The sequence below is a fragment of the Capillibacterium thermochitinicola genome, assembly GCF_013664685.1.
Classification (GTDB): domain Bacteria; phylum Bacillota; class UBA4882; order UBA10575; family UBA10575; genus Capillibacterium; species Capillibacterium thermochitinicola.
In genome coordinates this window covers 57,672-159,962 of sequence record NZ_JAAKDE010000010.1, presented here as the reverse complement: position 1 = coordinate 159,962, position 102,291 = coordinate 57,672, and the positions used below count along the sequence as shown (strand labels likewise).

Below are 102,291 nucleotides of genomic sequence, written 5' to 3'. Positions count from 1 at the left end.
TAAGCACGCCGCCAGCGTTCGTCCTGAGCCAGGATCAAACTCTCCGTAAAATTCTTGAAGAGCTGATTTTAGCTCATCGTTTTCTTCTTGACGTCGTCCGGACTTATCACTTCTTTGTAAAGCAACAAGCCCTTACCTTCTCTTACCTGTCTTGGCTGTTTAGTTTTCAGGGTTCAGTCGCCTGTGCCATTTTACGACACTATTTTAATATACCATGGAAAATTATTTTTGTCTAGAGTGTTTTCGTGTCTTTTTTTGCCGCTTTTTCGCGTCTCGGAAAAAACATGCGGGGTTAGTATAACACGGAATAAGGATATTCGTCAAGAGTTTTCAGCCCGCAAACACTCAGCTTAATCCTTAAATTATGATTAAGGGCGTAAAAAAAGGAAAAAGGAACCGTTCAGAAAAGGCCAGTTTACAACCGAATTGGCCGGACCGAGGTCCTGTCGGGAACATTCCGGTAACTTGCTTTTTACGGAAAGCCATGTTGACCTTTGGTTTCTTTTGTGATATTTAACATAACAGGAAGATTCTTGCGTATTATGTATAATTGTATACGTAGGAACAGTTGGGTTAAACATCAAAATGTTTTAATCTTCAATAAATTACCGCGACAAAACCACAATTTTTGCCGACGTTTTCCTCGCGACAACCTTGAAAACAGCGACCCACACCGGTTTTCCTTCCGCGGTTGCTCCCCGCTTCGATTCAAACAAGCACAGACCAAACATCATTTGGACCGAACACAATTCCGACCGACTTTGCCAATGGACAGCAGCCTTCCGCACGAACCAAAAAGAGAAGGCTGCTGTGCCTGTTGCTTCAACGATCCTGATTATTAAACTGAATTCGGGAAGAGAATAACATTGATTTAAAGAAAGGAATGGTGCGTTTGCTGACGACAACAACCTCTCTCCAATTGGAAGAACTTTTGGAATATGCACGCCAACTTGCCAGGGAACAAAAGGGCATTACATTTTCCCGAAGCGTACGCCTCAAACGCCAGGTAAAACACGATCTACGTTTGTTAAATGCGGTTTACCGTGATTTTTTGGCCAAAGCGGAAGAAGAGGAAGCGATGCTTCCCCCGGCCGCCGAGTGGTTGTTGGACAACCATTATCTCCTGCTCGAACAGTACAAGTATATTCGGCAAAACTTGTCCATCAGCCATTTCCGGCGGTTACCGGTCCTCACTTCGGGAAAGATGAAAGGTTTGTACCGGATTTATGCCATCCTTTATGAACTGCTCAAGGTCACCGGGGGTAAGTCCGATCCGGAAGTTTTGGTCAGTTTTCTCTGGGCTTATCAGCAAATCCAACCCTTAACCATCGGTGAGTTGTGGGCGATCCCGCTCATGCTGCGTTTTGTCATCTTCCACCAGCTCCGCGAACTTTATGTACATTTGAATCAAGAACAGTTACCGGCCAACCAAAAGAAGATCTGGTCGGAAAAAGTGGCCCCGCTGTTGAAAGAGGGAACCCAACAGCTGAACAAGGCCATTTTCAAGTTGGAAAAATACATGGATCTGGCCGATCCTTCAGTTCTGCTCTTTTTGGAACAGGAATTCCGCCGGTCCGCCGATTTAAAACCCCTCCTCTACTGGCTCGATGCCCGGGTAAAGGCGGAAAATCTCACCCTTTCCGATTTAAAAGAACGGGAACATCAACGGCAAGCCAGCTACCGGACAATGGCCGGCAACTTCTTCCGCGGGCTGCAGGAGGTCAATCTGGCCCTGTGGGATGAGTATTTTGAAGAGTTAAGCCTGGTCGAGCAGACCCTGCGCCAGGATCCGGCCCGGATCTACCCGGAGATGGATTACGAGAGCCGCAGCTTAATGCGGAGTGAGGTGGAGTTGTTTGCCCGCGAATGGCGGTTACCGGAAGAAAAAATCGCCGAAAAGGTGTTGGCTTTGGCCCGGGCGGCCACCAAAAACCCGGGCGAAGGTAATGTCAAGACCCATGTCGGGTATTATCTGCTGGATGATGGCTGGAAAGAGCTGGCCCAAACCTTAAATTGTAAAGGGGGCGGCCTCCGTCATTTCCGGCGGACCGCGCGCGCAAAGCCGAATTTGGTCTATTTCCCCTCTTTGGTTCTTTGTTTTTTGCTGATCTATACCGGTCTTTTGTGGTCCTTATCCGCCTTACAGGCCTTTACCCCTCTACAGTTGGTTTTCGCCGGTCTGTTGCTGCTTGCCCCGGTGGCCGGAAGCGCCGTCCGTTTGGTCCATGCGGTCTTGAATTGGGTTTTTCCACCGCAGATCCTACCAAAGATCGAATTCCGCAACGGCATTCCGCTCGAGGCAGCGACGATGGTGGTGATCCCTACGATTTTAGGGAGTATGGAGGATGTTGAGTCTTTACTGCGGAAACTGGAAGTCTACCATCTGGCCAATACCGATCCGCACATCTATTTCGCCCTGCTGACCGATTTTTCCGATGCCGCGGAAAAGGAGCGTCCGGAAGACGCCCCGCTTCTCGAAGCGGCCCTGGCCGGGATCGCCGCCTTGAACGAGCGTTACCCCCATCCGGAGGGCGAAAGTTATTTCCATCTATTACACCGCGAGCGGCGGTACAATCCCCAGGAAGGGGTCTGGATGGGTTGGGAACGGAAGCGCGGGAAACTTACCGAGTTCAACGCGCTACTCGCCGGGGTCGAAGAGACCAGTTTTACGACGGTCACCGGCGACCGCGAGTTTTATAAACAGATCCGCTACGTAATCACCTTGGACTCGGATACGCAGTTGCCCCGTGAAGCCGCTCGCCGTCTGATCGGAACGATTGCCCATCCGTTGAACGCCCCGGTGGTCGACGAAGAGAAGGGGATCGTCGTCAAAGGTTACGGCATTTTACAGCCGAAAATGGCCATCAGTAACGCCAGCGCCAATCATTCCGTCTTTGCACTCCTCCACAGTAACCAATGGGGGATCGACCTCTACAGCAGTGCGGTCTCCAACCCTTATCAGGACCTCTTCGGGCATGGAATCTTTGCGGGGAAGGGGATCTACGACGCCCGGATCTTCGACCGTTTGCTCCGGAAACGCTTTCCGGAAAACGCGATTTTAAGCCACGACCTCTTGGAGGGCGGCTTTCTCCGCGCCGGTTTCGTCAGTGATATCGAGTTGCTGGAAGACTACCCGTCCTCCTTTCTCGGCAATCTGTCCCGGTTCCACCGCTGGGTCCGGGGGGATTGGCAGCTCTTGCCCTGGTTAAAAAAGAGCGTGCCCGACCAGGATGGGACCGAGACGCCTGTTCATCTGCCGCCGGTCACCTGCTGGCAGATGGTGGATAACTTACGTCGCAGTCTGGTCGCGCCCACCCTGCTCCTCTTCATTGGGCTCTGTCTCGCTGTTTTCCCGGGACAGGCGGTGCAGGTCCTTCCCCTCCACTGGGGAATCCTTGGCCTGTTGGCCGTGGATTATCTCCAACGCTTAATCCGGACGGTCCGCTTCGGCGGAGTCCCGCTCCTCCATTGCCTGGGCCGTGATCTGTTCGGCTTGGTCGTCCTGCCCTATGAAGCCGTAATGATGGTCGACGCCATTATCCGGACCTTGTACCGGATGAAAATCTCCCGCCGCCATCTTCTAGAGTGGCGGACCGCCTCGGAAGCCGGAAAACAGACCCCGAATACTTTGTGGGGCGTCTGGAAAAGTATGCGCCGCGGGCAGCTTCTCACCCTGGCCGGGTTGGTCTTCTTTTGGGTCATAGTCCCGTCCGGTCTGCCCTGGATGGTTCCTTTCGCCGTTCTTTGGCTCTCCGCACCACTCTGGGTACATCTGACGGCCGTGCCGCGGCGGCCCCAGCGAAGAGTACTTAATGCCGCGGAACAAAGCTACCTGCGGGAAAACGCCCGGCGGATCTGGCACTTTTTCGAAACCGTGGTCACCGCAGAGGACAACTGGTTACCGCCGGACAATCTGCAGGTCGACCCGGATAACGGGATCGCCCACCGGACGTCGCCGACCAACATCGGGCTTTACCTGGCGTCGCTGGTTACGGCCCGCGACTTTGGGTACATCACTACCAAACAGCTGGTGACCCGGATCGAGCAGACCGTCAACACTTTACAGCGCTTGCCCCGTTGGGAGGGGCACTTCTATAACTGGTACGATACGGTCACCCTGCAACCCTTAATTCCCTTGTATGTGTCCACGGTGGACAGCGGTAACCTCCTGGTCTATCTCCTCACGACCAAAGCGGGGATTCAAGAGTGGTTGCAGCAGCCTTGGGCCAAAGCGCTGGGGCAGGGGCTGGTTGATACGATCCGTTGGGAAGCACAGAAAAAAGAGACATCCGCCGCCTGGGCTTCCTACTTCGAACCTGAGCTTGACGACGAGCCGACCATCCTGCACTGGTACCGCCTGCTGAAAAAAGTCAAGGACGAGGCGCAGGAGGAAGACCAGGAGCTTTTCCGCGCCACGGTGGCCGCCATCGATCGGCAGATCGAGGAGCTGGAGTGGTTCTTCCCATGGTTGCCGGAGCTTTTGGCGGCGGGCGAGGACAACGGCGATGACTTGGAACGGAAATTACGCGCCGTGAAGCGCTTCGCGGAGGTAATGGCCCTCGCCGAACAGGAGGTGGCTGGCGAAACGGAAGAGGAGCTTCCGGCCCTAGCCAAGCTGCTTTCGGTTTCGCGCGCCCGGATCGCGGAGTTTATCAGCGACGGGGAAAGACTCTGCGCACAGCTGGAAGCATTGGTCATTGCCCACGATTTCACCCCGCTCTACGACCGCCAGCGGCGTCTCTTCTCCATCGGTTACAACGTCAGCAACCAGCGCCTGGATACGTCCTTTTACAACCTTTTGGCCTCCGAAGCGCGCCAGGCCAGCTTTATCGCGATTGCTTTAGGCCAGGTTCCGGTCAAGCACTGGACTTCCATGAGCCGCACCTCGACCCTGGTCGGGCGCAAGCCGGTCCTCATCTCCTGGACGGGGACGGCCTTTGAGTATCTGATGCCTTTGCTCGTGATGACCTGCCACCCCAATACGCTGTGGGAGCAGACCTACCGGTTGATGGTGAAAAGCCAGATCAATTACGGGAAAAAACTGGGGCTCCCGTGGGGAGTCTCCGAATCGGGCTATTATGCCTTTGACCACCGCTTAAACTACCAGTACCGGGCCTTTGGGATTCCCACGCTGGCCCTGAAGCAGGGCCTTGAGAAAGAGCGGGTGGTAACGCCCTATGCCACCTTCCTCGCCGCCATGGTGGCGCCCAAAGAAGCGGTCAACAACCTCTACCGGATGGAGCGGTACGGGGCCTTCGGGGCGTTCGGCTTCTATGAAGCCCTGGACTTTACCCCGGAACGCCTCCCGAAGAAGAGGAATTACGCCATCGTCAAAAGCTATATGGCGCACCACCAGGGCATGTCCTTCATGGCTTTGGGGAACCTCCTCCACGGGAACTTGATGCACCGGCGTTTCCTGAAGGATCCGCGGGTGTTCAGCACCGATCTCTTGTTGCACGAGCGGATCCTGGCGCCCACGGTGGTCAAGACGCACCAGCAGATCCCAAGATACTTGCCGTCCCGCTACCATCGGGACGAGGGGTTCGACCCGCGCCATTTTGCCACGCACGACACCCCGTTGCCCGTCGCCAGTTTCCTGTCGAACGGCCGCTATTTGGTGATGGTCTCCAACAGCGGCGGCGGGTTCAGCCAGTATAAAGATCTGCTGCTGACCAGTTGGGAAGAGGACCCGATCAAAGATCACCATGGCGTCTTCTTCTATATTAAAAACATCAACGACGGCAGCACGTGGTCGCCGACCTTCCACCCCCTCCGGGACAGCGCGGACCCGGTGACCATGGATTCGGAACTGGACCGGATCGTGTTTACCAAAACGCGAGGAAATATCCAGACCCAATTGAAAATCTGCGTTGTTCCGGACGAGGACGCGGAGATTCGCCAGCTCACCCTGACCAACTTCGGCGACTCCCCGTGTACGCTCGAGGTCACCAGTTATCTCGAACCGGTGTTGGCCCGGAAAGAGGCTTTCCAAGCCCACCCGGCCTTCAACAAACTGTTTGTCGAAACGGAAGTGGTCCCGGAAGCCGAAGCGCTCCTGGCCCACCGCCGGACCGGACAGCCAAACCCCTCACCATGGCTGGTCCATGCGCTCCATGTCGACGTGCCCACCATCGGTCCCTTGGAGTTTGAGACCGACCGTTCCCGGTTCGTCGGCCGCGGCCGCTCGTACCGCATTCCGGTGGTCATCGAGACCAACCAGCGTTTATCCGGCACCACCGGCGCGGTGCTTGACCCGGTCTTCGCCCTCCGGCGGCGGGTGCAGTTGAATCCCGGCGCGACCGCCAATTTCACCTTTATTACCGGGGTCGCGCCCTCCCGGGAGGAAGCGTTGGAACTGGTTGACCGGCTGGCTTCGCCCTACCGTTTCGAACAGGCCTGCGAACTGGCTTATAACCGCGCCCAACTGGAACTGCAGGAGATGAAGATCCCGCTCCACCAGGTCCGGCTGCTCCAGCAGATGGCGTCGCAGATCTTCTATTACAACTATTACCAGCGCACCCGCAGCAACGCGCTGCGGAAAAACGTCAAAGACCAGTCGGCCCTTTGGGCGTACGGGATCTCCGGCGACCTGCCACTGATCCTGCTCTGGCTGGAGGACCAAACCGGTACCGACCTCGCCGAACAGATCCTCCGTTTCCACCGGTATTGGAAGCGCAAGGGCCTGCTCACCGACTTGGTGATCCTGATCAACAACGAAGAAGGGTACCGGCAGACCCTCTTCGAAGAGGTCCAACGGATCATCCACTCCTTCCCGGAACCGGAAGACCCGGAGCGGCCGGGCGGCGTCTTCCTCTTCTCGGCGGGGACGATTCCGAAGGAGGACCAGATCCTGCTCGAGACGGTCGCCCGGATTGTCCTCCACAGCGACGGCGGTTCGATCCGTTCCCAGTTACGGCCGGTGGTCAATCTGCGGCGCACCCTGCCGCAGTCCCGGCCGGTCCGGTTGCCGATGCCGGTGCAGGCCAATTACATCCCGACCGAGCCCCCTGAGGAGCTGCTCTTCTTTAACGGTTGGGGTGGCTTCACGCCGGACGGTAAAGAATATGTGATCCAATTGCGGACGAAGGACCTGCTCCCCACGCCGTGGTGCAATATCATCGCCAATCCCAAGTTCGGCTTTGCGGTCTCCGAATCGGGGGGCGGGTACACCTGGGCCGGCAATAGCCGCGAGTTCAAGCTGACGCCGTGGTCCAACGATCCGGTGCTTGATCCCGCCGGCGAGATCTGCTACTTGCGGGATGAAGAAACCGGCCTCTTGTGGACGCTTACCGCCTTGCCGATCCGGGATACCGAACCTTATACGGTGCGCCACGGCCAGGGCTACACCGTCTATGAACACCAAAGTCAGGGGCTAATCCAGACCGGGTTGGTCTTCACGCCCATTGACGCCCCGGTCAAAATCCTACGGCTGACGCTGCAAAACACCGAGGACCGGGAACGGGAGATCGCCGTCACCTATTACCTGGAGTGGGCCTTGGGGGTGAACCGCGAAAAGAATGCGCCCTTCATCATCACCGAGTACGACCGGAACAGCGGCGCGCTGCTCGCCCGGAACGTCTACCAAAAAGACTTCCGGGACCAGTACGGGTTTTTAGGGATCTGGACCGGCGGCCCGGAGATCGACCGCAGCTGGACCGGGGACCGGGCGGAGTTTATCGGCCGGAACGGCAGTCTGTCCTTCCCGGCGGCCCTGAAGCGGAAGAAACTGTCGAACACGACGGGCGCCCAGTATAACCCCTGCGGGGCGATGCAGGTCAAGATTTACCTCCCGCCCCAGGGGGAACGGACCATCAACATCCTGGTGGGGGCCGCCACCTCCAAAGAGCAGGTACGGGAGATTATGTACAAATACGGCCGCCGGGCCGGTGTCGAGGCCGCCTTCAAAAACGTTAGAAATTACTGGGCGGATCTGCTGGGCCGGGTGCAAGTCGCAACGCCCGACCGCGCTTTCGACCTGCTTCTCAACAACTGGCTGCTTTACCAGACGGTCAGCTGCCGTTTGTGGGCCCGCAGCGCCTTCTACCAATCGGGGGGCGCCTACGGCTACCGGGACCAGCTCCAGGATGTCCTGGCCCTGCTCCACGCCCGGCCCGGGTTTGCCCGCCGCCAGATCCTGCTGCACGCCGCCCACCAGTACCTGGAGGGCGACGTCCAGCACTGGTGGCATGAGGAGACCGGTTACGGGATCCGGACCCGTTTCTCCGACGATCTCTTGTGGCTGCCCTATGCCGCCTGCCGCTATGCCAAGCACACGGGTGACATGCGAATTTGGAAACACCGGGTTCCGTTCCTGGAAAGTCCGCCCTTGGCCGACCATGAACTGGAACGTTATGAACAGGCCAAGGTCTCCACGGAGACGGGAACCATCTATGAACACTGTGTCCGCGCCATTGAACGGGCCCTCCGCTTTGGCGAGCACGGTCTCCCCTTAATGGGCACGGGCGACTGGAATGACGGGATGAGTGAGATCGGGGCCGGCGGCAAGGGGGAAAGCGTCTGGCTGGGCTGGTTCCTCTACCATGTTCTCCAGGAGTTCATCCCGTTTGCCGTCAAGCAGAAGGACACCGCCCGCGCCGAGCGCTACACGGCCATCTGCAACGAATTGATCGTCGCCCTCAACGAACACGGCTGGGATGGCCAGTGGTACCGCCGGGCTTACAACGACCGCGGTGAGCCCATCGGTTCGATCACCAATGCGGAATGCCAGATCGACTGTATTGCCCAGGCCTGGGGCGTTATCTCCGGGGCGGCCGAGCTTGACAAGGCTTTGCTGGCGATGAATTCTTTGGACAATAAACTGGTCCGCCGGGAAGATGGCGCGCTCATCTGTCTCCTGACGCCGCCCTTCGACAAAACCGAACCCAGCCCCGGTTATATCCAGGCGTATCCGCAAGGAATCCGGGAGAACGGCGGGCAGTACACCCACGGCACGATCTGGGCCGTGATCGCCTGGGCCCTTTTAGGCCAGGGGAACCGGGCCTATGACCTGTTCCGGATCTTGAATCCGATCAACCAGACCCGGACCTACAATGAGGTCCAGCGCTATAGGGTTGAACCGTACGTGATGGCGGCCGATGTTTACTCCGTCCCGCCCCACACCGGCCGCGGCGGGTGGACCTGGTATACGGGCTCGGCCGGCTGGATGTACCAGGCGGGTTTGGAATGGATCCTAGGCCTCCGGCGGCACGGAACCGTCCTCTACCTCAAACCGTGCATCCCCGAAGACTGGCCGGGCTTTTCCGTCCGTTACTGGTACGGCCAGACCGAGTACGAGATTAAAGTGGAAAACCCCGACCGGAAACAGACGGGCGGCTCCTATCTGGAGCTGGATGGGGGGCGGTTGGCGGACGTCGAGGCCGGGATCCCCCTCGTCAACGACGGGGAAAAGCACCGGGTCTTGCTCATCCTCTAACCGGGAAAATAAAAAAGGGGTGTCCGTCCTTGGCGGACAACCCCTTTGCCTTTTTCCACAGGCCCGTGTTTTGCGTGTTTTTACCGCGTTATGACGTGTTTGACCGCGTTTTTTCCACCGCGTTCTGCCTTTCGGCCCCTTTCGGCCCGCGGTTAGACATAAATCCGGGGCACCCGGCTACTGATCTGGCAGACCACCTCATAGTTGATGGTGTTCAGGTGGTCGGCGACCTCTTCCACCGTGATCGCCTTCCCCTTTTGTTCCCCGATCAGCACCACTTCATCACCCACTTGGACCGGGGCGTCGCCCACGTCGACCATGCACTGGTCCATGCAGATGGTGCCGACGACCGGGTAATCCTCGCCATTGATCAGGACCCGGGCTTTTCCCGATAGGGCCCGGAGCCAGCCGTCGGCGTAACCGATGGGCAGCGTGGCAATGGTCGTCTCCTTGCTGGTATGGTAGCACTGGCCGTAGCTGATGCCGCTCCCGGCCGGCACTCTCTTCACAAACACCACTTTAGTCTTTAAACTAAAGGCCGGTTTCAGCACGATCTTCCCCTGCGCGCACCACGGCGAAGGCCACATGCCGTACAGAATCAACCCGGCCCGCACCATGTCAAAATAGCTTTCGGGGAGGTTAAGAATCCCCCCGCTGTTGGCGATGTGTTTCAAAGGAATGTTGAGTCCTTTGCTCTCCAGTTCTTCAACCACCCGCCTGAAGGCGCCCAGTTGCTGCCGGGCGTAGGTCAGATCGGCCGCGTCGGCCGTGGCAAAGTGGGAGTATATCCCCTCAACCGTTAGGCCCGGCAAGGAAAAGATTCTTTCGATCGCCGCCGCGCCCTTAGCCGCCAAAAACCCAATCCGCCCCATCCCGGTGTCCACCTTGATGTGGGCCCGCGCTTTTTGGTGGCGACGGAGGGCTTCTGCGGACAGGGCGGCCGCACTCTCCCAGGTGGTAATGGTCGGTACCAGGTCATAGTTAAAATAAGTGGCGGCCTGTTCCGGCAAGAAGGGCGCAAAGACGAGGATGTTCCCATCCACGCCCGCCTGACGGAGGGCGATCCCTTCCTCCGGCAGCGCCACCCCGAACCACTCAATCCCTTCCGCCCGGGCCAGTTCGGCCACCTGGGCCGCTCCGTGGCCGTAGGCTTCGGCTTTCACCACCGCCATCACCCGGCAGTCCGGCCCAACCAAGGCCTTGATTCCCCTTAAATTGGCGCGGAGCGCCGCCCGGTCAATCTCCACCCAGGTTGGACGGATGATATGCGCTTTATCTGTCAACATTGGCCTGCCCCCATTCCATTACCCGCGGGATCCGCGGCAGAAGGTCCCCCGCCAGGATCCCGGCCGGGCCAATCTCCCTGGCCGCCAGGTCCCCGGCTTGCCCATGAAGATAGACCCCAACCGCCGCCGCCTGCGCGGGCGCCAACCCCTGGGCCAAAAGGCCGCCGATCATGCCTGCGAGAACGTCCCCGGTACCCCCGGTGGCCAACGCCGGATTACCGGTGGTGTTAATATAGATAGGCTCCTCCCCACTGCCCACGAGGGTCGCCGCGCCCTTAAGCACAAGCGTAACCCCCCACTCTCTGCTCTTTTCCTTCACCAACCCCAAACGGTTGGCCTGGACCTCACCGGTGGTAAGTCCGCAAAGGCGGGCCATCTCCCCCGGATGTGGCGTCAAAACCAAAGACCCTTTCACCTGCTCCCACCACCGGGGGATGGGGGCCAAGAGATTGAGGGCGTCGGCATCCAGCAAACGGCAGGGCCCCGCCAGACCAAGGATGGTCGCCAGGATCGCCTGCCCGTCCGGTTGGGTCGATAGCCCCGGCCCGGCCACAATGGCGTCGTAAGCGTCCCACTGCAATTGGGACCAGGGTTTGACAATCAGTTCCATCGGCTTTTCCGGGAGGGTTAAGCCATCCCGCACCCCCAGCGTCACCAAACCCGCCCCGCTCCGCAAAGCCGCCAGCCCCGCCAAAACCGGCGCCCCGGTCATCCCCGGGGAACCGCCCACCACCAAAAGGTGGCCCTGGGTTCCTTTGTGGGCCTCCGCTTTCCGCTGCGGAAGGAGAGCGGCGAGCTCACTCCGGTTTAAAGTATAATAGCCGGTGGCCTGCTCCCGCAGCAAAGGCGGGGGAAGGCCAATATCGTCCACGATGACCTCACCCACATACTCCCGGCCGGGGTAGACCAAAAGGCCCACTTTGGGCAAGCCGAAGGTAACGGTCAGCGTCGCCCGCACGGCGGGGCCCGGCACCCGGCCGGTATCGGCTTCCACGCCGGAGGGAAGATCCACCGCCACCACCGGCCGGTCCGCCGCATTCAGCACTTTAATGACGGCGGCCATCTCCGCCGCCACTTCTCCACGAAAACCGGTCCCCAAAAGAGCATCGACCAGCACCGCAAAGGAGGAGAGCATAGCGGGGGCGGCCAGCAACGTCGCCCAGGGCACTTCCCTTATCCCCAGGCGCCGGGCGATCGCCCGGTTGGTCGCCGCGTCCGGGGGCAGCGGCTGCTCTTCCCCGGGGGTAAATACCGTCACTTCCACCCCGTCCAGGGTCAACAGCCGGGCCAACGCCCAGCCATCCCCCGCATTGTTGCCTTTGCCGCAGATGATGCCCACTTTCCCCAAGGGAAACCGCGCTTTGATGGCCTGAAAGAGCGCAAGGGCCGCATGTTCCATCAACAGCAGCCCCGGATAGGCGTACTCCGCCATGGCCAGGCGGTCAATCTCCCGCATTTCCTGCGCCATTGCCACTTTCATGTTTTGATCCGCTCCATAATAACCTGCGCAACCGCATATTCTCTACTATGGGCAATTGACAGATGGGTCTTCCCCACCCCCTGCGCCAGGAGATAGTCCCGGAGGCGGGGGGAGAAAGAAAAATAAGGGGCACCCAGTTCGTCGTTGTGCACCTCGACTTCATGCCATTTAAAGCCGCGAAAGCCGGTGCCCAGGGCTTTAAAAAAGGCCTCTTTCGCCGCAAACCGTCCGGCTAAACGGTGGGCGGCCCGGCCGCAGTTTGCCAACTCTTCCGGGGTAAAGACCCGCCGCAAAAAGGTCTCCCCCCGTCTGGCCATCAAATTGGCGATCCGGCTGATCTCTACTATGTCGGTTCCGATACCTTTAATCATCCTAAACTCCATTGCCCGGCCCCGCAGTGCTCATCGGCGGGCCAATTTTTTGGTAGAAAGATGGGGCCACGTTCTCAAAACCATACTGCCGGTAATAGAGGATCGGTTCGGTGCCGCCCGTTAAAAAATAGCCGCCGACCCGTAAAGCCCGGTTGAAATCGACGTAGATCTTTTGCTTGGCCTCCTCCGTGAAATAAATCACCACATTCCGGCAGATAATCAGGTCCAGGTTCTCGGGGAAGGGTTCCTGCAACAAATTGTGTTTTTTGAATTGGACCCGTTTTTTCAAGGCTTCATCAAAATAGAATACCTCCCCCTCCTGCCGAAAATACTTCTCCCGTAACTCAGAGGGCAAACTTTTCACTTCATTAAATATATAGGCTCCTTTCCGGGCTTTTTCCAAAACCACCTCGTCTATATCAGTGGCCAGAATCGACGCCCGGTGCAGCGCGTTCAACTCACTTAAAATAATGGCGACCGAATAAGGTTCGGCCCCGTTGGAACACCCCGCCGACCAGATCCGGACCCCGCCTGTTTTCTGCAGAATCTCGGGTAAAAACCGCTCCCACAACTCGATAAAGCGGTCCGGATTCCGGAAAAACTCCGAAACATTAATGGTCAGCCGTTTGACGAACTCTTGGTACCGTTGGGGGTTGGTCTTTAAAACCGTAAGGTATTCATCGTAATCACGGATCCCCCAAAAGCCCATGAGAGAATGGATCCGCCGGTCCATCTGCTGGCTTTTATATAAAAAAAGGTCGGTCCCACAAAGTTTGGATGCTGCCTTTTTAAACTCCTCGTAGGAAAGGGCCATGGTCTGATCATCCTCCGCTTCCCTCATCCATCCCAAGTGTTCTGAACCTGCTGATCCATTCGACGAGCGCCAGGGTTTTCCTTTTTAAAGGTTTTTTACGCCCAGGTAAGATTTTCCGCCGGCCACAACGTAACGGTCCCGCGTAAAACGGCACAAAGGCCGCGTAAAAATCACGCGAAGGCCGCCCCAGAAAAGCTCAGTCCAGGATCAGGTCGTCCAAAGGCCGTTTCGGCACATGATGGACGGCCTGCTCATCCCGCCAGTAGCGGATATCGCCGCTTTCGTCCATCGTCTCGAGAACAACTTCTTCTTTCGGCCGGCCCAAAGCCAGGACCAGCAAGATCTCGAAATGAGCCGGGATCTGGAGGGCTTGCCGTAACCCCTCCCGGTCGATGGAGCCGATAATACAGCCGCCCAGCCCCGCCTCGACCGCCCCCAAAAGGATGCTTTGGGCGGCAATCCCGTGGTCGCAGTCGAAATTTTTACTGATGGTGGTATCACCCAAGATCACAATATAACCCGCCGGGCGTTCACCGGGAGCCGGCCCGGGCCAGTCGGTCAGATACCCCGCCCAGCGCAGGTGGGGAAAGATCCGGCTGTTCCGCTCCGGGGTGTATGACAACAAATACTTCAGAGGTTGGCGGTTGGCCGCCGAGGGCGCGTACCGCGCCAGGTCCACCAATTCAACCAGGGTTGCCCTGGATAGCGGTTCCTGCTCATAAAACCGGCGGTAACTCCGGTTCTTGCGGATCAATTCCTTAAGCATAAGGTCCCCTCCTTATCTTCACTATCTCTCCCTATCTCTCCTATCTTTCACCATCTCACAACATTTTTCCGCTTCTTTCAGCAAAATTCGCGCCTTCCCCACCGGGCTTGCGGTTTTTGGCCTCCCGGGCGGTCAGGATAAAACTGCGGAAGGTCACGGCCGACAAGACAATCGCCCCGCCCACCAGCGCCCAGATGCCCGGTGTTTCTCCGGTAAAGATCAGGACCCAGATCGGGTTCAGCAACGGCTCCAACAGGGGAACCAGCACCCCCTCCAGGGCGGAGACTTTTTGCAGCGCAATGGTATAGAGAATATAGGAGAGCCCGATCTGGAAAAACCCCATCAAAACAAGGATCAACAAGGCCGTAAGGTTCGGCAGGGGGTCATTGACCACAAACGGGATCGCCACCACCGCGGTAATAAGGTTGCCCAGCAACACCGATTCAACCGGGATCCCGTCCCGCTGTTTCCGGAGGAGAACGGCGGTCAGGGCAAAGAAAACCCCACTGACCACGGCAATCACGTTCCCCCAAAAGGCGCCGGGGGTCAATTCTTCCTTGAAAAAGAGGCCCATCCCGGCTAAAACCACAACAATCGTCGCCCAGTCAAGCCCGGTGGTCCTTTCTCCCAAAAGCAAACGGGCAAAGAGCACCACGTAGATAGGGGCGGTATACTGGAGAAGTATGGCATTGGCCGAGGTTGTCATCTTATTGGCCATCACAAATGTGATCATGGTCCCGGCGTAGGCAAACGCCGCCGCCCATTGCCAACCGGAGCGGTTCAGCCTTGGTTTCTTCGTATAACCCCACATCAAAAGCGCCGCAAAGATGCTGCGCACCCCGGTGATGGCCAGTGGGTTCCAGTCGATCAGTTTTATCAGGAGTCCGCTGGTACTCCAAAGGGTGGCCGTAATCACCAGCAAAATTACGGCTCTGGTCCGTTCGGCCTTGCCGCGCTCGGTTTTGATCTCAGTCATCTTGTTGCATCCTTTCCATCGTGATCCTTCATTATTTATTACATTTTCCCTGACGAGAGCATAATTATAGTATAGCATCCGGAACGTTTCTTTTCTACCATTTCCCGTGTTACGCTTTGTGTTTCTAAACAAGCGTTTTCTCCTTTTTCCATTGGCGCAAATCTTGATTATCCCCTGCTTTTGTGTTAGATTTAAAATAACCCATTTTCCTACCGAATTACTGGGTTTAGAAAGGAGCGTACACCTTGCTGATCTCAACCAAAGGAAGGTATGGTTTACGGTCCTTGGCCGATCTGGTGTATTACGGCCAAAAAAAACCCGTTCCGCTACGGGTGATCGCTGAACGGCAGGGTATCTCCGAATCCTATTTGGAACAAGTTTTTGCCCTCTTGCGCAAAGCCGGGTTGGTCAACGCGGTCCGGGGCTCTTACGGCGGCTACGTCCTGGCCCGCCCCGCCCACCAGATTACCGTCGGTGAAGTGCTGAAAGCACTGGAAGGCCCGCTCACCCTGGCCAATTGTACCCCCGGCGGGTCACCGGCCGAATGCGACAAGATGGACACCTGTCTGACGATGCCTTTTTGGCAGGAACTTTCCGCCAAAATCGATGAAGTCCTTTCGTCCACCACCCTCCAGGATCTGGTGAAGAAAGGACAGACGACCGGTAAAGGTCCGGACTCAAAAAGCTGATAAGAGCAGCAGAGTTGTTGGTGTCGTCACTCCTCAAGACAGACGCTCTTCAATTTTAATCTCCGAATCGGGCTCCAAATCCATCAGGGCATTAACCCGTGGCCCGCTGGAAAACTGAATGGTGATTTTTTTGGCGTTCACGTCGACCACCACCGCCTCTTCGTGGGTGTTCAGCACCACCACACTGCCCACGGGGTAGGAGGCAATCGAACGTTCCATTGCCGCCACCACTTGCGGATCGTATTTTTCGGGCGCGCTCTCCTTCAACTGCCGGATCGCTTCGTGGCTCCACATGGCTTTCTGGTAGACACGGCCGCTGGTCATCGTCTCGTAAGAGTCGGCCACCGCGACGATCCGGCCGAACAGATGGATCTCTTCCCCAACCAGCCCCTTCGGGTAGCCGCTTCCATCCATCCGTTCATGGTGCTGCCAGGCGGTATGCGCCACCAGAATACTCAAATCCCGTTCCGAGCGGAGGAGTTGAAAGCCGTAATTGGTATGTTCACGCACCGCCGCCATTTCCTCGTCGGTGAGAGGCCGCGGTTGGGTCAGGATCTTCGGGTCAACACAGACCATCCCCAAGTCATGGAGGAGCGCGCCGGTGGTCAAATCTTTCATTTTATCGCGGGAAAAACCCATTTCCTTGGCGATTAAGGTGGAAATGATCCCGACGTTGACGCAATGATGGTAATAGTAATTATCGTGGTTTTTGATATCCATCAGGTTATAAAGGACGGTTGGGTTGGTCAAGATTTCGTCCAAAATGTAATTGACTATTTCATTGACGCTTCTGGTGTTCAAGTGTTGCCGCTGAGCGGCTTTGCTAAACGCGTCCTTCACCCCATGGATCGCTTCGCGCATGGTTTGGTCACTAACGGGTATGGAAAAATCGTTGATCTCTTCACCGGCCCGGTAAACGTATAAGTTTTGGTAACCCATCTCTTTTAGCCGGGCGAGATAATTTTTCGTCAACCTAACGCCGTTGGAGAGTAAGATGCGCCCATCACCGTTAAAGATCGGTCGGGCCAGACACATATCTTCCGTGATCTCATCCAATGGTAAATATCTCATCCTAACACCTACTTTCCTTCCTTCTTCAAAGCAAGCTTCCATCAGTTTGAGCGCTAAATCGATCCATATTGTAAAGCCGCTTCTTTGATGATCTCACTCACGGTCGGGTGGGGAAAGACGATCTTTTCGATCTCGTCGATGCGCAACTCCCGGTCGATCATGAGGCCGGCCCCATAGATCAGCTCCGAAGCATACTCCGCAATCAGGTGAACCCCCAAGAGCCGCCGGTCGCCGCGGTTGACAACCAGCTTACAGATCCCATCACCCCCCTCGTGTTCCGCGACATAGCGGCCACTGTACCGCATAGATACTTTGACCGTTTGCACAGCCAATCCTTTTCGGGCAGCCGACTCTGCGGTCTCGCCCACGGAAGCCACCTCCGGATCGGTGTAAATGACCGCCGGAATTGCTTCGTAGTTCACTTCCTCCGTTCCCCCCAGGATGCGGTCGATACAGACTTCCGCTTCCCGGTAGGCGGTATGGGCCAGCATCGAACGGCCGTTAACATCCCCCGCCGCATAGAGCCCCGGGACGCTGGTGCGGCCCGCCCGGTCCACCACCAACCGGCCCTGCTCCATGTGCGGCTGAAGGGTCTCCAACCCGAAACCGGAGAGCAGAGGCCGGCGTCCCGCACTCAAAAGGACCAGCTCCGCCTCGACGGCGCCGTCCCCCGTCGGCGACGTAAACTGCACCCGCGACCCGTCGACCGCGGTCACCCGGGTGTTTAATTTAAAATCAACCCCTTTTTTCCGGTAGTTATCGTAGAGGATCCCGGCGATCTCCCGGTCGATTTCCCCGCCAATCCGGTCCAGCAGCTCGATGACCGTCACTTTACTGCCGGCCGCACTGAAGTAGGCCGCCATTTCCAAACCAATCACACCGCCGCCGATCACCACCAACGAAGCCGGGAGGTGGTTCAGATCAAAAATCTCGGCGTTGGTCTTCACTGTCCCCGCCGCCAGTCCTTCCTTTAGCCCGGGGATCGGCGGAATTACCGGCACCGACCCGGTCGCCAGCAGAAGGTTTTTTCCTTTATAATTATCGGCCCCGGCTTTAATCCGGAAGCCGTCCTCATCTTTTCCCTGGATCTCACCCTTCGCCGTCACCACTTCCACGTTGGCGTTTTGGAGCTTCGTCTTCACCCCGGCGCTCAGGATCCGGACCACCTTGTTTTTGCGGGCGGTAACCACCTGCTGGTCAAAATGGAGCCCATCAGCTTTCACCCCATAAACCGCCCCGTTTTGGACATGGGCAAAGAGCTTCGCCGACTGGAGCCAGGTTTTCGACGGGATACAACCGTTATGTAAACAGACGCCGCCCAACGCCCTTTCCTCAATCAAAAGGGTGCGCAGGCCTTTGCGTCCGGCCAGCGCCGCCCCGTGGTAACCGGCGGGCCCACCCCCGAGCACAATGAGATCATAAACCAAACCGATCGTTCCCTCCTCTTTCTAAACCGACAATCCGGCCTTGGCTATACATAACCTATTTTCTATTTTTTCGCTTGCCTTCACTCGCAGAGGCGGGCGACAATTTTAAACAAACGTTAACCTTAAACCTCGTAAGCCGTAAAAGCCTCCGCCGCCCGGTAAGAACTCCGCACAAAGGGACCGGCCGCCACATGACGGAACCCGAGCTCCCGCCCGATTCTTTCGTACCGTGCAAACTGCGCCGGTGTGATGTAGGCAACCACCCGGTGGTGCGCCCGGGAGGGCGCCAAATACTGCCCGATCGTCAGCGCATCACAACCCGCCGCCCGCAAATCCTTCATCACCGCAGTCAGCTCGTCCTCGGTTTCGCCCAGACCCACCATCACGCCGGATTTCGTCAGGATCCGGGGGGCAAACTCTTTCACCCGTGCCAGCAGGGTTAAAGAACGCCGGTAATCGGCTTCGGGGCGCACGGCCGGGTAAAGGCGGGGAACCGTTTCTATATTATGATTGAGGACATCGGGCTTGACCGCCAAGACTTTTTGCAAAGCCAGCGGGTCCCCCCGAAAATCGGGAATCAAAACTTCAACGGTGACGCCCGGATTCAAACGCCGGATCGCCGTGACCACCGCGGCAAACTGTCCGGCCCCGCCGTCCGGGAGATCATCCCGCGTCACCGAAGTGACCACCACGTGGTTTAACTGGAGCCTGGCCACCGCTTGCGCCACCCGCGCGGGCTCGTCGGAGGCCACCGGTTCCGGTTGTCCTTTTTGCACATTACAAAACCGGCAATGCCGTGTACAATTCCGTCCCAAGATCAAAAAAGTGGCCGTTCTCCTGCTGTAACACTCCATGAGGTTGGGACAACGCGCCTCTTTACAGACTGTCGGTAACGCCAGTTCATCCAGTAAATGCTCGACATCGGCTTTTTCTTCGTTGGCTTGCACTTTAATCTTCAACCATTCCGGTTTCCGTTGCTCCATCCGTCTACACTCCAGAAATCTACTTTGCTGCTCCCCAAATGAAACCAGAAACAAACTTCGGGCTTTTTACTTTTTTATTAGCTTTACTTATTGCTGTACTAATTTTCGGCTTCCGCCACGAAACCATTTACCAAAATTTTTGGTTAAATGAACTAATAATGGTAGAGTTCACGCTCGGGCAACAACTTAACCTGGGAATTTTCAAGCAACTCAAGCGCCCGGTCAATCTCCTCCACGCGGAAGATCACGATGGCGTTCTCGGCCGTCTTTCCGACAAAAGCGTACATATACTCAATATTAATCCCTTTGGCGTCCAATTCCTGCAAGACGGCGGCCAACCCACCCGGCTGGTCCGGTACCTCGACGGCAATCACTTCCGTCTCCCGCACGGTTAGACCTTCCGCCCGCAATACCGCCAGCGCTTTCCCGGGATCATTGACAATCAAACGCAAAATACCGTAATCGGCCGTATCGGCAATGGCCAGGGCACGGATGTTAATCCGGTTGGCCCCAAGGATCTTGGTGACCTGGGCCAACCGGCCGGATTTATTCTCTAAAAAGACGGAGATCTGTTTGACTTTCATTCTGTTCTCTCCTAAAACAAAATTTAACAATTCTATTTTACTATAGATCCGACCCGAAGACAATCACCCGTTGTAGAGGTTGCGCCGGTCGACCACCCGGACCGCCTTCCCCTCGCTGCGGGGGATCGATTTCGGCTCCACCAGTTTCACCCGGACATTGATCCCCAACGCGCTTTCGATCTTCCGTTTAATGTTGGCCCCGAGTTCCTCCAGCTTCCGGATCTCACTGGCAAACATTTCTTCGGAGACCTCAACCCTGACCTCCAGGTCATCCAGGTTCCCTTTCCGGTCCACCACCAACTGGTAGTGGGGGGTGGCGTCGCCGTTCTCCAACAAGACACTCTCGATCTGGGAGGGGAAGACATTGACGCCCCGGATGATGAGCATATCATCGGTCCGCCCCAGGATCCGGTGCATCCGTTTCGTCGTGCGTCCACAAGCACACGCCTCCCCGTAGAGAATGCTCAAGTCTCTTGTCCGGTACCGGATGAGGGGGAAGGCCTCTTTCGTCAGGGTGGTGAAGACCAGCTCGCCTTTTTCCCCGTCGGCCAGCGGGCGTCCGGTTGCCGGGTCGATCACCTCGGGCAAGAAATGATCCTCCATAATGTGGAGCCCGTTTTGCTCCGCACACTCGATGGCCACCCCGGGGCCGATGATCTCCGACAGGCCGTAAATATCATATGCTTTAATGCCGAATTCGGCCTCAATCCGCTGCCGCATCTGCTCCGACCACGGTTCCGCCCCGAAAATCCCGATCCGGAGGGGCAGGGCATGGAGGTCCAACCCTTCTTCCCGGGCCGTTTCGGCCATGTATAGAGCGTACGACGGGGTGCAGGCCAGAATCGTCACGCCGAAATCCCGCATCACCTGGAGTTGCCGCTTGGTGTTCCCCCCGGAAGTGGGGACCACCATCGCTCCGACCAGCTCCGCCCCGTAGTGGGCGCCCAACCCGCCGGTGAACAGGCCATACCCGTAGGCGATCTGGATCCGGTCGTGGCGCCCACCTCCGGCACTGGTAATACTCCGGGCCATCACTTCACTCCAGACCCCCAGGTCGTTTTTGGTGTACCCGACCACCGTCATCTTCCCGGTCGTCCCCGACGAGGCATGAATCCGCACCACCTCATCCAGGTCGGCGGCGAAGAGGCCAAAGGGGTAATTGAGCCGTAGGTCATCTTTGGTCGTAAACGGCAGGTACTTCAGATCCTCAAGGCTCTGGAGATCGGCGGGGGTGATCCCGGCCTTCTCCATTTTTGCCCGGTAGAAGGGCACCCGGTTGTAGACCCGTTCCACGGTCGCTTTTAGCCGCTTAAACTGCAGCTCGCGGCGGCGCTCCCCGGACATGCTTTCGTATTCTGGACTCCACATCAATGCGATCCTCTCCCTCTCTTTAGTTTTAAACATTGAAACCTAAACCTTGATCCCTAAGTTTTAAACATTAACATTTGCCGCAGAAACGACCACCGAAAAGAAAAAAGCCTTTCGTCTTCTGCGAGACGAAAGGCTTTGCTTCCGCGGTACCACTACGCTTACTATAAAAATAGTCCCTCCACCACGGGGAAAAACACGCTTTCCCGATGGCTGTTCTCTGGTAACGGCGGAACGCTCCCGGCCGGGCCTACCACCCGCCACGGGCGGGCTTCAGTCGGCAACTCCGAGGAGAACTTCACCCGGGCCCTCGGGACCCCGCTTGCACCGTCCGGGGCTCGCTTGACCCTCCCGCCAGGGCTACTTTTCCTCTTCCTCGTTATTGGCAAAAGGAAAATAAATATATTGTCTTGGATTATACCATAATCTCCGGTCCGCGACAAGCACTCTAAAGACCCAAAATTGTCCGGACCGTTTCCTCCATCGCCGCCGGGGCAATCACCTGCTGATGGCGGACGGGTTTATCCCGCAGCCCGGCCAGGACCGCCGGCATGGCCACGCCGGTTACCGCCGACAGCTTTTCCATCAGGGCAAATTCATCGGCCACCGCCGCCGCTTCCGGACCCAGGACCGCCTGGGCCACCCCCTGGTTAAACTTGAAGGGGCTGGCCGTCGAGGCAATAATCGTCGGTCGGTCGTCCCCGGTGGCTTCCAGGTAATCCCGGTACACTTTGTAACCAACGGCCGTATGGGGATCAAGCAAATATTGATAACGCTCGTAAACGGACTTGATCGCCGCGGTCGTCTCCGCTTCGTCGGCAAACCCGGCCCAGAACTCCTTCTGCAGCCGTTCTTTTTGCGCCGCGGTCAGCTGATAACTCCCCTGCCTCTGCAGTTGGTCCATGTAGGCCCGGACCGGCGCCGGATCCGCCCCCACCAAATCATAGAGAAGGCGTTCCAGGTTGCTGGAGACCAAAATGTCCATGGACGGCGAGAGCGTCTGGTAAAATTGACGGTTCCGGTTGTAGACGCCGGTCTGGATAAACTCGGTCAAAACGTTGTTCCGGTTGGAGGCACAGATCAGTTTATGCAGTGGTAACCCCAGTTTTTTGCCGTAATAAGCGGCCAGGATGTTTCCAAAGTTCCCGGTCGGCACCACCACGTTAAAAGTCTCGCCCGGCGCCAAACCGTGGTTTTGGCAGAGATCGAACCAGGCCTTGAAGTAGTAAACCAGCTGGGGAACGAGGCGCCCCCAGTTAATGGAGTTGGCCGAAGAGAAGGTTTTTCCCGCCGCCGCCAGCTCCCGCTGGAAGGCTTCGTTGGTAAAGAGCGCTTTGACCCCGGCCTGGGCTTGGTCAAAATTGCCCGTCACCCCCACCACATAAGTGTTGGTGCCCTCTTGCGTGATCATCTGCCGTTTCTGGACGGTGCTGACGCCGTCCTCCGGGTAGAACACGATCACCCTGGTCCCGGGGACATCTTTAAACCCTTCCAGGGCCGCTTTGCCGGTGTCGCCGGAGGTCGCCACCAAGAGGACGATCTCCCGGTCAAATTGCATTTTCCGGGCGGCCGCCGTCAAAAGATGGGGCAAAAGCTGCAGGGCCAAATCCTTAAAGGCGCAAGTCGGCCCGTGCCATAACTCCAAGAAACCCAGTTTTTCGTCGACCATGGTCACCGGGGTAATGGCCGGTGTGGCAAAATTGCTGCCGTACGCTTGACTAATACACTCCTCCAGCTCCGCCCGGGTATAGTCGGAAAGAAACATCGTCAGGATCCGGCCGGCCAGTTGTCGGTAGGTCAAGCTGGGCGCCGTAAAGGGGTTGAGTGCCGCACTCTCGGGAAATTCCTCCGGAAGATAAAGCCCGCCGTCGGGGGCCAGTCCGGTCAGCAGGGCCTCCGCCGCCGTAACCGGCCGGCTTTGGCCTCTGGTGCTAATATAGCGCATATTATCTCCTCAATTCTCGATTAATCTGGCCCGCACGAACTGTTGAAGCCGTGAAGCCCGTTACGGTTTTTTTATAGTGAAAAAGCCCAGGAGAACAGGTTCTGCTTGGGCTTTCCTTTTTGCTCGTATTCAAATGGTGGATTTATTCGCCCTTCACCCGGGAGACTGAACCCCTGGTGATTTTGATCTCGACCTTATCGGCGATCCGCAGGCGGATATCCTCATCACCAAGCTCGGTGATCTCGCCGTGAATCCCCCCGACGGTAATCACTTTATCCCCTTTTTTCAGGGAGTTAAGCATCTCCATCCGTTTTTTCTGTTGCTTCCGTTGGGGAACGATCATGATCACCCAAAAAATTGCGAGCATGAGAAACATGAAAAGCAAGGAGCCGCCCCCGCCTTGTGGCGCCGCCGGTGCCTGCAACGCAAAGGTCGCGAGATAAATCATTGCAGAAAACCTCCTTCAAACAAAATATCTAGTATAGTATACCACAAGAAGAAATAAAATCCTATGCTTAGATTCTTGCTTCGATTGCGCTTCAATTGGTCTTCTTTAAAAGCCTTCGCCATCGGCCTTTCCGTAGTAGGCCGTGAAAAACGCCTCTTTCGCCTCGTAAAAGGTGCCCTGCTGGATGCTTTCCCGGATCTTCTCCATCATCCGCGTCAAAAAGTACAGGTTATGGTAGGTGATGAGCATCAAACCCAGGATTTCACCGGCGTGGATAAGATGGCGCAGATAAGCCCGGGTGTACTGCCGGCAGGTGGGACAGGTGCACTCGGGGTCAAGGGGTGAGAAATCCCGGGCGTACTTGGCGTTCCGGACCACCACCCGTCCGCGGCTGGTCATTGCCGTCCCGTTCCGCGCGATCCGCGTCGGCAGGACGCAATCAAACATGTCGATCCCGCGGGCCACCCCTTCCCATAAGGCGTCGGGCGAGCCAACCCCCATCAGGTACCTTGGTTTATTCTCCGGTAACAGCGGTACCGTGTAGTCCAGGACTTCGTACATCAACGCCTTCGGTTCGCCGACGCTCAAACCGCCCACCGCATAGCCGGGAAAATCCATCGCCACCAGTTCACGGGCGCTCTTCTCCCTGAGATCACGGAAGGTTACGCCCTGCACAATCCCAAAGAGTGCCTGGTCCGCCCGGTCATGCCGTTCACGGCAGCGGGCCGCCCACTGGGTCGTCCTCGCCTGGGCGAGGGCCGCCTCCTCGTAGGTGGAGGGGTAGGGCAGGCAAACGTCGAAGGCCATTGCGATATCGGCCCCCAGGGCCATCTCGATCTCCATCACTTTCTCCGGGGTGAAAAAATGGGCGGAACCGTCGAGATGGGAACGGAACAGAACCCCCTCGTCACTGACCTGGTTCAGCTTGGCCAGGCTGAACACCTGAAACCCGCCACTGTCGGTGAGAATCGCCCCCGGCCAGTTCATAAAGGCGTGCAAACCGCCGGCTTCCCGGACCACTTCATGCCCCGGCCGCAGGTAGAGGTGGTAGGTATTGCTCAGAATGATCGACGCGCCCAGGGCCTGCAGTTGTTCCGGGCTCATTGTCTTCACCGTGGCCTGGGTGCCCACGGGCATAAAGACCGGTGTGGTCAGCTCCCCGTGGGGGGTTTTCAGTTTGCCGATCCGCCCCCGGTGTTCGGTGGATTTATGGACAATCGTAAATTCAAACATTGGTTCCTCCTTAAATAATCAACATGGCATCGCCAAAGCTGAAGAACCGGTACCGCTCCTTAATCGCCTCGCGGTAGGCGGCCAGAATCAACTCCCGCCCGGCAAAAGCGGCCACCAGCATCAAAAGGGTGGAACGGGGCAGATGAAAGTTGGTCACCAGCCCGTCCAGGACTTTGAACTGATAACCCGGGTAGATAAAGATCTCCGTCCGCCCGGCCCCCGCCCGGACCGTCCCGTCGGCCTGGCCCATCGTCTCCAGCGCCCGGGCCGAAGTCGTCCCCACCGCGATCACCCGGTGGCCGCCGGCCTTCGTCGCCGCCACCGCCGCCGCCAGTTCCGGGCTGATCTCGAAATACTCGGCATGCATTTTGTGCTCCTCCACCACTTCCGTCCTGACCGGACGGAAGGTACCAAGGCCCACGTGGAGGGTCAAATAACCGGTTTTGACCCCTTCCGCTTCCAGTTTGGCCAGGAGCTCCGGGGTGAAGTGTAAACCCGCGGTCGGTGCCGCCACCGAACCTTCCGTCCGGGCGTAAACCGTTTGGTAACGGTCGAGGTCCGTCAGCGGCCGCTTAATGTAGGGCGGCAGGGGCACTTCCCCCAGCTTCATAAAGGCCGCGCGTAAAGCGGCCCCCTCCTGGTTAAAGCGTAAAACCCGCCCCCCGAAGGGGGTCCGTTCCTCGGCCACCGCGGTGAGCTCCCCGCCGGCGCCGAAGGTCAAAACCTGCCCGGGCGGGACTTTCCGCCCCGGGTTGACCAGAACTTCCCAACGGTCGGGCCCGAGGGGATTGAGCAAAAGCACCTCCACCTTCCCGCCCCCGGGCACCCGCCGCGCCCACAAGCGGGCCGGGATCACCCGGGTATCGTTAAAGACCATCAGGTCCCCCGGTTGCAGCCAAGCCCCGATCTGGGGGAAAGTCGTATGGTGCCAGGTGCCTGCCGTTTTATCCACCACCATCAAACGGGAGTGGTCCCGCTGGGCTAAAGGTTCCTGGGCAATCAGTTCCTCTGGCAGTTGGTAGTCAAAATCCGATACCCGCAAAAAGTGACGCTTCCTTTCTCAGCCAAATCTCCAGTCCAATTCCAAACGGCGGCTTTACTCTTCCCGCTCGATATAACCCAACTCCCGCAAGGCCGGGAGCGAATCCCGCCAGTCTTTTCTGGTTTTCACCCAGAGATCGAGATAGACCGGCTTCTCCAAAAACTTTTCGATCTGCGCCCGGGACAGTTGGCCAATCTGCTTCAGGAGGCTGCCTTCCCGGCCGATCAGAATCTTCTTCTGTGAATCTTTTTCCACCAAAATACTGGCCCGAATGTAAACCTTGCCGTTGGGCCGCTCCTTTATCTCCTCCATGACCACGGCGGTGGAATGGGGGATCTCTTCCTCAGCCAGGTGCAGGACGGCTTCACGGATATACTCGCCAATGATGAAAGACTCCGAACGGTCGGTGAGCATCTCTTCCGGATAGTACTGGGGCCCCTCCGGCACGGCTTCTTCCAAGCGGGCCAGGAGCTCCGGAAGGCCTTCGCCGGTCAAGGCGGAAACCCGCACCCAGGGCCAGTCCGCCACCCCCATTTGGGCCAAAAACTCCTCCGGTGGACACGCCGGCTTCAGATCACTTTTATTGAACGCCACCAAAACGGGGAGGCCGCTCTTTTTCAGCGCCTCCGCCACCCAGGCGTCCCCGCGGCCCGGGGGCTGGGTGGTGTCCACCAGCCAAAGCAACACATCCACCAGCTTAAAGGTGGTTAAAGCCGTTTTGTTCATCTGTTCGCCTAATTTATGTAAGGGTTTATGGATGCCGGGCGTGTCGTAGAAGATCAGCTGCGCCCGTTCGGTCGTGAGAATTACACGTATCCGTTCGCGGGTGGTTTGCGGTTTCGGCGAGACAATCAACAGTTTCTCGCCCGCCAGCTTGTTGAGTAACGTGGATTTTCCCACGTTCGGCCGGCCGATCACCCCGATGAATCCAGACCGGTATCCTTTCATCGCATCTCCCCTTAACCAACGTCAGCGTTATTTTGCTTCTTCGGCACAGAAATAATCTTTATTAAACGCATAAGGCAGATATTCATCCAGGCTTCCCCGGCGGACTTTGCCGTCCAGGTTCCCCAGGATCAATTGGAGCCGGGGCGCAAACTCCGCCAAAAACTGCCGGCAGATCCCGCAGGGGGACCCGGGCTCCGGACTGTCGGCAACCACCGCGAGGGCGACAAAGTCTTTCTCCCCCTCGGCAATGGCCCGCGCCACCGCCACCCGTTCCGCGCAGATCGTCGCCCCGTAGGAAGCATTTTCAATGTTACAACCGCCAAAGATCCGGCCGCTTTTCGTTATAAGCGCCGCCCCCACCTGGTAGCCGGAGTAGGGCGCATACGCCTTTAACCGCGCCTCCTTGGCTTCCTCCAGGAGGCGCCGGGTTAGTTCCTCGTCAATAAAGACCATTTTCTCCATCGGTATCAACCCCACCTTTGATATAATTGAAAGATCAAAACGGTCACCAAGATCCCCAAAACGCTCCCGATGACCACTTCCGCCACATTGTGAATCCCGCCCTCGACCCGGCTCTGGACCACCATTAAACCCAAGAATAAAGCGAGCGTCGCCACGAGGCCGTCTTTACTGATCATAACGATCGCGGTGGCCAGGGAAAAGGCCACGGCTGCGTGCCCGCTGGGCATCCCCCCGGAAAAGGGCCGTCCGGTCCCGGTCGACAATTTAAGCACCAGCACAAAAAAGACCACCAGGCCCATGGCGATTAAAGTCAGATGGGCGGGGGAATTGATGATACTGTCAATCAGTTTCGGCAAAACCGGGTTTAATTTCGGGTACAAAACGAAATAGCCGATGGCCAAAGCGTTGACGGCAGCAAGCAAAACCGCGCCCGCCGCCACATCCTTCGCCACCGCCGCCAGGGGATGATACCGGGGCGAGAACAGATCAATCGCCGCCTCCAGGGCGGTGTTGATCGTCTCCGTCACCAGGACAAAGACGATGGCCCATAACACAAAGAGGAATTCGGTCTTGGTCAGGTTGAGCCCCAGACTGAGGCCCAAGACCAAAATCGTCCCCAAACAATGGATCCGCATGTTGCGCTGGGTCCGGAAACAATAGACCAAACCGTCGATTGCCCGGTTGAAACTCTCCAGGAGGTTTCTATTCTTCATCACGCCGACCCCAACCTGCTTCCGTCAGAAACTTCTCCTCCGCCTGGCGCATCCGCGTTTGCTCCTCGGCGGTCTGGTGGTCATAGCCCAGGAGGTGGAGAAGCCCGTGGACGGCCAGATAAAGGATCTCCCGCGTACTGGAATGGCCATACTCCGCCGCCTGCCGGAGGGCGACCGGGACACAGATCACCACGTCACCCAGGAGTTCGGGGAACGCGTCGTCCCCGGTTGGCGGCATTGGTTCCCCCTCGTCCAGGGCAAAAGAGAGCACATCGGTAGGGGCGTCAACACCGCGCCATTCCCGGTTCAACTGCTGGATGGTCTCCTCGTCCGTAAGGGTAATCCCGACTTCCGCTTCTTCCCGGCCGTGGGCTTTCAGCACCTGCCGGGCGACTCCGGCCAGGGCCTCAAGCGTCTCGTTGTTCAGCTTTGGTTCCGTTATTTCTTGGTTGATGATTACCCCCATTCGACTTCTTCCTTTCTGTGGCGACAATCTCCGGGTATTTAATCCGGTGGTGAAAGATACCGCCCAGGACCTTTAAAAAGGCGGCTTTAATCTTATCCAGATCCCGTAAAGTAAGATTAGTTTCATCCAGTTGCCCCGCTTCTAAACGCTCCTTGAGGATCTGGTTGACCAGGGCCTCCAGGCGGGCGGGGGAAGGTTGCCCCATCGAGCGGGCCGCGGCCTCCACCGCATCGGCCAGCATGACGAGGGCTGCCTCCTTCGTCTGTGGTTTCGGTCCGGAGTAGGAGAAATCCGTTTCTTCAACCGATTCCTTTTCCTCCTGGACCTTTTCCGAAGCTTGTTGGTAAAAATATCGGATCAGATCGGTCCCGTGGTGTTGTTCGATAATATCGGTCACCACCCGGGGGACCCCGTACGACTTGGCCAGTTCCACGCCATCCCGCACGTGCGAGGTGATGATCAAAGTACTCAAACTCGGCGCCAGGTTCTCATGGGGATTATCGTTGGTGATCTGGTTCTCCACAAAGAAGTAGGGCCGCCGCAGTTTGCCCACATCATGATAATAGGCCCCAACCCGTACCAGCAAGCTGTCGGCACCAATGGCGTCGGCCGCCGCTTCCGCCAGGTTCCCCACGAGAATACTGTGGTGGTAGGTCCCCGGCGCTTCGATCAGTAACCGTTTGAGCAAGGGCATGTTCGGATTGGCCAGCTCCAACAGGCTGAGCGGCGAAGTTAACCCAAAAAGATGTTCGAAAAAGGGTAAAAAGCCGTTGGCGAGCGCCGTCGCGAGGATCCCGTTAAACCCGGCCACCAGGGCAAAAAGAAACATACTGCTGAAGCGTTTGATGCCAAACAGAAAACTCAAGGTCAAGACGGTGAAGAAATTGATCCCCGCCAAGTATAGGCCCCGCCGGATCATCTCTTTCCGCTGGTTGAGATTGAGCATTAAATAAAGGGCCGCCGTCCCGTTGATAAAGTAAAAGACCGTCAGCGCCAGGTGGAAATCGAAGATTACGCCCACCATCAGGCTGAGCAGCGCGGTGATCACCCACGCCAACTTCGGCTCACTTAAAAAGACCAGGATAATACTGGCAAAGGAGAGGGGGACCAGATAGGCCATCAAGTCCAGATTCAAGAGGCTGAACGCCTTGGCGACGGCCAAAACAACCACCGAGACCAGCGCCAGCAAATAAAGGTGCTGTTCTTCCTTGAGGATCCGTTTCTCGAAGAAATAAATATAGATCAGACAGATCGCCATCAGAAACAGGGTAAATATGCCCAAACTGAAAAACATGAGCACCCGGTTCCCGCTGTTATCGATCAAGGCCAGTTCCCGCAGGATCTGGATGTGCTCCGTGGTAACAATATCCCCTTCGCTCAGGATCAACTGGCCCTTTTCGATCTTGACCGGCGCCACCTTGCGCCGGGCCTCCTCCTGCAACTGCCGGATCTTCGCCTCATCCCGGGTCAGGTTCGGGAAGATCATCGCCGTGAGCAGCTCGCGGATCACCGGTTGGTCCTGCGGTAAAACGAGAAACCGCTCATTGCCGACAAAAGCCCCCAGCTCGGACCGGACCTCCTCCATCGTTTGGGGGCCGATCTTGCGCTCGGTTTCCAACGCGACATAGACCTGACGCAGGCTGCGGACTATCCGTTCATAATCGGTCGCAGGCAGCGTCAACACCAGATCGAGGGTTTCGTCGGGAACCTCGGTAAAGCGCCCCTCCTCTCTTTGGAGGGCCCGCCGGAACTCCGGGCGGATCCTGGCGGGATCGGGGGAAACACCCTCCGGCGTCTGTTCCTGCATGAGCCGCCGGTATTCCTCGAAAACACCGATTATTCTATTGTAACGGTTATTGGCCTCCACTCCGGCTTCGATACTGATCGTTTGGTATTCGAGCTTATCCTTGTTCTCCTCCACCGCGCGGGCGGCCGCTTGGTCCATCAACTCTTCGGTCTTTTCGGTATTGATCACGGTCCGTGGCGCTCTGATCTCGGTCCCAATGTAGATCTCTCCCAGTTTGACATCGATCGCCCGCGGGACCAGATCAATCTGCAATATGCCGACAATGGCCAAAAAACTGACAAAAACCAGAATCCGCTCACGGACCATCTTCTTAGCTAAAAAATCACGTACCCACAACCATTTGTCGATGAAGCTTCCTTGCCGTTTCCGCTTGGCGAAGCTTTTCTCGGCCGGTTGTGTTTCCTTACCCATTGTTAGGCCTCCTTTACGAACCGGGACTTTCGGTCTCTTCCCGTTGCCGGTCGTATGCCTTAATTATCTTTTGTACCATTTCATGGCGGACAACATCCCGCTCACCCAGATAAACAAAGGCAATCCCTTCCACATCTTTCAGAACCTCCGCCGCTTCCACCAGTCCGGAGGCTTGTCCTTTCGGTAAATCAATCTGGGTAATATCCCCGGTGACCACTACTTTCGAACCCCAACCCATGCGGGTCAGGAACATCTTCATCTGCTCGGTCGTGGTGTTTTGGGCTTCATCCAAGATGATAAAGGAATCGTCCAGGGTTCGCCCGCGCATATAAGCGAGGGGGGCGATCTCAATCACCCGGCGTTCCATATACCGCTGGTAAAGCTCCGCCCCTAAGATATCAAATAGCGCATCGGTCAACGGCCGCAGGTAGGGATCGACTTTTTCCTGCAGATCACCGGGCAAAAAGCCCAGTTTCTCACCGGCCTCCACCGCCGGTCTGGTCAGGACCAGGCGGTTCACCTGTTTGCTCTGTAAAGCCGCCACCGCCATCGCCACCGCCAGGTAGGTCTTCCCGGTCCCCGCCGGTCCGATCCCAAAGGTTAAGACATGGTCGCGAATGGCTTCCACGTATGCTTTCTGCCCAAAGGTCCGCGGGGTAATCCTTTTCCCCCGGTTGGTCACCTGAATCGGCGTCGCGGAAAAATCAATCTCCCCGTTGTGCTTCGGTTTATTCCGCCGCAAGACATCAACGGTATAGCGGATCTCATGGGGACCGAGGATGGTCCCTTTCTCCGCCTGGCTGCGCAACTGTTCCAGAACGGCAAGGGCCTCGTCGACCTTTTGCTCTTCGCCGGCCAGGAACAGGGTATTCCCCCGCGCCGAGAGCATCACCTCCAGCGCGGCCGCGATATCCTTCAGGTTTTGGTCGTACTCCCCGAAGAGAATGGGCGCTATCTTCGGATCAATCTCGATGGTTATCTCCGAATGACTCAAACTTTCTCTCTCTCCTCCTTAATCCGGGACCGCAATATTCTCTTTGGTCTCTATAATGAGGCGGTAATGCAAGACCCCCGCTTGCAGGCTCCAGTCCTCCTGGGTCTTTTCCGGCCGGACACCCGCCGGCAGCACCGTCCCAATGCGGCTTTCCGCCTTTTTTCGCGCGTTCAGCAGGGCGGTTTCGGGCGGAATCTGCACGGTGGTCCACTCGACCGTTTGGTAAGTATCCTTGATCAATTCGACTAAACTAAGGCTATTCCTGCCGGGCAGGATCCTCTTCACCGCCCGGTCTTGACAGACAAAACTTTCGGGCGCGACCGCCCCGCGGGAAAACAGGGTCAGGAGCCGGTTACCCAGCCGCAAGCGGTAGACGGTCTTTTGTCCACCGGTTACCCTTGGTTCCAGGACGGCCAGGGGTTCGTCGACCTCTATCTCATACCAAACCCGCGCCCGCACTTCCCCCGCCGCTTTGACCTTTTTCTTCTCGACTGACCCGTCCAGGTGGACCCGGGTGGTCTCCCCCAAAATCAAGAGATCCCCGTGGGAGACCATATCCCCCACCCGGACCAACGGTATCCCTTCAAGTAATATGATCTCCGTGATCAGCCCGTCCTTTGCCGCCACCATATTCCTTGGTCCGTCATCGACCGGGGGCGGCAGTCGCTTCTCGGCCACCACCACCTCGGCGACCACCCCTCGCAGCCGGATCGTCACCCACACCACCTCCGGCAGCCGGATCCGCAGTTCGCGGATTAACCAGTCCCGTTGCGGGGTGATCGTCCGGCGGGGCACCCCGGGGGCCAACCCCAGGACGGCCAGGTGGTGCCGGATCAGGTTGGGGTCTAGTGTCTCGACGCCGGTGACCTCAATAAACCAGATGAAGGACGAAAGGGTTAAAAGCATACTCAGGAACAGGGCCATCCCCAACAGCCAGCCTTTTTTCCGCCAGACCCTTCGCCAAAGAAAAGGCCAGCCCTTTTTCCGGAGGATCTTTCCTTTGGTGCCGGTCCGAAAAAAAAATGGGCGCAGCTTCGCATATTGGCGGGCGTGCACTTTGAAGAGGATCGTACCGGGGGCCTTCTTGTCAATATCCCAGAACACAACCCCACCGGCAATCCCCCGGTTCAGCAGCTCTTCGCTGCGGGCCCCTTTGACCATCGCCACCAGATAGCCCTGGAAGAAGGCGTTCAAGCGTTGGGAGAGCATTGCTCTTCCCCCCCTGCTTTCCACTCGACCCGGGTAATCCGGCCGTCAATCTCCACCTGGTCGGCGGTGATCAATTTTATATTCAACTCTTCTCCGCTTACGGTAAGGAGTCCAATCGTCGTCTGCAGGCAAACCTCCGTCCGGGTATATAACTTTAACCCCCGGTGGTTTTCCACCACCAGTTGCTGATCGCCCGTCAGGACCAGGCGGGGCAAATTCAGCACGACATCGGATGGTAACTCAAAGTATTCCGCAAGCTTTGCACTGAGGCGGGCTTTTAGCGTTTGCCTTCCCACGTTTACCATCCTTTCCTCTCTGCTTTTACCAAATTATGCTTTGGCGCGCCAGAAAATGAGTGGAAGCGGATGGTTTTGTCCGGGAATTGGCTTTCTTTATTGCTTAGCCCGCCATTTCCGCAGATAGTCCAGGATCAGTTCTTTACGGTTCCGCGCCGGATCCTCCGTCACCCAATGGAAGACGTCATCCAGCACCGCACCCACCTGCGGACCGGGCGGAAGGCCCAAAAAGGCCATGACTTCGCGGCCGTTCACGGCCAAGTCTTTCCGGGTAAACACCCTCTCGCCAGCCAAAAGCGCCTGTACCCGCCGGTGAAAGCGGACCAAATTCTCCAAGGCGCGGGCGGACGGTCCGCCGGTACCGACAATATCGGCCCGTCTTAACTCCAAAAGGTCAATGATGTGCTCCGGCCCCACTTTCCCGACCAGCCGCCGGAGGGCGGCATCGGTCAGCCAGGGGTCGGCTTGAAACATATGCCAGCGGATTAAGGTCAACACCTTTTGCCGGAAGGCATTGGAAAACCGGAGCCGCTCCAGGATCCCGGCGGCCAGCTCGTGGCCGACCTTTTCGTGGCCAAAGTAGCGGATCCGGTCCCCCTCCACTTGCCGGGTGGTCGCCTTCCCCAGATCGTGGAGAAAAGCGGCCCAGCGCAGCTCGGCCGTTGGTTTAATCGCCTCCACCGTCGCCACCAAGTGTGTAAAGATGGCAGGGTCGGTAGCCCAAACGGCCTTAAACTCCGGCATGATCGCCGTCAACAACCCGCTCCGGGCGAGTCCCTTGAGGCCACGGGCCGGATCCGCCCCGAGCAGCAGCTTGGTCAGCTCATCCCGGATCCGTTTCCCACTGATCCTGGTAATGGCTTCCGCTTCAATCCCCTGCTCCGTCGCAGTCTCTCCCCGAAACCCCAGGGTCGACTGAAAACGGTAGAAGCGGAGCATGCGCAGGGGATCTTCCTGAAAACGGGCGGCGGGGTCACCTACCGCTTTGACCAATCGCCGTTTCAGGGCCCACAACCCGCGGAAAGGATCGACCAGACGCCGCCCGATCGGGTCCAGGGCCAGCGCATTAATGGTAAAATCCCGCCGCGCCAGGTCGGCCACCAGGTCCGGGGTGAAGGCGACCCAATCGGGGCGGCGTCCGTCACTGTATTCGCCTTCCCGGCGGAAGGTGGTGACTTCAACCTGCTGTTCCCCGATTAGCACACCAACCGTGCCGAACTTCTCCCCCACCGCCACGGTGCGGTCGAAGAGGGCCTTGACTTGCTCCGGCCGGGCGTCCGTGGCGATATCCCAGTCCTGCGGCGGGTGCCCGCGCAATAGGTCGCGGGGCGCGCCCCCGACCAGATAGGCTTGGTAACCCGCGCTTTGCAGCCGCTGCAGGACGGTAAAGACCTCCGCCGGAATCCGCCGGCATATTTGGGCCCACTTTCCCCTCCTCAGCACGGTCCAGACCTCCCTCCTTGGCCACTAACCGCCAACTGTTCCCGCTCTGATTGTTACTTCGGAAAATCTTTATCCTGCTTATTTTTCACAACATGCATCTATCATAAAACGGTGCGCGCCGCATATCAATAAGTGATTCCAATTAATTACTTCTTATTTAATTATTCAATAGTCCGGTGGTGAGCGCTTCCCATGCGAATCATCATCATTCTCCGGAAAGAAAAAATCCTGCCCCTGATCGCTCTCAGCACCGTCCTGGCCGCCCTGCTTCTTTGCTCCATCCTGTACCGGGTCATCCCCGCCCGGAGCAGGCTTGGACAAACCACCGTTGTGATTGACCCGGGCCACGGCGGGATCGACGGGGGGACGCAGGACCGCGCCGGCCACTTGGAAAAGGACATCAATCTGGACATTGCCCACAAAATCCGGGCGCAACTTGTGCAGTGCGGGATCAATGTCGTCATGACGCGCGAAGACGACATTGAACTCGCCCCTTACCAACCGGGGCGGAGTGGCCGCCACCGCCGGGATTTAACCGCCCGGATTGAACGGGCCAGGAATGCAAAGGCCCTTTTCCTGGTGAGTATCCATTGTGACTGGTCAACCGCGGCGGAGCGCCGCGGCATGGTCGCTTTTTATTATTACCGGAACCCGGTCGGGAAAACGCTCGCCTCAAGCATCCAGGAGGAGTTGAACAAGATCCAGCCGCGGCCGCAAAAGGCCGTCCCGGGCAAGTATTTCCTCCTGGAGCAACCCGGGATCAACGGGGTCATCGTCGAGGTTGGCTTCCTCTCCAATCCGGAGGAGGCCGCCCTCCTCCGGCAGCCGGACTACCAGGAAAAGATCGCCCTCGCCATCGCCCGGGGCATCCTGCGGGCGATACCGGCGGTCACCGCGCAACCCGGGGCCGTCCCGGCCCCGCCGCCTTAAGCCCGGCCGCGGTGCGCCCGGCTGTAGTTCCCCACCGTAAGCTGTGGAAATTCCCGATTGAGCTCCGCAAGAAAACCGGCGATCCCCAAAGCTTCACCGGCGGGGACCAGTTTTTCCTGGCGCAGACGCGCCCATATATAATCCGGATCGATATTGAGGTTGCGGATCTGGATCATCCCCACCGGGTAGCGGCGGAGGAAGGCAAAAAGCTTCTCCACTTGCGCTTCCCGGTCGGTAAAGCCGGGCAACGTCAGCAAGTTCAAGGAGACAAAGACCCCGTGCCGGTCCAAGCGGCCAATGGCCTCGCCGACCTGGTTAAGGGTATAACCCTGGGGCCGGTGGTAAAACCGGTAAGACACCGGGTCGGCGGAGAAAAGGCTGATCCGCGCCGTGTCCAGCCCGGCGGCGGCCAGCTCCTCCAGGACAGTGGGGAGACCGGCATTGGTGTTGATATTAATGGTGCCGGCTTTTGTTTTTTGCCGCAGGGTGGTAATCGCCGCCTTCAGCACTTTCCCGGCGAGAAGCGACTCCCCTTCGCACCCCTGGCCGAAGCTGAGGATCGCCCCGTCACCGGCCAGATGCGGGAGGCCGACCTCAACCACCTCCTCCACCGTCGGGGTAAAAGCAATCCGCTCCTGGGGCGAAGGACAACACTCGGCAACCTGCTTGGAGATACACCCCAGGCACCGGGCGTTGCAGGACGGGGAAACCGGGATTCCCCCCTCCCAGCGCCCGTAGAAAATGTTCTGCGCCGTAAAACACTGGTATTCCCTGGCGCAGCGGGCCAACTGTTTCAGAATCCGGTTTTCCGGGTAAGCGTCCAATTTAGCCTGGATCAAACCGGGGAGCTCCGGGGTGTTGTAGAAACACGGATCCCATTTTCCCGGTTCATCGGTGCGGCGGGCTGCGACCCAAAGCCGCCCCTCTTTAAACGCCACCGCTGTATACCCGAACAAGGGAAGACCCGGCGCGTTCTCTTTCCGCTGGTAAGCGGGGAGAAACAACCGGGTATAACCCTGGGGCAGGATCGCCGCCACCGCCTGGATCCCCTTTTCGTTGATGAACTCCACGGTACCATCGTCCGCCAAACCCAAAGGGGCCCGCCCGGGGAGATAAAAAAGAGTGGCCCCGGCGGGCAACGGGATCAGATCCTCCGCCCTTAGCTCCCAATATTCCTCGCCGTTCGCCCCCAAGGCGCCCAGTTCCGAATCGTACTCCAGCTCCCCGTGGGCGGTGGCATAAACCAGTTTAATCTTTCGGTCCATCTTGGTCGGCTCCTAATTTCCATTTTACCCCAGAAGATGGAAGAAGGAGGATTAGCAATCGCCCTCCTCCCCTTCTGGTCGTCGGCTCAGCCGAAATATTTAAGCAGCAGCTCCAGATCCAGTTCCGGGTAGACCGGAAAACGGGAAAGTAAAGCTTGGACCCGCGCCCGGACCTCCGCTTTGACCTGGTCATCCAGTTGGTACCGGGCTTTACTGGGCTGTCCGGCCTGGGCCCCCTCGCTGATGGTCTCCGGTTTGGTATGGCTCAGGATCTGGTAGAGACAGTCCGCAATCTCCTTCATCTCGTCCGGGCCCATCCCCAAAGTCGTGACGGCGGGCGTTCCCACCCGTAACCCGCTGGTGTACCAGGGGCCGTTGGAATCGTTGGGTAAAGAGTTCCGGTTCAAGGTGATCCCGCACTCGCGGACCGCACTCTCGGCCTGCCGGCCGGTAAGGCCAAAAGGCCGTACATCGATCAACAGGAGATGGTTGTCCGTACCCCCGGTGGCGACCTTCATCCCTCTGGCCAAACAGGCCTCGGCCAGGCTCCGGGCGTTCTCCACGATCCGGTGGGCATAAGCCTTGAACTCGTCGGCGTTTGCTTCGGTCAAGGCCACCGCTTTGGCCGCCATAACATGGGGCAGCGGCCCGCCGATCACCAGCGGACAACCTTTATCCACGTGCTCCGCGAATTCTTTGGTACAGAGAACCAGACCGCCGCGGGGCCCCCGTAAGGTTTTATGGGTGGTGGTTGTCACCACATGGGCATGGCGGACCGGATTATAGTCTCCGGTAAAGACCCCACCCGCCACCAAACCGGCAAAGTGGGCCATATCAACCATCAGCACCGCGCCAACGTCATCGGCGATCTGGCGCAGCCGCCGGAAATTGATCGCCCGCGGGTAAGCACTATAGCCCGCCAGTAAAATGAGGGGTTTGACTTCCGCCGCCTGCCGGGCCAGGGCCTCGTAATCCAGAAGGCCGGTTTCCGGGTCCACCCCGTAACTGAAAGCCTCAAACATCTGGGCGGAGACGTTGTGCCGGTAACCGTGGGTGAGGTGTCCCCCCGCATAGTAGTCCATCCCCAAGAGCCGCTGGTTTCCTAAGAGATGGCGCAGTTTATTCCAGTCTTCGTTGTTAAGCTGGTTGGGATCCTTGACCCCCCAACTTTCCAGGGTTGGGGTTTTCACCTTCGCACTCAAAATCGCCCAGAAGGCAACCAAGTTGGCGTCGGCGCCGCTGTGGGGCTGCACATAGGCATGCTCCGCTCCGAACAGGCGGCAGGCCTGCGCCACCGCATAACTCTCCACCTGGTCTATATTGTCACAACCGGCGTAAAACCGGTGGAACGGATATCCCTCCGCATACTTGTCGGTCAGGAGATTGCCCATCGCCAGCTGAGCGGAGAGGGAAGAATAGTTCTCGCTGGCAATCAACTTTAAATTGTTCCTTTGGTCACGAAGCTCATAAACAATATCCCGCGCAATTGACGGGGCTACTTTCGCCACTTCTTCCAAACTGGCCAGATAAGCCACAAACCCTGTGTTTACAGCAGCCGGGTCTGTTGTCGCCAAATATTCTCTGAGGGCCGAATTTTTCATCTTCGTTCTGTACTCCTCACTTTCTCATTCATCTACCGGTTCTTATCCTCAAAATTATACCATCTCACGCTTATTTGTCAATTTACCATATAAAAGTAACTCTGCTAAAGGCTTGTAAACAATGGCGGTTATAACCTTAGCCGTCCGTTAATACTTTTAACAAGGGTTAGGCCAAATTAGCGCGAATATAATCTAGATCATAATCATAAAAAGATATATTTTTTTATCCGGAGTGTTCTGTAAGGAGGATTTTTGCTGATGAAGAGAATCGTCTTGACCGGTGGCGGCACGGCCGGCCATGTCATGCCCAACCTGGCCCTGCTCCCAAAGTTGCGGCAGCGGGGATGGGAAGTTTTATATATCGGTAGTTACGACGGGATGGAGAGAGCGTTAATCGAGGAACGACAGATCCCCTACTACCCGGTGGCCACCGGCAAATTCCGGCGCTACCTTTCCGCCCAAAACCTGACCGATCCGTTCCGGGTAATAAAAGGAGTGTTCCAGTCCTACCGCTTATTGAAAGAACTCCGTCCCCAAGTGGTCTTCTCTAAAGGGGGCTTTGTCGCCGTTCCGGTAACCATCGGCGCCTGGCTGAACGGGATCCCGGTCGTCCTGCACGAATCGGACCTCACCCCGGGCCTGGCCAACCGGCTGGCTTTACCGTTTGCCACCGCCGTCTGCGCCACTTTCCCCGAGACCATGAAGTACCTGCCCGAAAATAAGGGGGTGCTGACCGGAAATCCCATCCGCCCCGAATTACTGAACGGCAGCAAGGAGGAAGGGCTAAAAATCTGCGGGTTCACCCCGGATAAACCGGTCCTCCTGGTCATGGGGGGCAGTCTCGGTTCGGTGACCATCAATAAGTTGATCCGGGCCATCCTCCCGGATCTCCTGCTCCAGTTCCAAGTTGCCCACATCTGCGGCCAGGGGAATGTCGACCCCAACTTGGACAGGTACAAGGGGTACAAACAGTTTTCCTTTGTCGGCCCGGAACTACCCCACATTTTGGCCGCCGCCGATATCTGCGTTTCCCGCGCCGGGGCCAACTTCCTCTTTGAACTGCTGGCCTTGAAAAAACCCCATCTGCTTATCCCGCTGCCGAAAGGTGCCAGCCGGGGTGACCAGATCCTCAACGCCCAGTCGTTCAAAGGGCAAAATTTCAGCATGGTCCTGTACGAAGAGGAGATCAACGAGACGCTCCTTAAAAAACAGATTGCCCTGCTTTACCAGAACCGTGAGGACTACATCAAAGCGATGCGCGAAAGTAACCTGGCCGATGCGGCAAGCGAAGTGATCCGGGTGATCGAAGAGACCGCGCGGGCGCGGTCCGTACGCGCTAGGAAAAAATAAGAATTACATATTATCTAGGCGTAAGTTGCCGGCAACCCCATCTCCTTCCGTCGGCTTCGTCATAGAATGAAGCGGGAGGTGATGAAATGAGCAGCGCTTGCAGCGTATTACGCCGGATCGAAGAGGTCTCCCAAGCGGTCGCCGAATTCTTAGGCAATCCGGCAGCCCTGACCCCTGCCGTTGCCGCCGATCTCATTAACCAAATCGAGTTGATCCGCGGGGCCGTCCGCAACTTGCCCTTGGCTTCCGGTCCGAAAAATGATCTTCTCCGCCGGCTGAACCAAGCCCAATTTATTCTTCAGAACGGAACCTTGGGTCTCTCGGCTATTGAGCAGCTCCTGGCTGTTTTACAGATTTTGCAGTTGTCCGCTTTCAAACTGAAAAACCGGAAACTCCCGTGCCCACAAGGTTTCGTGGTGGTTCATCCTTCGAACCGTTTTAACACCCTCTGTGTTTGTCGCTAACTTTCCACCTGCACCAGCGGGCGCAGGAGATAACACCCCCGCACAGCGGGGGATTTTTATGGTTTGGCAAAAAGATCCCGGCCTTCGGGATCGATCGCCACAATCAGTGGCATCGCTTCCACTTCCAAACGGTAGACGGCTTCCGGGCCCAGGTCGGGATAGGCAATCAGCTCGGCCTTCTTTACACACTGGGCCAGCAGCGCCGCCGCCCCACCGGTCGCCACCAGGTAAGCGGCCCGGTACCGGCGGATCGCCGCCACGACCTCGGCCGAACGGGGACCCTTCCCGATCATAAGCTTTAAACCCTTCTCCAGTAAAGCCGGGGTGTACCCGTCCATCCGGCTGCTGGTCGTCGGGCCGCAGGAACCGATGGCCTTTCCCGGCGGCGTCGGACTGGGTCCGGTGTAAAAAAGGGCCTGGTTGTCCAGGACGAACGGCAACGGCTGCCCCGCTGCCAACTGGGCCACCAGTCGTTGGTGGGCTGCATCACGGGCGGTGTAAACGATCCCCGATAAGGAGACCAGGTCCCCACTGGTCAAACCGGCCAGCTCTTCCGGGCGGACCGGGGTTTGGAGTGCTTTGGTTTTCGCCACTTGTTTCTCACCTCACAAGATTGCGCTCCGGTGGCGGGCAACATGGCACTGAAGGTTCACCGCCACCGGAAGGGCGGCGATGTGGGTGGGGTAGGTCTCAATGTGTACCGCCAGAGCCGTTACCTTTCCGCCCAGCCCCTGCGGTCCAATCCCGGTTTGGTTGATTAAAGCCAACAGTTCCGCTTCGAGGGCGGCGACCGCCGGCTCGGCACTGGTCGTCCCGGCCGGGCGGATCAGGGCTTTTTTCGCCAGGAGAGCCGCCTTTTCCATTGTACCGCCGATCCCTACCCCCACAATCAGCGGCGGACAGGCACACCCCCCCGCCGCCGCCACCGTTTCCAGGACAAAGCGCTTTACGCCCTCGATCCCGTCGGCCGGTTTCAGCATCTGCAAACGGCTCATGTTCTCACTGCCGGCCCCCTTGGGGGCGACGGTCACCTTCAGGCGATCCCCCGGCACGATCCGGGTGTGGATCACCGCCGGCGTATTATCCTGCGTGTTAACCCGGGTCAAGGGCGAAAGCACCGACTTCCGGAGGTAACCCTCCTGGTACCCCCGGCGGACACCCGCATTGACCGCTTCCTCCAAGTCCCCACCGGTCAGGTGCAGATCCTGGCCGATTTCCAGAAAAACCACACAGATCCCGGTGTCCTGGCAAATGGGCAGTTGTTCCCGGGCCGCCACCGCCAAATTCGCCAACACTTGGTCAAGGATGAAACAACCGAACGCCGACTCCTCCTCGTTACGGGCTTTTTCCAGCAAAGCGCGGACATCCGCCCCGAGTTCCCGGCAGGCCTCAACACACAACCGGGCGACCGTCTCCGTAACCACTCCCACATTGAGCTCCCGCACGACCATCCCCCCGCAAAACTGACACTAAAAATAAAAAAACTGCCGCGGTACCTCCCGGTACTTCTGCAGTGGACTTTCTTATGGTGCCCAGGACCGGATTATATCTCTTTATATCATCTTTAAAACAGTGAAACCACACTGCAGTGTAGCAATCATTCGGTATCCAGTCCACCACTTCACCCGTTTGCTCATTTTTTTTCTTCATCTATTAATATTTATTCATTATATTCGTTAACCCACAGTTTTCTCCTTCTATTGATTTATTAACTCCCGGTGTAATCTTTTACCTTCAACTCTTAGGGTATATCTTATTGACAACTCTTTCCATTTTTATAAAGTTTATATGTTTTAGATCATACGGACATACCACCGAAATTTTATATTATATTTTTGTAATTTATAACTTATTATCGTATAATGAAGTTAATCTAAAAACGAATCCCGTCTCAGCCTCGAAAAGAGTTAAAAGAAGAAAGGAGAATGCTTCAACAGGCAGACCTCCCCCTGAAACACTAAAAAATTAAACAATTAATGTTCACATTTGACATGAATAACCCTATTAAAAGCCGGAAAGTCTTCAACAATACCCCGCCAAATTAGAAGATACGAGCAAGGTTTGAAGGAAAAACTACTGCTAGATTTAGAGAAGAAAAATTATATGGCATAACCTTATATAAACGCAATTATATTCTCTTCGAAGCCAAAAGAAAAAAAAAATAAAAGACCACAAAGACGCCGAAAGGCGTCTTTGTTTTTTTAAGGTTATATAAACAAAAAAACTGCATCGGTACCTCCCGGTACTTCTGCAGTGGACTTTCTTATGGTGCCCAGGACCGGACTTGAACCGGTACGGTTGCCCATACGCCCCTCAAACGTACGCGTCTGCCAGTTCCGCCACCTGGGCACATTCAGCATAAATGATTATACAACCTTTAGTTGTTATTGTCAAGGCCGGATCCGTTTTTGGTCATGCGCTTTTTGCCCATCGATTATTTATCATCCAATTGGCAGCGAATCGGCCCTCAAGCAAACGGCTTTTCGCGTCCGTATTTTTTCCTGGCGCGCGGCAGGAATATGGCGGGTCATTCGCGAATATTATAAATCACTTTTTAAAAGTTTTTTATTAACATTGGCAACACACCATTAAAAGTCGGAATCGAGGTTGGGCAATGTTTAAAAAGGCAATCAATCAGGAGCTTATGCGGACCAACAACAAAGCGCAGATCCTCCGTTGCGTCAAAGCCAAACAAGTGGTTTCCAAGCGCGAACTCACCGAGGAACTTGGTTTAAGTACCACGACCGTGGCGACATTCATCCGCGAATTGGAAGAGGAGAACTTGATCCTCAACAGCGGGATCGCCCGCTCGACCGGTGGGCGAAGATCCCTCCTCTATCAGTTAAACCCGGACTACTGTTATACTCTGGGGCTTGACCTTCAAGTCGACCGCATCGTGGGCGTCCTCCTTGATTTTAAAGGCGATGTCCAGGCGGAAAAGGAAGTTGCTTTTCAGGGCCGGGATGAGTGGCAGGTTGTTCCCCTGCTCAAAACTTTTATCCACGATTTATTGGCCACACACAAAATCCCCTGGGCAAAACTGGGGGGAATCGGGATCGGTGTCCCGGGCGTCCTCAACAATGAAGCGGAGATCATCGATTTTGCGCCGAACCTTGGGTGGAAAAACGTGGATCTACCGGCCATGCTTGCTTTGGATAAACCGGTCTATCTTGAAAACGAAGCCAATGCCGGCGCCTTGGGCGAAGTGGAGTTCGGCTTGGGACGCAATGTCGGCCATCTGGCTTACATCTCTGTCGGCATGGGGATCGGTTGCGGGTTAATCATCGACCATAGGTTATTCTCCGGACATCTGCGCAATGCGGGCGAATTCGGGCATATGACGGTGGAGCCGGAGGGTTTGCCCTGCCGGTGCGGGAACAGGGGCTGCTGGGAGGTTTACGCCTCGAACGCGGCCGCCCTCCGGATGTACGCGGAAGAAACCGGTAATCAACAAATTACATTCCCGGAATTTCTCCTTAAATGCCACGAAGACGACCACTGCGCAACCAATGTCCTCCAGACGGTCTCCAAATACCTCGGCCTCGGGATCGCCAGTGTGATCAACGGCTTGAATCCGGAGATGGTGATCATCGGGGGTGAGATTGCCAACGTTAAACCGTTGATTTTCAACTCGTTGCTGAAGGAGATCAAAGAACGGACCCTGGAGAAGTCCTATGCCGGTGTCCGCTTGGAATTTTCCCAACTCGGTAACAAGGCGGCTGCTTTGGGCATGGGCACCATCGTTCTTGAGCAGATCATCAATGCGTTGACCTGAGTAGCCGGAAAAAGCGAGGTGATGACGGAGGTTCAAAACCGGTTGAACGAAACTTGAAAAAAAGGATGGTGAAAATGGCATATTTACTAGGATATGATCTGGGAAGCTCCTCAATCAAAGCTTCCCTGCTGGCCGCCGATGGTCGACTGGTGGCTTCAGCGGTTTCCCCCCAAACCGAACTGGCCATCGACGCTCCGCGACCTGGCTGGGCGGAACAACACCCGGAAACCTGGTGGCAACACGTGCAAGCAGCGACCGCCATGTTACTGGCAAAAGCCGAAGTCAAACCGGAAGCCATTAAGGCCATCGGGATTTCCTACCAGATGCATGGGCTGGTCCTGGTCGACAAAGCGGGTCAAGTCCTGCGCCCGGCGATCATCTGGTGTGACAGCAGGGCCGCCGAGATCGGCGACCGGGCGTTCCACGCCCTCGGGCCGGACCTGTGCCTATCCCGCTTGCTGAACTCCCCGGGGAACTTTACCGCTTCCAAATTAAAGTGGGTGCAAGAAAACGAGCCGGCGATCTACCAAAAGATCTACAAGGCAATGCTCCCCGGTGATTACCTGGCCATGAAGCTGACCGGGAATATTCAGACCACCCCTTCCGGCCTCTCCGAGGGGATCCTCTGGGACTACCAGGAACAAAAACTGGCCGACTTGCTCCTCGACCATTACGGTATCGACCGGGATCTGATTCCGGAAGTGGTTCCGACTTTTGCCCCGCAAGGAGAATTAACGAAATCGGCCGCGGACGCCTTGGGCTTGAAGCCGGGGACATTAGTTGCCTACCGGGCCGGGGACCAGCCGAATAACGCCTTCTCCCTTAATGTCATGAACCCCGGTGAAGTGGCCGCAACCGCCGGGACGAGCGGGGTCGTTTACGGGGTCGGCGCCCAACCGGAATACGACCGGAAATCAAGGGTAAACACCTTTTTACACGTTAACCACCGGCCGGAGGACCCCCGCTTAGGGATTCTCCTCTGTCTGAACGGTACAGGGATCTTAAACCGCTGGTTGAAAAAGAATCTGATGCAAGACCAGATCTCATATGAAGAGATGAACCATTTGGCCGCCCAGGTTCCCGCAGGCGCGGAGGGTTTGATGATCTTCCCCTATGGCAACGGGGCGGAACGGACTCTGGAGAACAAAACAATCAACGCCTCTATCCGCGGCTTGAATTTCAACCTGCACCACCGCGGTCACCTGCTGCGCGCCGCCCAGGAAGGAATCGTTTTTGCCTTAAACTACGGGTTAAACATCATGAAAAACATGGGCGTCCAGACCAACCTGGTCCGCGCCGGCCAGGCCAACATGTTCTTAAGTCCCTTGTTCTGTGAAGTCTTTGCCACGGTGACCGGAGCCCGGGTCGAACTTTACAATACCGACGGGGCGCAGGGGGCCGCCCGCGGGGCCGGACTCGGAGCCGGGATCTATCCCGACCCAAGTGCGGCGTTTACCGGCCTCCAATCCCAAAAGATAACCGAGCCCAACCCGAAGCTCGCTCCCCTTTACCAAGAACTCTACGCGCAATGGGAGCGTGTCTTAACTGCGGAGTTGGGTCAATAAAGGGAGGTTCCGTATATGGATAAAAAAAGAAGTTTTCATTCCATTTGCCGTTGGACGTTTAATCCGGGAAAAGGCGGGTTCGTCCCCGCCAGGATGCGTCCCGCATGGGACGGTCAGCATTTAAGCACCGCCGATGTGGTGCGCTTGATTAAAGAACGGATTGCGCCGCGCCTGCCGGAATGGGTGACCCTGGGTTTGGAGGTCCATTACGATACGGAGATCAACGAAGAAAATGCGGCCGCCGTTTCCGACGCCTTGAGTGAGGCCGGAATGTATCTCGCCATGATCACCCCTGGCGCCCACAGCCATTTTGGCTACGGCGGGATTGCCTCCCTGGATCCCCGGGAACGGCAGCAGGCCGAAGAGCTAGGTTTGCGCACCGTGGATCTGGTCTATGGTCCTTTGCGGAAGAACTGGCATCCCGATCCGGAGCTGGCCCCCACCTTCGTCCTTTGGAACGGCTCCTACGGCTATGACCTGGGTACCATCGGAGTCAGACGGATGTACCAAAACCTCAAGGAAAGTGTGGCCGCCCTTTGCCGTTATGAAGCCGAAAAGGGCGGGGCCCTTTATATCGGCATTGAACCGAAACCCAACGAGGGTCATCCGGCGATGCTGTTACCGACGGTCGCTTCCGCCCTGTTGTTCTTCCGGCGGCTGGAGGAGGAATTCGGTATTCCCCGGGCGAAAAAAGGGGTCAACAAAGAGTTCGGCCACTCGGAAATGATCGGCCTCGACCATGTCTACGATACGGTCGAAGAGCTGGATAACAACGCCATGGTCCACATGCACTTAAACAGCCAGGGGTACAACGACGGTATCACCTTAGGCGGCCCCGGCCGCTATGACATCGACCACGGGGTCAAAATTACCGGCTTCAATATTGCCATCGCCGGGCTTTTGCAAGAGGCGGGGTACAACCGTTGGTGTGGCCATGACATGCTGGTCCGGCCCTACGACAACGAAGAGCAAGGCCTTGACCGGATCGTCCGCAGCATTTTAAGTTGGGAAGCCTGTGCCCAGGCGGCGGCCAATCTCGACCAGGCGGCACTCATGGACGCCTTGGCCAACCGGGCGACCGCCAAAGCGGAAGACATCATGCGGAACGCCGTGGTCGAAGCGCACAACTACTTTAACCAATTATATAAGGGCTAATTTCTGCTCTTTCGTCCGGTCGCGCCGGATACCAAACAAAACGCTCCCGGTGTTACAGGTAAAAACAAAAGTCCTTGGCCGGCCTTTTGGCCGCGCCAAGGACTTTTTATTACAGCCTAGCCGATATTAGCCATATCGTTTATATCGGCCCTGAGAAGCTACCTACTAACCAAACCAAGCGGAATGTAGGTCTGGTAAGTATAGGTCAACTTCTGCTGGCTGCGTGGCCATAACTTGATCTCCCAATTCAGCTCGGAGGTGGGGTTGGGCCCGGCTTGCAAGACCGCTTTGCGCACCACGGTACCGCCCTCGCCGATCGAAACCACTTCCCCGGGAACCTCGTGGGTAACCTTCAGGGTAAGCTCGGTCTCTTTGGTGTTGTCGATCTCAATTTCACCCCGGATCCGGACAAAGGCGTATTCCCGGTCTTGGAAGTCAATTCCCCCTTGGACCCGCTCAAACTCTACTTCACTGGCTTTCACCCGGACCGCCGGGTCGATCGTCACCCGGATCTCTCCGCTTTGGTTGCGGGCGATGTAGGGAAGATCCCCCGTTCCCAGGGGCCGTTCGGCCATCATCAGCATGACCCGCCCTTCGATCCAGGGGAAAGGCGAGTTATTGTAGACGCGGTAAACTTTCCAAACCGGCTCGGCGAAGATCTGCCCGGAGCTCCCGGCCGCCCGGGCGAGCCGGACCTGGTAAAGGGGTTCGACCCGCACCCCGCTGCGGTAAAGGGGAAGTAAGGCCCGCTCGCCCTTGCGGAGGTTAACGTCGTTTCGCCGGTACATATTATAGGTCACGCGGGACGCGGCGGTCTCCATCCCGGGATTGGGGGCGTAAGCCAGTTTGTCGCTTTGGACCCCCATCACCGACAGTTCGCCCCGGCGGGCGGTGAACCCTTGGTCCGTTTCAAAGATCACCAGCGGCGATAAGCCGAAGGGGAATTGCGGTCCTCTTTCCGCCAGATAAACGGTGGTGTTGACCAGATCGTCCACCTCGTTTTGGATCACACCCGAGAAGGAAAAGACCCCGCTCTGCTCCGACGGATCAATGTTGATGATGTACTCCGGGCTCCAGGAAAGTCCCGCCTGGAGATAACTGATGCCCACCGGGTAGGTTTCGCTGCGGATCCCCGACTCCCGAAAACGGACCCTTAATTTGCCTTCCTTCCCCGTCTCCTGGCGGGTCAGGGAAACCGGCTCGAGGAAATGGTAGGCACCGATCAGTTCCAAAGAGTAAAGCACATCGTTGCTCTTTTCTTCCCCGCCTTCCTTGACGGTCGTGGTCACCACCAAATAATGGGGTTCCAGAAAACCTTTTACCACTCCGGACACGATTTCACCGTCGACCACCAGCTCGATCCGCTTGCCCATATTCGCCCGGAAGAGTTCCGCCAAACTTTGCACCGGAATCTCGGTCTTCTGTTCCTCCTGGTAAGCAACGACTTCTTCCAAGATCAAGCCGGAATCGGTCGAGAACACCTCCAGGCTTCCGTTCAAGGCCAGAGGAAGGAGGTCAATGACGCATTCGCCGTTTTCCAGCGCAACCTCCCCTTTCCGCACCAAAAAAGCAAAGCCGTCCGGAAAGATTACCGCTTCGGTAATCGGCGGCCGGTATCCGGCGCTGTTGCCGGCGTTGATGCCCCCACCGGACGTCAGCACCAAAAGCGCCATGAGCGCTGACCAAATTAAAATCCTTCTTCGTCCTCTTCGCATCAGATCACCCCATTTCCGTTTGGTCGCCACAGATCAAATAATATTAATATTTCCGCCCAAGCACCGCAAAACCTTCCTAAAAGCAGACCTTTATCCTTGCTTCTGCCAATCGGCCGTATCGAGCATAATCGTGACCGGCCCGTCGTTCACCAACTCCACGGCCATCGACGCCCCGAAACGCCCGGTGGCCACCGTCATCCCCTTGGCCCGCAGCGCCGCGATGAACCGCTCATAAAAGTCTTCACCCATCGCGGGTGGGGCCGCGTCCAGAAAACTTGGCCGCCGCCCTTTGCGACAGTCGGCATAAAGAGTAAACTGGGAGACCACCAGAATGGCTCCGCCCACATCCTGCACGGACAGGTTCATCTTCCCCTGGTCGTCCTCAAAAATCCGCAAGTTGATAATTTTATCCACTAAAAGCTGGAGATCCGCCTCTTGGTCCGTCCGGCTGACCCCGAGCAGGACCAGTAGACCGGGGCCAATCTCTCCGGTAACCTCATTCCCGACCCGGACGCGGGCGGAACTGACCCTTTGCAGTAGCGCGCGCATTACCCACTCTCCACCTTCTTTCTGGTTGTTTTTGTGGTACGAAACACCCGCTGCACACTTTTTACGGTCCGCAGTTTACTGACCAGCTCTTTAGCCTCGTCCAGGTGGCGGACATCCACCGTAAAATCCAGGTACGCCATGCCTTTATTCGTGCGCACATTCACGGCGGTGACGTTTATTTTCATCAACGACATGACATTCATGATGTCAACCAGGAGATTGTTCCGGTCCAGCGCCTCGATCTTGATGGAGAGCGGATATACCCCGGTGTCCTCCGCATCCCATTCCACCTGAATAAAACGCTCGCTCTCCTTGGGCAGGGTCGGACAGTCCACGCGGTGAACCGCCACTCCCTTCCCCCTGGTGGTGTAGCCGATGATCGGGTCGCCGGGGACCGGACTACAGCAGCGGGAAAAACGCACCAACAGGTTGGGAATCCCTTTGACTTTCACGCCGCCGGCCCGTCCCGACGGCTTCTCCGCCTTCTCCGGCTTCTCCCCGGGGACCACCGGCAGCGGTTTTTTCTCCGGTTCCTTCACCGCCACCAGCTTGGCGGCAACCGCTTGGGACGTCAGTTTGCGGTCACCGACGGCAAACAAAAGATCGTCCCCTTGGATAAAACCAAACTTCCCGGCCACTTCCTGCAATATTTCTGGTTTCAGGTAAGCCGATGGTTCATAACCGTTCTTTTTCAGTTCCCGCTCCAACTGCTCCCGGGCGAGCAGAATATACTCTTCCCGGCTTTGTTCCCGGAGCCAATTGCGGATCCGGCTTTTCGCCTTCGAAGTCACCACGAAGTTCAACCAATCCCGGCTGGGCCCCCCCTCCTGCTTCGTGGTGAGGATCTGCACAATATCGCCGTTTTTCAACTTGTAATCCAGGGGCACCAGGCGCCCGTTCACCTTCGCCCCCACACAGCGGTGGCCGATGTGGGTGTGCACCGCATAGGCAAAGTCCACCGGCGTGGCCCCGGCGGGCAAACTTTTCACATCCCCCTTGGGGGTAAAGACAAAGACTTCATCCTCAAAAAGGTTCACCCGCAGGTTCTCGAGGAATTCGTCCGCGTCATTGGCCTCCCCCTGCCACTCCAGAAGATGGCGGAGCCAGGCAATTTTCTGCAGAAAGTCCTCGTCCCGGACGGTCTTCCCTTCCTTGTAGCGCCAGTGGGCGGCGATCCCGTACTCCGCCACCTGGTGCATCTGCCAAGTCCGGATCTGGATCTCCACCGGCGCCCCCCTGTTCCCCATCACCGTGGTGTGGAGGGACTGGTACATATTGGACTTTGGCACCGCGATATAATCCTTGAACCGGCCCGGGATCGGTTTCCAAAGGGTATGCACCACCCCCAGAACCTCATAACAATCCTGGATCGTGTCGACCAGGACCCGCAAAGCCAACAGGTCGTAGATCTCGGAGAACTCCTTGTTCTGGTTGACCATTTTCTGATAGACGCTGTACAGGTGTTTGGGGCGCCCCTGGATGTCGGCTTTCAGATTCATCGCCCGCAGGTGTTCGTCCAGGATCCGGATGTTCTCCTCGATCTCCCGCTCCCGTTCGGATCTTTTCTGGGCCACCATCTCCACCAGTTCGTAGTATTTCTCCGGTTCAAGACAGTGGAAGGCAATATCCTCCAGCTCCCACTTCATCCGGTAGACCCCCAACCGGTGGGCCAACGGGGCATATATGTCAAGCGTCTCCCGGGCGATCCGCTTCTGGCGCTCCACGGGGAGATAACGCAAAGTCCGCATGTTATGCATCCGGTCGGCCAGTTTAATCAGGATCACCCGGACGTCTTTGGCCATCGCCAAAAACATCTTCCGCAGGTTCTCCACTTGTTGTTCCTGTTTGTTCTGGAAAACAATCTTGCGCAGCTTGGTGAGACCGTCGACCAGGGCGGCAACTTCGCTCCCAAATTCATTGCTGATCTCCTCCAAACTGACGGCCGTGTCTTCCACCACATCATGGAGGAGCGCCGCTATGATGGAAGTGGGATCGAGGCCCAACTCTTCCACCAAAATATGGGCCACCGCCAAGGGGTGATTGATGTAGGCTTCGCCCGAATCGCGCAACTGTCCCTTATGGGCTGTTTTGGCAAATTCGTAAGCCCGCCGGATCTCCGCCTTCGCTTCCGGGCTGAATTTATCTGCTTTCTGTAACAAATCATCAATCGTCATACGGTTTCACCTGTCAACTGACTTCCGGAAGTTTCAGATCTTTCAACACCAGCTGAAGCTGGTTGTTCCAATCATTTTCCGCGAGGTTAAAAGCCAAATCCAAACATTCCGCCCCGGCCAGCTCCTCCGTAAGTGCGCCGAAATTAAAACCAATCGCCTCACACGTCACCGCCTGGTTCCCGACTTTCAGTTTTAAGTGCTTGGCGTCTTTGCCCACACCCCAGCAGGCGAAAAGGTTGACCCCGCGGCACGCGAAGACCGGTTCGGGGTTGCCTTCCCCGAAGGGAGCGAGCTGCGCCAGGTCATCCAGTAAACTTTTGGTCACCGCTTCCACCGGGATGACCTCCTCCACTTCCAAAGCGGGCGTCAACAGTTCGGGCGTAAGCCGGGCCTCCGCCACCGCCAAAAAGGCCGCCGTAAAATCGGCCAAATGCTTCTTCTCCAGTTCAAGACCGGCGGCAAACTCATGCCCGCCAAAACGCTGCAGGTACCTGCTGCACTCGGACAGCGCGTTATAAAGATGAAATCCGGGAATACTCCGCCCCGAGCCTTTGGCCCGGTCCCCGTCGAAACTGAAAAGGATGGTTGGCCGGTGGTATTTCTCGGCCATTTTGGAGGCGACGATCCCGATCACGCCGGGATGCCACGGTCCGCCCAGGACGATCGCCTTTCCAAGGGGGCCGGCCGCCGCCAGGGCGTTCTCCGCTTCCTGGTAAACCTGTTCCTCAATCTGTTGGCGTTTCCGGTTCAAGGTTTCCAAGGAGGCAGCCAGTTTATGCGCCCGCCGCGGGTCCCCGTCCAGCAACAGCCGGAGAGCCTGTGCCGGATCGCCCAGGCGGCCGACGGCATTGAGCCGCGGCGCCAGAATATAACCGACATGGTAAGCGTTGACCGGTTTGCCGGCCAAACCGGCCTGGCTGAGCAAGGCCCGGAGACCGACGTTCTCCGTCCTGGCGATCTGCGCCAGACCTTCTTTCGCCAGGATCCGGTTCTCGCCCAGGAGCGGCACCACATCGGCAATGGTCCCCAAAGCCACCAAATCTATATTTTCCCATAAAACCGGTTCTAACTCGGGTTTTTTTGTCGCCAATCCCTGCAGCAGCTTGAAAGCGACCCCGACCCCGGCCAGCTCCGGGTAGGGATAACCGGGCGACAGTTTCGGGTTAATCAAAGCCGCCGCCGGCGGCAGCTGAACACCGGGTTCATGGTGGTCGGTCAGGAGCAGACGGACCCCTTCGGCGGCCAGGTAAGCCGCCTCGTCCAGCGCGGAGATGCCGCAATCCACCGTAACCACCAGGCGACACCCGTGTTTGATGGCTTTGGTGAGCGCCTGGCGGTGTAGCCCATAACCTTCCTCCAGTCTTTTCGGCAGGTAGTAAAGGATGTTCCCGTTGTTGTACGGGCGCAGCGTCCGCAAGAGGAGGGCAACCGCGGTGATCCCATCCACATCGTAGTCACCGTAAATCAGGATGCGTTCCTGTTGCTCCAGGGCAGCGGCGAGCAGCTCCACCGCCTCGGCCATTCCGTTGAGCAGAAAGGGCGACGGTAAATCAGCCCGGCCGCCCCGTAAAAAGAAGGCCACTTCGTCACGGGTGGTCAGCTTCCGGTTGGCCAGGAGCTTGGCCAGTAAAGGCGATAGTCCGAACTCGGCGACCACTTCGGGCGGAAGTTGCGCGTCGACCGCCCTAACCTTCCACTTCTTGGGCTGAATCGTCCACACCCCCAGCCGCGTTCTCCTTCGTGTCCGCGCCAACCGCGCCAATCTCCTCCGGTTTTCCCGTAGGGATATCCCCGGCCTCTTCGTTCCTTTCTCCTTTCCCCCGGCTCTGGTTCAGCGCCTTGAGCCGTTCGGTCGCCTGGTGGACCAAGCCGAGACTGCCCACCGCCACCGCACCGATTAAGAGAGAGAGCAGGATCACCAAAGCGAAAGAGGCCTCAAATTGCCACTTCAGAAAATAGATCGTCACCGGATAAGCGTTTTGCAACGCAAAGGTCGCCACCAGGACGGCAAAAACAAGCATCAGAATGAGCATAAATTGCATACGGCCACCTCCATGATTCGCCGTTCACTTTTCAGGGAAGGATTTAAAGATAAGACTTCGGCATGAAATGGGCATCTCCTCCCGTTTTCCCGCGTCCTTTTGCCGGAAACGCAAAACCAACCGGGTAAACGCAAAAAGCCCCATTAGCAAGAAACCCTCCCGTAAAAGGAAGGGTTTCGCCAAAACCGTAAGCTTATTTCCCTTTCGCCACCGCCAGGCGGCCGGTCGGCCCCTTGTTCTCCTCGGCGGTTTTCCAGATCGCCCAGAGCGGAGTGGCCAAGAAGGCGCTGGAATAAGTGCCCACCGTCAAGCCGATGAGGAGAGCGAGCATGAAATCGCGGATCGCCGGACTGCCGAAGAGATAAAGAGTTAAAACCGCCAGGATCGTGGAGAGCGAAGTATTCAAGCACCGCCGCAGGCTTTGCAGGAGGGAGAGATTGACGACCTCGTCATAGCTCTCCGTCCGTTGTTTGAACCGCATGTTCTCCCGGATCCGGTCGAAAAGAACGATCGTGTTGTTGATGGAATAACCAATGATCGTAAGCGCCGCCGCGACGAAGCTCAAATCAACCTCCTTGCCCAGGAGGGCAAAGACGCCGATAATGCAGAGCACATCATGGATCAACGCCAACAAACTAACCACGCCCGACTTGAACTCGAACCGGACGGCGATGTAGATAAGCATCAATACCCAGGCAATCAACACCGCATAAAAAGCGTTCAGCAACATCTCTTTCCCGATCACCGGCTCCACCTGGTTGATCTGTAAGGCGGAATCGGCTTCCAGTTGACCGAAGGCCGCCCCGAGGGCGCTAAGGATCTTTTCCTCTTCCTCCTGGGTAATAAAACGGGTTTGAATTAAAACGCCGTGTTTTTGCGTTCCGCTCTCCGCATCAAAATAACTGTAGGGTTGCGGCGGACTGAGCTCCAGATCCAAAGCCTGGATTTCCGGCGTGTCCAGTGCCGCCCAGACCTCCGCCGAGGTGACTTTTTCCGCAAGGGGGTAACGGATACTGGTTCCCCCGGTAAATTCAATCCCGAAGTTGAGTCCCTTCACCGCCCAAGCCACAATGCTCAACACCATGGCCGCCACGGAGACCAACACAAACTGTTTCTTGTATCTCATCAAATTCATCCGCTTCACCCCCTCACCACGTATTTTGCGAGAAACCGCTCCGGTGCTTTTTCAACCCAAATCGACAGGAATGTCTTGCTGACAAACAGCGCGGTAAACATACTGGCCAGGATACTGATGGAGAGGGTGACCGCAAACCCTTTCACCGCCCCGCTGCCAAAAGCGTACAACACAACGGCCGCGATCAAGGTTGTGATATTCGAGTCCAGAATGGTAACGTAAGCGCGGTCAAAACCGGCCTCCAAAGCGGAATGGATGCCCCTGCCCAAACGGACTTCATCCTTGATCCGCTCAAAGATAATCACGTTGGCATCCACCGCCATCCCGATCCCCAGGATTAAACCGGCAATCCCGGGCAGGGTGAGGACCCCGCGGAAAATGGCAATCGCACCGAGGACCAGAATCGCATAAATAACCAACGCCAGATCAGCGACGACCCCCATGCGCCCGTAAAAAGCAATCATCATGATGAAGACCAGAATAATGCCGAATACCCCGGCGATTAAACTCAATTTAACCGTTTCCGTCCCCAGGGTCGGTGCCACTTGGGTGGTCATGACGGAGCGCAGCGAAAGGGGTAGCGCGCCGGATTTCATTAAGATGGCGTAATCTTTAGCCTCTTGGAAGGTGACGCCCCTCCCCATCGAGATCTGGGCTTGACCGTTGGGAATCGGTTCGGAAATGATCGGTGCCATCAACATCTCTTCGTCCAAATAGATGGCAAGCACTTCGTTGACGTGCTCGGAGGTAATCTTCTCAAACAGGCGCGCCCCTTCCTTGCCGAAACGCAAGTTAATGACGGGAGCACCGGTCTCCTGGCTAAAGCCGGCCTGCGCCTCTTCCAGATCGCTCCCGTACATCACAATCTTACCGTCAAGGCGGAAGTTTAAGCGGCCTGTGGATTTGATCAGCCGTTCGGCCTCCTCTTGGGAACGGATCCCCGGGAGCTGCACTTCGATCCGCCCTTTGGTCTGGTCAAGACGGACCACCGTTTCGGACAGCCCGGAGGAGTTGATCCGGTTTTCAATAATCACTTTCGCCTGGTATAAGGCGTCCGCCGGGAAGTTGGCCGGGTCTTCCTGGACCGCCACGCGGATTACCGTGGGATCCGCCTGGTCAACGCCGACGTTGAGCTTTAACTTTTTCTCTTCAATCCCCGAACGCCAGGTCAGATTGGTCTTAATCACCCCGGCGGCCAGGACCTTCTGGGCTTCCGCCGCCGAAGCAAACTTTAGCGCCAGTCCTTCGTAACGGTTATTGTCATTGGCCATTCCTAACAAGCTGACGGCCGGTTCACCGACACCCAAACCAGCAACGGCTTTCTTGGCATATTTTTCAACCTCGGCTAACACCCGTTCCTCCACCCGGTAATCGGGGGCCAAAATAATTTCCATGCCCCCCTTCAGGTCCAAACCACGGCGGATCGGGTCGTTTCCCCGGAAAAACAACTGTTTTAAAGTCGGGCTAAAGATAGGAAGAATGGCATAGACCCCAACCGCAACAACCAGGATCAGAATGAACCATGTCTTCCGCCGTAAGTCCCGTCGCACTGGAACTCCTCCTTTTCCTTCCTAAAAAATAATTAATTTATTCACCGCATCTTAACGGGATCTTGTCCCGGCTTTCCTTTTCTCCTCATAGTAACGATCTACTTCTTTTTCGGCCTTGTTGCTGATCAAGGTAAAAAAGCCAAAAAAAAGGACCACCAAAAGCGTTACGACCAACGTTTCACCCACTGACGCTCCTCCTTCCTCTTTTGGACAACCTTAGTACATTATAAGCTTTTCTCCTCACGTTTGTCAATTTATAGTAACAAGAAGCTTCCGGCGATGGAGTAACTAATTGTCAACTTCCGCCTCCCTCCCCCCGCCGGTCGCCCGTACCTTCGCCAAATAATAAAAAAAAGACTTTACTACAATAAGTAAAGTCTATTTTTCTTGTCTGGAGCGGGAAACGGGACTCGAACCCGCGGCATTCAGCTTGGAAGGCTGACGCTCTACCACCTGAGCTATTCCCGCACGTTTTAACAACAATTAATTATAATTGATCAGCAAAACCCCTGTCAAGAGGATTCTTTTTATGACTGGTCGGGGTGCAGGGATTTGAACCCTGGGCCTTCTGCTCCCAAAGCAGACGCGCTGCCAAGCTGCGCTACACCCCGTTACAGCATATATAAGTATACGTCATTGGCCGCTTTCCGTCAAGGGCGCAATTTGATTTGGGCCGTTGGCCTATCCCATTCGCGCGCGCAGTACGCGGTACCCGCTTTTGATCGCCGCCGTCTCCGCCGCCGGAAAGATCCTTTGCAGCTCGCGCAGGTATGTTTTGGCCCCCTGGCTGGTCCGGATCACCGCCCACAACTGTCCCGCCGGCGCCAGAAAGTCCCGGGCCTCTGTAAAAAGCCGCAGCACCGTTTCTTTCCCGGCCCGGAGCGGGGGGTTGATCGCCACCAGATCAAAGCGGAAACCGGTCGCATAAAGATCCCGCCACGGTTCAAAACCGTCACCCTGCCTGATGAGGACATTCGTAATCCCGTTGAGGGCCGCATTTTCATTGGCCAACTCCGTCGCCCGCCGGTTCAAGTCGCTCATGTAAACCTGAACTGCCGGGAGCTCCCGGGCCATGGTCAGCCCGATGGGACCGTAGCCGCAGCCCAAATCCAGAGGGGCCCGCACGCCCGCGAGGTCAAGACTTTCCACCAGGATTTTCGTCCCCAAATCCAGCCGGTCGCGGGAGAAGACACCGGCATCGGTCTTGAGGCGGAGCGCATTACCCCGGAGGGTGACCGTAATCTCCCGCGGTTGATGGGCCGATCCGGGTTCCACTGTAAAGTAATGTTCCGTCATGAACAATAGCCCCTTTTTCCTTTCTTGCCTACCGGTTCTTTTCTTAGCCTTCCCCGGTTTGGTTTCCTTCTTTACTTTTCTCTTTGTTCTCCTTTTTCCGAAGCCGGGATTAAAAAGCCGGATTACGGCAAAAGACAGGAACCTTGACCCGCGGCGCTTCCTTATTCCTGATTCCCGGGCCAAGGTTAAAAAGAGCCCGGAAGTGCTCCGGGCTCCGCCAACGACAAAGCTCGATTAAAATAAATGTTGGCCATAATAGACGATTAAACGTGCTTCGGCAAAACTGGAAACCAGGAGAAAGAGCAGGCCGAAGATGAACACTTCCTTTGTATCACCGGCCAACCGCGGCCACGCCCAAAATCTCCCCTCTTTTTTCCAGGCGCCGTCCGTAAAGGAGCTGGTCTGCAGCCAGGTCCAGTCCACCGTGGAGGCCAAGAGTAAAGCGTAGGAAAACCAGACCCAGATCCCGAAACGGAGGAAAGTAACCAGTGCCCCCACCCGGACTAAACCTTGCGCCGGATAGGGGTAGGAATTGGTCCCCACCACCAGTCCGGTGAGGAACGAATAAAACAAAAAGTAGAACAGGGCTAAAGAAAACCGGCCCACCTTGAAACGGTTCAAGAAGAGAACAAACAAGAGCGCAAAGAAGAAATAATGAGCAAAGACTTTCACCGTCACGAACAGAACATTTCCCCAGGTTCCAAAGGATTCCTCCGTACTGATCTCCCACTTGAAGAGTTTGAAGGTTTCGCCCAGGCGGTCGGCCCACCACGTCCCGATTGTCTCCGAACCTTTAACCCCGAAGATCTTGTCCACCAGCCAGGTATTTTTCAGAAAACCTTCCGGGAGCAAAAAGTAGCCGATTACCCACGCCACGACAAAAAGAAGTAGGCCGCAAAGGAGATAACCGCCGACTCTGCGATAAACATCCTCACTGAAAACTAACTTGCCAAGGAAACCAAGGGGATGTTTTTGCGCTTTACTTTGAGCATTGTTTGCCAATTTCAAATTAACCTCCTTCTCTTACTGGAATCCCTTTCGCTCCTTCGTTGCACTACTGCGTGATAACGAAGGGGCCAAGGGTTAGGTTCCCTTTTTCCCTGCCAACCGGTTGTTTTTTTTTTGGATGATTTCTATTCATAATGGGGATTAGAACGAAAACAGGCGAGCGGTTTCCTTTAAACTATTCTTAATTCTATAAATATAACTAACCCAACACAAATTATACAACAACCGCATCGCAATCACAAGGAAATAATGGAATTTTACTTGTCGATGCCGACGGCCCTCCGCCTCTTCGCTCCGGCCGGCCACCCGCCACCGCTTTTTAAACCGATTTTAACAGTACCAACCCTAAAGACAAGGGGTTCTTGTCTTGACAGCTTTCCGTAAATTTGTTACTCTAAGTATCGGGATTAAGCGTTTTACTTTTCACAATTGAATAAGCCACTCGTATAATCTCAGGAATATGGCCTGAAAGTTTCTACCAGATAACCGTAAATTATCTGACTACGGGGGAAAGTGCGCCTAGGGTTCCGCCGCGCAGCGGGCAGGTCCAAGTGGCGCAGGCACTTTGTGCTACACCGAAGGGATAAAAGCCCAGCCGGGTAGGTTTCACTCCACTGACCTACTTGGCTGGGCTTTTAGTTATTAGCCCTGCCGCGCAACGAAGCGCCGGCCAGATTTAAGAGATAATGGTTGGTCAAAAGGTTATCATACACAATAGTAAGAAAACCGAGAAATCAAGGAGGGGCTGGAATGGGAGAAAAACCTGTGGTTGGTATTGTCATGGGCAGTGATTCCGATTTACCGGTAATGAGCACGGCCGCCGCGGTGCTGGAAGAATTCGGGGTGGCTTACGAAATCACGGTGATCTCGGCCCACCGTACCCCGGACCGGGCGGAAACCTACGCCAAAAGCGCGGCCGACCGCGGCCTACGGGTGATCATTGCCGGCGCGGGTGGTGCCGCCCATTTGGCCGGGGTGATTGCCGCTTATACCGAGCTTCCGGTGATTGGCGTGCCGGTGCTTGGTAAGGCCTTGGACGGTGCCGACGCCCTTTATTCCATGGTCCAGATGCCGCCGGGGATTCCCGTGGCAACCGTGGCGATCAACGGCGCGAAAAACGCCGGCCTCCTGGCGGTGGAGATTCTAGGGGTCGCCGACGAAACTTTCCGCCGGAAAATCCAAGAGTACAAACGAAAACTCGCCCAGGAGGTCGAGGCCAAAGCCGCCCGGTTGGAAACCATCGGGTGGCGGGCGTACCTGGCGGAGAAGGATAAAAAATAAATTCCCATCAATACCGGTGAAACAGCCAATAAATACCGAGGTGAGAAGGGATGATTGAACGTTACAGCCGGCCGGAGATGGCGGCCATTTGGACACTGGAAAACAAGTTCCGGAAATGGCTGGAGATCGAGATCTACGCCTGCGAAGCCTGGGCGGAGCTGGGCGTGATCCCCAAAGCAGCGGTGGAACGAATCCGGGCGAACGCCACCTTTTCCGTGGAGCGGATTTTAGAGCTGGAAGCGGTAACCCGCCACGATGTGGTCGCCTTTACCCGCTGTGTGGCGGAGAGCCTGGGGGATGAATCGAAGTACCTCCACTACGGGCTCACCTCCTCCGACGTGGTGGATACGGCTTTGGCCGCCCTCATGACGGAAGCCGCCGATCTCCTCCTGGCCGACATGAAAAGACTGATCGCCGCCTTGACCGAAAAGGCCCGGGCGCACAAATATACTTTGATGATGGGGCGGACCCACGGCGTGCACGCCGAACCCACCACTTTCGGCTTGAAGATGGCTCTTTATGTGGCCGAGTTCCAGCGGAACCTGGACAGGCTGGAGCGGGCCCGGGCGACCATCGCTTACGGCAAAATCTCCGGAGCGGTGGGCACCTTTGCCAACATCCCGCCCTTTGTGGAAGAGTATGTCTGTAACAAACTGGGGCTGAAGCCGGCTCCCATCTCCACCCAGATCCTGCAGCGGGACCGGCATGCCGAGTTCATGACCACCCTGGCCATTGCCGCCGGGACCTTGGACAAGCTGGCCACTGAGATCCGCGGCCTCCAGAAAACCGAAACCCGCGAAGTGGAAGAGCCCTTTTACACCGGGCAGAAGGGTTCGTCGGCCATGCCCCATAAACGCAACCCGGTGAGCTGTGAACAGATCAGCGGCCTCGCCCGGGTGGTCCGGGCCAACGCCATGGCCGCGCTGGAAAACATGGCCTTATGGCACGAGCGGGACATCTCCCACTCCTCGGTGGAACGGGTGATCATCCCGGACAGCACACTCCTTCTGAATTATATGTTGAACAGTATGACCCGGATCATCACCGATCTCCATGTCTACCCCGAAAACATGCGGCGGAACATGGAACGCAGCCTGGGATTGACCTATTCCCAGCGGGTCCTCCTCACGCTGATCAATAAAGGCCTGAAACGGGAGGCCGCCTACGACTTGGTCCAAAAGCATGCCATGCGGGCCTGGGCGGAACAAATCCCGTTTTTATCTTTGCTCAGCGCCGATCCGGAGGTCACCGCCGTTCTCAGCCCGGAAGAACTGACCGCCTGTTTTGATCCGGGTTACCATTTGGCGCACATTGATGAGATCTTCGCCCGCGTGGGTATTTAACGCACAGAAAAAGTTACGGAAAGGAGTTGGTGCCCCATCGAGAAAAAAGCTTTGCTCTATGAAGGAAAGGCCAAACGGATTTACGCCACCGACGATCCGGATCTCCTGATTGCGGAGTACAAGGATGACGCTACGGCCTTTAACGGCCTAAAAAAAGGGGTAATTGCCAATAAGGGGATCCTCAACAACAAAATCTCCGCTTTCTTCTTCACCTTACTGGCGCAGTCCGGCGTGGAAAGCCATTTCGTCAAGCTGCTTTCCGACCGGGAGATGTTGATTAAGCGGGCGGAGATCATCAAAGTGGAACTAGTCGTGCGGAATATCGCCGCCGGCAGCCTCGCTAAACGCCTGGGGCTGGAGGAAGGGTGGGTTCTCCCCCGCCCGGTAGTGGAATTCTACTACAAGGACGATGCCTTGGGCGACCCCTTCATCAATGAAGACCACATCGCCGTCTTGGGGCTGGCCACGGCGGAACAGGTCAAGTTCATGGCCGCCCAGGCCCTGATGATTAACGAAATCCTCACCGCTCACCTGAAAACCTGCAACGTGATTCTGGTCGACTACAAACTGGAGTTTGGGCTCCACCACGGCAAGGTCCTGCTCGCGGATGAAATTTCTCCTGATACCTGCCGTTTCTGGGAGGCAACCACCAAGGAGAAACTGGACAAAGACCGTTTCCGCCGCGATCTGGGCGGGGTCGAAGCGGCCTACCAAGAGATTTATAAAAGACTAACAGGAGGCGAACAGTAATGTGGCGTGCCGAAATTAAAGTCTTGCTCAAAAAGAGCGTCCTGGATCCCCAAGGCCGGGCGGTGGAAAAGGCTTTGGCTTCTCTGGGTTACAACAATGTCAACCGGGTGCGGATCGGCAAGTATTTGGAAGTAACCGTCGCCACCCCCGACCGGGCTGCCGCGGAAGCCCAGGTCCGGGAGATGTGCGCCCGTTTGCTGACCAACCCGGTAATCGAGGATTACACCTTTACCCTGGTGGAGGTAGAAGCATGAAATTCGGCGTGATTGTCTTCCCCGGCTCCAACTGTGATCTGGACGCCTATCATCTGGTCCGCGATGTCCTGGGCGCCCCGGTCGAGTATATCTGGCACGCGGAACAAACGGTCGCCGGTTTTGACTGCCTGATTTTGCCCGGCGGTTTCTCCTACGGTGACTACCTCCGCTGCGGCGCCATCGCCCGTTTCTCCCCGGTGATGCCGGCGGTGGTCGATTTTGCCCGCCGCGGCGGGCTGGTGCTGGGGATTTGCAACGGTTTTCAGATCCTGACCGAGGCCGGGCTCTTGCCGGGCGCCCTTTACGCCAACACCAGCCTGCAATTCCGCTGCCGCGACACCATCCTCCGGGTGGAAAACAACGACACTCCCTTCACCCGGGGACTTTCCCCGGGCCAGCTCCTTTCCATCCCCATCGCCCACGGCGAAGGCAACTATTATGTGGACCCCGCCACGCTGGAACGGATGGAAGCCAAGGGGCAGATTGTCTTCCGCTACGCCGACCGGGACGGCCGGATCACCCCCGACGCCAACCCCAACGGCTCGGTGGGGAACATCGCCGGGGTCTGCAACGAGACACGGAATGTTTTAGGGATGATGCCCCACCCGGAACGGGCCGGCGAGGCCCTGCTCGGCTCCACCGACGGGCTTTTGCTTTTTAAATCGATTCTTGAATATTGGGAGGGTTGCCGATGAAACCGGAAGACTGGCGCAGGATTGGCCTCCGTGACAATGAGTATGAGATGATTCTCCGTATTTTAGGCCGGGAACCGAACCAGGTGGAACTGGGCATGTTCGGGGTCATGTGGTCAGAACATTGCGCTTACAAACACTCCAAGGCGGTCCTAAAGACCTTCCCCACCACCGGACCGCGGGTGCTGCAAGGTCCCGGCGAAAACGCCGGCATTGTCGAGATCGGGGACGGCCTGGCTGTCTGTTTTAAAATCGAATCCCACAACCACCCCTCGGCCATCGAACCCTACCAAGGGGCGGCCACCGGGGTGGGCGGAATTATCCGGGATATTTTTACCATGGGCGCGCGGCCCATCGCCCTCCTTGACTCCCTCCGCTTCGGGACCCTGGATGACCCCAGAGTCCGCTATCTCTTCAGCGGGGTGGTGGCCGGGATCGCCGGGTACGGCAATTGCATCGGCATCCCGACCGTCGCGGGCGAAGTCTACTTTGACCCCTGTTATCAGGGAAACCCCCTGGTCTGCGTCATGTGTGTCGGGCTGATCGAAAAGGATAAGATCCGTTTGGGGAAAGCCACCGGCGTCGGCAACCTGGTGATTCTGGCCGGCGCCCCCACCGGTCGCGACGGGATGCACGGCGCCAGCTTTGCCTCGGAAGAATTGAGCGAAGCCTCGGAGGAAAAACGCCCAGCCGTGCAGGTCGGCGACCCCTTCATGGAAAAACTCCTCCTCGAGGCCTGCCTGGAGTTGATCGAAAGCGGTGACCTGGAGGGGATCCAAGACTTGGGCGCCGCCGGTCTGACCTGCGCCGTTTCCGAAATGGCCAGCCGCGGCGGAACGGGGATGGAGATTGAACTGGCCAAGGTGCCCTGCCGCGAAGAAGGGATGACCCCCTACGAAATTATGATCGCCGAATCCCAGGAACGGATGCTGATGGTGGTCACGCCGGAAAAAGAAGCAAGGGTACACGCCGTCTTTCAGCGGTGGGGACTGACCTCCACCACCATCGGCCGGGTCACCGCCGACGGTTTACTCCGCATCAAGATGCACGGTCAAGTGGTGGCCGAGGTGCCCGCCCGCAGTTTGGCCGAGGACAGCCCCGTCTATTACCCGGCCTCCGCCAAACCGGCCTATCTGGAGCAGACCGCCGCGTTAGACCTTGCCGCCATCCCCCAGCCGGCGGACTTCGCCCAGGTGCTCCTGAAACTCCTGGCTACGCCCAACCTGGCCAGCAAGGAAGGGGTTTGGCAGCAGTATGACTATATGGTCCGCACCTCCACCGTGGTCCGGCCCGGGTCGGACGCGGCCGTCCTCCGCATCCGGGGGACCCAAAAAGCCCTGGCCATGACCACCGATTGCAATGCCCGCTATGTTTACCTTGATCCTTACGTCGGCGGCCAAATCGCCGTGGCCGAAGCCGCCCGCAATGTGGTTTGCAGCGGCGCCGAACCCCTCGCCATCACCGACTGCCTCTGTTTCGGCAATCCAGAGAAACCCGAAATTTTCTGGCAATTCCGCCAGGCGGTGGAGGGGATCAGCGCGGCCTGCCGCAGCTTGGAAACGCCCGTGACCGGCGGCAACGTCTCCTTTTACAATGAAACGAAAGGGGAGGCCATCTACCCCACCCCCGTCATCGGGATGGTCGGTCTTTTGCCCGATGTCACCAAAGTTTGCACCCTCTCTTTCAAGGCCGCCGGGGACCTCATTGTCCTCCTGGGAGAGAGCTTTGATGAACTGGGCGGCAGTGAATATCTGGCCGTGATCCACGGCCGCGTGCAGGGAAAACCGCCGGCTTTGGACCTGGCGAAGGAAAAAGCCCTCCACCGGGTGGTGCTGGCCGCCATCAGGCAGGGACTGGTCCATTCCGCCCATGACCTGGCTGAAGGTGGACTGGCGGTGGCGGTCGCCGAATGTCTCTTCGCCCAGGAGATCGGGTCCCGGCTTGAGCTGGCCACTAACGGGCTCCGCCTGGACAGCCTCCTCTTCGGGGAATCCCAGTCCCGGGTGGTGCTGTCCCTGCCCCCGGACAGCCTCCCGGCCCTCCAGGAACTGGCCGCCAGGGAAGGAGTTCCCTGCCAGGTAATTGGCCGGACCGGCGGGGACCGGTTCCAAATTTACGTCGATGGCGCAAAGCTTGTGGACCTGCCGGTCGCCCAATTAAAGTCCGTTTGGCAGGGGGCGATTCAATGTTAAGTTACACCGATCCGCGCAAGGCGGATAAAATGACGGAAGAATGCGGTGTTTTCGGCCTTTACGCTCCTGGCAGCCCGGTGGCCCGCCTCACCTACTACGGTCTCTATGCCCTCCAGCACCGGGGACAGGAAAGTGCGGGCATTGCCGTGGCCGACGGTGAAACGATCACCGGGGAAAAAGGGATGGGCCTCGTGGCGGATGTTTTCCCCGACACCGGTAAGCTGGACCAGATGAAAGGCGATCTGGCCGTGGGACATGTCCGCTATTCCACTTGCGGCGCCAGCGCACCGGTTAATGCCCAACCCCTTGTGGTCCGGTACCGTAACGGAGCGCTGGCCATTGCCCACAACGGGAATTTGATCAACGGCCGCCTCCTCCGGCAGCAGTTGGAAGCGGAAGGTTCCATCTTTCAGACCACCACCGACAGTGAGATCATTGCCCATCTGGTGGCCCGTTCCGGGGAGAAAGAGCTGACGGCGGCACTCAAAAAAACCTTGCCGCAATTGGAAGGGGCCTATGCCTTTATCCTGATGACGCCGGATCAACTAATCGGGATCCGCGATCCCCATGGCATTCGCCCCTTATCCCTGGGGAAAACCGCCAGCGGCTACGTCCTGGCCTCCGAAACCTGTGCCTTTGACCTCATCGGGGCCCAATTCCTCCAGGACCTGAAGCCGGGGGAAATGGTGATCATCGACCGGCATGGATTACGTTTCGAGCGGTTTGCCCCGCCGGCAGAACCTGCCATGTGTATCTTTGAATTCATCTATTTCGCCCGGCCCGACAGTAACTTGCTCGGCAAGAACGTCCACCTGGTCCGGAAGCGGATGGGCCGGCGACTGGCCCGGGAACATCCGGTTACCGCCGACCTGGTCACCGGGGTGCCCGATTCCTCCCTCTCCGTCGCCTCCGGGGTGGCGGAAGAGCTTGGTCTCCCCTTGGAGATGGGCTTCGTCAAAAACCGTTACATTGGCCGTACCTTCATCCAACCCTCCCCGGAAATGCGCGCCCTGGGCGTCCAGCTCAAGTTGAATCCGGTCCGGCAGATCGTGGCCGGAAAACGGGTCGTCATGGTGGACGATTCGATTGTCCGGGGAACCACTTCCCTCCGGATTGTGGAAATGCTGCGGAAAGCCGGGGCCAAAGAAGTCCATGTCCTGATCAGTTCCCCGCCGGTCATTGCCCCTTGCTACTACGGACTGGACATCTCTTCTTCGTCGGAGCTGATTGCCGCCCGGATGAGCATTCCGGAGATCACCCGGGAGATTGGTGCCGATTCCCTCGGCTTTTTAAGTGAAGAAGGCCTGCTGGCCGCGGTGGATCTCCCGGAGGAAGGCTTTTGCCGGGCCTGCTTCAACGGCTGTTACCTGGTAAAACCCCCGGAGGACCGGGAGGCGCCCAATTGGTCCGGTGCACAAAAGAACAGGAGGTGTCAGAGCGTTGGGCTACACCTATAAAGAGGCCGGGGTCGACATCGACGCCGGCAACGAGGCGGTGCGCCTCATGAAAAAACACGTGCGGACGACCTACCGGCCGGAGGTTTTGACCGAGATCGGCAGCTTTGGCGGGCTCTTTGCTTTAAGCAAAAATTACCGGGATCCGGTTTTGGTCTCCGGCACCGACGGGGTCGGGACCAAACTGAAGATTGCCTTTCTGATGGATAAACATGATACCGTCGGCCAGGACGCCGTGGCGATGTGTGTAAACGACATTATTGTCCACGGCGCCGAACCGCTCTTTTTCCTGGATTACCTGGCCGTCGGCAAACTCGATCCGGAGCAGGTGGCGGTGATCGTCAGCGGCATCGCCGCGGGTTGCCGCCAAGCAGGCTGTGCCCTGATCGGGGGAGAAACCGCCGAAATGCCCGGCTTTTATCCCGTTGGCGAATACGACCTGGCCGGCTTTGCCGTCGGGGTGGTGGAACGGAACAAAATTGTCGACGGGCGCCAGGTCAAAGCCGGTGACGTGGTGATTGGCCTCCCCTCCACCGGCCTGCACAGCAACGGCTATTCCCTGGCCCGCAAAGTGCTCCTGGAGAAAGCGGCCTACCGCCCCGACACTTACCTGCCGGAGCTGGGCAAAACCCTGGGGGAGGAACTCCTGACCCCGACCAAAATTTATGTGAAATCCATTCTCCACCTGCTGTCCCAGGTCCAAGTCGGGGGCATGGCCCATATCACCGGCGGCGGTCTACCGGAGAACCTCCCCCGCTCACTCCCGCCGGGTCTAGGCGTCCAACTGAAGAAAGACGCCTGGACGGTGCCGCCCGTCTTTACTTTAATCCAAAAACTGGGCGCGGTCCCGGAAGCGGAGATGTACCGCACCTTCAACATGGGCATCGGGTTTGCCTGCCTCATCGCGCCGGAGGAAGCCGAAAAGGCCTGTGCGTTGCTGGCCGAAACCGGCGAACACCCGCTGATCATCGGCCAAGTGGTCAACGGTGCCGGCGTTCGCCTGGAATAACCGGCACAAGGAGGTTCGAGGATGAAAAGGATTGCGGTTTTAGTCTCCGGCAACGGCAGCAACTTGGAGGCCATCATCAACGCCATCAACACGGGCCGGATCACCAACGCCAAGATCGTCGTGGTGGTCAGTGACAAGGAGGAGGCCTATGCGCTGGTCCGGGCAGAAAAACACAAGATCCCCAGCCACGTCTTTCGCCGTCAAGACTATCCTTCCCGCGAAGCCTATGACCGCGCCATGATCGCCTTCCTGCAGGAAAAACAGGTTGACCTGGTGGTGATGGCGGGCTTTATGCGTTTGGTCACGCCCGAGTTTGTCGCCGCTTTTCGCCACCGGATTATGAATATCCACCCCTCCCTCTTACCTGCTTTCCCCGGTACCCGCGGCGTCGCCGACGCCTTGGCCTACGGGGTTAAAGTGACCGGCTGTACCGTCCATTTTGTCGATGAAGGGATGGACACGGGGCCGATCATTCTACAGGAAGCCATCCCCGTCCGGCCGGATGATACTGTCGAAAGCTTGCAAGCACGGATTCACACCCTTGAACACCGTCTTTATCCGCAGGCCATTGACCTGTGGGTTCGGGGAAAGATCAAAATCATTGGAAGAAGGTGTTTCATCGATGAGCAAGAAACTGGCCTTGCTTAGCGTCTCGGATAAAACGGGTCTGGTGGAGTTTGCCCGCGGCTTGGTGGCGCAAGGATATACCCTTGTCTCCACCGGCGGTACCCAGCGGACACTGGCCGAAGCGGGGCTCCCGGTGCAGAGCGTCTCCGAATTGACCGGTTTTCCCGAGATTCTTGACGGCCGGGTCAAGACCCTCCATCCCAAGATCCACGGGGGCCTGCTCGCCCGCCGCGAGCTGGAAAAGCACCGCCGCCAGATGGCAGAGCACGGCATTCTCCCCATTGACCTGGTCGTCGTCAACCTCTATCCCTTTGCCGCCACCGTCGCCAAAGCCGGGGTGACCCTCGAAGAAGCCATCGAAAATATCGACATTGGCGGGCCGACCATGGTCCGGGCCGCCGCCAAAAACTACCGCCATGTCGCCATCGTCGTTAATCCCGCCCGCTACCAGGCAATCCTGGCGGAATTGGCGGAGAAAGGCACCATCAGCGAAGAGACCCGGTTTGCCCTGGCCGTGGAGGCCTTTAACCATACCGCCTATTATGATGCGATGATCGCCCGGTGGCTGGCGCAGCAGACCCAAAGTGCGCCCCTGTTCCCGGCGACCCTGGTTCTCCCCTTCGAAAAGGCCGAAGAACTCCGTTACGGAGAGAATCCCCAGCAACAGGCGGCTTTTTACCGCGAACCACAGGCCAAACCGGGAACGGTGGCTACCGGCAAGCAATTACACGGCAAAGCCCTGTCCTTTAATAACCTGAACGATCTAAATGCCGCCTGGGAACTGGTCCTCGAGTTCGACGAACCGGCCGCCGCGGCCGTCAAGCATACCAACCCTTGTGGCGTTGCCATCGGCGAGGACCTTTATTCCGCTTTTCTCCGCGCCTACGAAAGCGACCCGGTCTCCATCTTCGGCGGCATCGTAGCGGTCAACCGTCCCCTGGACGGGCGTACCGCGGAAAAACTGGCGGAGATTTTTCTTGAGGTCATCGTCGCCCCGGCCTATAGCGCCGAAGCCCTCGCCATCCTGACCCGGAAAAAGAATCTGCGCCTGTTGGAGATCCCCTTACCGGAGAAACGGGAGACCATCGACCTGAAAAAGGTCTCCGGCGGCCTGCTCCTGCAAACCCTGGATACATCAACAATCAGTGCGGAAGGCTGGCGGACGGTGACCACGAAAGAACCCACCCCCGCACAGTTGGCGGACATGGTCTTCGGGATGAAAGTGGTGAAACATGTGAAGTCCAACGCCATTGTCCTGGTGAAAAACGGACAGACCATCGGGATCGGGGCCGGACAGATGAACCGGGTGGGGGCCGCCCAGATCGCCATTAACCAAGCCGGAGCCAAAGCGGCCGGCAGTGTCCTCGCCTCTGATGCGTTCTTTCCCTTCCGGGACACGGTTGACGTCGCCGCCGCGGCGGGCGTGGCCGCCATTGTGCAACCGGGCGGTTCGGTCAAGGACGAGGATTCAATCGCCGCCTGCAATGAACAGGGCCTGGCCATGGTCTTTACCGGCACCCGTTATTTTAAACACTGAAAAGAACTGGTGCGGAACTGTTTAAATTCCCTTGGAAATAAAAAAACTCCCTGGCAGGGACGGAACAACGCCGCGTGTTCGTGCAGAGGAAGGAGGAGAAAGATGCGGGTTTTAATTGTGGGCAGCGGGGGACGGGAGCATGCGCTGGCCTGGAAGATTAAACAGAGCCCGCTGGTGCGTGAAATTTTCTGTGCCCCCGGCAACGCCGGGATCGCCCACCTTGCCCGGTGCGTCCCGCTTGCCGCTGATGATATCGAAGCGCTGTTGGGTTTCGCCCGTGAGCGCCGGATCGACCTGACAGTGGTGGGGCCGGAAGCGCCCCTCGCCGCCGGGATTGTCGACCGTTTTCAAGCGGAGGGCCTGGCCATCTTCGGCCCCGTCAAAGCCGCCGCCCAGTTGGAAGCCAGTAAGGTCTTTGCCAAACAATTGATGGCCAAATACCGGATTCCAACGGCCGAAAGCCGGACCTTTACCACCGCGGAAGAAGCTTGCGCTTACATCCGGGAAAAAGGGGCCCCGCTTGTAATCAAAGCTGATGGACTGGCCGCCGGAAAAGGGGTGGTCGTCGCCGCCACCGTCGGCGAAGCCGAAGCCGCGGTCCGCCGGATGCTGGTCGACCAGGAGTTTGGGGCGGCCGGCCGCCAGATCGTCATTGAAGAGTATCTGCGCGGTGAAGAACTGACGTTATTGGCGTTTACCGACGGGACAACGATTGTCCCCATGGTGGCAGCGCAAGACCATAAAGCGGTCTATGACAATGACACCGGCCCCAACACCGGCGGGATGGGGGCCTATTCGCCGGTGCCCCTCCTCACCCCGGAACTGCAACAACAGATCGAAACGGAGATCTTACGCCCCACCATCAACGGCCTGCGCCAAGAAGGCATTGTTTACCAGGGTGTACTCTATGCCGGGCTGATGATTACGGCGGATGGGCCCAAAGTCCTGGAGTACAACGCCCGGTTTGGCGACCCGGAATGCCAGGTCATTCTGCCCCGCCTGCAAAGCGACCTCATTCCGATCATCCAGGCCATCATCGACCGGCGCCTGACGGAGCAAACCATCACCTGGCATGATCACCATACGGCTTGTGTGGTCATGACTTCCGGCGGTTACCCGGGGCCATATGCCACCGGGAAACGGATCACCGGTCTGGAGCAGGTCGCCGCCATGCCTGACGTTTATGTTTTTCACGCCGGGACGGCATTCCAAGGCGAAGACTTGGTCACGGCCGGCGGGCGGGTACTCGCCGTCACCGCCTGGGGGAAGACCCGCCAGGACGCCTTGGATAAAGCCTACCAAGCCGTCCGCACCATCCATTTCGACGGCGCCCACTACCGGACCGACATCGGACGGCGCGGTAGCCGCCTGACCTGAACGGCACCAGAAAGCACTCTACACCCGCTCCGGCTTTACCGTCCCCAAAAGAGCGCACAGACCAAAACCGGTAGTAAAGCCAAGCACAAAAGCCAAGTAAAGGCCAGGCAGGAGCATGCCGAACCTATCGGAGCTTGCCGGAACCACCGGTGGGGGCCAGAATACCTACAAGCAAAATTAAACGTGCCCAAAGGGCACGCTTTTTTCATCTTTCATTTTTTATATCGATACGCCAGGTCGCGTTAATTTTAAAGCCATATTAGAGTATTTTCTAATTAGTTCGTTCGTTAGTCTGCTCGTTAGTCCGCCCGTTGGCCCGCTCGCTCAGCGCCCGCATAATGCTCTCCGTCAGGCCCAAACCCGGATTCTGCGCCAACTCCTTGGCGAGGTACTCCGCAAACATGCCGCGGAAAAAATCACCCTGGACGCCCTGACCGAACAGGCCGGTATTACCCTGCATCACTTCCACCATCTTTTGAAGGAGGATGGCCTCAAATTCCCGGCACTTTTCCCGCAAGCGCTGCTCTTCATCGCTGGCCGCCGGTTGCGCCGTCCTGGCCGGCGGCGAAGTTTTCATGGCCGTCTGTCTTGTCTGGACCGTTTGCAAATCGATCTTCATCGCCTTTTCCCCTCTCAAACCCATCCCGCTTACCGGATCTCCAGAACGCCATACAAAGCCCCGGCCTGGTCGATGGCAATAATCAGATTGATGATATCCTGCGGGGTTGCCCCCACCGCATTTAAGGCCTGGACGATTTCGGCCAGGGAAGTCCCGGCGGGCAACGCCACCAGGGCACCGGGTTCGGCCGCCACTTCCAAGGACTCGTTGGTGGTGACCACCGTCTGACCGGCGGACAACGGGGACGGTTGGGACACCCTTTGCCCCGCGCTGATCCTTACTGTAATGTTGCCCCGGGTCACCGCCACCGGAGCAATGCGGACATTTTCATCAAAAACAATCGTCCCGGTCCGGGGGTTGACCACCACCCGTGCCGTCTGCTCTTGTGTGATCTGGATGTTTTCGATTGAAGCCACGAAACCCACCGGGTTCGACCGGTAAGCCTCGGGAATGGCCACCCGGACCTCCGCCTTGCTTTCGGCCACCGCCAGCTCCGCGCCCAAGTATGTGTTGATCGCCTGGGCCATCCGGCTGGCCGTCGAATAATCCGGGTTGGTCAGCACCCACCGTAAAGCATCACCCGGCCCCGCCTGCACCGGGACCGTATTCTCCACGATGGCTTGGACGAAACCAACCGTCGGCTGGTTCGTCGTCTGCCGGCTTCCCAGTCTGGTCTCGGCGGTGAAGCCGCCTACCACCACCGGCCCCTGGGCTACCGCATACACCCGCCCGTCAGCCCCCGTTAGGGGCGATTGCAGGAGAACTCCCCCCTGGAGACTTTTCGCGTCGCCAATGGAAGAGACGGTTACCTCCAACTCGTCCCCGTTCTGTTTATACATGGGCAAAGTGGCCGACAAGGCAACCGCAGCCACATTCCGGACCCGGATGTTCTCCCGGTCCACGGTAAAACCATGGTGAGCCAGGAAGTTCAGGACCATCTCCAGGGCAAAACCCTGGCTGCTGTCACCGGTCCCGTTCAAACCAACGACCAGACCAAACCCGGTCAACTGGTTCGGCCGGTCTTCGACCAGACGGGCCACGTCTTTGATCCGGACCGCCACGCCCCCCGCCTCTTGGGCCGAAGCGGCCGGGGCCAGAAGAAAGATGATAAGCAAGATCAACAAAAAGGGACAACAGGCCAACCAACACTGCCGCTTATTCCTTTGTCCCAAAATAATCACCTCACGTCCCCTAGAACAACCACTCAAAAGCACGGGTCAAGAGTCCTTTCTGGGTCGCATAATCATTCCCCACGTAGTCGATCTTCGCCTCGGCGACATAAGTGGAGAGGACCGTATTGTTCCGGCCCACATCTTCCGGCCGGACCACGCCGCTGAAAGTCAACCGTTGGAGATCGCGGTTGACCATGATCTCTTTCGAGCCTTCAAAACAGAGATTGCCGTTGGCATCGATCGCAACAATCCTCACGGTTAGCTGGGCTTTCAAACTTCCGGCCTTATTCGTCCCTGTCGCCCCGTCATAGGAGGTACTAACGGACCCTTTCAAGTAGGGAAGAAGGTCGGTCAGTAAGCCGGCTCCCGGTCCCACTACGATTGAGCTACCCTCATCGGAATTAACCCCCGTCTTGGAAGTAGCCTGGGACTGTTCCGAAATGACAATCGTCAGCAGATCGCCGACGCGGAATTCGCGCCGCGGTTTTATAAAATAGGAACCACTTTCCTCTGTCCACAATGAACTCGCTTCCACGCCAGCAGCGGCGAGAAGGAGGATCCCCACCAGAGAAAAGAGGACGATCCGTTTCATTTCAATTTCACCTCCACCAATCCGGGTCCCACCACCGTCGCCGTCAACCGGCGGTTACTGCTCAGGTTGGTCACGATAATCTCCTGATTCAACCAGCCATCCTCTTCCGCCTGCGCGGTCAGTTCCACCTGAATCGGCCCGGATTCAAGAATTAACCTTACTTTGCTTCCCTTCGTAATCAAAGGTTTTTCTTCCAAATCCCCGAGGAGCAGTACCCGCCCCGCGGGGAGATCACGGGTCACCCGGTATCGCCCGGCGGCCAGTTCTCCCAACCATTCGTGGCCGGTCGCCAGTTCCCGTACCTCCCGGCGCACCATCTCATCGGTGATCTCGGCGTGACGGTTTAGCGGTTGCGTGCTGACGTAAACCGGCGCCTCAATGGCCAAACGCACCGTCACGGGTACCGTGATAAAAACCGCTCCGTCCACCAAGATCCCCAAGCGAAAGGTGTTCACACCGGGTTTGGGCGGTGTACGGTCCCCTTCCAACCGGTAGGCAAGCTCGCCCCGGGGAACCCGTCGCTCCTGGAGACGGCCCGGTTCCAGTCGCCAGCCTGTCCACTCGGGAGCGGCTTGCGCCCCGATATACGCTTCAATGGCCGCCAGCATCTGCTCCGCCGTCACCAGCTGGCCGGCCCTGGTCACCGTGACTTTCGCCGGCATCTCTAGGGTATAGGTACCCGCCAGTCCCGACCGGTCCAGGATATAGACGACATTCGTCCGGTAAAGGGAAGCGGTTTCCCCAAAGCGCGGGGCCCGGCCCAGTTTGATCCGGCTGATCTTCTCCCGGAGGACGGGTTCCGCCTCAATCGTCGCCAGCTTCCCCAGTTCAAGCTCCTCCCCTTCCACCTCCACCGCGGGGGGGATGGTGATGACCGCTTGGGGACCGGCGGCCGCCACCGGCCTCATTCCGGCCGGGAGCAATATGCTAAGCAGCACCAAAAACCAGGCTTTTCTCATTTTACCGTCTGAGGTTATTTGCCGTCTGCAGCATTTCGTCGGCCGCCTGGATGGCTTTGGAGTTCACCTCGTAAGCCCGCTGGGCGACGATCAAATTGACCATCTCTTCCACCACTTTGACATTGGACATCTCGAGGTAACCCTGGGCAATGGTCCCAAAGCCTTCCATCCCGGCCGTTCCGTACTGGATCTCCCCGGAGGCAAGCGAAGGCCGGACAATGTTACGCCCGATATTAATCAGCCCTTCCGGGTTCAAAAAGCGCGCCAGTTCAATCTGGCCAATCTCTTGGGGCATTTCCTCCCCCGCCAGGATCACGCTGACCGTCCCGTCGGACCCCACAATGACATCAGTGGCATTTTCGGGGATCCAAAGCTCCGGCTGGAGGATATAGCCGTCATTATTGACAATCCGCCCTTCCCCATCGATTTTGAAATTGCCGTCCCGGGTGTAACCGATGGTTCCGTCGGGTAACAACAGTTGGAAAAAGCCGTCACCCTCGATCATCAGGTCAAGGGCATTGCCGGTCTGCATCACATCGCCCTGTTCATAGGATTTACTCGTCGAAATCAACCGTACCCCGTGGCCCACCTGCAATCCGGTGGGGTTCATGCTCCCCTGGGCGGTCGTGCTCCCGGCCGCCCGGATTGTTTGGTAGAGCAAATCCTGAAACTGGGCACGGGATTTTTTATAACCAACGGTGTTCACGTTCGCCAGGTTGTTCGAGATAATATCGATGTTGGTTTGCTGGGCAATCATTCCCGAACTGGCTGTCCAAAGTGCTCTAATCAATTTCCGTACCTCCCTGATTTCAATCTTCCAACCGTCTCGGTCATTCAACGGTTGTCCAGGGGACCTCCTTTAAAGGTCCAGCCCCCTCGCTTAAAGCCGCCCGATCTCATTGGCAATCTTACTCATAATTTCATCCGCGACGGCAATCACCTTCTGGTTGCTCTCATAAGCTCTGGTCACGGCGATCATCTTCGTCATCTCTTCAATCGCGTTCACATTGGAATTTTCGAGAGCGCCCTGTTCCACCACGGCCGTTTCCAGCCTTGTCCATTCGCCGTCGTAAAGGAAACGGTTGTGCCCCTGTTTCACCAAAAAAGCCTCGTTCTCGGGCATCACCACCAGCAAGCGGTCAACGACCTGGCCGTTGGACCGGATGACGCCGTCGGTACCGATCTCAACCGGCCCGTCCAAACGGATTGGCCCGTTCTCGCCTAAAACCAGATCACCGTCGTCGTTAACCAAATAGCCATCGGCGTTCCTGGTGAAGTGGCCGTTCCTGGTCAGTGCCTGGTTGACCCCGTTATCGACCACAAAGTATCCGGCCCCGATGATCGCCACGTCCAAGGGGTTTCCGGTGGTAAGGATACTCCCGGTGGCCAGATTGGTATAGAACTCATCCGTCTCGACCCCCAGCGGTGCGAACCCGATGGGCTGGACCGACCGGCGGTCAAGGGCATAGTAAAGCTCGGCATGGAAAGAGGCCCCAATCATGTCATCCTTCTTGTAACCAATCGTGTTAATGTTGGCTAGATTGTTGGCGATCGCATCCTGCCGGTTCAGTTCAAGGTTCATCCCGCTGGCCGCCGTATACAATCCTCTGAGCACTTTCTCACCTCCTTGTCCAGAAATTAAAAAAGGGCAGTGAGTCTCCCCGCTGCCCTTGTTGCCAATCGTTCGGTCTATGTATGGTATGGTTAAACGGAACGGCTCCCAACGACCAAGTTGGTTTTGTCTTTGTCGATGTTTTCTAAGATTTTGCCGGTTCCCAATACCACACAGGACAGAGGATCCTCTGCTAAATGTATCGGTATTCCGGTCTCTTCCTTTAATAGTTTTTCAAAACCATGCAGCAAAGCACCGCCGCCGGTGAGCACAATCCCCTTGTCCACAATGTCGGAGGCCAGTTCCGGAGGGGTCCGTTCCAAAACGGCTTTAATCCCGTCGATCACGCTATTGATCGGCTCGGCCATGGCTTGGAAGGATTCGGCGGAAGTAAAGGTGATCGTCCGCGGCAGTCCGGTGACCAGATCCCGGCCCCGGATCTCCATGCTTTTGCCTTCCCCCTCCGGATAGGCGGAACCAATCTGGATCTTGATCTCTTCCGCGCTCCGCTCGCCGATCATCAAGTTGTACATCTTTTTGATGTATTTAATAATGGCTTCGTCAAATTTGTCGCCGCCAATCCGCAGCGACTGGCTGACCACAATACCACCCAGGGAAATAATGGCGATATCCGTCGTCCCGCCGCCCATGTCGACAACCATATTCCCACTGGCTTCGTAAATGTCAATTCCAGCGCCGAGCGCCGCCGCCATCGGTTCCTCAACCAAATAGGTGTTCTTGGCGCCGGCTTGCATAGCCGCTTCAAGCACGGCCCGCTTTTCGACGCTGGTGACCCCGGAAGGGATACAGACAACCACTTGTGGCCGGAATAATCTTGGTTTCGGGCTGACCTTTTCGATAAAGTATTTGAGCATCGTCTCAGTCACGTCATAATCGGCGATGACGCCATCCTTCAGCGGCCGCACGGCCACGATGTTCCCGGGGGTACGACCAATCATGCGCCGGGCTTCTTCACCAACAGCCAGAATCTTTCCGGTCTCTTTATCTAAGGCCAGTACAGAAGGTTCCCGCACGACAATGCCTTTACCCCGTACATACACCAGAATGTTGGCCGTTCCAAGATCAATTCCGATATCACAAGAGAGATTCAACATGTCTGCGCCCCCCAACGGAGTAAATTATGCACAACGATATTTTCTATACTATTTTGGAATATCCTCCTTTTTTTTCCCCCTTTTCTAGCTTAGTCTGGTATTTCCGGCGGGTTGCTTCCCCGCCGCGGATATGGCGTTCCGCTTTGTTCTTCTCCAAAACACGCTTGACTTCCTTGGCCAAGATTTTATTAATACCAGGTAGGCGCTCGGTTACGTCCTTATGGACCGTACTTTTACTGACGCCGAAATGTCCGGCGGCCTGGCGAACGGTAGCTTTCTCCTTGACAATAAACCTACTCAGGTCAAGCACGCGCTGTTGAATATAGTCCTTCACTCCCCCACCCTCTCCCGTGATTTTTCACTAAATTATATGGGTGGAGGAGGAACAATATAACCTGGACCTTTTGGTCAACCGCCCGTTCCCGGCGCTATTGCTGGGTCAAATTTAAGACCGTCAACGGATCAACCGGGTTTTCCTGATGATAAAGGTTGAAATGGATGCCCGGGGCCGGGCCGCAACTGGTCCGTGCACTGTAACCCAAAAGCGCGCCCTGGCCTACTTGCTGTCCGGTAACAACCTGGATCCCGGTCAGCTGTCCGTACAAAGACTGCCAGCCTTGGCCGTGGTCAAGCACCACAACCGTGCCCAGGGCCGGATCGGTTTTGATCGCCCCCACCGTACCCGCCGCCGCGGCCACCACAGGCGTGCCGGGAGGAACGGCAAGGTCAACCCCGGAATGATAGCGCCACTCACCGGCTTTTTTCTCCCACCCGCTCCGCTTGGTTACTTTCCCGGCTACGGGTGGCGTCAGCTTTAAAGGATTGAAGACCGGCCCGGCTTCCGCTTCTGACGCGGTCTGGGCCGGATCGGCGGTCTTCATCTGGGCCTGGAGCGCGGCCAGTTCCGCTTGGAGCTCCCGGAGTAAAGTTTCATAATCGCCGGCCCCCGTTTCCGCCGAGACCGCCGGTTTTTCTTCGATGACCAAAGGCATGGGCGCAGCCGATGGACTGAGCCGGCGGCCGATTCCCCAGCCGACCGTGGTCAGGGCCAGAAAAGATAACGCCCCAACCAGAAACCGCTCGCGCACCACAAGCCGGGTCCAGCCCCGGCGGCTCAGCCGGAAGGTTTGAGCGAGGATCTGTTTCAACCGGGCCCAGCCCCGGGCCAAACGCCCGGACCAGCCCATTTTGAAGTCCAGTTTGCCTTGCTTTCCTGTGCTCATCGCGGTCACCTCAAAGGACAGTTTAGATGCTAGTTTTCCCAATTGATCCTAATTTATCCATCAGACGGACAAAAAAAACGGCCCCGTCGGCCGCTGTTTATCCTCTGTACCGCGTTTCAGTTCAGACGCAGTTTTTTAAGTTCCACGCCCTGATAGTAATATTGGAGAATCTCCTGGAAGGTCTTGCCCGCCTTTGCCATGCCATCAGCCCCGTATTGACACAGCCCAACCCCGTGGCCGTACCCGACCGTCGTAAAGACCACTTTTCCCTCGCGCGAGTGGACGGTGAAATTGGTTGAAGCCAACCCCAGCCGGGAACGAAGCTCGGTTCCGGAAAAAACATGAGTCCCGATCTGCATGGTATCCACCCGCCCGCTGGGCGTCCGCTTCAAAATCCGAAGCGCTAAGCCACCGGCCGCCCTTTCCTCCGCCAGGCCGAGGGCGGAAAGGAGTTCTTGCACCGTAAATACCCGTTCTTGTCGGTAACGCGGAGAATGTTGGCCAAAGGAACAGGGGACGCTCTTCAGGTAGGGAACGGGCTTGCCCCACAGCTCCTCCGCATTGGCAGTCCGCGGGCCGCTCGTCGAGTGGTAAAGAGCATCAATGGGCCGACCCTCGTAGGTCAGGATCAGTCCGCTGGTCCCTTCCACCGCCGCGCTGATCTTCCGCCAGTAACGGGGGTAATTCCACAGACCCCATTTGGCGATCAACTGTCGCCGGCCGAGCCAGGCTTGGGAGTCACGAACATCGTCGCTCAAATCGGCACCCGGCGCCGCCGGATAACCGGTCCCGCCAAAACGCCGCATCCGCCGGACCGCCACCGTCCGGGCCGCGACCGCTTGGGCTTTTAACGCTTCCAGGTCAAACTCGGCCGGCATCTCCGCGGCCACCACGCCCTTCACGTACTCTTCCAGATCAAGGGCGATTATTTTCTTTTCCTCATTTAAGTAAAGTTGAACGGTGATCCCCGGTGGAGCCGGTGTGCATTTAACCAGAAAGAGCGGTAATAAACAGAGGAGCACAAAGATAAAAAGAAAAAGGCCGATTAACTGTCTCATTCCCATCCTCCAGCGGCAGTTTAACATTCTACCCTATGCCCGAAGGAGGAGGATTATGCGCTTTAATTACGTACCGCCTGGCCGGCGGTTACGGTTTGACCGGCGATCAAACCCGGAACTGCCGTAATCGCTCAGCCCAGATCCTGGGCAGCTCCACTTCCAGGTAAACGCCGGAGGCCCGGTATTCCTCCGTATGCACCTTGCCCTTTTCGTGCAGGAGCGCGAGATAGCCACCTTCCGTAAAGGGGATGAAAAAAGCCCCACGGTCGACATGGGCGGAGAGCATCGCCACAATTTTGTTCTTCAACTCATCCACGCCGGCGCCGGTCCGCGCCGAGATCGCCACCGCGTGCGGGAACGCCCGCACCGCCCGGAGGAGGGTAAACTCATTCTGAACCAAATCCCTCTTATTCAGTACCGTAATAAAAGGCTTGTTTTCGAGCCCCAGTTCCCGGAGGAGTTCAATCCCGGCCTGGTACTCCTCTTCCATATAGGGACTGGCCAGATTCACCACATGCAACAGAAGATCGGCCTCGTAAAGCTCTTCCAAAGTGGCCCGGAAAGCATCCACCAACTGGTGGGGAAGCTTCCGGATCAACCCCACCGTATCAATGAGCAAAGTCTCCAGTTGGTTGGGGAAAGTCAGCCGGCGGAAAGTCGGATCCAACGTGGAAAACAACCGGTCTTCCACGTGGACGTCGGCCCCGGTCAAACAACGAAACAGGGTGGATTTCCCCGCATTGGTATAGCCGAACAACGCCAAGACGGGCCAGGAGAGGCGGCGCCGGGGTGCCCGCTGCAGCCGCCGGTTGGCTTTCACCTGTTTTAAGCGCCGGTTCAAAACGGCAATCCGTGCCCGGATCCGCTGCCGGTCCGCTTCGAGTTTGGTTTCCCCCGGTCCCCGAGTGCCCATCCCCCCGGCCAAACGGGAGAGGTTGACTCCTTCCCCGGTGAGCCGGGGCAAGAGGTACTCCAATTGGCCCTTTTCCACCTGCAACTTGGCCTCTTTGGTCCGCGCCCGCTGCGCAAAGATATCCAAAATCAAACCCGTCCGGTCGATAATTTTAACCGCCACTTCTTCCTCCAGGTTCCGGGTCTGGACCGGCGTGAGTTCTTCATCAAAGACGACCAGGGCAGCATCCTTCGCCCCGACCAACTTTTTTAGCTCCCACAACTTCCCTTCCGTCAGAAAAAAAGCCGGATCAGGTTTGGTGCGACGCAGAACCAGTCGTTCCACCACCTGACCCCCGGCTGATTCAACCAAGGCGGCAAGCTCATCCAAACTCCCCTCTTCTTCGCTGCCGGCAATAATCGCCTTTTCCCTCTGGTCGTTTGCCACCCATAACCCCCCAGAAAGCAAAAAGTTTTTCTGCTTATAATTTTCTTATCTTCTTATTACTCAGTTCTCGATCCCCGGATAGAACGAGGCCGTTTGGTAATTAACCGCATATAAGTCCGGATAAAAATTTACCTGGCACTGGAAGATCTTCAACCGCGTCTGGAGCGTATAGGCCAAGTGTTCCATCCCCGGGCGGGCCATCGCACTATGGCCTAAATCGATCATTTTTATATTATGCCGGGAGAGATAGGAGAGGGCAAACCGGCCCAGTTCGGCGGAGAGAATGGTATCACACCCCCCGGCAATATACTTGTCCCACTCTTCCTTATAGAAAGGGGCAAAGCCCGGCCCCGAAATGAGCAGCACATGATGGACCTTCGCATTCAAATCCCCGACATACGGCATCACCGGTGTGTTTAACAGGCGCTGGCAGGAGAGAAGCAGATCGCGCAGGCTCACCTCAACCCGGCCGGTCAGCAACTCACCGTCCTGAACCGTTTCGCGAAGGTTCAACAAACGGGCCAGCACTGCAGTATTGCCGTCGGGGGCTTTATTCCAAGCACTGTGCAAAACAAAAACACCCATTTCCTGCCCGGCAAAGAGCTCTTCGTCCTGCTCGAAACAGGGGTGGTGCGAAATTAAGAGATCGACACCGTCTTGCTGTGCCATCCGTACATTCTGAACGGTCGGATCAACACAAACCCCGATCTTCTGCAGTTTTTTACCGGGTTTGCGCCAGAAGTGGGGAGGATCATACTTGTCCGCCAGCGCCGCCGGAGCCAGTTCTTCGATTATCGCTTGGAACTTTTCTAACTCGATCAAGTGATCACCTCACGATGAACCTCCCACCCAAACAAACACAAATGAACTAAACATAATTGTATATTCTTAGTTAACCGTGGATTTTCCTCCCTTCGGATCTGTCATCTGAAAAAAACTTAAACAAGAACCAACCGGATTGGACGTCAGCTCCTGGTAATATGCCATTGCTTAGTTTATCCCCGGAGAGATATAATAGAGCTAAAAGTTCAGCCGGAAATGATCCTTATCGGCAAAATTAAAAAAGGAGTGGTGTTTCGTGGGCAAAACTTTATTGGTCCTCACCCTGTCCCTACTGTTCCTCCTCCTGACGGTGGGTGGTGCCAGCGCCGCCGACTTTGGACTCGGGATCTATGACAGCCACGACTTATGTTTTAGCGGAAAATTCAACCTGTCTCCCGACCTGTCCGTCCAAGGTTTGCTCTCCGGCGATTCTTTAGGGCTCAGAGGTGTGTACAAACTGGCCAAGGACGCCAATTACAATTTCTTTGGCTTTGGTGAGTTTGGTTTTGTAGACAACGAAGATGTTGCCGTCAGTGCCGGCGTCGGGATCGAATTTTTCGTCTTTAAAGCGCTAAAGGTTAAAGAACTTTCCCGTCTCGGTTTCTCCCTTGACTTCGGCATGAATATCCTGCCGGACACCGGCTTTGATTTTGGCGGCGGTTTTCATTATTACTTTTAGTTTTGAAGCGAAACATTATGAAAAAATGGATCTGCCAGTCCCCTTGGAACCCTGTTCTCCGCAACAGGGTTTTTCTTTGCTTCCAGAATTATTCCTTCTTAACAAGTTATACTACTGGTCAAACCGGTTTGAATATGATAGTAGTTATAATGTGATCATGTTTTTGGATCTTTCCGTTCGGCGAACGCAGAATATAAATAAATATAACAACAAACTCTTATGCAAATTGAACGCGGAGATGATACCATGAGCCAACGTAAAAAACGCCATATTCCCCGCTCCTACTATGTCCTTTTCGCCCTCCTAGTTCTGGTGGGATTCCTCTTCGCCACGGTCTCCCTGCCGCGCGATCTCCGGGCCAAGCTGGAGAACATGCGTTACGTTTCAAAGGTTTACGACCGCCACGGCCGCCTGATTGGCGATCTCTTTGCCCACCGCAAAATTTGGGTTACGTTCGACCAAATCTCCCCCTACCTTAAACAAGCGGTGATCGCCACCGAAGACACCCGTTTTTACCGCCATTTCGGGCTTGATCCCATCGGCATCGGCCGGGCGGTGATCCAGACTTTATTACCCGGCGGCATGAAACAGGGCGGGAGTACCATCACCCAACAATTGGCCAAAGTCTCCCTGTTGACATACGACCGCACCATCACCCGGAAATTGCAGGATATGTTTTACGCGCTCCTGATTGAAAGAACCTATACCAAAGATGAAATTTTGGAACTCTATTTAAACAGCATTAACCTGGCCCACGGGAATGTGGGCGTTGAAGCCGCCGCCCGCTATTACTTTGATAAATCCGCCGCCAAGCTCAATCTGGAAGAAGCAGCGCTCTTGGCCGGGATCATCCGTAGTCCAGAAAACTATTCCCCCTTTAAGCACCCGGAGGTGGCCAAAAACCGCCGGAACTTGGTCCTCCGTTTGATGTGGGAGCAAGGGTTGATCACGGAAAAACAGTACCAAACGGCCATCGCGAAAGATCTGGGCGTCAAACCGCAGCAGGCAAGGTCTTCCGTCGGCGCCTATTTCATCGACTACCTCCGTGAATACCTAACCACGGAGGAGGGCTTCACCGAAGAAGAACTGCTGTGGGGCGGTTATAAAATCTACACCACTTTGGATCTGGACTTCCAACAGGCGGCGGAACTTACCCTTAAGCACCTCCCCCGCTACTCGGCGGCGGTGCAGCCGGAAGCCGCCCTGGTCACCCTCGACCCGTCCACCGGGGCGATCCTGGCGATGGTCGGCGGCCGCGACTACCAAACCAGCCCGTTGAACCGCAGCGTCAAAGCCCACCGGCAACCGGGCTCGGCGATAAAACCTTTTATTTACGCGACTGCTTTGGAACACAATTTTACCGCCGCCACGATCCTTGACGATCACCCCTTGGAAATTCCTTTGGAGAACGGAACGGTGTGGACACCGGAGAACAACAACGGGGAATATCAAGGGAGGATCACCCTCCGGCGGGCTCTCAGGGAATCGGTGAACACCATCGCCGTCCAACTGGTCCAGACGTTGGGGATCCCCACCGTTGCCGGCCAGCTGGAACAGATGGGCATTGAGAGTCTGGTCCGGGAAGGAAAGGTCAATGATCTTGGGTATGCCCCGTTGGCCCTCGGCGGCTTAACCAAAGGCGTCACCCCCCTGGAGTTGGCGGCCGCCTATACGTCCTTCGCCAACCAGGGCCAGTACTGCAAACCCTACCCTGTCGTGCGGATCACCGACTACCAGGGAAGAACCATCAAAACCTTTAAACCGAAGCCGGCCCGGGAGGTCATCACCCCGCAAACGGCTTACATCATGACCATGCTTCTAAAAGACGTTGTTGATCAGGGCACCGGGCAGCGGGCCAAACTGCCCGACGGCCGCCCGGTAGCCGGAAAAACCGGCACCACCAACGATTACACCAACGCCTGGTTTGTGGGTTACACCCCCGAGTATTTAACAACCGTCTGGATCGGCAACGACCGCCAGGAAGAACCGATGCGATACAAAGAAGGAGTGATCGGCGGTGGGACCGCCGCCGCCGTCTGGCGTGATTATATGGCCCGGATCACCGCCAACCTGCCGGTGGTCGCCTTCGCCGAACCGGAGGGCATCGTCTGGGCGCATGTGGATGCGGAAACGGGCCAGGCAATCCCCGCCTGGATCAACAAAGATTCCTACCTGGAGGTTTTTGCCGAGAATCGTGTCCCGGAAAGCGCTTCCTATAAAATCTGGCGTTGGTTGACCACGTGGCCGAAAAAAATAACCCGGGAGAAAGCCCCGTCCGAATAAATAAAAAGTGAACCCCAATCCCAGAGTACGGATTGGGGTCAATTTTTTAAGCAAGTCCATAACCCTTAACAGTAGTAATCTTTTAATTCCTTTATTTGAAGAAATGGTGGTTCCCGATGACCACCGTCGGGGTCAGATTTGCCGTCCGGAAGAACCTTTTCCCGGCCGGGGAAGCAAGCTTCGGGTTGTAATAATATAAAGCGCCCCGCGAAGGGTCTTTCCCGGCCAGCGCATCCCGGGCCGCCCGCAGCGATTCTTCATTCGGTTGGATGGTGGCCAGTTTGGGAAGGCAACTGAACTGCCCCGGTTGGTAGATCACATCATAAATCGTATTGGGAAACTGGGGACTTTTGACCCGGTTCAAAACAACCGCGCCGACCGCGACCTGCCCCTCATAGGGTTCGCCTTCGGCTTCCGCCCGGATCAATTTGGCCAACAGGTAAAGGTCTTCATCAACCCCCCGTGGGGTCCGCACTTCCACCGGCGTGGCTCCAAAATGGAGGGCAAACCCGAAAAACGGAGCCAACTGGTTTTGTTCGCCCACCAGGTTGGCGGTCACCAAACGGCCTTCCAAAGCTACGGAAAGACCGGGGATGAGCTGGTTTAAACGGAGTTCAACACCGGCGGTTAACTCAACCTTTTCGCCCATTGGCAACCGGCTATTATCGAGGAGATCACGCACCCCCAGCCCCACGTAAGAGTTGAACGCGGACCGGGTTTGGGGGATGTAAACAAGGGCTAAACCGAGATCCTGCTCGGCCCAAGCATAAACCGTACGTACACCACACCGGGGTGCCACCCACCAGTTTAATTTGACCGCTTCGGGAGAAATCCCTTCCGTAACTTGCCAATCAAAACCGAGTTGCCAATAAGCCTCCGCGGCAAGCGGAAAAGATAAAGCGAGCACAATTAGGAGAATTATTACGGGATAGTGCCTCATCGTTCCACCTCCGGCCGGAAAATAATCCGTTTCCAGTAAATTTTAGGCACATCCCGGTTAATTCCTTTTTCTTTTTTTAGAAATACCCGGGCAACACCGGAGAAGCCAGGGCAATCCGTGTCTGGTCGGCGGTCGCTTCATACCGGTAGGCAAACTCCAAGTTGGTAGCGCGCCCCGGGCGCTGGGCTTTCCCCCCAATCAAACTGCTCCACCCCGCCCAACGGCCATACTCAAATTCAGCGGCCCCGCTGCTCTCGGTCACCTGCAAACGGTGGAAGACACTCTTCATCAGCTGGTAGGCCTCCCCGGTGCCGAGCCGCCCGGGCCATACCCCGCTCAACATGACCGCCAAAGGCATCTCGCCTACTTCCGTCGCAAAAGCCCGCTCCAAGCGGCGGACCGTTTCCGCCAGCATCTCCCCGGAACTGGGAAGGGCAATCACGCCACAATAAGTCTCCGCCCCACCGGCGTCGCCCCGGATCGACTGGAGGGTGATCACGACCGTCACTTGTTCTTCCAAACTGCCCTCCAATGTTATATAGCTGAAATCAAGTTCATCGCCTTTGACCGGCGGTGCGACCGTCTTCAGTTTCAACCGCTTCTCCAGGTTGGCGGCAAGCTTCCCCAGTTGCTGCGTATCCATGAAATCAGTGTTCAGCTTCTTCCAGCCTTCAATCTGAATCTCGGCCAGGGGAACCCCGACGCCTTCCCACCCAACCAGAAGTGGCAGATCAGTTATGGCCACACTGAAGGTTCGATCGACGTAACGCATGGTAAAGAGGAATAGAAAACAAAAGGAAAAAAGCATTTTCCTGATGAAACGCTTGAACATCTTAACCCCTCCGGAAATTGTCTTTGCAATCAGTATTTACCAATCCGGAGGAAATTAAACATCATTTCTGTAATTTTTTCTGGCAAATGCGGGTCTCCGGGTCTAATCTGTTTATTTGGGTAATTTAAGGTAACTAAAGAGTAAAAATAACTATTGCGAAACTTATTATTACTTGGTATAATTAGTAGGTTCTAAAAGCTATCCCTACCTATGATCATTACACCTAAACCCAAAACACCAACCGTAACATTGAAGAACGTAACCCCAAATTCCACGCAACGCCGACTTTGTTTGGACAAGTTCGTGTGGCTTACTAAGAAGGGACTATTACGCTCAGGCTAGAAAGGAGAAAAGGAGAACGGCAATGAAGAACGGTACTACACCCAAATGGTTGGAACAGTACGAACCAGGAGTTGCTGCCCACCTGGAATACCCCAAGCTTACTTTGGGGCAAGTGTTACACGAAACCAGCCGCAAATACCCCGACCACACCGCCTTTATCTACCTTGACCAGAAGTGGACCTACCGGGAGTTTAATGCGCTTGTTTCAAAGATGGCCAATGTGCTGATTGAATTGGGCCTGAACCCGGGTGACACGGCCGGCATCTACCTGCCGAACAGCCCACAATTTCTCATCGCCTACTATGGAATTTTACGTTCGGGCGGGATCGCGGTCCCGATCAACCCGATGTTATCCGGTGAAGATCTGGCTTTCATCATCAAAGACGCCCAGTTGAAAGTGATCGTCGCCCCGGTGGAAGCAGTACAACTGATGGAACAGGCAAAAACACCCAAGCTAAAGATCATTTCCACCGCTTTAACCGGACAGCTTGATCCGGCCAGCAATCCGGCGGCCCCCGGTGCTCTTTCCCTGGAAGAACTGCTGACCAACGCAGCCGACACCGATCCGCAAGTCCCCATCGACCACACCGCCATCGCCAATCTCCAGTATACGGGCGGGACAACCGGACGCTCCAAGGGTGCGGTCCTTACCCACTTCAACTTGTTGGCCAATGCCATCCAGTTCCGGGAGTGGTTTAAAAACGTGTACACCGATGGGGACGGCCGTTTCTTAGGGGTAATCCCATTCTTCCACATCTACGGGCTAACAACCACGATCAACAGCCCGATTCTGACCGGTTCCTCCATCATCCTGCATTCGCGGTTTGACATCAACGAAATCATGCAGTCCATCAATAAGTATAAACCCAACCTTTTCATGGGTGTACCCGCCATGTACGCCGCGATCGCAATGCGCGACAATCAGGGTTATGACCTCAGCTCGATCCGGGCTTGCGTCAGCGGTTCCTCACCGTTGCCCCCCGCCGTCCAGAAACGGTTTGAAGAAGTGACCGGCGGGAAACTGGTGGAAGGCTACGGGCTTTCGGAGTGTTCCCCCGTCGTCACGGTGACTCCGATTTACGGGACGATTAAACCCGGAAGCATCGGTGTTCCCATCTCCGACACGCAGGTGAAGATCGTCGACCCGCAGACGGGCGAAGAGATCACCACCAGCGGCGAAATCGGCGAACTGCTCGTCAAGGGTCCCCAGGTCATGCAAGGCTACTGGAACAACCCGGAAGAAACCGCGCTGGTCCTTACGGAGGACGGCTGGTTGCACACGGGCGACCTCGTCTACATGGACGACGACGGATATATCTACATTGCCGACCGCTTGAAAGACATGATCATCATGGGCGGCGAGAAGATCTATCCCCGGGAGCTTGAAGACTTCTTCTACACCCACCCGGCCGTCAAGGAAGTGGCGGTCACCGGGATCCCCCATCCCCTCCGCGGCGAAGTGCCGAAGGCCTTTGTGGTCTTAAAAGAGGGAGCGGCGGTCACGGAGAAAGAGCTGCGACAATACTGCCTTGACCACCTGTCCAAATTTAAAGTGCCGAAGATCCAAATCATCGACGCTCTTCCCCGCAATGCCGTCGGGAAAGTCCTGCGGCGCCTGCTTCGGGAAGAGGGATTGTAAGCTATATGATTTGAAACTGAACCTGCCGGTCACCAAAACCGGCAGGTTTTCTTTTTGCCAAGACCATGGCCGATAAATTCCCTCGCTTACACCAGGAGGAAAACCGCAAACTTCATTGCTTTTCCGTGCTTATCCGTTACCTGCTGCTTGGCCGGTAAATTGTGCCGGTTAAGATTCGTCAAAATACTGGACGGCCTTCCCCCGGCCCTAAAATTCCCGTTTTCCGACGGCCGGTCGCGGTTGCCTTTATGGTTCCCCCTTTACCATTTGTCCACGTCTCTGCCTCTTATTTTACCGCCCCCTTCGCGGTACGGACGGTGCTTGCCGGAAGCGTCCCGAGATCTTACGTTATCGGTTTCCCAAAAAACGTAATTTATCGGGATAATCATTCCATCTTATGGAAAGGAAAAAACTTGATTGAAACGAATAGATCCTTGACCTAGAACTGAACGGGGTGATTTTTTATGGCTATTGTCATGAGGAAGGGTCTTTTTTATTCTCCGCTTCTCACCAACGAACACGGCGTCAACAAACTGGAGAAACTTTACCAAACAGGAGTCCATTCTCTGAAGTATAAGCTTTCTTCCTTTTTTCCGCAGTCGATTGATCTGGAACTGACCGGTTTCTTCTTCCTTCCCTTTTCGTGGTTGATCCAAAACTTAGAACATACGCCCACCGCCGAGATCGGTTTTCATTCCCGTGTCACCGGCGACCTGAAAGGCGAATTATATCTTTGTTTTTCCCGGGAAACCGCGATGGAACTTGTCAGTTTGGAAATGAAAAGAAAACGCCCGTTCCGCAAGTTTTTCCTGAATAAGATCGACGAATCTTTTCTCAGTGAATTGACGAACATTTTAATCAATACCTTCTGGCACACTCTCCACGAGGAGCTGCCGACCAGATGGTGGTTAACGCCGCCGGTCATGATCCAAAATGTCATGAAATCGATCCAGCTGGCCAGTAAGATCTACTCTTTTGACCGCCGTGTTCTCCTGGCCGAAATCTCCGCTTACCGGCCCAGCTTTAAAATGGAATTAATCTTTATCCCGGCGGGAGAAAGCCTCAACCATTTCCTGGCCAAACTGACCGACCATATGGTCCGCAGCGAACTGGAAGAAAACCTTTTTTAAAAACCAAGGATAACCCAATAACTTTCGCCCGGGAGGGGATAATAGACCTGAGGAGTCGAGGAGGAAAATGAGTGTAAAAAGAAAGAATCTCCATGTGCGGATTGAAGAAGAGACCTACGAAAAACTGCGCCATTTAACCTTTTATGAGCGTTCCAGTATCTCAGAGGTCGTCCGGCGTCTGATCAAGGAATATTTGGAAGAAAAAGCCCTTGAGGAACCGGATTTTGTGGCCCCGCCCCGCCTTTAAAAAATAAAACCCGCCGTAAGGCGGGATTTATTGCCATTTGTTTCTACCGGCGGATTATTCGGGTTGAGCAGCATCAACCGGACAAACCTCGGCGCAGGCGCCACAGTCGGTGCATTTTTCCGGATCAATCTCGTATTTATCCGTACCCTCGCTAATTGCATCTACCGGGCACTCTTCGGCACAAGCTCCACAACTAATGCAATCATCGGTAATTTTATGGGCCATCTCGACACCTCCTTCATAATCTTTCCACCACTGCTACGACTGGAAGAAACTTGCTCTTCCTCGCGGCGTGGGTATGAGTGGGTTAGCTCTCTTACCGGTTTAGACGAACCCAAACAGCTAATTATATTCGCGTTCAAGATGAAAACCCCCTTCTTTTTGAAAAGAATATTTACTAGATCTTCATTTCCTCTTGGCTCTTTGGCAAAAAACAGGCAGTGTGGTATAAGTTGTACTTGACTTTCTTCGCTGTTTATCATAAAATATACTTTGCGAAGCGGGCGTGGCTCAGTGGTAGAGCATCGGCTTCCCAAGCCGAGGATCGCGGGTTCGAATCCCGTCGCCCGCTCCAATTAATGCTGGCGTAGCTCAACTGGCAGAGCAGCGGTATCGTAAACCGCAGGTTGTCCGTTCGATTCGGATCGCCAGCTCCATTTGGAAATCAAAGGAATACTCCTTTTCCGATAATACAAAAAAGTATCCCGACCCTTTAGGGTCGGGATTTGCTTTTGGATAAAATGGGCTCGGAATGTTACCGGGTCTTTTTTTATTAAACACCCTGTACCTACAGCAAAAGTAATATTCTTTTCGGATTCGTCCTTAATATTTACCGGAATACTTACCGGGTATTATTGGTCCCTAATATTTCCGGTCTTTATTAATCCCTAAGATCAGGAGAATCAGGATCAGGAAAACAAGAAATGGCGCAAAGCTGCCGGTGGTAGAATCAATAGTTCCCATCGTTCGACCCACACCTCCCTTTTAACCAGCTACCACATAATATTGTTCGTCAAACTCGTCGGTGTTGGTCAAAGGGAACTTTCCGGCGTGGGTAAAAAACCGAAGACAAAGCCAAAAGGCGATAAAACCCGAGCATGGGGGAAGACTAAAAAAAGCCCGACTTTTACATGCGGAGGCAACAAAAGATGCGCCCCAGGAGAAAAGAACGCCGTCTAAAGCTGTTTTTCCGGACAATTGCCCCCAACTACGAACGGGTCAATACCCTGGTCAGCTTTGGCCTGCACCACCACTGGCGAAACTTCGCCGTGCAAAAGGCCGACCTCCAGCCCGGCCAGCGGGTTTTGGACGTGTGTTGTGGAACCGGGGTGATCACCAAAGAACTGGCCAAAAAAGTAGGACCCCGGGGAAAAGTGATCGGCCTGGATCTCTCGCCCGCCATGTTGAAGATCGCCGCCGAAAACCTGCAGGATTTCCCCTGGATTGAACTGGTGGAAGGAAATGCCTTGGACCTTCCCTTTGCCAAGGACGAATTTGACCGGGCGGTAATCGGCTATGGCCTCCGTAATGTGACCGATCCGCGCCAGGCCTTGGCCGAACTCTACCGGGTAATAAAACCCGGTGGGAAAGTTGTCGCTTTGGAACTGGCCAAACCCCAGACACCGAGCTTAAAGCGCCTCCACCAATTCTACACCGCCGCCTGTCTACCCTTGATCGGTTACCTGTTCACCGGTGATAAAGAACCCTATCTGTATTTACACCGTTCAATCCAGAATTACCCCGCCCCCGAGACAGTGACCAAGTTTTTTAAAGAGATCGGCTTTACCGACATCGACTGCACCGCTTTAAGCTGGGGCGTGGTCACGGTTCACACCGCCAAAAAACCCGGGCCGTAAAAACCACCCTTGGAGTCCTTCTTAAAAAAGCCCGGTCAAGATCCATGCCGTTAGGTAACCGATGAGCCCACAGACGGGAAAGGTGAAAACCCAGGCCAAAACCAGCTCTTTCGCCACCCCCCAGTTAACCGCCGACAAACCCCGGGTTGTACCCGCCCCCATAATCGCCGTTGTAATCGTATGGGTCGTACTCAGAGGCACCCCCAAGCTGGAAGCGAATAGAATGGAAGCCGCTGCAGCCGTTTGGGCGGCCAACCCTTGGTCCGGTTCCAGCTTAACCATTTTGCTCCCCACCTTTTCAATAATCCGCCAGCCCCCAACCGAAGTCCCGGCGCCCATCACCACCGAACACAAAAGCACAACCCAGGGTTGAACCTGAAAAACAGGTAAAAAACCGGACAACACCAAGGTTAAAGTGAACAGGCCAATAAACTTCTGCCCATCATTGCTCCCGTGGCTGAAAGCCATCCCGGCCGCAGCCACGATCTGGAGGGTATTGAAGATCCGGTTTGTTTTTCTTGGCGACCAATCCGCACTGAAGAACTTCAAAACCCAGACTAAGCTAAACCCGCCGATCGCCCCAAAAAGAACGGAGATTACCAGCCCCAGGAAGATCTTTTTCCACCCGGAAAGCAGTAACGCCGCCGGACCGGCCGTCGCCAAACCGGCTCCGGCCAGCCCGGCCAGTAAGGCATGGCTTTCACTGGTCGGGATCCCAAACCAGGAGGCCGCCGTCGCCCAGACCACGATCCCGATCAGAGCCGCCCCCAAGGTCACCAGGTTAATCGCGTCCGGCCGCACGATCTCCGTCCCGATGGTCTGTGCCACAGCCTGCCCGTAAAAGGCGCCCAGAATATTACCGGTCACGGCCAGCACTACGGCGGTTCTGGGCTTCAGCGCTTTCGTCGCGACCACCGTGGCAATGGCATTGGGCGCGTCGGTCCACCCGTTCACAAATTCGGCGGCCAAAATTAAGAATACGATAAAGGCAAAAAGTAGTAGCGGCACTTTTTTACCTCCCATCTACCTTACGCGGGCCGCTCCCACCCTATGCCTCCCCACGGACAAAAAAACGCCCGGTCCGTGACCGGGTGTTTGGCAATCAGTCTGTTTACCCCACACGGAACCGGGCGTGTTTCCATTTTCCCGACCGGAAACGGAAGTAAACGACCGCCGACCGGGTATACTGGTCCATCACAAAAGCAACCCAAGCGCCGGCGAGACCCCAGTGGAAGATCCGGACAAAAATATAGGCCACGACCACCCGGAAAACCCAAATCCCCAGCGCGGAAGCATACAGCGGGTACATGGTGTCGCCGGCCCCCCGCAAGGCACCCGCCAGCGCAAATTGGGTGGACTGCCCCGGCAACGCCAGCGCCAGAATTTTGAGGACCATGCCCGCCGCCGCGGCCACGGCCGGATCGGAAGTGTAGATCCGGGCCATCGGATAGGAAAAAAGGATAAACAGCACCGCATTAAAGACCGCCACCACCAGGGCGATTTTGTGCACAATCATGGCGTAGTTTGCCGCCTGTTCCTCTTTTTCCGCACCTAGGCTCTGCCCGACCAAGGTCGTGGAGGCCACGCTAAAGGCCGTGCTTGGGGCAAAGGAAAGACCGCTGATGTTCAAACCGATCTGATGGGCCGCAAATTTTAACGTACCAAGGGTCGACACGGTCTTCGCAAAAATCATCAAGCCCCCGTGGAGAATAAACTGTTCGAGTGCCGCCGGCAAACCAATGGTAAAGATCCGTTTGACGGTCGGCCGGTGCAGCCGGTAATCATCCTTAAGTTTGAGGTGAATCACGGAGTACCGGGAGCAATAAAGGACGAAAAGCCCGGCCAAACAGGCCAACAAACGGGAGACCGTCGTGGACACCGCCGCCCCCGCAACCTCCCAGCGCGGGAAGCCCAGTTTCCCGTAGATTAAGACATAGTTGCCGAAAACGTTGAACAAGTTACTCCCCACGTTATAGAGCATTGGAATTTTCGTCTCACCCGCGCCGCGCAGTGCCGCCGTGATCCCCATGTTTATCACCTGAAACAACAAACCGGCTGCCACAATCTGAAAGTAAATCGTGGCGTCGGCAAAGGTGTCGGACTCCGCACCCATAAAGCCCACAATCGCCGGGGCCAGAAAAACCCCGATTCCGCTGACCACAGTCCCCAAAACAAAACTGATGACCAACGCCTGCCTGGTCACCGCCTCGGCTTTTTCCGGTTTGCCGGCGCCGATCTGCCAGGCCACCAACGTGGTCGTCCCGATGTTTACCGCGGCAAAAATCGCCAATAACAACATAAACGGCTGGTTTGTCAACCCAACGGCCGTAATTGCGGCCGGGCCCAGCCGTCCAACCATCACCATATCTATCATCCCGAAAAGGGTGGACATGACCAGTTCGATAAAGGCAGGAAGGGTGATCACCATAATCTCCTTCCATACTGGGCGGAAATCCAAGTTCATTCTTTGTTTTAAACGTTTGTGCAAGGTCAACTGTTTCAACCTTCTCCCCATTAATTACCTATTATCATTTGGTTTTCGCACTTTTTATCTTAATTGTTTAATTGCTCTTTAGCATCGGTTTTTCCTCTTTTCTCACGCTTTTGTTTACGTTAATAATAAGAAAACGCCCGCTTTGCTTCAATGGCGGGCGTTGGCCTAGGGCTGACTGCCTCTGGTTCAGTCGCGCTCCACCCGGGCGGTGGCCGTAATCTTTATTCCCCCGCGCGGTTTCTGAGTCACGGTCACCTTTACCCAGAATGGCCGGCACGCGGCGGCCACATCATTGGCGATCTGCGCGGCCAAAGCTTCGCAGAAAACCCCTTCCTCGCGAAAACTCCACAAATACAACTTTAAGCTTTTACTTTCAATGCAAGCCTGATCCGGCGCATACTCAATGGTTACCGTCTCCCAATCCGGTTGTCCGGTCACCGGACACAGACTGGTCACCTCGTCACTCTCCATAACAACGGTCTCGACCCCCGCCGGCTTGGGAAAGGTATCCAGCGTCCGCATCGGCTCGCGGACCGTCCTCCCCAGGGCGCGGAAGCCATACTCATTCGCCGCCTCATGCATGGTCCTACTCATTATCTCGCCTCCAGTCTATAATAAAGGGATTGTAGCTCACATCGTGATCAAAGACATCCATCTTTTCCCGGCGCTTGAGCCACCCTACCACTAGATAGATTAACGGAGTAACCAGGATTTCATACGTAACTTTCCAGACGTACTGGGCCAAAACCAGGTTGGCCAGCATATTAAAGGGCATCGTCCCCCCGAAAGCGGTCACAATAAACAAGGCCGTATCGGCCCCTTCGCCCACCAGGGTCGACGCGATCGTCCTCAACCAAAGCCACCGTCCGGCCGTCACCACCTTTAACCTGGATAAAAGGGCGGAATTTAAAAACGAGCCCGCAAAGTAAGCAACAGCCGAAGCCGCCACCAACCGGGGGGTCATCCCCAAGACCGTCCGGTAGGCCTCCTGGCCCGTCCAAAAATCGGGATAAGGCAAGGCGATGGTGACCATGAAAACGACAACCATAAAGAGGTTGGCAAAAAAGCCGAGCCAAATCGTGAGCCGGGCGCGGTAGAAACCGTAAACCTCCGTCAGCACGTCCCCCAGAATATAAGTGATGGGAAAAAAGACCACGGCCGCCGGCAAAGTCAGACCCAAAAGGCTCGCCATTTTCCCGGCGGTAATATTGGAGAGCAGAAGGGAAGTGACAAAAAGGGTGGATAAAACGTAATACAGGGGGGAATCAGGGGAATTTTTAGTAGGCATCATGAAAACACCTCCAGTTTTGTTTACGCGGGTTTTCTGGAAAACCGCGTCGCTTTATTATAATATATCTTGTCCCCGTCCGCAAGGCGGGGTTTGGTCAATTTTGGCCCGCCGGTTCGCAACTGTCTTTTTGATTGACGAAAAGCCCTCCGCAAGTTTATGATAAAGGCATTGAGCATTATTTTATTTAGTAACCATTATTTTTCGCCCATTATTTTACGATAGGAAGTGAAGTGTTACACCAATGATCCGTGCTTACCTTGTCGCTGTCCTCACCGAACTCATCTTCGGCTTTTCCTTTATCTTTACCAAGGGGGCCCTGGACTATGTCACCCCCCACCAATTGCTGGCCTTCCGCTTTATTACCGCGGCTTTTGTGTTGACCATCCTCCGCGCCTTGCGGATTATCAAAATTAACCTCAAGGACCGCCCTCTAGGACGGGTCTTGCTGCTCGCGCTCTTCCAGCCGGTCCTCTATTTTATCTTTGAGACCACCGGCGTCAACCTGACCACCGCTTCCGAGGCCGGGCTGATGATCGCCTTGATCCCGGTCTTTGTGACGCTGCTGGCCGCCTTGTTTTTGAAGGAGATCCCCAGCCCGCTGCAGGCGGTTTCGATTGCCATTTCCGTCCTCGGCGTCGGCTTTATCGTCCTGGGCGGCGGAAGACTCACCACTTCCGGTCATGCCCTGGGTCTCTTGGCCTTGCTGGGCGCCGTCCTTTCCGCCGCCCTCTTTACGACCATGTCCCGTTGGTTGTCACGGCAATTTCGTCCCGTGGAACTCACCTACATCATGATGTGGGCCGGCGCTATCTTCTTCGGTGGTCTGGCCTTGGCGCAAAACAGCCTCACCCCGGCCCAAATTCTGGCTTTACTACAGGACAAAAAGGTCTGGACCGCCGTTTTATACCTTGGCGTCCTGTCTTCGGTGGTTGCTTTCTTCGGAACGAATTACTTCATTGCCAAGATTGGTGCCGCCCGCAGCGCGGTCTTTGCCAACCTGGCCACCATTGTTTCGGTGGCGGCCGGGATCGGCCTCCGGGGTGAACCCTTCCATTGGTACCACCTGGTCGGCGGTGTGCTGATTCTCCTGGGCGTCGCGGGAACCAACCGTTTTGGTCCCCGCGCGCGCCCGTCAACAAGGCCACGCGGATAAGAACCGCTTAATCCGGTCATTTCAAGCCGGTAAGCACTTTTATTGATCCCCAGTAAGCGTTGATCACACATTACACATTTGTCTTTTCCTAATCCTTTTTTCTGTACGAACCGGTTCCCGACTCCTTTCAGTATCACACCGGCACCTCTTCACTCCGGCGGTAATAACACCGGCACTTCCGTTAAAACCACCGTTTCTTCCGTCGGCATTACCCGGTAGGCGTGAAAAGCCACGCCCGCTTGGGCGGCGGCCGCCATCGCCGCCGCGAACTTCGGATCCGTCTCCGCATTGGCCTGGACGCTCACTCCCCCCGGATGCTGCAGAAAAAAGAGGACAAAGGCCTTTTTCCCTGCGGTGCTAAGCTTCGCCAGCTCCAGAAGGTGCCTTCTGCCCCGTTCCGTCGGGGCATCAGGAAAAAGCCCGCCCCCCTCCCACACCAAAGTGACGCACTTTGCTTCCAACCAGGCCGTCTCCGCGGAGTCGTCCTTTTTGAGCGCCAGATCGAACCGGCTACTCCCCCAGGTTCTTTCCGGGTAAACCCGGTCATAGACGCTCAGGGGCGGCAACTTTCGCCAGGCCTTGGCCAAAATACGGTTGGGCAGACGGGCATCAATGAAAGCCCACCCCGCTTCCGTTTCCGCGGCCACCAGCGTATAGCTGGTCTTCCGCCCCGCATGTCCCTCAAAATTCAGTCCCACTTTATTCCCGGGAAACAACAGCTCTTGCAAGCGGCCGGAGTTGGGAATATGAACGGTCCCCCGCCCCTCCGCCGTCTCCACCTCGGCGGCGAAACGGTGCAAACGACGAAGAAAAACAGCCGGCACCAACCGGCCGTAAAAAGTATTGGGGATAATTATCTTTCTTGCCTTTTTGCTGATGACGATCACTATCCTCTGTGCGGATTTGGTTTCACCTTTCTTGCCGTTGCCGTGCCAATTCTCCTAGCGGTAAGTCTGCTCCAAAGTCGCGATCATCCGCCCCAAACACGCATTCACCGGCGTCGGCACCCCGTATTTCTCCCCGAGTGCCACCACCGTCCAGGCAAAGCTTTCCACTTCGGTTTTGCGGCCTGCCTCCACATCCTGGAGCATCGAAGTCTTCCCTTCCGGGGCCAGCCGGGCAATGAGGTCATGATAAGCGTCGATATCTGCGGCGGTCAGGTTGATCCCGATCCGCTGCGCAATCGCCAAAACTTCCCGGCAGGCCATGGCCATCAATTCCCGCGCTTCCTTGACCTTCTGAAAAACACCGTAAGGAGCCTTTAAAACCGCGGAGACCTGATTAAGCCCCACGTTCAGCATAAACTTCCACCACAGCTCCCGCAGAATGTCGGCGGGGATCGTATAGGGAACCCCCGTCCGGTCAAAGAGGGCCTGGACCGCTTTTACCTTCGGCGAAGCCGGATTATCCTTGTCGCCAAAGACAATCCGGCCCAGGTTGGCATAGTTGGTCGATCTCCCTGCCCGGGTCGCATCGGTACTGACCACAAAAGCATGGAGGAGTTTCTCCGGACCATAAGCCCGGCCAATCTCCTCTTCACTGGTAATCCCATTCAACAGGGACATGATGATGGTCTCCTCGCCGACAAAGGGGCGGATCATTGTAATGGCCTCGGCCAAGTGATGCCCTTTGACCGCGATCAGGATCAGGTCCGCTTTTTCAGCGGCCTGCTCCGGGGTGACAAAGGTGAACCGGCAGGGTTTCCCGTTCACAAGAATCTCCGCCTGCCGGTAGGCCGCCAGGCGCTGCGGATCAACGATCACCTTGACCAGGCCGGGTTCGGCTTCATTCATTTTCGCGGCATAGGCGCTGCCCACCGCCCCCAGCCCAATCAGGTAAACCTGTTTGATGGTCTCCATGCTTAACTCCGATAAACTCCTTTCTGAAATTCCTGTTGTCTTAGGGCTTATCGTTTCCCCTTGTCGTACGGTTCACCCGCCGCCCGCGGGGCCTGGGTCGATTTGGAGAAGAAGACCAAAACCAGGAGGGTAACGATATAAGGGAAGTTTTTGAGGATAATTCCCGGGGCCTTGGCCAGCGCCGGAAGGGCTTGCGAGACATTGGCGATCGTGCTCGCCAGACCAAAGAAGAAGGTCGCCCCCAAAATCCCCAAAGGTTTCCATTGTCCGAAGATGAGGGCGGCCAATGCTAAAAAGCCCAACCCGGCCACGGTCCCGTTGAACTCCCCGGCGTAGGTCACCAGGATGATCGCACCGCCCAGTCCGGCACAGGCCCCGGAGATCAGGACGGCAATATAGCGCATCCGGTAGACGTTAATCCCGGCTGCATCGGCGGCTTGCGGGTGTTCCCCGCAGGCCCGGAGGCGCAAGCCAAAGGGCGTCCGGTATAACAAAAACCAGGAAAGCAAGAGAATCCCCAAGACCAGCCAGGTCGTCCCGTAAGTCTGCGTAAAGAAGAGCCGGCCCAAAATGGGGATCTCGGAAAGCACCGGGATATTCCGCCGGATCAAGCCGTGCATAATCAGAATATTCCCGCTGCCTGTAATATTACGGGCCAAATAAACTGTTATAGCCCCGGCGATCATATTAATCGCCGTCCCGCTGATCACCTGGTTGGCATTGAGCGTAACACTGGCAAAAGCATGGAGCAACGAGAAAACGGCCCCGGCCAGTGTGGCCAAGACAAGGCCGAGTCCGATCGCCACCTCCGGCGGCAGGCTGTTTTCCAAGCGGGAGATGGTCAAAGCACTGGTAAAAAAGCCAACGACCATTAACCCTTCCAGGCCGATGTTGACCACGCCGCTGCGCTCGCTGTATAATCCACCCAAAGCGGTGATGAGCAACGGGATCGTATAAGCAATGGCGTACGGAAAAATCTGTTCAATCAGCTCCCACCACATTACTCCGCACCTCCCACTTTCTCCTGTAATCCAGCCTCCGGACCCGGAGCAAGATCGGTCCTATCCTGGGCTTGCCGGCGGCGCTGCCACCGCGCCCGGAGCCTTTCAATTAGCACGCTGGTCGCCGCGAAATAGATGATCGTGGCGATGATCGAATCGGCGATCTCCGGCGGGACCTTGGTCATGGCGTTCATGAACCCTTTCCCCGAGTGGAGGAGGCCAAAGAAGATCGCCGCCATAAACACGCCCCACGGGGAGTTGGCCCCCAGCAGGGCCACGGCGATCCCGTCAAAGCCCTGGCTCGGCATGACGCCAATCTGCATGTTGGAGGCATAACCCACATAAAAAGCGGCACCGCCTAACCCGGCACAAGCCCCGGCAATTACCATGGACAAAACAATATTCCGGTTCGCCTGAATCCCGGCGTACTCCGCCGCATCACGGTTATAGCCCACGGCCTTCAACTCGTAGCCGAGGGTTGTCCGTTCCAGAATATAGGCGACGAGCAGTACGACGCCAATGGCGAGGAAAAAGCCAAGGTTAATGTAGGAACCCTTAAACAATTTGGTCAACCAGTCCACTTTCAACGAAGCGGCCGCGGGAATCCGCCGCGACTCGGTCTCCAGATATGCCCCCTTGAAATAGGCAGGAACGATATAGTAAACCGACCAGTAGGCAATCCAGTTCATCATAATGGTGCAGACCACTTCATGCACGTTAAATTTGGCCTTTAACCATCCGGGGACCAGCCCCCAAAGGGCACCGCCCAAAGCCGCCGCCAGCACGATCACCGGAAGGAGAAGCGGCTTCGGCCAAGGAACGGTCAGCCCCAGCGCGGTGGCACACAGGCCCCCGATCAACATCTGCCCGGCCGCGCCGATGTTAAAGAGCCCTGTTTTGAAGGCAAAGGCCACCGATAAACCGGTAAAGACCAGTGGTGTCGCCGTGGCCAGGGTGTTCCCAATCCGCGTAATATTCATCAATCCGCCACTAAAAAGGTAGAAGAAGCCGAGCAGCGGGTTGTTACCGGTCACCAGCATCAGGCAGGCCCCGGCCAGTAAGCCAAAAACTATCGCCAACAGCGCCACGGTGTATTCTTGTCCGGTCTCTTTCTTCAAGCGGTCTTCCCCCTTTGCCCTCCGGCCATCATCAGGCCGATCTCATGTTCATTGGTGGTCTTCGCATCAACGAGCCCGACCAACTCGCCGTTGTGGATCACCGCGATCCGGTCGGACAGGTTCAAGATCTCATCCAGCTCCAAAGAGACCAGCAGCACGGCCTTGCCCTTATCCCTCTGCTCAATGATCCGGCGGTGGATATACTCAATGGCCCCCACGTCCAGCCCGCGGGTGGGCTGGACCGCCAGGAGAAGCTCGGGATTGAGGTCAATCTCCCGCCCGACGATAGCCTTCTGCTGGTTGCCGCCCGAGAGCGAACGGGCCAAAGCGCTTGCCCCCTGGCCCGCACGGACATCAAACTCCGCCATCAAGCGGGTGGCATACTCGGTGATGGCTTCCCGGTTTAAGCGGCCCTTTTCGGCAAAGGGCGCTTGGTCGTAAACTTTAAGAATCATATTCTCCTGGAGCGTATAATCGAGAATCAAGCCGTGTTTGTGGCGGTCCGCCGGAATGTGGGCGATTCCCATCCGGATCCGGTCCCGGATCGAGGAATTAGTAATGTCAATCCCCTTCAGCAGCACCCGGCCGCTCTCTGCCTTGCGCAGGCCGGTAATGACCTCCACCAGTTCGGTCTGGCCGTTGCCTTCGACACCGGCCAGTCCCACAATCTCGCCGGCCCGTACTTCCAGGGAGAAGTTCTTGAGCGCCATTACCTTCCGGTTGTCATAGGCGGACAGGTTCTCAACCTTAAGGACAACATCGCCGGCCACCCGGTCCTCTTTTTCAACAACAAAACTGACCTCCCGGCCGACCATCATCCGGGCCAACTCTTCCTCACTGGTCGTAGCCACCTCTACGGTACCGACCACCCGCCCCCGGCGGATCACCGTGCACCGGTCGGCAATGGCCTTAATCTCCTTGAGCTTATGGGTGATTAAGATAATGGATTTGCCCTCTTTCACCAGGTTGCGCATGATCACCATCAAATCCTGAATTTCTTGGGGCGTAAGCACGGAAGTGGGTTCATCAAAGATTAAAACCTCGGCGTCCCGGTAGAGCATCTTCAAGATCTCAACCCGCTGTTGCATCCCGACGGAGATGTCTTCAATCTTCGCCTCGGGATCCACATTCAGCCCGTACCGCTGCGAAAGCTGTCTGATTCGTTCCGCCGCCGCCTTGTGGTCAATCACCAGCCCTTTGGTCATTTCCATTCCCAGCATGATATTTTCCGTCACCGTAAAGTTATGGACCAATTTAAAGTGCTGGTGCACCATGCCGATCCCCAGCGCATTGGCGACATTGGGGTCGCTGATCTTCACTTCCTGGTCGCGGACCTTGATGGTCCCCCGGTCCGGCGGGTAAAGACCGAACAAGATACTCATCAGAGTGGATTTTCCCGCGCCGTTTTCCCCCAGCAAGGCATGGATCTCGCCCGGTTTCAACTGCAATGTAATGTCATCATTGGCGACGACACCGGGAAACTCTTTCCGGATCCGCAGCATTTCGACGATATACTCCATTACATCGCTCCTTTTCGCTAGTTAATGGCCGTAACACGTGTCAGCCCGATCAACCACTGTCCCTTCTATTATAAACTATATTTGCAATTAAGGAATGGCCGAAAACAATTCCTGCAGATAAGAAAAGAAGAGGATTGTGATGATTCCTCCTCTTTTCCTGAATTTCCCTTCTTCACTACAATATATTATAAGATGTTACCGGATCAAATCCCCGCGCATATCGGAAACGACGATCTCGCCGCTCTTTAACTTGGCGTAGACCTCGGCGACCTTGCTTTCCACATCGGAGCGGAGATTCGGATTCTTTTCCGGAATCCCGATCCCGTCGTTTTTCGCATCAAAGACCAGGATCTGCCCACCGGGGAATTTCCCCTCGGTCTCGGCTTTGATCATATCATAGGTGGCTTTCTTGATCTGTTTCATCGCTGAAGTCAGGATGACCGACTTATTGCCTTCATAGATGCCTTCGTAATATTGGTCGACGTCAACCCCGACCACCCAGACTTCCTGACCGGCCCGGGCCCGGGCTTTCGCCTCATTGATCACACCGATCCCGACCCCGCCGGCGGCGGCAAAGATCGCTTTCACCCCGCGGTCGTACATCTGCGCGGCCAGTTGTTGCCCGGCTGCCACGTTATCGA

90 protein-coding genes, 5 tRNA genes and 1 riboswitch (1 of these 96 cut by a window edge) are annotated in these 102,291 nt (G+C 56.6%); of the genes, 29 read left to right on the top strand and 66 right to left on the bottom strand.

What is annotated here, in order from left to right:
* The coding region (locus G5B42_RS11830) for a hypothetical protein (protein ID WP_231133274.1) at positions 1–236 on the top strand (236 nt) is incomplete at its 5' end.
* Between the two features lie 656 nt (positions 237–892).
* Positions 893–9,433 carry a GH36-type glycosyl hydrolase domain-containing protein gene (locus tag G5B42_RS05870; protein WP_181339515.1) on the top strand — a complete coding sequence of 2,847 codons (8,541 nt, stop codon included), beginning with the start codon at positions 893–895 and terminating at the stop codon, positions 9,431–9,433.
* Positions 9,434–9,585: 152 nt separating this feature from the next.
* Here G5B42_RS05870 and alr read toward each other — a convergent pair whose 3' ends face one another.
* The 6 genes from alr to G5B42_RS05840 all read right to left on the bottom strand — a co-directional run bounded on the left by alr (position 9,586) and on the right by G5B42_RS05840 (position 15,126).
* Positions 9,586–10,719, bottom strand: coding sequence for an alanine racemase (gene alr / locus G5B42_RS05865; RefSeq protein ID WP_181339514.1), 1,134 nt, complete (start codon positions 10,717–10,719; stop codon positions 9,586–9,588).
* The gene (locus G5B42_RS05860; RefSeq protein WP_181339513.1) at positions 10,706–12,199 is read right to left on the bottom strand and encodes an NAD(P)H-hydrate dehydratase; all 1,494 of its coding nucleotides are present in this window, start codon (positions 12,197–12,199) and stop codon (positions 10,706–10,708) included. The genes alr and G5B42_RS05860 overlap by 14 nt, the downstream gene beginning before the upstream one ends.
* Entirely contained in the window at positions 12,196–12,570 is a 375-nt protein-coding gene (gene acpS / locus G5B42_RS05855) for a holo-ACP synthase (protein ID WP_181339512.1), read from the bottom strand. The genes G5B42_RS05860 and acpS overlap by 4 nt, the downstream gene beginning before the upstream one ends.
* A gap of 1 nt (position 12,571) precedes the next feature.
* Positions 12,572–13,411, bottom strand: coding sequence for a CheR family methyltransferase (locus G5B42_RS05850; protein WP_231133273.1), 840 nt, complete (start codon positions 13,409–13,411; stop codon positions 12,572–12,574).
* A 169-nt stretch (positions 13,412–13,580) separates the two neighbouring features.
* Positions 13,581–14,150, bottom strand: coding sequence for a nitroreductase family protein (locus G5B42_RS05845; protein ID WP_181339510.1), 570 nt, complete (start codon positions 14,148–14,150; stop codon positions 13,581–13,583).
* Positions 14,151–14,205: 55 nt separating this feature from the next.
* Positions 14,206–15,126 carry a DMT family transporter gene (locus G5B42_RS05840; protein WP_181339509.1) on the bottom strand — a complete coding sequence of 307 codons (921 nt, stop codon included), beginning with the start codon at positions 15,124–15,126 and terminating at the stop codon, positions 14,206–14,208.
* 245 nt (positions 15,127–15,371) lie between these two features.
* Between G5B42_RS05840 and G5B42_RS05835 the strand changes: the two genes are divergently transcribed.
* Positions 15,372–15,815 carry an RrF2 family transcriptional regulator gene (locus G5B42_RS05835; RefSeq protein ID WP_181339508.1) on the top strand — a complete coding sequence of 148 codons (444 nt, stop codon included), beginning with the start codon at positions 15,372–15,374 and terminating at the stop codon, positions 15,813–15,815.
* A gap of 33 nt (positions 15,816–15,848) precedes the next feature.
* Here G5B42_RS05835 and G5B42_RS05830 read toward each other — a convergent pair whose 3' ends face one another.
* From G5B42_RS05830 to G5B42_RS05745, 18 genes are all read right to left on the bottom strand, one after another.
* Positions 15,849–16,886 carry an HD-GYP domain-containing protein gene (locus tag G5B42_RS05830; protein ID WP_181339507.1) on the bottom strand — a complete coding sequence of 346 codons (1,038 nt, stop codon included), beginning with the start codon at positions 16,884–16,886 and terminating at the stop codon, positions 15,849–15,851.
* Between the two features lie 53 nt (positions 16,887–16,939).
* Positions 16,940–18,313, bottom strand: coding sequence for a dihydrolipoyl dehydrogenase (gene lpdA, locus G5B42_RS05825; protein WP_181339506.1), 1,374 nt, complete (start codon positions 18,311–18,313; stop codon positions 16,940–16,942).
* A 122-nt stretch (positions 18,314–18,435) separates the two neighbouring features.
* On the bottom strand, positions 18,436–19,296 hold the full coding sequence (lipA, locus tag G5B42_RS05820) for a lipoyl synthase (RefSeq protein WP_181339505.1): 861 nt from the start codon (positions 19,294–19,296) through the stop codon (positions 18,436–18,438).
* Positions 19,297–19,448: 152 nt separating this feature from the next.
* On the bottom strand, positions 19,449–19,880 hold the full coding sequence (locus G5B42_RS05815; protein ID WP_181339504.1) for an ACT domain-containing protein: 432 nt from the start codon (positions 19,878–19,880) through the stop codon (positions 19,449–19,451).
* A 63-nt stretch (positions 19,881–19,943) separates the two neighbouring features.
* Positions 19,944–21,248 (bottom strand): phenylacetate--CoA ligase family protein, encoded by a 1,305-nt coding sequence (locus G5B42_RS05810; RefSeq protein WP_181339503.1) that lies wholly within the window; start codon positions 21,246–21,248, stop codon positions 19,944–19,946.
* 448 nt (positions 21,249–21,696) lie between these two features.
* Positions 21,697–23,193, bottom strand: coding sequence for a threonine synthase (thrC, locus tag G5B42_RS05805; protein WP_181339502.1), 1,497 nt, complete (start codon positions 23,191–23,193; stop codon positions 21,697–21,699).
* Positions 23,194–23,335: 142 nt separating this feature from the next.
* A complete protein-coding gene (gene yajC, locus G5B42_RS05800; RefSeq protein WP_181339501.1) occupies positions 23,336–23,641 on the bottom strand; it encodes a preprotein translocase subunit YajC in 306 nt (101 codons plus the stop codon).
* A gap of 105 nt (positions 23,642–23,746) precedes the next feature.
* On the bottom strand, positions 23,747–24,874 hold the full coding sequence (tgt, locus tag G5B42_RS05795; protein ID WP_181339500.1) for a tRNA guanosine(34) transglycosylase Tgt: 1,128 nt from the start codon (positions 24,872–24,874) through the stop codon (positions 23,747–23,749).
* Positions 24,875–24,884: 10 nt separating this feature from the next.
* Positions 24,885–25,916, bottom strand: coding sequence for a tRNA preQ1(34) S-adenosylmethionine ribosyltransferase-isomerase QueA (gene queA, locus G5B42_RS05790; RefSeq protein ID WP_181339499.1), 1,032 nt, complete (start codon positions 25,914–25,916; stop codon positions 24,885–24,887).
* A 54-nt stretch (positions 25,917–25,970) separates the two neighbouring features.
* On the bottom strand, positions 25,971–26,864 hold the full coding sequence (era, locus tag G5B42_RS05785; protein ID WP_181339498.1) for a GTPase Era: 894 nt from the start codon (positions 26,862–26,864) through the stop codon (positions 25,971–25,973).
* Between the two features lie 27 nt (positions 26,865–26,891).
* Positions 26,892–27,326: a cytidine deaminase gene (locus G5B42_RS05780; protein WP_231133272.1), complete on the bottom strand. Its 435-nt coding sequence runs from the start codon at positions 27,324–27,326 to the stop codon at positions 26,892–26,894.
* Positions 27,327–27,331: 5 nt separating this feature from the next.
* Positions 27,332–28,039: a diacylglycerol kinase gene (locus G5B42_RS05775; RefSeq protein WP_181339497.1), complete on the bottom strand. Its 708-nt coding sequence runs from the start codon at positions 28,037–28,039 to the stop codon at positions 27,332–27,334.
* Positions 28,029–28,505: an rRNA maturation RNase YbeY gene (ybeY, locus tag G5B42_RS05770; RefSeq protein WP_181339496.1), complete on the bottom strand. Its 477-nt coding sequence runs from the start codon at positions 28,503–28,505 to the stop codon at positions 28,029–28,031. Before ybeY ends, G5B42_RS05775 begins: the two co-directional genes overlap by 11 nt.
* Entirely contained in the window at positions 28,447–30,723 is a 2,277-nt protein-coding gene (locus tag G5B42_RS05765; protein WP_181339495.1) for an HD family phosphohydrolase, read from the bottom strand. The genes ybeY and G5B42_RS05765 overlap by 59 nt, the downstream gene beginning before the upstream one ends.
* Positions 30,724–30,736: 13 nt before the next feature.
* Positions 30,737–31,717, bottom strand: coding sequence for a PhoH family protein (locus tag G5B42_RS05760; protein ID WP_181339494.1), 981 nt, complete (start codon positions 31,715–31,717; stop codon positions 30,737–30,739).
* 18 nt (positions 31,718–31,735) lie between these two features.
* Entirely contained in the window at positions 31,736–32,926 is a 1,191-nt protein-coding gene (locus G5B42_RS05755; protein ID WP_181339493.1) for a sporulation protein YqfD, read from the bottom strand.
* On the bottom strand, positions 32,908–33,222 hold the full coding sequence (yqfC, locus tag G5B42_RS05750; RefSeq protein ID WP_181339492.1) for a sporulation protein YqfC: 315 nt from the start codon (positions 33,220–33,222) through the stop codon (positions 32,908–32,910). The genes G5B42_RS05755 and yqfC overlap by 19 nt, the downstream gene beginning before the upstream one ends.
* Positions 33,223–33,318: 96 nt before the next feature.
* Complete coding sequence (locus G5B42_RS05745; protein WP_181339491.1) at positions 33,319–34,665, bottom strand: CCA tRNA nucleotidyltransferase; 1,347 nt, start codon at positions 34,663–34,665, stop codon at positions 33,319–33,321.
* Between the two features lie 192 nt (positions 34,666–34,857).
* On the opposite strand from G5B42_RS05745, the gene G5B42_RS05740 reads away from it, so the two are divergent.
* Positions 34,858–35,595 (top strand): N-acetylmuramoyl-L-alanine amidase family protein, encoded by a 738-nt coding sequence (locus G5B42_RS05740; protein ID WP_181339490.1) that lies wholly within the window; start codon positions 34,858–34,860, stop codon positions 35,593–35,595.
* Here the strand turns inward: G5B42_RS05740 and G5B42_RS05735 are convergent.
* Both G5B42_RS05735 and G5B42_RS05730 read right to left on the bottom strand, forming a co-directional pair.
* Complete coding sequence (locus tag G5B42_RS05735) at positions 35,592–36,860, bottom strand: radical SAM protein (protein WP_181339489.1); 1,269 nt, start codon at positions 36,858–36,860, stop codon at positions 35,592–35,594. The two genes, G5B42_RS05740 and G5B42_RS05735, sit on opposite strands and share 4 nt — an antisense overlap.
* Before the next feature lie 86 nt (positions 36,861–36,946).
* Positions 36,947–38,461 (bottom strand): glycine hydroxymethyltransferase, encoded by a 1,515-nt coding sequence (locus tag G5B42_RS05730; protein ID WP_181339488.1) that lies wholly within the window; start codon positions 38,459–38,461, stop codon positions 36,947–36,949.
* A gap of 258 nt (positions 38,462–38,719) precedes the next feature.
* Between G5B42_RS05730 and G5B42_RS05725 the strand changes: the two genes are divergently transcribed.
* Positions 38,720–39,811, top strand: coding sequence for an undecaprenyldiphospho-muramoylpentapeptide beta-N-acetylglucosaminyltransferase (locus G5B42_RS05725; protein WP_181339487.1), 1,092 nt, complete (start codon positions 38,720–38,722; stop codon positions 39,809–39,811).
* 86 nt (positions 39,812–39,897) lie between these two features.
* Positions 39,898–40,275, top strand: a complete 378-nt coding sequence (locus G5B42_RS05720) for a hypothetical protein (RefSeq protein WP_181339486.1) — start codon at positions 39,898–39,900, stop codon at positions 40,273–40,275.
* Positions 40,276–40,331: 56 nt separating this feature from the next.
* On the opposite strand, the gene G5B42_RS05715 is transcribed toward G5B42_RS05720, so the two are convergent.
* The 3 genes from G5B42_RS05715 to G5B42_RS05705 form a co-directional block, all read right to left on the bottom strand.
* A complete protein-coding gene (locus G5B42_RS05715) occupies positions 40,332–40,868 on the bottom strand; it encodes a FumA C-terminus/TtdB family hydratase beta subunit (RefSeq protein WP_181339485.1) in 537 nt (178 codons plus the stop codon).
* Positions 40,869–40,880: 12 nt separating this feature from the next.
* Complete coding sequence (locus G5B42_RS05710) at positions 40,881–41,720, bottom strand: fumarate hydratase (protein ID WP_181339484.1); 840 nt, start codon at positions 41,718–41,720, stop codon at positions 40,881–40,883.
* 821 nt (positions 41,721–42,541) lie between these two features.
* A tRNA-Leu gene (locus tag G5B42_RS05705) sits at positions 42,542–42,624 on the bottom strand.
* A 265-nt stretch (positions 42,625–42,889) separates the two neighbouring features.
* On the opposite strand from G5B42_RS05705, the gene G5B42_RS05700 reads away from it, so the two are divergent.
* From G5B42_RS05700 to G5B42_RS05690, 3 genes are all read left to right on the top strand, one after another.
* A complete protein-coding gene (locus G5B42_RS05700; RefSeq protein WP_181339483.1) occupies positions 42,890–44,050 on the top strand; it encodes an ROK family transcriptional regulator in 1,161 nt (386 codons plus the stop codon).
* A 74-nt stretch (positions 44,051–44,124) separates the two neighbouring features.
* Entirely contained in the window at positions 44,125–45,615 is a 1,491-nt protein-coding gene (locus G5B42_RS05695; RefSeq protein WP_181339482.1) for a xylulokinase, read from the top strand.
* Positions 45,616–45,630: 15 nt separating this feature from the next.
* The gene (locus G5B42_RS05690) at positions 45,631–46,770 is read left to right on the top strand and encodes an apurinic/apyrimidinic endonuclease family protein (RefSeq protein ID WP_181339481.1); all 1,140 of its coding nucleotides are present in this window, start codon (positions 45,631–45,633) and stop codon (positions 46,768–46,770) included.
* Positions 46,771–46,928: 158 nt separating this feature from the next.
* Here the strand turns inward: G5B42_RS05690 and G5B42_RS05685 are convergent, their stop codons facing one another.
* The 12 genes from G5B42_RS05685 to G5B42_RS05635 form a co-directional block, all read right to left on the bottom strand.
* The gene (locus G5B42_RS05685; RefSeq protein ID WP_231133270.1) at positions 46,929–48,443 is read right to left on the bottom strand and encodes a DUF4139 domain-containing protein; all 1,515 of its coding nucleotides are present in this window, start codon (positions 48,441–48,443) and stop codon (positions 46,929–46,931) included.
* Between the two features lie 132 nt (positions 48,444–48,575).
* Entirely contained in the window at positions 48,576–49,034 is a 459-nt protein-coding gene (gene dtd, locus G5B42_RS05680; RefSeq protein WP_181339479.1) for a D-aminoacyl-tRNA deacylase, read from the bottom strand.
* Positions 49,034–51,208 carry a RelA/SpoT family protein gene (locus G5B42_RS05675; protein ID WP_181339478.1) on the bottom strand — a complete coding sequence of 725 codons (2,175 nt, stop codon included), beginning with the start codon at positions 51,206–51,208 and terminating at the stop codon, positions 49,034–49,036. The genes dtd and G5B42_RS05675 overlap by 1 nt, the downstream gene beginning before the upstream one ends.
* A 13-nt stretch (positions 51,209–51,221) precedes the next feature.
* Positions 51,222–52,928, bottom strand: coding sequence for a single-stranded-DNA-specific exonuclease RecJ (gene recJ / locus G5B42_RS05670; protein WP_181339477.1), 1,707 nt, complete (start codon positions 52,926–52,928; stop codon positions 51,222–51,224).
* The gene (locus tag G5B42_RS05665; protein WP_181339476.1) at positions 52,894–53,250 is read right to left on the bottom strand and encodes a LapA family protein; all 357 of its coding nucleotides are present in this window, start codon (positions 53,248–53,250) and stop codon (positions 52,894–52,896) included. The genes recJ and G5B42_RS05665 overlap by 35 nt, the downstream gene beginning before the upstream one ends.
* Positions 53,251–53,443: 193 nt before the next feature.
* Entirely contained in the window at positions 53,444–54,385 is a 942-nt protein-coding gene (gene secF, locus G5B42_RS05660) for a protein translocase subunit SecF (protein ID WP_181339475.1), read from the bottom strand.
* A gap of 5 nt (positions 54,386–54,390) precedes the next feature.
* Entirely contained in the window at positions 54,391–55,935 is a 1,545-nt protein-coding gene (gene secD, locus G5B42_RS12260; RefSeq protein ID WP_181339474.1) for a protein translocase subunit SecD, read from the bottom strand.
* Between the two features lie 51 nt (positions 55,936–55,986).
* A complete protein-coding gene (locus tag G5B42_RS12110; RefSeq protein ID WP_269206172.1) occupies positions 55,987–56,121 on the bottom strand; it encodes a hypothetical protein in 135 nt (44 codons plus the stop codon).
* A gap of 206 nt (positions 56,122–56,327) precedes the next feature.
* Positions 56,328–56,403 (bottom strand) — tRNA-Gly (locus G5B42_RS05650).
* 66 nt (positions 56,404–56,469) lie between these two features.
* A tRNA-Pro gene (locus tag G5B42_RS05645) sits at positions 56,470–56,546 on the bottom strand.
* Positions 56,547–56,616: 70 nt separating this feature from the next.
* Entirely contained in the window at positions 56,617–57,231 is a 615-nt protein-coding gene (locus G5B42_RS05640) for a class I SAM-dependent methyltransferase (RefSeq protein WP_181339473.1), read from the bottom strand.
* 234 nt (positions 57,232–57,465) lie between these two features.
* Positions 57,466–58,233 (bottom strand): hypothetical protein, encoded by a 768-nt coding sequence (locus G5B42_RS05635; RefSeq protein WP_181339472.1) that lies wholly within the window; start codon positions 58,231–58,233, stop codon positions 57,466–57,468.
* Between the two features lie 428 nt (positions 58,234–58,661).
* Positions 58,662–58,763: riboswitch (purine riboswitch) on the top strand.
* Between the two features lie 226 nt (positions 58,764–58,989).
* Here G5B42_RS05635 and purE point away from each other — a divergent pair.
* From purE to purD, 11 genes are all read left to right on the top strand, one after another.
* Positions 58,990–59,520 carry a 5-(carboxyamino)imidazole ribonucleotide mutase gene (gene purE / locus G5B42_RS05630; RefSeq protein WP_181339471.1) on the top strand — a complete coding sequence of 177 codons (531 nt, stop codon included), beginning with the start codon at positions 58,990–58,992 and terminating at the stop codon, positions 59,518–59,520.
* A gap of 50 nt (positions 59,521–59,570) precedes the next feature.
* Positions 59,571–60,863, top strand: a complete 1,293-nt coding sequence (gene purB, locus G5B42_RS05625; RefSeq protein WP_181339470.1) for an adenylosuccinate lyase — start codon at positions 59,571–59,573, stop codon at positions 60,861–60,863.
* Positions 60,864–60,899: 36 nt separating this feature from the next.
* Positions 60,900–61,613 carry a phosphoribosylaminoimidazolesuccinocarboxamide synthase gene (purC, locus tag G5B42_RS05620; RefSeq protein ID WP_181339526.1) on the top strand — a complete coding sequence of 238 codons (714 nt, stop codon included), beginning with the start codon at positions 60,900–60,902 and terminating at the stop codon, positions 61,611–61,613.
* The gene (gene purS / locus G5B42_RS05615; RefSeq protein WP_181339469.1) at positions 61,613–61,867 is read left to right on the top strand and encodes a phosphoribosylformylglycinamidine synthase subunit PurS; all 255 of its coding nucleotides are present in this window, start codon (positions 61,613–61,615) and stop codon (positions 61,865–61,867) included. The genes purC and purS overlap by 1 nt, the downstream gene beginning before the upstream one ends.
* The gene (gene purQ / locus G5B42_RS05610) at positions 61,864–62,562 is read left to right on the top strand and encodes a phosphoribosylformylglycinamidine synthase subunit PurQ (protein ID WP_181339468.1); all 699 of its coding nucleotides are present in this window, start codon (positions 61,864–61,866) and stop codon (positions 62,560–62,562) included. Before purS ends, purQ begins: the two co-directional genes overlap by 4 nt.
* Complete coding sequence (gene purL, locus G5B42_RS05605) at positions 62,559–64,751, top strand: phosphoribosylformylglycinamidine synthase subunit PurL (protein WP_181339467.1); 2,193 nt, start codon at positions 62,559–62,561, stop codon at positions 64,749–64,751. The genes purQ and purL overlap by 4 nt, the downstream gene beginning before the upstream one ends.
* Entirely contained in the window at positions 64,745–66,208 is a 1,464-nt protein-coding gene (purF, locus tag G5B42_RS05600; protein ID WP_181339466.1) for an amidophosphoribosyltransferase, read from the top strand. The genes purL and purF overlap by 7 nt, the downstream gene beginning before the upstream one ends.
* Positions 66,192–67,214 carry a phosphoribosylformylglycinamidine cyclo-ligase gene (gene purM, locus G5B42_RS05595; protein WP_181339465.1) on the top strand — a complete coding sequence of 341 codons (1,023 nt, stop codon included), beginning with the start codon at positions 66,192–66,194 and terminating at the stop codon, positions 67,212–67,214. The genes purF and purM overlap by 17 nt, the downstream gene beginning before the upstream one ends.
* 21 nt (positions 67,215–67,235) lie before the next feature.
* On the top strand, positions 67,236–67,862 hold the full coding sequence (purN, locus tag G5B42_RS05590; protein WP_181339464.1) for a phosphoribosylglycinamide formyltransferase: 627 nt from the start codon (positions 67,236–67,238) through the stop codon (positions 67,860–67,862).
* The gene (purH, locus tag G5B42_RS05585) at positions 67,837–69,378 is read left to right on the top strand and encodes a bifunctional phosphoribosylaminoimidazolecarboxamide formyltransferase/IMP cyclohydrolase (RefSeq protein WP_181339463.1); all 1,542 of its coding nucleotides are present in this window, start codon (positions 67,837–67,839) and stop codon (positions 69,376–69,378) included. Before purN ends, purH begins: the two co-directional genes overlap by 26 nt.
* Positions 69,379–69,480: 102 nt before the next feature.
* Positions 69,481–70,755 (top strand): phosphoribosylamine--glycine ligase, encoded by a 1,275-nt coding sequence (gene purD / locus G5B42_RS05580; RefSeq protein WP_181339462.1) that lies wholly within the window; start codon positions 69,481–69,483, stop codon positions 70,753–70,755.
* A gap of 271 nt (positions 70,756–71,026) precedes the next feature.
* On the opposite strand, the gene G5B42_RS05575 is transcribed toward purD, so the two are convergent.
* The 12 genes from G5B42_RS05575 to G5B42_RS05520 form a co-directional block, all read right to left on the bottom strand.
* Positions 71,027–71,374, bottom strand: coding sequence for a rod-binding protein (locus G5B42_RS05575; protein WP_181339461.1), 348 nt, complete (start codon positions 71,372–71,374; stop codon positions 71,027–71,029).
* 29 nt (positions 71,375–71,403) lie between these two features.
* Entirely contained in the window at positions 71,404–72,555 is a 1,152-nt protein-coding gene (locus G5B42_RS05570) for a flagellar basal body P-ring protein FlgI (RefSeq protein ID WP_181339460.1), read from the bottom strand.
* Between the two features lie 10 nt (positions 72,556–72,565).
* Complete coding sequence (locus tag G5B42_RS05565) at positions 72,566–73,138, bottom strand: flagellar basal body L-ring protein FlgH (RefSeq protein WP_181339459.1); 573 nt, start codon at positions 73,136–73,138, stop codon at positions 72,566–72,568.
* Positions 73,135–74,097: a flagellar basal body P-ring formation chaperone FlgA gene (gene flgA, locus G5B42_RS05560; RefSeq protein WP_181339458.1), complete on the bottom strand. Its 963-nt coding sequence runs from the start codon at positions 74,095–74,097 to the stop codon at positions 73,135–73,137. Before flgA ends, G5B42_RS05565 begins: the two co-directional genes overlap by 4 nt.
* A gap of 1 nt (position 74,098) precedes the next feature.
* Complete coding sequence (gene flgG / locus G5B42_RS05555) at positions 74,099–74,887, bottom strand: flagellar basal-body rod protein FlgG (RefSeq protein ID WP_181339457.1); 789 nt, start codon at positions 74,885–74,887, stop codon at positions 74,099–74,101.
* 90 nt (positions 74,888–74,977) lie between these two features.
* Positions 74,978–75,712: a flagellar hook-basal body protein gene (locus tag G5B42_RS05550; protein WP_181339456.1), complete on the bottom strand. Its 735-nt coding sequence runs from the start codon at positions 75,710–75,712 to the stop codon at positions 74,978–74,980.
* An 89-nt stretch (positions 75,713–75,801) separates the two neighbouring features.
* Positions 75,802–76,824, bottom strand: a complete 1,023-nt coding sequence (mreB, locus tag G5B42_RS05545; RefSeq protein WP_181339455.1) for a rod shape-determining protein — start codon at positions 76,822–76,824, stop codon at positions 75,802–75,804.
* Positions 76,825–76,867: 43 nt separating this feature from the next.
* Positions 76,868–77,158: a sporulation transcriptional regulator SpoIIID gene (gene spoIIID / locus G5B42_RS05540; protein ID WP_181339454.1), complete on the bottom strand. Its 291-nt coding sequence runs from the start codon at positions 77,156–77,158 to the stop codon at positions 76,868–76,870.
* Positions 77,159–77,252: 94 nt separating this feature from the next.
* Positions 77,253–78,047, bottom strand: a complete 795-nt coding sequence (locus G5B42_RS05535) for a M23 family metallopeptidase (RefSeq protein ID WP_181339453.1) — start codon at positions 78,045–78,047, stop codon at positions 77,253–77,255.
* A gap of 116 nt (positions 78,048–78,163) precedes the next feature.
* Complete coding sequence (gene spoIID, locus G5B42_RS05530; RefSeq protein WP_181339452.1) at positions 78,164–79,105, bottom strand: stage II sporulation protein D; 942 nt, start codon at positions 79,103–79,105, stop codon at positions 78,164–78,166.
* Positions 79,106–79,211: 106 nt separating this feature from the next.
* Positions 79,212–80,444, bottom strand: coding sequence for a GTPase HflX (hflX, locus tag G5B42_RS05525; RefSeq protein ID WP_181339451.1), 1,233 nt, complete (start codon positions 80,442–80,444; stop codon positions 79,212–79,214).
* Between the two features lie 60 nt (positions 80,445–80,504).
* The gene (locus G5B42_RS05520; RefSeq protein WP_181339450.1) at positions 80,505–81,266 is read right to left on the bottom strand and encodes a Nif3-like dinuclear metal center hexameric protein; all 762 of its coding nucleotides are present in this window, start codon (positions 81,264–81,266) and stop codon (positions 80,505–80,507) included.
* A 256-nt stretch (positions 81,267–81,522) separates the two neighbouring features.
* Between G5B42_RS05520 and G5B42_RS05515 the strand changes: the two genes are divergently transcribed.
* A complete protein-coding gene (locus tag G5B42_RS05515) occupies positions 81,523–81,945 on the top strand; it encodes a hypothetical protein (RefSeq protein ID WP_181339449.1) in 423 nt (140 codons plus the stop codon).
* A 246-nt stretch (positions 81,946–82,191) separates the two neighbouring features.
* Positions 82,192–84,228 carry a transglycosylase domain-containing protein gene (locus G5B42_RS05510; RefSeq protein WP_181339448.1) on the top strand — a complete coding sequence of 679 codons (2,037 nt, stop codon included), beginning with the start codon at positions 82,192–82,194 and terminating at the stop codon, positions 84,226–84,228.
* A 91-nt stretch (positions 84,229–84,319) separates the two neighbouring features.
* Here the strand turns inward: G5B42_RS05510 and G5B42_RS05505 are convergent, their stop codons facing one another.
* Complete coding sequence (locus G5B42_RS05505) at positions 84,320–85,168, bottom strand: cell wall hydrolase (protein ID WP_231133268.1); 849 nt, start codon at positions 85,166–85,168, stop codon at positions 84,320–84,322.
* Positions 85,169–85,244: 76 nt separating this feature from the next.
* Complete coding sequence (locus tag G5B42_RS05500; protein WP_181339447.1) at positions 85,245–86,000, bottom strand: YwmB family TATA-box binding protein; 756 nt, start codon at positions 85,998–86,000, stop codon at positions 85,245–85,247.
* Positions 86,001–86,364: 364 nt separating this feature from the next.
* Here G5B42_RS05500 and G5B42_RS05495 point away from each other — a divergent pair, with 364 nt between their 5' ends.
* From G5B42_RS05495 to G5B42_RS05485, 3 genes are all read left to right on the top strand, one after another.
* Positions 86,365–87,981, top strand: coding sequence for a long-chain-fatty-acid--CoA ligase (locus G5B42_RS05495; RefSeq protein ID WP_181339446.1), 1,617 nt, complete (start codon positions 86,365–86,367; stop codon positions 87,979–87,981).
* Positions 87,982–88,457: 476 nt separating this feature from the next.
* Positions 88,458–89,111 (top strand): hypothetical protein, encoded by a 654-nt coding sequence (locus tag G5B42_RS05490; protein ID WP_231133267.1) that lies wholly within the window; start codon positions 88,458–88,460, stop codon positions 89,109–89,111.
* Between the two features lie 67 nt (positions 89,112–89,178).
* Entirely contained in the window at positions 89,179–89,358 is a 180-nt protein-coding gene (locus tag G5B42_RS05485; RefSeq protein WP_181339444.1) for a ribbon-helix-helix protein, CopG family, read from the top strand.
* 54 nt (positions 89,359–89,412) lie between these two features.
* On the opposite strand, the gene G5B42_RS05480 is transcribed toward G5B42_RS05485, so the two are convergent.
* The gene (locus G5B42_RS05480) at positions 89,413–89,583 is read right to left on the bottom strand and encodes a 4Fe-4S binding protein (RefSeq protein WP_181339443.1); all 171 of its coding nucleotides are present in this window, start codon (positions 89,581–89,583) and stop codon (positions 89,413–89,415) included.
* Between the two features lie 274 nt (positions 89,584–89,857).
* On the opposite strand from G5B42_RS05480, the gene G5B42_RS05475 reads away from it, so the two are divergent.
* From G5B42_RS05475 to ubiE, 3 genes are all read left to right on the top strand, one after another.
* A tRNA-Gly gene (locus G5B42_RS05475) sits at positions 89,858–89,932 on the top strand.
* Positions 89,933–89,938: 6 nt separating this feature from the next.
* Positions 89,939–90,014, top strand: a tRNA-Thr gene (locus tag G5B42_RS05470).
* A 474-nt stretch (positions 90,015–90,488) separates the two neighbouring features.
* A complete protein-coding gene (ubiE, locus tag G5B42_RS05465) occupies positions 90,489–91,214 on the top strand; it encodes a bifunctional demethylmenaquinone methyltransferase/2-methoxy-6-polyprenyl-1,4-benzoquinol methylase UbiE (RefSeq protein ID WP_231133266.1) in 726 nt (241 codons plus the stop codon).
* 21 nt (positions 91,215–91,235) lie between these two features.
* On the opposite strand, the gene G5B42_RS05460 is transcribed toward ubiE, so the two are convergent.
* The 4 genes from G5B42_RS05460 to G5B42_RS05445 form a co-directional block, all read right to left on the bottom strand.
* The gene (locus G5B42_RS05460) at positions 91,236–92,222 is read right to left on the bottom strand and encodes an inorganic phosphate transporter (RefSeq protein WP_331274052.1); all 987 of its coding nucleotides are present in this window, start codon (positions 92,220–92,222) and stop codon (positions 91,236–91,238) included.
* A 103-nt stretch (positions 92,223–92,325) separates the two neighbouring features.
* Positions 92,326–93,717, bottom strand: coding sequence for an MATE family efflux transporter (locus tag G5B42_RS05455; protein ID WP_231133265.1), 1,392 nt, complete (start codon positions 93,715–93,717; stop codon positions 92,326–92,328).
* Between the two features lie 177 nt (positions 93,718–93,894).
* Positions 93,895–94,302 carry a preQ(1) synthase gene (gene queF, locus G5B42_RS05450; RefSeq protein WP_231133264.1) on the bottom strand — a complete coding sequence of 136 codons (408 nt, stop codon included), beginning with the start codon at positions 94,300–94,302 and terminating at the stop codon, positions 93,895–93,897.
* Positions 94,295–94,999 (bottom strand): queuosine precursor transporter, encoded by a 705-nt coding sequence (locus tag G5B42_RS05445; RefSeq protein WP_231133263.1) that lies wholly within the window; start codon positions 94,997–94,999, stop codon positions 94,295–94,297. Before G5B42_RS05445 ends, queF begins: the two co-directional genes overlap by 8 nt.
* A gap of 241 nt (positions 95,000–95,240) precedes the next feature.
* Here G5B42_RS05445 and G5B42_RS05440 point away from each other — a divergent pair, with 241 nt between their 5' ends.
* Entirely contained in the window at positions 95,241–96,152 is a 912-nt protein-coding gene (locus G5B42_RS05440; RefSeq protein WP_181339440.1) for a DMT family transporter, read from the top strand.
* A 149-nt stretch (positions 96,153–96,301) separates the two neighbouring features.
* Here G5B42_RS05440 and sfsA read toward each other — a convergent pair whose 3' ends face one another.
* From sfsA to G5B42_RS05410, 6 genes are all read right to left on the bottom strand, one after another.
* On the bottom strand, positions 96,302–97,039 hold the full coding sequence (gene sfsA, locus G5B42_RS05435) for a DNA/RNA nuclease SfsA (protein WP_181339439.1): 738 nt from the start codon (positions 97,037–97,039) through the stop codon (positions 96,302–96,304).
* Positions 97,040–97,093: 54 nt separating this feature from the next.
* Positions 97,094–98,011: a ketopantoate reductase family protein gene (locus tag G5B42_RS05430; protein WP_181339438.1), complete on the bottom strand. Its 918-nt coding sequence runs from the start codon at positions 98,009–98,011 to the stop codon at positions 97,094–97,096.
* A gap of 47 nt (positions 98,012–98,058) precedes the next feature.
* Entirely contained in the window at positions 98,059–99,012 is a 954-nt protein-coding gene (locus G5B42_RS05425) for an ABC transporter permease (RefSeq protein ID WP_181339437.1), read from the bottom strand.
* Positions 99,012–100,130, bottom strand: a complete 1,119-nt coding sequence (locus G5B42_RS05420; RefSeq protein WP_231133262.1) for an ABC transporter permease — start codon at positions 100,128–100,130, stop codon at positions 99,012–99,014. Before G5B42_RS05420 ends, G5B42_RS05425 begins: the two co-directional genes overlap by 1 nt.
* Positions 100,127–101,650: an ABC transporter ATP-binding protein gene (locus G5B42_RS05415; RefSeq protein WP_181339436.1), complete on the bottom strand. Its 1,524-nt coding sequence runs from the start codon at positions 101,648–101,650 to the stop codon at positions 100,127–100,129. Before G5B42_RS05415 ends, G5B42_RS05420 begins: the two co-directional genes overlap by 4 nt.
* Positions 101,651–101,845: 195 nt before the next feature.
* On the bottom strand, positions 101,846–102,291 hold the end of the coding sequence (locus tag G5B42_RS05410; protein WP_181339435.1) for a BMP family lipoprotein. The gene runs 637 nt beyond the window's last position; the window shows 446 of its 1,083 coding nt (coding positions 638–1,083); the start codon falls outside the window, past its right edge; its stop codon occupies positions 101,846–101,848.

What these genes read in the sequence shown, in the direction of transcription:
- alr (WP_181339514.1), bottom strand. Translation starts at nt 10,719, where the DNA reads ATGTTGACAGATAAAGCGCATATCATCCGTCCAACCTGGGTGGAGATT.
- G5B42_RS05860 (WP_181339513.1), bottom strand. Translation starts at nt 12,199, where the DNA reads ATGAAAGTGGCAATGGCGCAGGAAATGCGGGAGATTGACCGCCTGGCC.
- acpS (WP_181339512.1), bottom strand. Translation starts at nt 12,570, where the DNA reads ATGATTAAAGGTATCGGAACCGACATAGTAGAGATCAGCCGGATCGCC.
- G5B42_RS05850 (WP_231133273.1), bottom strand. Translation starts at nt 13,411, where the DNA reads ATGAGGGAAGCGGAGGATGATCAGACCATGGCCCTTTCCTACGAGGAG.
- G5B42_RS05845 (WP_181339510.1), bottom strand. Translation starts at nt 14,150, where the DNA reads ATGCTTAAGGAATTGATCCGCAAGAACCGGAGTTACCGCCGGTTTTAT.
- G5B42_RS05840 (WP_181339509.1), bottom strand. Translation starts at nt 15,126, where the DNA reads ATGACTGAGATCAAAACCGAGCGCGGCAAGGCCGAACGGACCAGAGCC.
- G5B42_RS05830 (WP_181339507.1), bottom strand. Translation starts at nt 16,886, where the DNA reads ATGAGATATTTACCATTGGATGAGATCACGGAAGATATGTGTCTGGCC.
- lipA (WP_181339505.1), bottom strand. Translation starts at nt 19,296, where the DNA reads ATGGAGCAACGGAAACCGGAATGGTTGAAGATTAAAGTGCAAGCCAAC.
- G5B42_RS05815 (WP_181339504.1), bottom strand. Translation starts at nt 19,880, where the DNA reads ATGAAAGTCAAACAGATCTCCGTCTTTTTAGAGAATAAATCCGGCCGG.
- G5B42_RS05810 (WP_181339503.1), bottom strand. Translation starts at nt 21,248, where the DNA reads ATGTGGAGTCCAGAATACGAAAGCATGTCCGGGGAGCGCCGCCGCGAG.
- thrC (WP_181339502.1), bottom strand. Translation starts at nt 23,193, where the DNA reads ATGCGCTATATTAGCACCAGAGGCCAAAGCCGGCCGGTTACGGCGGCG.
- yajC (WP_181339501.1), bottom strand. Translation starts at nt 23,641, where the DNA reads ATGATTTATCTCGCGACCTTTGCGTTGCAGGCACCGGCGGCGCCACAA.
- tgt (WP_181339500.1), bottom strand. Translation starts at nt 24,874, where the DNA reads ATGTTTGAATTTACGATTGTCCATAAATCCACCGAACACCGGGGGCGG.
- era (WP_181339498.1), bottom strand. Translation starts at nt 26,864, where the DNA reads ATGAAAGGATACCGGTCTGGATTCATCGGGGTGATCGGCCGGCCGAAC.
- G5B42_RS05780 (WP_231133272.1), bottom strand. Translation starts at nt 27,326, where the DNA reads ATGGAGAAAATGGTCTTTATTGACGAGGAACTAACCCGGCGCCTCCTG.
- G5B42_RS05775 (WP_181339497.1), bottom strand. Translation starts at nt 28,039, where the DNA reads ATGAAGAATAGAAACCTCCTGGAGAGTTTCAACCGGGCAATCGACGGT.
- ybeY (WP_181339496.1), bottom strand. Translation starts at nt 28,505, where the DNA reads ATGGGGGTAATCATCAACCAAGAAATAACGGAACCAAAGCTGAACAAC.
- G5B42_RS05765 (WP_181339495.1), bottom strand. Translation starts at nt 30,723, where the DNA reads ATGGGTAAGGAAACACAACCGGCCGAGAAAAGCTTCGCCAAGCGGAAA.
- G5B42_RS05755 (WP_181339493.1), bottom strand. Translation starts at nt 32,926, where the DNA reads ATGCTCTCCCAACGCTTGAACGCCTTCTTCCAGGGCTATCTGGTGGCG.
- G5B42_RS05740 (WP_181339490.1), top strand. Translation starts at nt 34,858, where the DNA reads ATGCGAATCATCATCATTCTCCGGAAAGAAAAAATCCTGCCCCTGATC.
- G5B42_RS05735 (WP_181339489.1), bottom strand. Translation starts at nt 36,860, where the DNA reads ATGGACCGAAAGATTAAACTGGTTTATGCCACCGCCCACGGGGAGCTG.
- G5B42_RS05730 (WP_181339488.1), bottom strand. Translation starts at nt 38,461, where the DNA reads ATGAAAAATTCGGCCCTCAGAGAATATTTGGCGACAACAGACCCGGCT.
- G5B42_RS05725 (WP_181339487.1), top strand. Translation starts at nt 38,720, where the DNA reads ATGAAGAGAATCGTCTTGACCGGTGGCGGCACGGCCGGCCATGTCATG.
- G5B42_RS05720 (WP_181339486.1), top strand. Translation starts at nt 39,898, where the DNA reads ATGAGCAGCGCTTGCAGCGTATTACGCCGGATCGAAGAGGTCTCCCAA.
- G5B42_RS05700 (WP_181339483.1), top strand. Translation starts at nt 42,890, where the DNA reads ATGTTTAAAAAGGCAATCAATCAGGAGCTTATGCGGACCAACAACAAA.
- G5B42_RS05695 (WP_181339482.1), top strand. Translation starts at nt 44,125, where the DNA reads ATGGCATATTTACTAGGATATGATCTGGGAAGCTCCTCAATCAAAGCT.
- G5B42_RS05690 (WP_181339481.1), top strand. Translation starts at nt 45,631, where the DNA reads ATGGATAAAAAAAGAAGTTTTCATTCCATTTGCCGTTGGACGTTTAAT.
- G5B42_RS05685 (WP_231133270.1), bottom strand. Translation starts at nt 48,443, where the DNA reads ATGGCGCTTTTGGTGCTGACGTCCGGTGGGGGCATCAACGCCGGCAAC.
- dtd (WP_181339479.1), bottom strand. Translation starts at nt 49,034, where the DNA reads ATGCGCGCGCTACTGCAAAGGGTCAGTTCCGCCCGCGTCCGGGTCGGG.
- G5B42_RS05675 (WP_181339478.1), bottom strand. Translation starts at nt 51,208, where the DNA reads ATGACGATTGATGATTTGTTACAGAAAGCAGATAAATTCAGCCCGGAA.
- G5B42_RS05665 (WP_181339476.1), bottom strand. Translation starts at nt 53,250, where the DNA reads ATGCAATTTATGCTCATTCTGATGCTTGTTTTTGCCGTCCTGGTGGCG.
- secF (WP_181339475.1), bottom strand. Translation starts at nt 54,385, where the DNA reads ATGAATTTGATGAGATACAAGAAACAGTTTGTGTTGGTCTCCGTGGCG.
- G5B42_RS05640 (WP_181339473.1), bottom strand. Translation starts at nt 57,231, where the DNA reads ATGACGGAACATTACTTTACAGTGGAACCCGGATCGGCCCATCAACCG.
- purE (WP_181339471.1), top strand. Translation starts at nt 58,990, where the DNA reads ATGGGAGAAAAACCTGTGGTTGGTATTGTCATGGGCAGTGATTCCGAT.
- purB (WP_181339470.1), top strand. Translation starts at nt 59,571, where the DNA reads ATGATTGAACGTTACAGCCGGCCGGAGATGGCGGCCATTTGGACACTG.
- purS (WP_181339469.1), top strand. Translation starts at nt 61,613, where the DNA reads ATGTGGCGTGCCGAAATTAAAGTCTTGCTCAAAAAGAGCGTCCTGGAT.
- purQ (WP_181339468.1), top strand. Translation starts at nt 61,864, where the DNA reads ATGAAATTCGGCGTGATTGTCTTCCCCGGCTCCAACTGTGATCTGGAC.
- purL (WP_181339467.1), top strand. Translation starts at nt 62,559, where the DNA reads ATGAAACCGGAAGACTGGCGCAGGATTGGCCTCCGTGACAATGAGTAT.
- purF (WP_181339466.1), top strand. Translation starts at nt 64,745, where the DNA reads ATGTTAAGTTACACCGATCCGCGCAAGGCGGATAAAATGACGGAAGAA.
- purN (WP_181339464.1), top strand. Translation starts at nt 67,236, where the DNA reads ATGAAAAGGATTGCGGTTTTAGTCTCCGGCAACGGCAGCAACTTGGAG.
- purH (WP_181339463.1), top strand. Translation starts at nt 67,837, where the DNA reads ATGAGCAAGAAACTGGCCTTGCTTAGCGTCTCGGATAAAACGGGTCTG.
- purD (WP_181339462.1), top strand. Translation starts at nt 69,481, where the DNA reads ATGCGGGTTTTAATTGTGGGCAGCGGGGGACGGGAGCATGCGCTGGCC.
- G5B42_RS05575 (WP_181339461.1), bottom strand. Translation starts at nt 71,374, where the DNA reads ATGAAGATCGATTTGCAAACGGTCCAGACAAGACAGACGGCCATGAAA.
- G5B42_RS05565 (WP_181339459.1), bottom strand. Translation starts at nt 73,138, where the DNA reads ATGAAACGGATCGTCCTCTTTTCTCTGGTGGGGATCCTCCTTCTCGCC.
- flgA (WP_181339458.1), bottom strand. Translation starts at nt 74,097, where the DNA reads ATGAGAAAAGCCTGGTTTTTGGTGCTGCTTAGCATATTGCTCCCGGCC.
- mreB (WP_181339455.1), bottom strand. Translation starts at nt 76,824, where the DNA reads ATGTTGAATCTCTCTTGTGATATCGGAATTGATCTTGGAACGGCCAAC.
- G5B42_RS05535 (WP_181339453.1), bottom strand. Translation starts at nt 78,047, where the DNA reads ATGAGCACAGGAAAGCAAGGCAAACTGGACTTCAAAATGGGCTGGTCC.
- spoIID (WP_181339452.1), bottom strand. Translation starts at nt 79,105, where the DNA reads ATGAGACAGTTAATCGGCCTTTTTCTTTTTATCTTTGTGCTCCTCTGT.
- G5B42_RS05510 (WP_181339448.1), top strand. Translation starts at nt 82,192, where the DNA reads ATGAGCCAACGTAAAAAACGCCATATTCCCCGCTCCTACTATGTCCTT.
- G5B42_RS05505 (WP_231133268.1), bottom strand. Translation starts at nt 85,168, where the DNA reads ATGAGGCACTATCCCGTAATAATTCTCCTAATTGTGCTCGCTTTATCT.
- G5B42_RS05500 (WP_181339447.1), bottom strand. Translation starts at nt 86,000, where the DNA reads ATGTTCAAGCGTTTCATCAGGAAAATGCTTTTTTCCTTTTGTTTTCTA.
- G5B42_RS05495 (WP_181339446.1), top strand. Translation starts at nt 86,365, where the DNA reads ATGAAGAACGGTACTACACCCAAATGGTTGGAACAGTACGAACCAGGA.
- G5B42_RS05490 (WP_231133267.1), top strand. Translation starts at nt 88,458, where the DNA reads ATGAGGAAGGGTCTTTTTTATTCTCCGCTTCTCACCAACGAACACGGC.
- G5B42_RS05485 (WP_181339444.1), top strand. Translation starts at nt 89,179, where the DNA reads ATGAGTGTAAAAAGAAAGAATCTCCATGTGCGGATTGAAGAAGAGACC.
- G5B42_RS05480 (WP_181339443.1), bottom strand. Translation starts at nt 89,583, where the DNA reads ATGGCCCATAAAATTACCGATGATTGCATTAGTTGTGGAGCTTGTGCC.
- ubiE (WP_231133266.1), top strand. Translation starts at nt 90,489, where the DNA reads ATGCGGAGGCAACAAAAGATGCGCCCCAGGAGAAAAGAACGCCGTCTA.
- queF (WP_231133264.1), bottom strand. Translation starts at nt 94,302, where the DNA reads ATGAGTAGGACCATGCATGAGGCGGCGAATGAGTATGGCTTCCGCGCC.
- G5B42_RS05445 (WP_231133263.1), bottom strand. Translation starts at nt 94,999, where the DNA reads ATGATGCCTACTAAAAATTCCCCTGATTCCCCCCTGTATTACGTTTTA.
- G5B42_RS05440 (WP_181339440.1), top strand. Translation starts at nt 95,241, where the DNA reads ATGATCCGTGCTTACCTTGTCGCTGTCCTCACCGAACTCATCTTCGGC.
- G5B42_RS05430 (WP_181339438.1), bottom strand. Translation starts at nt 98,011, where the DNA reads ATGGAGACCATCAAACAGGTTTACCTGATTGGGCTGGGGGCGGTGGGC.
- G5B42_RS05425 (WP_181339437.1), bottom strand. Translation starts at nt 99,012, where the DNA reads ATGTGGTGGGAGCTGATTGAACAGATTTTTCCGTACGCCATTGCTTAT.
- G5B42_RS05415 (WP_181339436.1), bottom strand. Translation starts at nt 101,650, where the DNA reads ATGGAGTATATCGTCGAAATGCTGCGGATCCGGAAAGAGTTTCCCGGT.